This window comes from Rhodococcus sp. NPDC127593 (assembly GCF_042671975.1).
Taxonomy (GTDB): domain Bacteria; phylum Actinomycetota; class Actinomycetes; order Mycobacteriales; family Mycobacteriaceae; genus Rhodococcus_F.
The window spans coordinates 1-111,007 of sequence record NZ_JBHXWI010000038.1 but is presented as its reverse complement, the minus strand read 5'-3'; the positions used below and the strand labels follow the sequence as shown (position 1 = coordinate 111,007).

The following is a 111,007-nucleotide window of genomic DNA, read 5'->3' as shown; positions in this document are numbered from 1 at the left end:
CCCCACACGGTCAGGTAGCCAGAACAACCACAACCGAAAACCACGAACCCCCAGCTCAACCGGGGGTTCGCTCGTTCTCATAGCAGTAACTTCGGACTAGAAGATCAGCCCGTGCGTTTCGACGAGCGCCATGGTCGCCTCCATGTCCGCCGAGCAACCGTAGGGTGCGATCAGTTGCTCCCATTCCGTGGGGCTCAGGTCCTCGGTCGGTCGGTCGAGGCGTCGGAACAATTCTTCCAAACCTCCGGGAGAGATGATTTCGAGTAACCGTGCCGGTGTCTCTCCGGCATTCCAGAACGTGTGCCACTCCCCGCGGGGTTTGAAGATGAGATTCCCCGGACCAGCGCTGACCTCCTGGTCTCCGAATTTGGCGCCGACCGTGCCTTCCAGGATGAAGCTGAACTCATCCTCGCGGGTGTGCTTGTGAAGTGGAGCCGCAAGGACTTTGGCGGGCAGGCGATGCTCAACCATGGAAAACCCACTACCCCACTCTCGACTGTTCACCAGGAAGCGGTCGCCACAGGCACCGGCGGGCTGGTAGAGCTCGCCTTCCTCTGGGCCTAGAATCCGACGATTCGGCATTTGCCCGCACACTTCCGACCGAGTAAGGGTCTTCAAGCGACGATACGCCGACGGACTGGCCATCGCGTTTTCCTGCGGTATCCGACGCACCTGGAGCGTTCAGGCTTGCGCAGGCGGTGGGCCGCCGAAGCCGCGGAGGTCGCGGGCGGTGGCACCGGGTTCGAAGGTGCTGCCGCCGGGGCCGAATCGTCCGATCACGGTGTGCCGGCTGTCCCAGAGCACCCCGCGGGTGGGGAGTGCGCACCGGGTCGAGAAGGCGGACGCGTCGTCCGCGTCGTCCGCGGATGGGTCGTGCGCCGATGCGATGTGCGCGGCGTAGGCGCGCAGCGCGACTGCGAAGGCGTTGGGTTCGCGGCCGGTGTCGAGGAAGTGCGCTCGGTCGCCGCATTGCGGGCAGTGCCACGACGCGCGGTCGCATCCGCCTGCAAGGCCCACGGCCGGTGATTCGTCTCCGGGCGGACCGGAGGTGCGGTACGTGTCGAACGGGTCCGGTTGCTCGAGCGGTTCGGGAGCCTGCCGTGCCGCCGCCACCATGTCCCGCCAGGCGGCATGTACATCGAATCCCCCGAGCATCAGCACTTCTTCGGGCATCGGCCCGATGAACGGCGAACCCGCGCACAGCACCCTGGTGTGATCGCGGGCGTAGTTGTATTTCGGGCCGAGAGCCCGAGCGTGCCGCATCTGCTGCATGCGCTCGGTGATCGCGAGTCCGTGCCATTCGCGTCCGCAGTGCGGGCACGAGTCCTGGTTCACGTTCGAGTCGTGCTCGGATCGGTTGTCGTGGTTCGCGAGTTGGTCCTGCACGAGCCGGTCGATCCGGTCGACGAGGTCACGGTCGGTCATGGTGGATACCCACGGTAGCGGCGACGGCCGTTCGGCGCAGTCAGTATCCCGCGTCGAAGTCGAACTCGTTGAGCAGCGCGGCGTCACCCGACAGGTAGCGTCCGAGGTTCTCGACGAACAGATCCACGATCTTCCCGTTTTCGGACGGCACGTTGGCGGCGCTGTGCGGGCTGAGGATGACGTTGTCGGCCGTCCACAACGGTGAATCCTCCCGCAGCGGTTCGGTGGAGGTGACGTCCAGGACCGCCCCGCCCAGCCGGCCCGTCGACAGTGCTTCTGCGAGAGCGTCTTCGTCGATGATCGGTCCCCGTCCGAGATTGACGACCAGCGCGCCGTCGGGGAGGGCGGCGAGTTCCGGGCGTCCGATCAGCCCGCGAGTGTCGTCGGTGAGGGCGCAGGAGATCACGAGAATGTCTGCGGTGGGCAGGTGCTCGGCGATCCGGTCGGTGGTGGTCATGCTGTCGAAGGGGGCGCCGGCAGGTCGTGGGTTGCGGACAACCCCGTCGGCGGTGACGGAGAAGCACCGGAGAAGTTCCGCTGTGCGCCTGCCGATCTTGCCGGCGCCCACGACCAGCGCGTGGCGTCCTGCGAGCTCGGTCGTTTCCTGTTTGCGCCAGGTCCGGGTCTGCCGGTCGGCGATCAGCCGGGGGAGTCCACGCGCGAAATGCAGAATGCCGGCGAGCGCGAACTCCGCCAGCGGATCGGCGTGGACTCCCGCGGCGGTCGTCACCGTCAGCGGCGCCTGCGACAGCCCGAATTTCTCGATCAGTTGCCCGGCGCCGGCGGACGTCGCCTGGATCCATTTCAGATTCGGCGACTGGTCGAGTGTGCGTTCGGGGTGGCGCCAGTCGAAATCGAACATCACATCGGCGGTCCGCAGCATCGACGTCCACCGGTCGTGCTCGCCGGCCGTCAGCTCGCGCGGCACCCCGACGTGATCGCTCTGCCATCGAGGTCGGGGGAGCAGTTCGGGTGCATACGACACCCGGATCCGAGGGTCGCAGCCTGCGATCCTGTCGACCAGGTCCTGCTCGAGATACGACGCGACGAGTACGTCGACGCAGGCGTCGGGCACGGTCACTCCTTCACAGCCGGGTCGGACGTCGGTGCGCTCGGCTCGACCTCCGGCGCGGAGGCGGACTTCGGCATCGCCGCCGCGGCGACGACGAGTACGACGGCCGCGCCGAGGGCGGCCACGAACACCAGATGCAGGGCGCCGGCCAGATCGCCCGGGGCAGGGTTGTCGGCGCCGCCCAGTCGCGCGTTGACGAGGGCACCGAACAGGGCGACCCCGACGGCGCTGCCGATGGACCGGGCGAACATGTTGGTCGACGTGACGACGCCGCGCTCCGACCAGTCGACGCTCGACTGCGCCGCGATGAGGGTGGGACTCGCGACGAGTCCCATGCCGCCGCCGATGACGAAGCAGCAGATCGCCACCTGCCACACCGCGGACTCGATGGACAGGCTCAACGTGAGAGCGGTGCCCGCCACGACCAGCAGGCTGCCCGCGGTGGCCGTGACCCGGAAGCCGAAACGCAGGTACACGCGCCCGGACTGCGACGCGGCGATCGGCCAGCCGATGGTCAGGGTGGCCAGCGCGAACCCGGCCACCAGTGCGCCCGTCCCGAGGACGCCCTGGGTGAAGGTCGGCACGTAGGTGGTCAGCCCCAGGACGATCGCGCCGACCAGCAGTGACACGACACTGCTCGCGGCGAGAACCCGCCGGGTGAACACCCACAGCGGCAGCACCGGTTCGGCGGCGCGCCGTTCGACGAGGACGAAGACGATCAGGAACACGAAGCCCGCCGCGAAGATGCCGAGGCTGATCGGTGAACTCCACGCCCAGGCCTGCCCGCCTTCGAGGAGTCCGAGGATGAGCAGTGTCGCCCCGACTGCCAGGATTCCGGCGCCGGCGTAGTCGATGGACCGCTGGGTGCGCACCTGCTTCTCGTCGAAGTTGCGGATCAGCATCACGGCCGCGAGCAGGCAAAGGGGGATGTTGACGAAGAAGATCCACCGCCACGACAGGTACTCGGAGAACACCCCGCCGAGGGTCGGGCCGACCACCGCCGACATGCCCCACACACTGGCCAGATAGCCCTGGGCCTTGGCGCGTTCGGCGAGCGTGTAGATGTCTCCGGCGATGGTCATGCTCATCGGCTGGACGGCTCCGGCGCCGAGACCCTGCACCGCACGGAACGCGATGAGCGCGGGCATGCTCCACGCGATCCCGCACAGCACCGAGCCGACGCCGAACAGCGCGATGCCCAGGAGCATCACCGGCCTTCGGCCGAAGATGTCGGCCAGTTTGCCGTAGATCGGCACCGACACGGCCTGGGTGAGCAGGTAGATCGAGAACAGCCACGGGAACTGCGAGAAGCCGCCGAGGTCGCCGACGATGGTGAATACGGCGGTGGAGATGATGGTTGCATCGAGCGCGACCAGTGATGTCGTGAGCATCAGCGACACCAGAATCGGTCCGCGTTCCGAACGGAACCCGACGTCGACCGGGGCCGTGTCCGTCGCCATTGCCCACCCTTTCCGGTTACCGCGCTCACAAGAGTTCCTGACCAACGGTAACGACAACGGGAGACGAAGTGTTCCGCGGCTGTGCCCGCGAAGGCGCTACGCGGTCGCCGAGGATCCGCGGAACGCCGCGCGGTAGGAGTGGGGGCTGGTCCCCACGACGCGCTTGAACCGGTCGCGGAACGCGGTCGGCGACCCGAACCCCACCTGCACGGCGATGCGGTCGACGGAGTGAGCGGTGGTCTCCAGGAGGTACTGCGCCTGATGAATCCGGACGCGGTGGAGCCACTGCAACGGTGTGGTGCCGGTCTGCTCGCGGAATCTCCGATTGAGGGTGCGGGTGCTCATCCCGGCTCGCCGGGCGAGGTCGTCGAGCGTCAGGTCTTCGCGGCTGTTCTCCTGCATCCACAGGAGCAGCGGTTCGAGGCTCGTCAGCTCCGCGGACGGTGGACGTTCGTGAACGATGAACTGCGCCTGTCCGCCTTCGCGTTCCAACGGCATGACCGACAACCGGGCAGCGTCGGCGGCCACCGCCGACCCATGATCCGAGCGGACCATGTGCAGACACAGGTCGAGGCCTGCCGCGGCACCGGCCGAGGTCAGGAACTGGCCGTTGTCGACGTAGAGCACGGCCGGGTCCACGTCGACCAGAGGGTGACGCGAGGCGAGGAGTTCGGCGGCCGCCCAATGCGTCGTCGCCCGTCTGCCGTCGAGTAGTCCCGTGGCGGCCAAGGTGAACGCTCCCACGCAGATCGACGCGATTCGGGTTCCACTTTCGGCCGCCCGGCGCAGCGCCTCGAGTACGTCGGGTGCAAGCGGCGCGGTGGGGTCGGCCAGCCCCGGCAGGATGATCGTGTCGGCGGCGTCGAGAGTGCTCAGATCCCAGGGCGCGCGGAGTGTGAATGCGCCGGCGTCCACGTCACCGTCCGGGGCGCACACCTTCACCCGGTAGGCCGCGCGTCCGTCCGGCAACCTGGTGCGGCCGAAGACCTCGACCGGGGTGGCGAGATCGAACGCGATGACACCGTCGAGTGCCAGGACTGCCACCGTGTGCATGGCTACAACTTACGGAGTCGATTGATTTCCGCCAAGAGTGCATGACAGCGGTGAATGCCGTTGCGCATCGGGAAAATCTGCAGAAATGGAGTGGCGAGAATCCGTTGGAATATGGCGAAAATGCCAGTTCTCCGGTCTCGGCCGGCTGGCTAGCGTCACTGACGGCCCCGTGTACTCGGCACGAGGCAGACAGTGAAAGGCACCACGGATGCATGTCCAGATCGCGCTGTTCGACGGCTTCGACCCGCTCGACGTCATCGCCCCGTTCGAGGTACTGCACGCGGGTGGCCTGTACGCCGACGGCGCGCTGACCGTCGAACTGGCCTCCGCGGAGGGCGTGCGTGAGGTTCCCAGCGGAACAGCGCCGCTGAGTCTGCGGGCCGCCGCGACGCTCGACGCGGGCCGGGCCGATGTGATCGTCGTGCCGGGTGCCTCGGGGCGTGTGGAGGAGCGCACCGAGGGCGACGACACCATCCCGAAAATTCTCGGGCGGACCCTCGAGACGCGGCTCCCCGACATACTGCGGGAGGCCTGTGCGGACCCGGACCTGATCGTCGCGACCGTCTGCGGCGGCTCGCTCGTACTCGCGATGGCAGGACTCGTCGAAGGGCGCCACGCCGTCACCCATCACCTGGGGATGGATCTGCTCGACGCCACCGGGGTGGTCGCCGTGGACGCCCGCGTCGTCGACGACGGTGACCTCGTCACCGCGGCCGGCGTCACCTCGGGTCTGGACCTCGGACTGTATCTGCTCGAACGGGAGCTGGGACCGCGCATCGCCCACGCGGTCGAGACGTTGTTCGCTTACGAGCGCCGCGGCACCGTCTGGTGTGCCCGTGGGCTCGAACCCACCACCATCTGAGGAGCACAACCATGTCTGTCGACGGCACCTGGAACGTCGTGATCGCCACACCCATCGGGAAGCAACGAGTCGAATTGACCTTCGTCACGCAGGACGGCGAACTCCGCGGCATCGCTCGCGGAGCCTCCGAGGAAGTGCCGCTCACCGACCCGACGCTCGACGGGAACCGGCTCACCTGGGCTCAGTCCATCACCAAGCCGCTGCGTCTCCACTTGCAGTTCGATGTCCTCGTCGAGGGCGACGAGATGACGGGGAAGTCGACGGCGGGACGTCTGCCCAGCTCGAAGGTCAGCGGCCGCCGGTCGGTGCCCGACCGATAGGCTGGGTCACCGTGCGCCCCTCACTCGATTCATACGCCCATCTGGCCGGTGGCAAGGTCCGCGACCTCTACACGATCGACGACGAGCACCTCCTGTTGGTCGCGAGCGACCGGATCTCCGCCTACGACCACGTCCTCAGCACCCCGATCCCGGACAAGGGTCGGGTGCTCACCGCGATGAGCGTCTTCTTCTTCGGCGTCCTCGGTGGCAACAACCATCTGGCGGGGGAACCCGACGACAGCCGGATCCCCGAAGAGGTCCTCGGCCGCGCGCTGGTGGTCCGGAAGCTGGACATGGTCCCCGTCGAGTGCGTGGCCCGCGGCTACCTCACGGGGTCGGGACTGATCGACTACAACGAGACCGGCGCGGTGTGCGGAGTCGCACTGCCCGAGGGTCTGGTGGAGGCGAGCCAGCTTCCCGACCCGATCTTCACGCCCGCCAGCAAGGCCGAGCTGGGCGAGCACGACGAGAACATCAGTTTCGAGGCCGTGGTCGAGAAGGTGGGCCAGGATCTGGCCGTGAAGCTGCGCGACGACACCCTCGACGTCTACGGCCGGGCGTCCAACTTCGCCGCGGACCGCGGCATCATCCTCGCCGACACCAAGCTCGAGTTCGGACTGGACCCGAAGGGCAACCTGGTTCTCGCCGACGAGGTCCTCACCCCCGACTCGTCCCGGTACTGGCCCGCCGACGGGTACGAGGCAGGGAAGGTGCAACCGAGCTTCGACAAGCAGTTCGTCCGCAACTGGCTCACCGGCCCCGAATCCGGCTGGGACCGCGCGTCCGACACTCCGCCGCCGCCGCTGCCCGCGGAGATCGTGGAGGCGACCCGCGAGCGGTACATCGAAGCGTACGAGCGGATCTCGGGTCTGTCGTTCGCGGACTGGGTGGGCTGAGACATGACCTCCGAAGGCGCGAAACTCACCCCGCCGGTCGCGAAGAAGGTCCCCACCGAACGCGTCCACCACGGTCACACGTTCGTCGACGAGTACGAGTGGCTGCGCGAGAAGGACGACGCCGAAGTCGTCGCGTACCTCGAGGCCGAGAACGCGTACACCGAGCAGCAGACCGCGCATCTCGCGCCGCTGCGCGACCAGATCTTCCAGGAGATCAAGTCCCGCACGCAGGAAACCGACATGTCGGTTCCCACCCGCATGGGCGACTGGTGGTACTACGCCCGCACCATCGAGGGTAAGCAGTACGGCGTCCAGTGCCGGGCGCCGATCGCCGGCCCCGACGACTGGACCCCGCCGGAGCTGGCTCCAGGTGTCGAACTCACCGATGAGCAGGTCCTGCTCGACGGCAACGCCGAGGCCGAGGGCCACGACTTCTTCTCCATCGGCGCCTTCTCTCTCAGCCACGACGGCACGCTCCTCGCGTACTCGGTCGACGTGGTCGGCGACGAGCGCTACACGCTGCGCTTCAAGAACCTCGTGACCGGCGAACTGCTGCCCGACGAGATCCCCGACACCGCGCCCGGCGCTACCTGGGCCATCGACCACAGTCACGTCTTCTACCTCACCGTCGACGAGTCCTGGCGCCCCGACACCGTGTGGCGGCACAAGCTCGGCACCGACCGCGCGCAGGACGTCACCGTGTTCCACGAGCCGGACGAGCGGTTCTGGGTGTCGGTCGGGTCCACTCGGAGCGAGAAGTACCTCATGATCTGGGTGGGGTCGAAGATCACCAGCGAAGGCTGGGTGCTCGAATCGGAGAATCCCGAGGGCGAGTTCCGGGTGGTGCTGCCGCGACGCGAGGGCGTCGAGTACGGCGTCGAGCACGCGGTCGTCGCGGGGGAAGACCGCTTCCTGATCATGCACAACGACGTCGTCGACGGGGAGAAGGCCGAGAACTTCGTGCTCGCCGACGCCCCGGTGTCCGACCCCACGTCGCAGACCATCCTCATTCCGCACCGCTCCGACGTGCGGTTGGAGGAGGTCGACGCATTCGCCGATCACCTCGTGCTCGGCTACCGCCGGGAAGCGTTGACCCGGCTGGCCATCTGGCCCCTCGGCGAGGGCGGCTACGGCGAGTTCACGGAGATCGCATTCGACGAGGAACTCTTCAGCGTCGGGCTCGGGGCCAACCCGGAGTGGCGGCAGCCGACACTGCGGATGGCGTTCACGTCGTTCATTACGCCCGGCCAGGTCTACGACTACGTGCTGTCGACGGGTGAACTCGCCCTGCGCAAGTCGCAACCCGTGCTCGGCGAATTCGACGCCGGCAACTACGAGCAGCAACGCGATTGGGCCGTCGCCGAGGACGGGACGCGCATCCCGCTCTCGATCGTCCGGCGCAAGACGAACGGCGTCGACGACCCCGCCGCCACCCTCCTCTACGGGTACGGATCGTACGAAGCCAGCATGGATCCCGCGTTCTCCGTCGCGCGGCTGTCCCTGCTCGACCGCGGAGTGGTGTTCGTGGTCGCGCACGTGCGCGGCGGCGGCGAGATGGGCCGGCACTGGTACGAGACCGGCAAGACGCTCACGAAGAAGAACACTTTCACCGACTTCGTCTCGAGCGCAAGGCATTTGATCGACACCGGACGCACCACGCCGCAGCAGATGATCGCCGATGGCGGCAGTGCAGGCGGCCTGCTGATGGGTGCGGTGGCGAACCTGGCACCCGAGCTGTTCGCCGGCATCCTCGCCAACGTTCCCTTCGTGGACCCGCTGACGTCGATCCTCGACCCGTCACTGCCGCTGACCGTCATCGAATGGGACGAGTGGGGCAACCCGCTCGAGAACCCCGAGGTCTACGAATACATGCGCTCGTACAGCCCGTACGAGAACGTCGAGGCCAAGGACTACCCGGCGATCCTCGCGATCACCAGCATCAACGACACCAGGGTGCTCTACGTCGAACCGGCGAAGTGGGTCGCCAAACTGCGCGCCACCAAGACCGGCGACTCGCCGCTCCTCCTCAAGACGGAGATGAGCGCCGGGCACGGCGGTGTCAGCGGACGCTACGAGAAGTGGAAGGAAGTAGCGTTCGAATTCGCCTGGGTGCTCGACACGATCGGCGAATAGGTACTGCGGCACCCCCGCCGAGGATCCGATCTCGGCGTGTGAAGGGCATCGGTGGGCGGGGCGGAAATCGGAGTGTCAGGGGACTTCCGCCTCGCACGGCTCAGATGCAGAAACTGATGCTGGCCGACCCCAGTGGCAGGTTGAGGCAGACGGCGATCGAACCGACTGCCGGGGTCGGTGAGGGTGCAGCCGGTGCGGCGACAGCTGCGGGAGCAGCCAGAGTACCGAGTGACAGGGTCAATGCGATTGCGGCGAGTGTGGTGGCAATTCTGCTAGACATTGTGAAGGTCCTTGACTGAGTTACTGCGAGCCGGAGGTGACTCCTCTACAATCGTCCACCGATGTGATGCAGGTCACAACCCCGGTTCGGGACTTTCTCGTCGCGGTTCGGGTACCGGGTCAATACGGCTGTGCCGCAGTGGCAGTCGGATGTCAGTTCTGGAGCCCGACGGTTCGGCTGTCGCGGTGCCGAGATATGCATTTTCGCGGACGAACCGCATGGGCTCGCTCTCTGCAGGTCAGCGCAGCGCGTACCGGATCTGCGGACGCCCCGCCCTGCCGTACTCGGTGTGCCGGGTGAGCACCCCGTCGTCGGCGAGACGTTCGAGATACCGCCAGGCCGTGACCCGGGAGACCCCGATGCTGGCTGCCACCTCGGCCGCAGTCAGTGGACCGGCAGCGTCGCGGATGCATGCCGAGACGTGGTCGAGTGTCTGCGGTGCAACGCCTTTCGGGGACGCCGCGCGCTCGTCGGAAGTGCGCAGTGCGGACATCGCCCGATCGATGTCGTGCTGACTCAGCGCGTTGCTTCCGGCGGGCAGGGCGTCGCGGAATTCCCGGTACCGCTCGAGTTTGTCGCGGAACGCCGCGAACGTGAACGGCTTCAGCAGATACAAGGCGATTCCGCGCGCCACAGCGGTGCGGACCATCTCGAGGTCGCGGGCCGAGGTCACGGCGATCACGTCGGGACTCGGTCGCACGCCGCTCAGTGCCGCCGCCACGTCGAGGCCGCTGGCATCCGGCAGGCCGATGTCGAGGAGGACGAGGTCGATGGGGTCGTCGCTGCCGTTCGCGGCGGCGACCGCGCGCATGGCGCCGTTGCCGTCGTGAACGACGGTGTGGACCGAAAAACCCGGAATGCGTTCCACATACGCCCGATGCGCCTCGGCGATGAGTGGTTCGTCCTCGACGATCATCACGCGGATCACGAGGCGTCCCCCTCGATCGGGATCTCGACGACGATCATCGATCCGAGCGACGGCTCCGTGTGGATCGTCCCGCCGTGCCGCGCCACCACCTGGGCCACCAACGCCAGTCCGAGCCCGCGCTGACCCGACTTGGTGGAATAGCCGCGCGTGACCGCCTTGTCGAGTTCGTCGGCGGGAATACCGGGGCCGCTGTCGGCCACCCGCACCACCATCATCGAATCCTCCTGACGGACGGTCACTTCCACCCACGCATCCTCTCCGGGGGATTCCGTCGCACCGCGGGCGGCGTCGATCGCGTTGTCCACGAGATTACCCACCAGCGTGACGAGTTCACGCGCACTGAGCGGCGCCACGGGGCCGAGGGCGGTGTCTTCGGTGACGGTCAGGTCGACTCCCCGTTCGGCGGCCACACCCACCTTGCCGAGTAGCAGTGCGGCCAGGGCGGGTTCGTGCACCGCCGTCATCAGGCGGTCGATCAGTTCCTGCGACAACCGCAGATCCTCGGTGGCGAACGCGATCGCGTCGTCGTAGCGGCCCAGTTCGACCATCGTGATGATCGTGTGCAGACGGTTCGCCGATTCGTGGGCCTGCGACCGCAGCGATTCCGCGAATCCGCGCACGGAATCGAGTTCGCCCATGACGCTTTGTAATTCGGTGCGATCGCGCAGGGTCAGCACCGTCCCGAGACGCTGTCCCTCCCACGTCACGGGCTCCCGGCTGACGAGCAGCACGCGATCCGGGGTCACGTGCACCTCGTCCCGGGAATCGTCGTCCTGCGACTGCCGCAGCGACTCCGGCAGCGCGGCCACCGGGACGGGGCCCTCCGGGAGATCGAGGAGGCGGCGCGCTTCGTCGTTCACCACTTCGGCCTTCGCGGTGTCACCGCTGTCGCGGCCGAGCACCACCAGGCCCTCGCCGATCGAGTGCAGGACGGCGTCGTGATGCTCGTACATCTGCCGCAGCTCGTCCGGCGCCATTCCCAGCGTCTGACGGCGCAGGCGCCGGCTCAGCAGGAACGATCCGGCCGCCGACACCGCCAGACCGATCGCGGCGACCGCGAAGATGGTCGGCAGACTTGCGGCGAACTGGTCGCCGATCTTCTCGCGCGTGACGCCGACGGACACGAGACCCGCGATCCGGTCGCCGTCGTACACCGGGGCCACGGCCCGGATCGACGGTCCCAAGGAACCGGCATACGTCTCGGTGAACGTCTCCCCGCGGAGAGCGCGCTCGATGTTCCCGGAGAACACACCACCGATCAGCTCCGGGTTGGTGTGGGTGAAGCGGATGCCTGCGGGCGTCATCACGACGATGAAATCGGTGCCGGTCGCGGCACGGATCCGCTCGGTCTGGGGTTGGAGCACCGCCGTCGGGTCGGGGGACCGCAAGGCCTCGACGGTGCCGTCCGACAGCGCGAGCGTGGTCGCGACGGCCGTGACGGCACGTCGGGTGGTCTCGTCGCTGTCGCGGCGCTGGTCGACGATGGCCAGCGCGGTCCCGGCGCCGATGACCAGCACCAACACGACGAGCTGCAGGAGGAAGAGCTGCCTCGCGACGCTCATGGGCCCTCTCGGCGGATGGTGCGGCAATGCATTTCTCCTGAACGTAATGAACACAAACTTCTCCAGCCAAGCGATCGCTTAGAAGATTCTTCCAAGACGTGATCGCGGTCACTAACCGGCCTCACCGATCAGCTTGCCACTCGAATTGGAGGACAATCCCATGAGTACTGCGACAGGGAAGACCAAGAAGCGCGACCGGACACACTGGTTGTACATGGGGGTCATCGTCGCCGTCGTCGCGGGCATCCTCGTCGGATGGCTGGCTCCGGGAGTCGGCAAGTCGCTCGGCGTGCTCGGCACGATGTTCGTCGACCTCATCAAGATGATGATCAGCCCGGTCATCTTCTGCACGATCGTGCTCGGCATCGGATCGGTGAAGGCCGCCGCCAAGGTCGGCAAGGTCGGCGGACTCGCCCTCACCTACTTCATCGGCATGTCCACGGTCGCGCTCGGCATCGGTCTGGTGGTCGGGAACCTGCTCAACCCGGGCTCCGGCCTGAACATCAGCGCCGACACCGCGGGCACCGGAGCGGCGCTCGCCGAGAAGGCCCACGGCGCCGGCGGCACCATGGACTTCCTCCAGTCGATCATCCCCACCTCGCTGATGTCGGCGCTGACCGAGGGAAGCGTGCTGCAGACCCTGTTCGTCGCGCTGCTCGTCGGCTTCGGACTGCAGGCCCTCGGCAAGCAGGGTGAGCCGATCCTGCGCGGTGTCGCCTCCGTGCAGAAGCTCGTCTTCAAGATCCTGTCGATGATCCTGTGGCTCGCACCGATCGGGGCCTTCGGTGCCATCGCGAACGTTGTCGGTCAGACCGGTCTCAGCGCCGTCGTCCAGCTCGCCACGCTCATGCTCGGCTTCTACCTCACCTGCCTGATCTTCGTGTTCGGTGTCCTCGGATCCGTGCTCCGCGTCGTCGCAGGCGTCTCGATCTTCAAGCTGGTCAAGTACCTGGCCCGTGAGTACCTGCTGATCTTCGCCACGTCCTCGTCCGAGTCGGCCCTGCCCCGTCTGATCGCGAAGATGGAACACGTCGGCGTCGAGCGCACCACCGTCGGTGTCGTCGTCCCCACCGGCTACTCGTTCAACCTCGACGGCACGGCGATCTACCTGACCATGGCGTCGATCTTCATCGCCGACGCAATGGGCCAGCCGCTGTCCTTCCCCGAGCAGCTGTCGCTGCTGGTGTTCATGATCATCGCGTCCAAGGGTGCTGCCGGAGTCAGCGGCGCCGGGCTCGCCACCCTCGCAGGCGGCCTGCAGAGCCACCGTCCCGAACTGCTCGACGGCGTCGGCCTCATCGTCGGTATCGACCGGTTCATGTCCGAGGCCCGCGCGGTCACGAACTTCTCCGGCAACGCCGTCGCCACCCTGCTCGTCGGTTCCTGGACCAACACGATCGACAACGAGCGCGTCCGCACCGTCCTCGACGGCAAGCTCCCGTTCGACGAGTCGACGATGGTCGACGACGGCCACGGCGAGGTCGTCGAAGAGCAGGTCACCGAGACCCCTGCCGCCGACGAGCCGCGGGTGCTCGTGAAGAGCTGACACCCACTCCGAAGTAAACCTCTGTGCGCCCGGGCGATTCGAAGCCTGGGCGCACAGAGGTTTGTTGGCTACGTTGGTTCGCATGACGACACCAGTTCAGAACATCGGAATCAACACACTCGGCGGCACGCCGACCTCACTCGGCGAATACGACGGTCGCGCCGTCCTCGTCGTGAACGTCGCCTCGAAGTGTGGACTGACCCCGCAGTACAAGGGCCTCGAAAAGCTCGCCACCGACTACGCCGACCGCGGGCTGACCGTGATCGGCGTCCCGTGCAACCAGTTCATGGGTCAAGAGCCCGGCACCGCCGAAGAGATCGAGACCTTCTGCTCCACCACCTACGGCGTCACGTTCCCGTTGCTAGAGAAGATCGAGGTGAACGGTGAGAACCGGCACCCGCTCTACGACGAACTGACCAAGGCCGCCGATGCCGAGGGCGCCGCGGGCGACATCCAGTGGAACTTCGAGAAGTTCCTCGTCGCACCCGACGGCACCGTCGTGAACCGGTTCCGTCCCCGCACCGAGCCCGAGGCACCCGAGGTCGTCGGGGCCATCGAGGCGGTCCTGCCCAAGTAGGCGGCTCCGCCGCTCGTGCGCCTTTCTGGTAGCACCCACTACCGGAAAGGCGCACGAGCTTTGCTCGCCGTTCACGTTCACCTGTCACGCTGGGGCCATGACCGGACAGCTGATCGTGTCGGTGTCAGGAATCAAGGACGAGACACGCGACTTCGCGGCCGCGTTCGCCGAGGAGATGGATGCGCGCGGCGTGCCGCTGTCGCTGCTCGTCGCCCCGCGCCTGAAAGACAAGTATCGACTGGTCAACGACCCCGCGACGCAGGACTGGGTCCGCGCGCGCCGATCCCGAGGCGACGCCGTCGTCCTGCACGGATACGACCAGGCCGCGACCAAACGTCGCCGGGCCGAGTTCGCCTCGCTTCCCGAGCACGAGGCGCGGTTGCGACTGCTCGCGGCGGACCGGGTGATGGAGCAGACCGGACTGCGCACCAGACTGTTCGCTCCTCCCCGCTGGCTGGCGTCGCAGGGCGCCGTCGCGGCTCTGCCGTCCGCCGGGTTCCGGCTGCTGGCGACGATGACCGCCATCCACGACCTCGAACGCGAGACGTCGGTGCGGTCGCGGGTGCTGGGGATCGGTGAGGGATTCCGCGCCGAACCGTGGTGGTGCCGGGCGCTCGTACTCGGCTCCGGACGGACCGCCAGGCGCGGGGGCGTGGTGCGCCTCGCCGTCACCGCCAAGCAACTGGGCACGTCGGGACCGCGGCAGGCGATGCTCGACGCCGTCGACCTCGCGCTCTACCACGACGCGCAGCCGCACGTGTACCGCTGGGAGCCGCGGATCCCGCAGATCGGTGCCGCCTGACCCGTGAGTACTTATTAACCGCGGGCGGTTGATAAGTACTCACGGGGCCGTCAGGCCACTTCGATGCTCGACTCGCTCGGCATCGTGCGGAACTCGGTGCCCTCGGGTGCCATGTCCGAGTAGCGGCCGTAGAAGATGCCGGTTGCCTCGTTCGCGATGATCGCCTGGTGGATGGGCACTGCGACCCGCGGTGCGACAGCGCGCAGGTAGTCGATGGCCTCGGAGATCTTCAGCCACGGCGCCGCGGCCGGCAGGGCCAGCACGTCGACCTTCTGTTCCGGGACGAACAGCGAGTCGCCCGGGTGCATCAGCCGGGCGGGGTTGCCGGCGTCGCCGAGCAGGAACGCCGTGTTGTCGATCACGGGGATGTCGGGGTGGATCACCGCGTGCCTGCCGCCGGTGCCGGTGACGTGCACGTCGCCGATGTCGAATTCGTCGCCGGCGTGCACCCCCGTCCACGCGCCGCCGAGTTGGGCCGCGGTCTGCGGGTCGGAGTACAGCGCCGCGCCGGGGTTCGCCTCGACGAGGGCGGGCAGTCGTTGCTGGTCGACGTGGTCGGGGTGCTGGTGGGTGATCAGGATTGCGTCCAGTCCGGTGATGCCCTCGAATCCGTGGGAGAAGTTTCCCGGATCGAAGAGGATGGTGGAACCGTTGAACTCGACGAGGACGCAGCTGTGGCCGAAGTGAGTCAATCGCATGAATTCGAGTATGCGCCTGCGTGCATGGCTCGTCCCGTTCGTCCGATGCGAACCGCAGGCAGGTAGCCCGGTAAACTTCCGGGTGCCCGGTGTTCCACTCTGGGCTCGCGCACAACAACAAGGAGCAGCACGTGGCCCGTGTCGTCGTCGAAGTCATGCCCAAGGCCGAGATTCTCGACCCCCAGGGGCAGGCCATTGTCGGAGCGCTGCCGCGGCTCGGCTTCGCTGGAGTTTCCGATGTCCGTCAGGGCAAGCGGTTCGAGCTCGAGGTCGACGGCAGTGTCGACGACGCTCAGCTCGAGAAGATCGCCGAGGCCCTGCTGGCCAACACGGTGATCGAGAACTGGACCGTGAGGCGCGTCGAAGCATGAGCGCCCGCGTCGGAGTCATCACTTTCCCCGGCACCCTCGACGACGTCGACGCCGCCCGCGCGGTGACCCTCGCCGGCGGCGAGGCCGTGAGCCTGTGGCACGGCGACGCCGACCTCAAGGGTGTCGACGCCGTCATCGTCCCCGGTGGCTTCTCCTACGGCGACTACCTGCGGTGCGGCGCCATCGCCCGGTTCGCGCCCGTCATGGGCAAGGTCGTGCAGGCCGCGCAGGGTGGCATGCCCGTCCTCGGTATCTGCAACGGCTTCCAGGTTCTGTGTGAAGCGGGCCTCCTGCCCGGCGCGCTCACCCGTAACGAAGGCCTGCACTTCATCTGCCGCGACGAGTGGCTGAAGGTCGAGGCCTCGTCGACGGCGTGGACGTCCCGCTACGAGTCGGGTGCCGAGATCCTCATCCCGCTCAAGTCCGGCGAGGGCCGCTACCAGGCGTCGGAGAACGTCCTCGACGAACTCGAGGGTGAGGGCCGCGTCGTGTTCCGCTACGTCGGCGACAACCCGAACGGTTCGCAGCGCGGCATCGCAGGCATCTCCTCGGCCAACGGCCGGGTCGTGGGCCTCATGCCGCACCCCGAGCACGCCACCGAGGCCCTCACCGGCCCCAGCGACGACGGGCTCGGCATGTTCTACTCCGTCCTCGACAGCGTCATCTCCGCCTGAACCGACCGGCACCGTGTGTGGCCGAGGGCCTGCACGGTGCCGGGTCAGACGGCGACGGTTCCCTCGCCGTGCTGTGTGATGCCGCGGCGTTCGGACGCGGTGAGCCCGCCCCAGATTCCGAACGGTTCGGTCACGTTCAGGGCGTGGTCTCGGCATTCGACGAGAACTGGGCAGCGTCGGCAGATCGCTTTCGCGCGACGTTCGCGGTTGCTGCGGGCATTGCCCCGCTCGCCGTCGGGATGAAAGAACACGGACGATTCGACGCCGCGGCACCGGGCGTGTATCTGCCAGTCCCAGGCCTCGGTGTTGGGGTTGGGAAGGCGAGTGGATGACGGCATATCGGCTCCCTCGGAGTGTCGTCGGCGCTGAAAAGCGTTGTGGCACACATTCGATCCCTATTTGACGGCGCGGATCACCACGATCTCTTCGCGGGTCTGGCCGGCCTCGATGAGCCCTCGCCGCTCGAGCATGCCTCTGCGTTCGACGAGGACCGGTCCGAAGGGGATCTCGGCGGTCGCGGCGACGTCGACCCGCATGTTCTGTTCCTCGAGCATCGTCAGCGTCTTCTCGACTCCGCTCAGGCTGGACTGTGCCAGCAGCAGGACGCCACCGGCGACCAGAACGTCGGGGGCCTGGCAGCAGATCCGATCGAGCAGTGCGCGACCGTTCTTACCCGCGTCCCAGGCCCGCGCCGGACCGCGGTCGGGCACGGCGTCGACCAGCGCCGGAACGTACGGCGGGTTGGACACGACGACGTCGAACCGTTCCTCGCGAACCTGCTCGATGAGATCTCCGTGAATCACCCGGATCCGGTGTCCTCCGACAAGGGCATTGAGTCTGATGCTGATCGCCGCTCGCCTCGACACGTCCACCGCGGTCACCCGGCCCGCGCCGGCGGCGGCGGCGCGCACGCTCAGCGCGCCGGTCCCCGCGCAGAGGTCGAGTACCCGGGAATGGGGACCGAGGGGCTCCGCCGCCAGGACGTCGGCCAGCAACTGCGTATCGTGTTGCGGGCGATAGACTCCGGGAAGACGTAGCAGCATCGAAAACTCCTCGGTCGCCGGTCGCATCCTGATGCGTCCACGGCATGGCTTTGGGGCTCACCGTGGACGCCGTGCGTCTCATCACTCCACAGTTACCCCGCGGGGCGCAGGGCCAATCACGCCGATGCGCTCCGACCGCCGTGGCACTGGTCGGAAGTCGCGCAGATTCCGAGGTGAACTGGCACGATCGACGGGTGACGTACACCGAGCAGTTGCGTGACCTCGCGGCCCGGCACGGGGTGGCGACGTCGTACCGGGGTTGGGATCAGCAGCGCCACGACGTGCGTGACGACACGCTCCGCAGCGTCCTCTCGGCCTTGGGCGTTCCCGCAGGAACGGAAGACGAGGTGCGGCGCGCCCTGTCCGAATGCGACGTGGCACCGTGGCGGCGAATGCTGCCGCCCGTTGTCGTCGGTAGGGACGGATCCGAGACCCGTTTCGTGGTCCACGTTCCGCACGGCGAGTCAGTGGACGTCACGATCGACACGGAGTCGGGCGGGACGGTCCCGGCACGCCAACTTCAGGTGTGGGTCGATCCACGGGAAGTCGACGGCGCCCTGGTCGGCCGCGCGACGTTCGTCGTCCCATCCGACGTTCCGTGCGGGTGGCACACGGTGCGGGCGTCCACCTCGGTCACGTCCTCGTCGTGCACGCTCGTGGTGACACCGGCACGATTGTCGACGTCCGACGCACTGAGCGCCCGCCGACGCTGGGGTGTGCTCACACAGTTGTACTCGATCCGGTCGCGTCGTTCCTGGGGTGTCGGGGACCTCGGCGACCTCGCGGATCTCGCGTCGATCTTCGGTTCCGTTCACGGCGCCGACTACGTTCTGGTCAATCCGCTGCATGCCGCGCAGCCCCGGCCACCGATCGAGGCGTCGCCGTACCTGCCGACCACCCGCCGCTACGTCAACCCGATGTACATCCGTGTCGAGAACATCCCGGAGACGGCGTACCTCTCGACGCGACGCCATGCGCGGATGCGCGACGCCGCAGCGCGATTCGAGAGGGCGAACGACCGGTCCGACCGGATAGACCGCAACCCGTCGTATCGGGCCAAACTCCGGGTGCTCGAACGGGTCTTCCGGATCGAGCGCAGCCCGAGCAGGCAGCACGCGTTCGAGGAGTTCTGCCGCGTCGAGGGGGACGGACTGCAGGACTTCGCGACCTGGTGTGCGCTCACCGAGAAACTGCCGCCCGGCGACCCGCGATGGACGACGAAGGCCGGTGCGCCCGACAGCGACTGGGTGCAGGCGCAGCGGCGCAAGCTCGCGCCTCGAATCGAGTTCTACTCGTGGCTGCAATGGGTATGCGACGAACAGCTTTCCGACGCACAGGACGCGGCGCGCGCGGCGGGCATGGACATCGGGATCGTGCATGATCTGGCGGTGGGGGTCCAGCGCGGGGGTGCGGACGCGTGGTCGCTGGGAACGGCTCTGGCGGAGGGTATCACCGTCGGCGCTCCTCCCGACGATTTCAATCAGCAGGGTCAGCAATGGAATCAGCCGCCGTGGCGACCGGATCGGCTGGCCGAACTGGGGTACGCCCCGTACCGCGACATGCTGCGCACCGTGCTGAAGCACGCGGGTGGGCTGCGGGTCGATCACATTCTGGGGCTGTTCCGGCTGTGGTGGATCCCCGCCGACGCGGAGTCGCCGGCGGACGGAACGTACGTTTCCTACGACCACGAGGCTCTCGTCGGGATCCTCGCGCTCGAGGCCGAGCGCGCAGGCGCCGTGGTGATCGGCGAAGATCTCGGGGTTTTCGAACCCGCGGTCCAGGACTACCTCGCCGAGCGCGGGATCCTGGGGACCTCGATCCTGTGGTTCGAGCACGACGGCGAGCGGCCGACACCGCCGGAGCAGTACCGGACCCTGTGCCTGACATCCGTTACCACGCACGATCTTCCGCCGACCGCCGGATACCTGGCCGGCGAACACATCGAATTGCGCTCGCGGCTCGGGCTCCTCGAACGCGACCTCGAACTCGAGAAGGAACACGACGCCCAGCAGCGCGAGGCCGTACTGCAATTGGCGCGCGACCGCGGGTTGCTCGCCGACGACGCGTCGATACCCGACACCGTGAAAGCGTTGTACCGGCTCATCAACCGCAGTCCGTCGTTGCTGTCGGGTGTCGCTCTCGCCGACCTGGTGGGGGAGTACCGCGTCCAGAATCAGCCGGGCACCGACGAGACCCAGTACTCGAACTGGAAGATTCCCCTCGCCGACGCGTCGGGGCGTGCCGTCCACGTCGAGGACCTGGCGGACGGCGATTTCGGGTTCGTCGACGACGCCGGCTGATCCCGGCCGTCAGGGTGCGAGGGCGCGCATCGCCAGGTCGACGACGGCGTCCGCGTGGTCGTGGGTGAGGGGATGCGCTCCGCTCTGCCAGCGGTAGAACATCGGCGCCATGAACAACTCGAACGCGAGAGCGAGGTCGACGTCGGGCCGCACCTGCCCGGCGTCCTGCGCGGAGCGGAACCGCGCCGCGACGAACTCGAACTGCGGCCGGTAGATCCGCTCGACGATCTGTTCCTGCAGTGCGGGGTCCTGCAGCGATTCGATGGACAGCGCCCGGAACAGCGGTTCGAAATCGGGCGAGGTGAACTCGTCGACCGTGGCCCGCAGGACCAGGCGCATGTCGGCGGCGAGGTCGCCGGTGTCCGGCAGGGCCATGGTCGACCCGCGTTCGACGGTCGGCACCCCCTCCTGGGCGCCGGCCGCGTTCTGTTCGTGCAGGGCGTCCACGACGAGCGCGCCCTTGGACCGCCACCACCGGTAGATGGTCTGTTTCCCGACCTTGGCGCGCGCGGCGATGCCTTCGATGCTGATCGTCCCGTAGGGCTGTTCGCGGATCAGTTCCTGCGTGGCCTGCAGGATCGCGGCGCGGGACCGTTCGGAACGGCGGGGATTGTCGGCGGACGGCATGAACGGATCGTAGACCAGACGAGACGTATCGTCTTGACTTAGCTTTTGGCACGTGCCAGTCTTGAGCGAGACGGACCGTTCCGTATCGGAAAGGATGAAGATGACCCGCTCGCACATCGCCATGGTCAGCATTCCGGCGCCCGGGCATGTCAACCCGAGCCTGGAGATTCTCCGAGAACTCGTCACGCGCGGACACCGCGTGACGTATGCCAACGACGCCGCCGTGAAGGACGTCGTCGAGAGCACCGGGGCGGAGTTCAAGGAATACGCCTCGACGTTGCCGCGGGTGAACACCGCGGGTGCGACGGAGGAGTCCGGGAAGTCCTGGGACGGCGACACCATCGATCAGCTCACTCTGTTCCAGGCCGAGTACGAGTCGATGCTGCCCCAACTGCGGGCGCTGTACGAGGACGACCGCCCCGACCTGTTCCTCTACGACATCGCGGGAGGCCCCGCCCGCGTCCTCGCCGAGGAATGGGGCGTGCCGATCGTGCAATTGTCGCCGACGTACGTGGCGTGGGAGGGCTACGAAGACGACATGAAGTCGTTCGTGGACACGATGCGGGCGGACCCACGCGGGGCGGCACTGTACGCGCGGCAAGGGAAGCTGCTGCGGGACAACGGTGTCCAGACGGACCCGGACGAGTTCTACGGCCGCCCGGCCCGGGCGGTCGTGCTGATCGCGAAATCGATGCAGCCCAACGCCGACCGGGTGAACAAGGACGTCTACACGTTCGTCGGACCGGCTCTGCCCACCCGGCGACCCGCCGACGGCAGGTGGCAGCGCCCGGCAGACGCGGGCAAAGTGCTGCTCATCTCGCTCGGCACCGCGTTCACCGATCACGCCGACTTCTACCGTCGTTGCATCGAGGCGTTCGGCGACCTCGACGGCTGGCACGTCGTTCTGCAGATCGGGCAGCACGTCGACGTCGCCGAACTCGGGACCGTGCCCGCCAACGTCGAGGTCCACCGGTGGGTGCCCCAGTTCGACATCCTCGGGCAGGCCGACGCGTTCCTCACCCACGCCGGCATGGGCGGGTCCAGTGAGGGAATGTTCACGGGAACTCCGATGATCGCCGCGCCGCAGGCCACCGACCAGTTCGACAACGCCGACGCGCTCGTCGCTGCGGGAGTCGCGGTGCGAGTGGACAGTTCGGACGTGTCGGCAGCCGAGTTGCGGGACGCGCTCGCGCACGTCGACGCCGAGCCGGTCCGGCGCCGCAGCGCGGAGCTCGCCGCCGAGTTGCGTTCTGCGGGTGGAGTGGACGCCGCCGTGAGGGTGATCGAGAAGTTCCTCTGAAGCCGCGAAACGTGTCGGTGGTCACGTCTACTGTGCGGGCATGGCACTCACACTCGGCATGATCACGTTCGACACCACGGATCCGGGGCCGCTCGCGAAGTGGTGGGCGAAGCAGACGGCGGGCACGATCGAGCAGGAGAACGACGGCTGGTTCTACGTCGTCGCACTCCCGGAGTCCGCGCAGAAACTGGCGTTCCAGAAGGTCGGCGACCCCACTCCGGGGAAGAACCGCATCCACCTCGACCTGGCGTCCGACGACCTCGACGGCGAGGTGGGCAGGCTGAGTGCCGAGGGCGCGACGGAGGTCGCACAGCACGAAATGGGCGATTTCCGGTGGGTCACGCTCGCCGATCCCGACGGCAACCAGTTCTGCGTCTCGGGTCCCCACACGTGACAGCGGGTCCTGCATGATTGACCCCATGCCTTCCACTACGTGGGCCGACGCCCAGGGACTCTGCACGTTCGTCGATGCATCACCGTCGCCGTTCCATGTGTGCGAAACGGTGTCGATGTTGCTGACCGGCAACGGATTCACCGAGTTGCACGAGACCGACTCGTGGCCCGGCGAGCCCGGCCGGTACTTCCTGGTGCGCGGCGGATCCCTCATCGCGTGGAGTACCGAAGGACTGGGCCGGACGGCGCCGTTCCGCATCGTCGGCGGGCACACCGACAGCCCGAACCTGCGCGTCAAGCAGCACCCCGACCTGTCGTCGGCAGGGTGGCAGCTGGTGGGTCTCGAACCGTACGGCGGCGCGTGGCTCAACTCGTGGCTCGACCGCGACCTGGGCATCTCCGGGCGGCTGAGCGTGCGGGCCGGCAACACGGTCGAGGAGAAACTCGTCCGCGTCGACGAACCGATCCTGCGCGTCCCGCAGCTGGCGATCCACCTGTCCGAGGACCGCAAGGGCGTCCACCTCGATCCGCAGCGCCACCTCAACGGGGTGTGGGGCGTGGGGTCCGAACGCCGCTCGTTCATCGACTTCGTGGCCGACCGGGCGGAGGTGCCTGCCGGCGCGGTGCTCGGGTGGGAACTGATGACCCACGATCTCGCGCCCAGCGCGATCGTCGGAACCGAACAGGACCTCGTCAGTGCGCCGCGACTCGACAACCAGGGCACCTGCTACGCGGGCACCCAGGCGCTGCTCGCGGCGGCCGAGAACCCCGGGGATCGGGTGCCGGTGCTCGCGCTGTTCGACCACGAGGAGGTGGGGAGCATGTCCGATCGGGGCGCGTTCTCCGATCTCCTGAGCACCGTGCTCGAGCGCATCGTCCTCGGCCGCGGCGGCGGTCGCGAAGAATTCCTGCAGACAATGGCCGGATCGATCTGCGCGTCCGGAGACATGGCGCACGCGACGCACCCCAACTACCCGGACCGGCACGAGCCCGCGCACCACATCGCCGTCAACGGGGGACCGGTGCTCAAGGTCAACCAGAACCTCCGCTACGCCACCGACGCGGCCGGAGCCGGCGCGTTCGCCCTCGCCTGCGACCAGGCCGGCGTGCCGCTGCAGCGGTACGTGCACCGCGCCGATCTGCCGTGCGGTTCGACCATCGGCCCGATCACCGCATCCAGGACCGGGCTGAGCACCGTCGACGTGGGTGCCGCCCAGCTCGGAATGCACTCGTCGCGGGAGCTGATGGGCGCCCGTGACGTGCGGGCCTATTCCGACGCACTTGCGGCCTTCCTCACACCGACGGCGTGAGGAAGCGGGGCGAGCAGCGCCAGGTCGGTACCGGAACGAGCCGCCGGATAGACTGACGTACGGCTCGTCGCCACCCGGCTTGCGCCGACCGTGACTCCCGGCTTGCCTCTCTTGACTCCCGTAGGGAAGGGACCCCACCTCCAGTGTCAGCACACCCGGTCGATACCGTCACCGCCGCCACCGCGACCCCCGACGTCCCACAGCCCTTCAAGGAACTGGGTCTGAAGGACGACGAGTACGCCCGTATCAAGGAGATCCTGGGCCGCCGCCCCACCGAGGCCGAGCTCGCGATGTACTCGGTGATGTGGAGCGAGCACTGCTCCTACAAGTCGTCCAAGGTGCACCTGAAGTACTTCGGTGAGACCACGACCGACGAGATGCGTTCCTCGATGCTCGCGGGCATCGGCGAGAACGCCGGCGTCGTCGACATCGGCGACGGCTGGGCCGTCACGTTCAAAGTCGAGAGCCACAACCATCCCTCCTACGTGGAGCCCTACCAGGGCGCGGCCACCGGCGTCGGCGGCATCGTCCGCGACATCATGGCCATGGGCGCACGGCCCATCGCCGTCATGGACCAGCTGCGCTTCGGTGCGGCGGATGCCCCCGACACCCGACGCGTCGTCGACGGTGTGGTGCGCGGTGTCGGCGGGTACGGCAACTCGCTCGGCCTCCCCAACGTCGGCGGCGAGACCGTGTTCGACGAGTCGTACGCCGGTAACCCCCTGGTCAACGCCCTGTGCGCCGGCGCGATGCGCGTCGAGGACCTGCATCTCGCGTTCGCGTCCGGTGCCGGCAACAAGATCATCCTGTTCGGTGCGCGCACCGGCCTCGACGGCATCGGCGGCGTCTCCGTCCTCGCGTCGGAGACGTTCGACGGCGACGAGTCCGGAACCGGGCGGAAGAAGCTCCCGGCTGTGCAGGTGGGTGACCCGTTCACCGAGAAGGTGCTCATCGAGTGCTGTCTCGAGCTGTACGCCGCGAAGCTCGTGGTCGGAATCCAGGACCTCGGCGGCGCCGGCCTGTCCTGCGCCACGTCCGAGCTCGCCGCGGCCGGCGACGGTGGCATGCACATCAACCTCGAGCAGGTCCCGATGCGGGCCACCGGCATGACTGCGGCCGAGGTGCTGTCCAGCGAGTCCCAGGAACGCATGTGCGCGGTCGTCACCCCCGACAACGTCGACGCGTTCATGGAGGTCTGCAAGAAGTGGGACGTCCTCGCCACCGTCATCGGTGAGGTCACCGACGGCGAGCGGCTCACCATCTCCTGGCACGGCGAGACCGTCGTCGACGTGCCGCCGCGCACCGTCGCCCACGAGGGCCCGGTGTACGAGCGCCCCGTGCAGCGTCCCGCGAGCCAGGACGCCCTCGTCGCCAACACCACCGCCGGACTGAAGCGTCCCGAGTCGGCCGACGAACTGAAGTCCACCCTGCTGAAGATGCTCGCGTCCCCGGCGCTGTGCAGCCGCAAGTGGATCACCGAGCAGTACGACCGCTACGTGCGCGGCAACACCGTCCTGGCCGAGAACGCCGACTCGGGCGTGATCCGCGTCGACGAGAAGACGGGCCGCGGCATCGCGCTCGCCACCGACGCGTCCGGCCGCTACACCGCGCTCGACCCGTACGCCGGCGCGCAGCTCGCGCTCGCCGAGGCCTTCCGCAACGTCGCCGTCACCGGCGCCACCCCCAAGGCCGTCAGCAACTGCCTGAACTTCGGGTCCCCCGAGGATCCCGGCGTCATGTGGCAGTTCCAGCAGGCCGTCCGCGGCCTGGCGGACGGCTGCGCGAAGCTCGGCATCCCCGTGACCGGCGGCAACGTCAGCTTCTACAACCAGACCGGGTCGACCCCGATCCTGCCCACCCCGGTGGTGGCAGTGCTCGGCGTCATCGACGACGTGCACCGTCGCATCCCCACCGGTCTCGGACTGGAACCGGGCGAGACGCTCATCCTGCTCGGCGACACCCACGACGAGTTCGACGGGTCCATCTGGTCGCAGGTCGAGCACGGCCACCTCGGCGGCGTTCCGCCGAAGGTCGACCTCGAGCGGGAACAGTTGCTGGCCGACATCCTCCTCGCGGCGTCCCGCGACGGACTGGTGTCCGCGGCGCACGACCTGTCCGAAGGTGGTCTCGCGCAGACCGTCGTCGAGGCCGCGCTGGCCGGGGAGACAGGCTGCCGCATCCTGCTTCCCGACGACGCCGATCCGTTCGTCACCCTGTTCTCCGAGTCGTCGGGCCGCGTGCTCGTCGCGGTCCCGCGCACCGAGGAAACTCGCTTTACCGGCATGTGCACGGCCCGTAATCTCCCGTGGGTGCGCATCGGTGTCGTCGACGAGGGGTCCGATTCCGTGGAGGTCCAGGACCAGTTCTCGGTCTCGCTGGCCGAGCTGCGCACAACGTTCGAGGGAACTCTGCCGGCATTGTTCGGGTGATGAATGGTCGAATCGGGGGCATTGGAGAGGGTTGACAGGGGGCCGCGGGAACTCTCGCGGCTGGTTGATCCTGCACTCCTCCACGGTCCCCGACTCGACCGGACCTGGCGTTTCCTTCGGCTCGACTTCACCGGCATCGCGTTCGCGACGCTGTTCTTCTGCTGGTCGCTGACGCCGTCGCTGCTGCCCCGCGACTGGTTGTTCCAGGGGCTGATCGGCGGCATCAACGCCGCGATCGGCTACACGGTGGGAACGGCGATCGGCTGGCTGGTGCGCCGCTACTTCCTGCGGCACCGGTCGTGGTGGCCGTTGCCGGAACCGTGGTCCACCGGCCTGCGCGTCATCGTGACGGTGACCTGTGTGGTCGTGAGTCTCGTGATGCTCGCGTACTCCGCGGCATGGCAGCGCGAGCTCGCCGCGCTGATGGGGGCGGAGGGAACCACCACCACCGGCTACATCCGCACGGGCGGTTTGAGCCTGCTCGTGGGCGCCACGATCATCTCGGTGTGGCGGCTGCTGCGCGAACTGGTGCGGTGGATCGCGGCACGACTGATCCGGCGGTGGCACCTCGCGATCCCGACGGCCACCACCGTCGGCATCCTCATCGTGACGGTGTTGTTCTTCCTGCTCGTCGACGGCGTTCTGATGCGCGGCATCTACGCCGCCACGAATGCAGCGTTCAGCCTGCAGAATTCGACCACCCGCGACGGCACCGAGCAACCACTCGACCCGGAGAAGTCGGGCAGCCCCGAGTCGCTCGCCCCCTGGGACACCCTGGGGTACGAGGGCCGGAACTTCGTGTCCCGAGGGCTCGACGCCGACGAACTCACGGCAGCCAACGGCACACCGGCCAAGGACCCCATCCGCGTCTACGCAGGACTCGAGACCGCCGAGGACCCGGACGCGCGCATGGATACCGTCATCGACGAACTCGAGCGGACCGGCGCGTTCTCGCGCAAGGTCCTCGTCGTCATCCCCACCACCGGCACCGGCTGGATCAATCCGACTGCGGCGCAGGCGATCGAGCTGGTCCACAACGGCGACACGGCGTTGGTGGCCAGCCAGTACTCGTTCCTGCCGAGCTGGATCTCGTTCCTCGCCGACCGCGAGAAGGCCGCGGAGGCGGGGAAGGAACTGATCGACCGCGTGCACGAGCGGTGGCTGCAGGAACCCGAGGCGACGCGCCCCAAATTGCTGGTCTACGGCGAAAGTCTCGGCACGCAGGCGGGGGAGGGCGCCTTCGACACGCTCAGCGATATCCGGCAGACCGTCGACGGCGTGCTGTGGGTCGGACCGCCCAACTCGAACCGCCTGTGGGGACAGCTGATCCAGCGCCGAGACCCCGGCACTCCCGAGGTGGACCCCGAGTACGCGGCGGGTCTGGTGGTGCGGTTCGCCGACGACTCCGCCGACATGGTCGAGAACACCGGTGAGTGGCTGTCGCCGCGCATCCTGTACATCCAGCATCCGTCCGATCCCGTCGTGTGGTGGTCGCCCGACCTCGCGTTCACCCGGCCCGACTGGTTGAAGGAAACACCGGGCGAGGATCGTTCGCCGTCCATGAAATGGTTTCCGTTCGTGACCTTCTGGCAGGTCTCCGCCGACCTCACCAACGCCGCCGGGGTGCCGGACGGGCACGGCCACAATTACGGGACTCTCGTCCTCGACGGCTGGATCACGGTCGCCCAGCCCGAGGGGTGGACACCAGTCGACACCGAACGCGTCCGGTCCACTCTCGAATCCCTCGCCGGAACAGAGGGTCCGGAGAAGTGAGCAGGCGCGCCTCCGTTGCCGGTGCGACGGCGGCCGTGCTGTGGAACAACGTGGTGCTGCCCGGTTCGGGGCTCGGCCCGTACGGGCGGGCCGTCGCGGGAGGCGCGCTCGGACTGTCGGTCGTGGGAGCCGCGCGTGCCGCAGGGTACGGCGTCGACGAACTCGGCCTGTCCGCGTCGAAGGTGCCGTCCGGGCTGCGGTACGGCGCCCTGGCGTCACTGATTCCGCTCGCCGGATACGCCATCACACTGAGCGTGCCCGCACTGCGCAGACGCGTGCCGACGGGCGACGGCGTCACCGCTTTCGTCGGCTGGGTGGGGTTCCGGATCCCGGTGGGGACCGTGGCGCACGAAGAACTGCTGTTCCGCAGCGTCCTGTCCGCGATGCTGCGCCGGGCCTGGCCGCCCGCGCCTGCCCACGTCCTGCACGCCGCCGCGTTCGGGCTGTGGCACGTGCGCGCGGCCCGGATCGCCGGTGACGGTGTCGCCGCGAGCGTGCTGCTCACCGGTTCCTCCGCGTGGCTGTTCGAGTGGTTGCGTCGACGCAGCGGCAGCGTCGTAGCCCCTGCACTGCTGCACCTTTCGGTCAATGTCGGCGGGGTGGTGGCCGCCGAATTCGTGCGGGCCCGCACAGTAGATTGAGCGTATGCCGCCGCGCCGAGCCGTAGATCCCGCCGAACTGAGGGCCGCCGTACTCGAGGTCGGTCCGTGGCTGCGCGGCGATTCCGAGGAGAAACCGTCCCGCACCCAGCTGGCCGCGGCGGTCCGGCTCAGCGCGCGGACGCTCGAGCAGGTCGCGCCCGGTTCGAGCGTGGAGGTGCGGGTTCCCCCGTTCGTCGCGGTCCAGTGCATCGAGGGTCCCCGGCACACCCGCGGCACCCCGCCGAACGTCGTGGAGACCGACCCCCGGACGTGGCTGCTGCTGGTGACGGGACTGCTGGAGTTCGACAGCGCGACCGCCTACGGCGGAGTCTCGGTGTCGGGGAGTCGCGCCGGGGAGATCGCCCACTGGCTGCCGCTGCTGCGCGTATAGCTAGCCCAGCCACAACGCGCGGCAGGCCCGCTCGACCCGTCGTCGGACGGACGCACGGCGAGCACCTGACGGGTCGTCAGCCGGTCCTTCTCCTCGAACCCCAGGGCGCTGGCCGCGACGTCGGGGCACCTCCACCGACGTCGGACGGAGACCGAGGCCGCCGAGCCGGACGAATGTCGACAGTGACTTCAGGACGGTGCCGCGGTCGGATCCGCGGACTCTGAGAGTGCCCAGCCGGTCGACGAGATCCGGAAGCGTCAGCAGCCGGAAGACGTCGCCCTCGATTTCGAGGTCACCGGACGTGCACGGGAATGGTGATGCCCATCGCACCTTCGAAGGCGCTCAGCAGGCGTTCTGCGCCGGTCGGTGCCGTGCTGCGGACGTTCATCGGAAGAGCCCCCGCGCTGTGGTTCGAGGATGCTGATCGACACCGAAACCAATCCATTTTCGGCCGTCCGTCCGCCAGTCGGGCCGGTTCGATCGGCACCGTGGGCGAAGCGACGGCGAAGGGCACGTAGACTGACCTTGCCCCTCACACGCCCATCCCCAGGGAGCACCCCGGTGACCAGAGCCGATCTGTCGGTCCACAGTCCTAATCTTCTCTCTTCGAACCCGTCCGACGAGGACGAGAACGAGCCCCGCGAGGAATGCGGAGTCTTCGGCGTCTGGGCGCCGGGAGAGGATGTGGCGAAACTCACCTATTACGGGCTTTATGCTCTGCAGCACCGTGGGCAGGAAGCGGCGGGCATTGCCGTCGCCGACGGTTCGCAGGTGCTGGTCTTCAAGGACCTCGGGTTGGTCAGCCAGGTGTTCGACGAGCAGACCCTGGCAGCGATGCCGGGCCACGTCGCCGTCGGCCACTGTCGCTACTCCACCACGGGCTCGACCACGTGGGAGAACGCGCAGCCGATCTTCCGGACCACCGCCGCGGGTAGCGGCATCGCCCTCGGGCACAACGGCAACCTCGTCAACACGGCGGAGCTGGCGCAGCGCGCCCGTGAAGCCGGCCTGGTCAACGACAAGCGCCCCGGCGGCGCCACGTCCGACTCGGACGTCGTCGGCGCCCTCCTCGCGCACGCCGCCACGGACAGCACCATCGAGCAGGCGGCCATGAAGCTCCTGCCGACGCTGCGCGGCGCGTTCTGCCTCACCTTCATGGACGAGCACACGCTCTACGCGGCCCGTGACCCGCACGGCATCCGCCCGCTGTGCCTCGGACGCCTGGACCGCGGCTGGGTCGTCGCCAGCGAGACGGCCGCACTCGACATCGTCGGCGCGTCCTTCGTCCGCGACATCGAGCCCGGCGAACTGCTCGCCATCGACGCCGACGGTGTCCGCTCCTCCCGCTTCGCGAACCCCGAGCCCAAGGGCTGCGTGTTCGAGTACGTGTACCTGGCTCGCCCGGACAGTGTCATCGCCGGACGTTCGGTGCACTCCACCCGCGTCGAGATCGGCCGCCGCCTCGCCACCGAGCACCCCGCCGAGGGCGACCTCGTCATCCCGGTCCCCGAATCGGGCACTCCGGCCGCGGTCGGGTACGCGCAGGGGTCGGGCATTCCGTACGGCCAGGGTCTGATGAAGAACGCCTACGTCGGCCGCACCTTCATCCAGCCGTCGCAGACGATCCGCCAGCTCGGTATCCGCCTCAAGCTCAACCCGCTCAAGGAAGTCATCCGCGGCAAGCGCCTCGTGGTGGTGGACGATTCGATCGTCCGCGGTAACACCCAGCGCGCCCTCATCCGGATGCTCCGCGAGGCCGGCGCACTGGAGATCCATGTCCGGATCGCGTCGCCGCCGGTGAAGTGGCCCTGCTTCTACGGCATCGACTTCGCCTCACCGGCCGAGCTGATCGCCAACGGCGCGGGCGGCGGTGGCGAGCCCGGCAGCTTCGACGAGATGCTCGAAGGGGTGCGCCGTTCCATCGGCGCCGACACCCTCGGCTACATCTCCACCGAAGGCATGATCGCCGCCACCGAGCAGCCTGCGACGCGACTGTGCGCGGCCTGCTTCGACGGCACGTACCCCATCGCGCTCCCCACGGAGACGTCGATCGGAAAGAACGTTCTCGAGGGAATGCTCGAGAGCGCGGCAGGCGGTCCCGCGACGCGGGAGAACGACAACGCGAACGCCCTCAGTCGGCCGTAGGCCGGACCATCGGGATCCGGCCGGAGAACGTACTCCGGTACCGTAAGGACGCAATCACAGCACTCGATTGCCCGACCGACACGATTTTGACGAGCAACAGAAGGCTGGAGTAACAACCACATGACCGAGGATCCGACAAGTCGCCCTGGCGCGTCCTACGCCGCCGCAGGAGTGGACATCGCCGCAGGCGATCGGGCGGTGGAACTCTTCGCTCCCTTGGCCAAGCGTGCCAGCCGCCCCGAGGTTCTCGGTGGTCTCGGTGGATTCGCGGGTCTGTTCTCGCTCAAGGGTGACTACAAGGAGCCGCTGCTCGCGGCGTCCACGGACGGTGTGGGCACCAAGCTCGCCGTCGCTCAGGCACTCGACAAGCACGACACCGTGGGTCTCGACCTGGTCGCGATGGTCGTCGACGACCTCGTCGTCTGCGGCGCCGAGCCGCTGTTCCTGCAGGACTACATCGCCGTCGGGCGAGTCGTCCCGGAGCGTGTCGCCGAACTCGTCAGCGGCATCGCCGAAGGCTGCATCCAGGCCGGTTGCGCGCTGCTCGGTGGCGAGACGGCGGAGCACCCCGGTGTGATGGCGGACGGCGACTACGACCTGTCCGCGACCGGCGTCGGTGTGGTCGAAGCCGACCAGGTGCTGGGGCCCGACCGGGTCCGTCCCGGCGACGTCGTGATCGCCATGGGTTCGTCCGGACTGCATTCCAACGGTTACTCGCTGGCCCGCAAGGTTCTGCTCGAGATCGACCACATGAGCCTGACGGCGCATGTCGACGAGTTCGGCCGCACCCTGGGCGAGGAGATGCTCGAGCCCACGAAGATCTACGCCAAGGACTGCCTGGCCCTCGCCGCCGAGACCGATGTGCGCACGTTCTGCCACGTCACCGGCGGTGGACTGGCCAACAACCTCGCGCGAGTCATGCCGAAGGGTCTGGTCGCCGAACTCGACCGCGGCACCTGGAGCCCGGCTCCGATCTTCGCGATGATCGCGCAGCGCGGACGCGTGGAGCGGGCCGAGATGGAGCAGACGTTCAACATGGGTGTCGGCATGGTCGCGATCGTGGCGCCCGAGGACGTCGATCGTGCGCTGGCCGTCCTGACGGCGCGGCACATCGACTGCTGGACGCTGGGCAGCATCAAGAAGTCGCACGACGTGTCGGCCGAGCGCGCAATTCTCGCCGGCGATCACCCGAGGTTCTAGGCGGACGCCGTCTGTCGGAACGGGGCGAGCTAGCGGCCCCGACCGGCTGAAGATGTGGAAATGAGGGGGAGCCGGTACCGGCTCCCCCTCATTTCGTTGTCTTCAGATCTCAGCGCCGCCAGTCGTCGTCGTCCTCCCGGGAGTGACCCTCCCTGTCGGCACGCTGGTCAGCGAAGACCTCGTCCCGATGCGAGTTGGACGACCCACCTGAGAGCTCTCGTTGCAGGCTGTCGAAATCCGTGGTCGGTACGCTGTACTTCAGCTCGCGTGCAACCTTGGTCTGCTTTGCCTTAGCCCGGCCGCGGCCCATGGCTGACCCCCTCGCGCTTTCGCGGGGCGGCCTGGGGAATTTGGCGGCCCCGTTTGAGTGTGTAAGTTCCTGCCCCACACTCTAGCGTGGAAAAGTCCCTCGCGCTTCCATCCACACCCCGAAGCGGTGTCGGTTTAGTCTCACCGGGCTCGCGAGCTGCCCCGATGCCGGTATTTCGCCTTCAGAAGACTCCCGGAATTGCCCGGACCGTCCCCACTCGGACGCCGCCGCCGAGCACCGGCTGCGATGCGAGGGCCGCCAGATCCTCGGTCCACTCGGCGCCCATCCGGTGGAGAAGTGCTGCGGCGAGGGGTAACCGGGCCCGTTCGTGGCCGTCGTCGATCTTCAGCGCGAACGCCGAGCCGTCGGGAAGAGCGCCGGCGTAGACACCGTCGGCTCCGGCCTTCGTCATCAGCCCGGGCACGACCGGCATCAGCCGCGCGTCGTCCTTGCCGGTGCCCGAGACGAGGTACGGGTGCTCGCGGACGGCGTCGGCGACGGCGAGCTCGGGGGAGTCGGGCTCGGCGGTGACGAGCCGGGCGAACGCCCGCGCCAGATGCGTCAGCGACAGCGGGACGATCGGCAGCCCGCATCCGTCGATGCCGAGCTCGGCGTCGACGTCGCCGCTGATCGACCCGAGCGTCTCGACGACCGCGAGTTGCAGCGGATGCGTCGGCTCGAGGTAGCTGTCCAACGGCCAGTCGTTGGCCAGGCACGTGGCGAGCATCGCCGCATGCTTGCCGGAGCAGTTCATGTACACCGGGCGGGGGAGCTCACCGGCGGCCAGCAGTTCGGCCCGCGCGAGTTCGTTGGAGGGCAGATCGGCGGGACAGCGGAGCTGGTCCTCGTCGAGGCCGTACCGGGCGAGCAGCCGCTCGACGAGTTCGATGTGATCCGACTCGCCCTCGTGGGATGCGGTCGCGATCGCGAGCTCTTCGGAACTGGACGGCTCGAAGCCGTTCCGCAGCATCGTCACGGCCTGCCACGGCTTGTTCGACGACCGCGGGTAGATCGGCGTGTGCACCTCACCGAGGGTGAGCGCGATCTCGCCGTCCGCGCGGAGAATCACCGCGGAACCGCGGTGGACGCACTCACGGAATCCGGAACGGACGACCTCGACCAGTTCGATGCTCAATACCTGACCTGCACTTCCAGTCCGGCGATCCGTCGGCGGGCCTTGTCCGCGACGGTCGGAGAGAGGTTCTCCTGCTGTTCGAGCAGCGCCGCGAACCGTTCCGGGTCGCGGCCGGTGAACAGATCGCGCACGGTGACGCCGTGGCCGGGCACGTGGATGCGCTCGACGGTGTCCCAGGCGGTGACCGACCCCTCCGTCACCACCCGCAGGTACGCGCCCGTGTCCGCACGTTCGGAGAACCGCTTGACCCACCGGGGCTCGGCGGCCCAGACGCCGAACGTGCCACACGGTGTCCGCGGGCTGGTCACCTCCAGTTCGGTGGTGCCGATCCGCCAGCGCTCGCCGATCACGGCGTCGCTCGCGGCGATCCCGTCGAGGCGGAGGTTCTCGCCGAACCATCCCGGGGGCAGTTCGCGGCCGAGCTCCGACGCCCAGCGCTGCGCCTCGTCCTCCTGGTAGGCGTAGACGGCCTTGAACGGGCCGCCGTGGTATTCGGTGTCGCAGACGCGGTCGCCGACCAGTCCGGCGGCCGTGACGCGCACGGGGCCGTCGACGGGGCGCTTGTCGATCGCCGTGCGGGTCACCCTCCGGGTGCCGCTGTCCCGCTCGGTGTGCAGCACGCAGACGGCCAGCACCTCGCCGGCCGTCGCGGTAGCCTCGCTCATCGTCCCCGGAGCCGGTCGACGGCGGCGCGGCCCGCCTGGACCGTGTCGTCCGCGGGCACCGAGTCCGGGTCGATGGACGCGGCGCACGAACCGACCACCAGTTCGGTGTCGGTGGGGATGGACCGTTTGACGAGGGCCAGCGCGATGGGTCCGAGCTCGTGATGGTCGATCACCGTGCCGATCCGTCCGACCGCACGGCCTCCCGCCGTCACCGGGTCGCCCGGTTCGGGCCGGCCTTCGGCGCTGCCGTCGAGGTGCAGCAGGACGAGGTGGCGGGGCGGTTTACCGAGATTGTGGACGCGGGCCACCGTCTCCTGGCCGCGGTAGCAGCCCTTCTCGAGGTGGACGGCGCCGTGCTCGGCGGGACCGCCGATCCAGCGGACCTCGTGCGGGATGGTGCGGTCGTCGGTGTCGAGTCCGATCCGGGGCCGTGCGGCGGCTACCCGGAGTGCCTCGAACGCCCACGTTCCCGCGGGAGCGGCGCCGGCGGCGGTGAGCCGGCCCCACCACGTCGCGAGTCCTTCGCGCGGGATCAGCAGGTCGAAGGAGTCGGCGGTCGGCCACGGCATACGGCGGACGAACCCGCCCCCGGGCACCGCGGCGGCGGCGTACGGCTCGGCGGGTGCCCCGACACCGGCTGCGTCGAGGACCGTCACGGCGTCGGGGCCGATCACGCTGAGGACCGCGAGCTCGTTGCCCTCACGGGGCTCGGCCTTGGACCAGAACACCATCTTGGTGAGGAAGGACAGGAGGTCGGGTCCGCGGTCGGCCTCGGTGTCGATCCAGGTGACACCGTCCAGGTCGGTCTGGACGAAGTGGTGCTCGACGCGGCCGTTGACGTCGAGGCTGAGGTTCTCGGCGCTCGCGCCGTCGGGGAGCGCGGCGACGTGCTGGCTCGAGATGGTGTGCAGCCAGGTGAGTCGTTCGGGTCCGCTGATCGCGATGACGAACCGATGGGAACGGTCGACGACCACCGCGGAACGTTCCGCGGTGCGTTGTTCGCCGAGCGGATCGCCGTGATGCCAGGCGACGCCGGCGTCGGGAGAGCCTTCCGGCGCAGGGACCGCGCCCGGGGCCGTGACGAGTGGACTGGGTGAGACGGGCAGTTTGTCGACCACGAACCCAGTCTAGGGACCATGGACCACAGGTGGCGGTCAGCAGGGTCGATAGGCTGGGTGTCATGTCTGATCGAGTGCTGGTGACGCTGGACCACGAGGTGCGGGACGCGGATGCCCCCCTGCTGCACGCGGACGATCTGGCGGTGGTGCGCGGCGACGGTGTCTTCGAGACGCTGCTGGTGCGCGCCGGTCGCGCACTGAAGGTCGAGCCACACCTCACTCGTCTCGTCGCGTCGGCGCGCGCCCTCGGGTTGCCTACCCAGGACCTGGACGACTGGCGGCTGGCCCTCGAGCTGGCCGTCGAGGAGTGGGGGTCCGAGCGGGAGGGCGCCATGCGACTCGTGCTCAGCCGCGGCCGGGAGTCCGGTGGCGACGCGACCGCCTTCGTCACCGTCGGGCCGGTTTCCGAGCGGATCCTGGAGGCACGGCGCGACGGAGTGTCGGTACTCACACTGGCCCGTGGCTACTCGGTGGATCTGTCGGCGAGCGCGCCGTGGCAGCTCCTCGGGGCGAAGACCTTGTCGTATGCCACGAACATGGCGGCGCTGCGGTACGCGGCAACACTCGGCGCCGACGATGTGATCTTCGTCAGTAGTGAGGGGAATGTGTTGGAAGGGCCACGTTCCACGGTGGTCATCGCCCGCGAGAAGACGCTCCTCACGCCGCCGCCGGAGCACGGAATCCTGCCCGGCACCACGCAGCAGGCGCTGTACGAGGTGGCGTCCGGCAAGGGGTTCCGCTGCGAGTACGCGGCGCTGCGTCCGGCGGATCTCATTACAGCGGAAGGTGTTTGGCTCATCTCCAGTGTCACCATGGCCGCGCAGGTGCGCAAGATCGACGGGCTGGCCCTGCCTGTGGCGCCCCTCGCTGACGAGATCGTGGAGCTGGTCGACCTCGCGGTCGAGACGGCGGGTACCGAGTCCGCGGAGGCTTGACAGGTCTACTACATTTCGTAGTAGCAAAGTCCTGCGGGGGAAACGACCCCGCAGTACGTTGTTTTCAAGGGTCGGGCGGAAGCCCACGCTCCGGCCCTGAAGCCTGTCCTACGGGCCCAGTTTCGGAGTAGCCATGGATGCCTTGGATGTCTCCCGGTGGCAGTTCGGCATAACCACCGTCTATCACTTCATCCTCGTTCCGCTGACGATCGGGCTCGCCCCGCTGATCGCCGTCATGCAGACGATGTGGGTGGTCACCGGAAAGGACCACTGGTATCGGCTCACCAAGTTCTTCGGAAAACTCTTCCTGATCAACTTCGCGCTCGGCGTGGCCACCGGCATCGTGCAGGAATTCCAGTTCGGGATGAACTGGAGCGAGTACTCACGCTTCGTCGGTGACGTGTTCGGCGCACCCCTCGCCCTCGAGGGACTGGTGGCGTTCTTCCTCGAGTCGACGTTCCTGGGCCTCTGGATCTTCGGCTGGGGACGGCTGCCCAAGCTCGTCCACCTCGCCACCATCTGGCTCGTCGCGATCGGTGTGAACGCGTCCGCGTACTTCATCATCACCGCCAACTCGTTCATGCAGCACCCGGTCGGGGCCATTTACAACCCCGAGACCGGACGCGCGGAACTCACCAGCATCTGGGAACTGCTCACCAACAACACAGCTCTCGCGGCCTTCCCGCACGTCGTGGCCGGAGCGTTCCTCACGGCAGGCACGTTCGTGGCCGGCGTCGGCGGCTGGTGGATGGTGCGCAGCATGCGCAAATCGAAGGAAGCCACCGAACCCGAAGTGGCGAAGAAGCACGAGGAGACCGCCCGGACGATGTTCCGTCCGGTCACCATCCTCGCGCTGTGGGTGATGGTCGCCGCGGGCATCGGACTCGCGATCACCGGCGACATCCAGGGCAAGCTGATGTTCGAACAGCAACCCATGAAGATGGCATCGGCCGAATCGCTGTGCCACACCGAAACCGGTGCCGACTTCTCCATCCTCACCGTCGGCACCCAGAACAATTGCGAGAGCATCACCCAGCTCATCAGGATCCCCGGGCTCACCTCGTTCCTCGCGGACGGCACCTTCGACTCCACCGTCGAGGGCGTCACCGAGATCCAGGCCCGCTACGAGGAGATGTACGGGCCCGGCAACTACAAGCCCAACCTGTTCGTCACCTACTGGACGTTCCGCGCGATGATCGGCTGGGCCGCCGGGTCGGCGCTACTCGCCGTGGTCGGTCTGTGGATGACCCGCGGCGGCCGCGTCCCGGACAAGAAGTGGTTCGGCTGGCTGTCCATCCTCGTCATCCCGACGCCGTTCCTCGGGAACAGCGCGGGCTGGGTGTTCACCGAGATGGGCCGCCAACCGTGGGTCGTGGCACCCAACCCGACCGGTGTAGACATGATCAGACTGACTGTCGACCAAGGCGTCTCGAATCACTCCGCGTGGACCGTCTGGGTCTCGCTCATCACGTTCACGGTGGTCTACGGGGCGCTGGCCGTCGTGTGGTTCACGCTCATCCGCCGCTACACGATCGAGGGACCACTCGAACACGACGCGCATCCACCGGGCGACGACCACGACGAGCCCGAAGAACCGGGCAAGCCCGAGCAACTCTCGTTCGCGTACTAGGGAGACGGTCATGGGACTTCAAGAAGTGTGGTTCATCCTGATCGCGGTGCTCTTCATCGGGTACTTCGTCCTCGAGGGATTCGATTTCGGTGTCGGCATGCTGATGCCGGTGCTGGGCAGGCGCAAGGACCCGAACGGGGACACGCGACGGCGGGTGGTGCTCAACACCATCGGCCCCGTGTGGGACGGCAACGAGGTGTGGCTCATCACCGGTGGCGGCGCGTTGTTCGCGGCGTTCCCGGAGTGGTACGCCACCCTGTTCTCCGGCTTCTATCTGCCGCTGCTGATCATTCTCGTCGCGCTCATCGTCCGGATCTGCGCCATCGAGTACCGCGGCAAGATCGACGACGACACCTGGCGCAGGCGATGCGACTGGGGCATCGTCTTCGGGTCCTGGGTGCCTGCCGTGCTGTGGGGTGTCGCGTTCGCGAACATCGTGCGGGGTGTCGACATCGACGCCGACAAGCAGGTCACCTCGAACCTCTTCGATCTGCTCAATCCCTATGCGCTGCTGGGCGGTCTGACAACCGCACTCGTGTTCGCACTGCACGGCGCGGTGTTCCTCGCACTCAAGACGGCCGACGAAGTACGCACGGACGCCGTCGAACTGGCGTCCCGGCTCGCCATCCCGGCCGTTCCGGTGGCAGGCGCGTTCGTGCTGTGGACACAGCTGGCGCACGGCAAGGGCTGGACGTGGATCCTCGTCGCGATCGCCGCAGCCGCACTCCTCGGGGTGGTCGCGTTCACCCGCGCCGAACGGGAGGGCTGGGCGTTCCTGCTCACGTCGATCGCGGTCATCGCCACCGTGGCCCTGCTGTTCGGCTCGCTGTTCCCCAACGTCATGCCGTCCACGCTGGACGCCGCGTACAACCTGACCATCGACAACGCCTCGTCGAGTCCGTACACGCTGAAGGTGATGACGTGGGCCGCAGCCTTCCTCACCCCGGTGGTGCTGATCTACCAGGGCTGGACGTACTGGGTGTTCCGTCAACGGATCTCGACCAAGCACATCCCGCCGTCGATCGGTCTCCCGCTCGAGCGCAGATGAGCACAGCGGTAGGCGACGCACCCCGCCCGGTCGAGGAACGCCCGGGCGGGGAGCGAGGTTCCCGGCGCCCCGTCGATCCCCGCCTCTGGCGCTACTCCGCGGCCGCCCGCGGGTATCTCGTCCTCACGGTCGCGCTGTCGATCGTCAACGTCGCGATGGTCATCGTGTCGGCGCTCATGATCGGCCGCGTGCTCGGCGGAGTCATCGTCGACGACGCCACCGACCTCGGCCGGTGGTCCACCGAACTGGTGGTCCTCGCCGCCGCGGTGGGAGTGCGGGTGCTCGCCACCTGGCTGCAGTCCCGGTTCGCGCACCGCTCCGCCACGCGGGTCGTGGCGGAGCTGAAGGGGGAGGTCCTGGGCGTCGCCACGCGCCTGCGACCGCGCGAGCTCGATCCGCGGCGGGACGAGATCGCCACCGTGCTCACCCGCGGAATCGACGGTCTCGTGCCGTACCTCACCGGGTATCTTCCGGCCCTGGTCCTCGCGGCGACGCTCACTCCGGCGACGTTGGCGGTCATCACGTTTCAGGATCTGACGTCGGCGGCGATCATCTTCGTCACGCTACCGCTCATCCCGATCTTCATGATCCTCATCGGCCTGCTCACCAAGGGCAAGGCCGCCAAGACACTGACGGCGATGACCACGCTGTCCTCCCAGTTGCTCGACCTCCTCGCCGGACTGCCCACGCTCCGCGCGCTGGGCCGCGAACAGGGACCGGCGACTCGGGTGCGCGAACTCGGCGACGCCCACCGCCGCACCACGATGTCGGCGCTGCGGGTGGCGTTCCTCTCGTCGATGGTGCTGGAACTGCTGGCCACGCTCTGCGTCGCACTCGTCGCCGTGAGCATCGGACTGCGGCTGGTGTACGGGGAGATGGGACTCGAAGCGGGAATCGTCGCACTGATTCTCGCGCCCGAGGTGTACCTTCCGCTGCGGATGGTCGGAACCCAGTTCCACGCTGCCGAGGACGGAATGGCCGCGGCGAGCCGGGCCTTCGCCGTCATCGACACAGATCGTCCCGACGCCGCCGACGGTGCGGTCGTGGTGGTCGCGGCCGGGGCGCGTCTCGAATTCGACGGCGTCGACGTCCGGTCCCGGCACGGCCTGGCGCCGCACGGACTGACCGGGACCCTCGAACCCGGCGCGGTGACCGTGCTGACCGGGCCCAACGGGTCCGGGAAATCGACTGCGGTGCAGGCACTCCTCGGCCTCGTCGAACCCGAAGGTGGGGAGGTGCGGGTGGCAGGCGCCGCCGTCGCTTCGCTCGACCGGTCCGCGTGGTGGTCGCAGGTGGCGTGGCTCCCGCAGCACCCCGTCCTCGTTCCCGGCACCCTGGACGAGAACCTTCGGCTCATCGGCGAGGTCGTCGACCTCGAACAGGCCTGTGCGGCGACGGGTTTCGACGAGGTCCTCGCGGAACTCCCCGACGGCTGGAACACGCGCGTCGGATCCGGCGGGACGGGACTGTCGCTCGGACAGCGGCAGCGGCTCGCCCTGACCCGCGTGCTGGCCACCCGGCGTCCCGTCCTGGTGCTCGACGAACCCACCGCACACCTCGACGACGCCTCGGAGCGGACCGTGCTCGATTCGCTGCGGAGCCTGGCCGCCGCCGGCCGGACGGTCGTGGTGGTGGGGCACCGGCCGACCGTGCTCGCGGCCGCCGACCGGGTGATCGAGGTGAGCGCCGATGTCGCGTGACCCGCTGATCCAGGCATTGCCGCTCCTCGACCTGCAACCGGGACGGGTACTGCGGGCCGTCGCCGCCGGCGTGGCCACACTGGGCAGTGCGCTCGCGCTGGCGGCGCTGTCGGCGTGGTTGATCACGAGGGCGTGGCAGATGCCGCCCGTCCTGGACCTCAGCGTCGCCGTCGTGGCGGTGCGGGCACTGGGCATCTCCCGCGGCGTCTTCCGCTACCTCGAGCGGCTGGCCACCCACGACACCGCCCTGCGCGGGACCACATCCGCCCGCACCCAGCTGTACCAGCGGCTGGCCGATGGCGACCCCGCGGCCGCTGCCGGCCTGCGCCGCGGCGAACTCCTCGCCCGCACCGGGGCCGACGTCGACACCCTCGGTGACGTCGTGGTCCGCGCGGTCATTCCCATCGCCGTGTCCGTCGTCCTGGCCGTGGCCGCCGTCGGCATCCTCGCGGTGATCTCGCCCGCCTCGGCGCTCGTGCTCGCGGTGGCGCTCGCGGTGTCGGGGGTCGCGGCGCCCTGGTTGTCCGCGCGGGCCGCCCGCCTGGCCGAGACGTCCGGCGCCGATTCGCGTGCCCGGTTCAGCGAGGACGCCGTCACGGCGCTCGATCACGCCGCGGAACTTCGCGTCGCGGGTCGCCTCGACCGGACCGTGTCGCGGGCGGTCCGCTCCGAACATGCCGCGGTCGCGGCCACCGACCGCGCCGCCGCACCCAGCGCGTTCGCGGACGCCGCCACGCCGCTCGCGGTGGGCGTGAGTGTGATCGCGTCGCTACTCATCGGCATGGACCTGTACGCGTCGGGGACGATGAGCCCGATGGCGATGGGCATCCTCGTGCTCCTGCCGCTGTCCGCGTTCGAGGCCACGGCCGCGCTGCCCGCGGCAGCGGTCGCACTGACCCGCGCCCGGATCGCATCGCGCCGCATACTCGCGGTGCTCGACGCCGCCGTCGCGGATCCGCACCCCGGAGACCGGGAACTGGACGGACCCGCACAAGTCGTCGCGAAGGACCTGCGGTGCGGCTGGCCCGGAGGGCAGGTCACCGCCCCGCTCGACCTCGACCTGTGGCCGGGCGCCCGGGTCGCGATCGTCGGCGGCAGCGGGTCCGGGAAGACGACCACCCTGATGAGCCTGGCCGGTTTGCTCCCGCCGGTGTCGGGGACGGTCCGGGTCGACGGACTCGACCTGCACCACGTCAGGTCCGAGGTTCTCCGCCGCAACGTCGGATTCTTCGCGGAGGACGCGCACCTCTTCGACACGTCCGTGCTCGAGAATCTGCGGGTGGCGCGCGGCGACCTCGAGGAGGCGGAAGCAGTGACCGTCCTGGAGTCCGTCGGGCTCGGGGGATGGGTGTCGGGGCTGCCGGAGGGCGTGCACACGTCCCTCGCCGGCGGTGCCAGGGCGGTGTCCGGCGGACAGCGTCGCCGGCTGCTCCTCGCCAGGGCGCTGCTGTCGCCCGCCCGGGTGCTGTTGCTGGACGAACCGACCGAACACCTCGACGCCGACGCGGGCGCCGACCTGCTCCGGCGACTGCTCGCGCGCGACGGCGAACTGGTGTCGCCGCAGCGCACCGTCGTGGTGGTCACCCACCAGCTTCCGGAGGATACCAGCGCTGACCTGGTGATACGGGTCGAGAAAGCTGAGAGCGAAAATGCGTTGCCGACTCCGTGAGTGCGGCGTACGTTCTTCAGTACACGAGGAAGGAGGTGGTCTGAAATTGAATGACAGACGGACACGTGAGGTGGCTGCCAGCTAGCCGCTACCGCTGACGGAATTCACTGACCGCGCGAGCGGCGAGCGAATCCCAGGCAGCTACCCGGCCCCCGAGCCCCCGGTCTGGTCCAGATCGGGCCCGGTGCGCAAGCACCGGAAGGCTCGGGGGCCGTTGTGCGCTCCGCGCCCGTGAGTACTTGTCAACCGCCCGACGTTAATAAGTACTCACGGCACTGCGGGCACGGATTCGGCCCACTCCAGCCGCCCCGCTCGAGCACCGTCCGCACCTCGGCCGCGACGTCGCATGAGCGCCGCGTCACCTCCTCCCAGCCGTAGACCAGCGCCGCCTTGCCGGCGAGTTCCGCCGCGTTGCCGCGACGCCGGTCGCGCAGCGCCACCGACCGCGACGAGTGGTACCGCAGTCCGTCCAGCCGCACGAGGAGCGGAACGCCGCTGTCCGAGTAGTCCACGTCCTCGTAGAGGGTCTTTCCGTCGACGAGCACAGGCGACTGTCGTCGGGCGGCCGGTAGTCCGTGCGCGAGTTCGACGTCGACGGCGTACCGGTGTTCGAGAATCGACTGGACTCCGTCGGAGACGAACGTCAGAGCATCGGTCAGAGCCTTGCGGTATCTGCGCGGTGGACGCTCCTCGATCCGTCGAAGCAGCTCGTGGACCGCAATGTTGCTGCCGGTGACCGCCGACACGAGGACCCGTGCGGCCGCCACTGCCGAGGGCTCCGCGACAGCGAGATCGACGACGGTGTCGGCCTGGGACGTTCGGGGCGGAAGCGTCGGGACGAGGATGTGGGCGTGCGCCCGGGATCGGTGCACCACGACCCCGGGGTGAAGGAGATCGCCCTCGCGGGGGACGGGACGGTCGGATCGCCGGCCGACCTTCCGATACGTCGGTCCCTGCGGCTCGGCAGACAACCCGTAGGGCACGGTGACGTGAATCGGCCCTTCGGGGTCGACGGGCATCAGCCCCCACTCTTCGGCCGCCGTCCGATGACTGAGAATTGCTCGGGGACCGCCGAACAGCAGCGCCGCCCACAGCCTCATCGGCCGGTCGAGCGGACCGTTCGTGACGGCGTAGACGCCGTGCAGAACCGCCGACCACTGGCCGGACTCCACCATGTGCTGTATCTGCCGGGTAGAGATACCCAGTCCGCGCAGTTGCCGGGCCGTGACGAGGCCGTGCTGATAGTCGAGGACGCGTTGGAATTCGGGTCTGAAGTCGATCGTCGCAGTCGTCATGGACGCGACGGTGCGTACGCCGACCGACAGGATTTGCCCGAAACGGACCGATCTCAACTGGCCTGTGGATGAACCTCAGGTTGTGGATAACCCGAGCCGTGAGTACTTATCAACCGCCCGTGGTTAATAAGTACTCACGGGCGCGAAGCGCACTAGCCAACGTAGCGGGACAGCCGCGCGGAGAGGTGGGGGCGCAGCTCACCGTCGGCGATGATGCGTTCCTCGACGTAGGCGAGGTCGCCACCCTCGACGATGCCGTAGAGGCGCTTGGCGCCGCCGACGAGAACACCGGAGGTGCTGCGGATCACGACGTCGGTCGCGAGCTCCCACGACGACTGCGTGAGGGCCTGGCCGTAGAACAGTTCGACGATGCCGGAGCTGTGGGCGAGGAGGAATTCGACGACTTCCTCGTTGGTGCTGCCGGGGATGCCGTCTCCGCTGATCCGCCAGAAGCCGGTCTCGTGGAGGTCGGGGCGCACGTAGTTGCCGTCGGCGTCGAGAACCCAGGTCTGGGATTCCCACTTGAGGTAGTTGCCACCGTTGTGGGAGACGATGATCTGCTGCCCGAAGGGGTAGTCGCCTGTGTCGGGGTCGTGGCCTTCCCCTTCACCGCGCCACACACCCACGAGGGGCAGCACTGCGAGGAGTTCGTTGTTCAGATCCGGGCCGAGCCGCAGATTTGCGGTGTCCTCGGGCAGCGGAAGGTCCGGAAGCTGCGGGATGTTCCGCGACGCCGTCGTCTTGGAACGCTCGATGGCGTCCGCGACGGCTGCGTCACCGCTACCACGACGCACAGCAGGGGGGTCCCCAGCGGGCGCGCTCGTAGTCGGGTGCTCGGAAGGCGGATCTGCGCCTGCGTCCGGGTTCTGACTCACGACTCGTCGGTGACCAGGCGGTAGATCGTGTAGAGCGAGAACCACGTGATCAACACGGCGGCAAGGACAAGAAGTACCTCGAAGAAGATAACCACGGGGACATCCTAAACCGAACCCGTCGAACGGTCGAAACGGGAGGCGACTTACGGTGACTGCGGCTACGGTTTCTCGAAGGCGACCACCCGGTCGGGTTCCGAACATCCCCATGCGGTCGTCTTGTCTCCCGTCCCTCCCGGAGGTCCCATGCATCGATCGAGTACTGCCGTCACCGGTCTGGTGCGGGCCGCGATCACGGCGACGGTGCTGCTGCTCACCGTCTCCGCGTTCGGCGCTCCCGGACTCGCCGTCGCCGCGCCAGACACCGGCAGCGCCGGTTCGGGGAGTGCCGACACGGACCGTGTCGATCCGAACAACTACGCCGTCGACTGCCCGGACATCCTCATCGTCGCGGTCTCGGGCGCGACGGATTCGGAAGAAGACCGAAACCCCCTCGCGGAGAGTGGCGAGGTGTGGTCGAACTGGGTGGGCAACGTGACGGTGCCGACCGGTGAGGCCAACAAGGGCGAGCCGGGAACGGTGGGGTGGATGTACGTGCCCTATCCGTCCACGTACGGCCTGGGTCTGCTGCAACCCGTTCCGACATACCAGGATTCGATGGTCGCGGGTGTCGCGTCGACGAACAGGATCCTCGACGAGAACAAGGCGAAGTGCGGCGACGACACCAAGTTCGTGCTGCTCGGATACAGCGTCGGCGCCGAGGTGGTCGAAAGGGTGGCGCGCGAACTCGGCCATCGCGACAGCAATGCTCTGGTTACCGCCGACGACATCGCCGGCGTCGCGTTGATCGGCGACCCGTACCGTCCCGCGGGCACCCCCTCGATGGGCGAACCCGGCCCACCCGGGGGTGGCTTCATGTCATCCGAGCCGGCCGACTACGGCGCTCTCGACGGCAAGATCACCTATGCGTGCCGCCCCTACGACATCGCGTGCGACGCGCCGCAGGAGATCGCCGTCCTCGAGCTGGCGCTCGGGGTGCTGGGACAGATGCACTTCACCCTGCTGAACCCGGGCCAGACCGTCTCCGACTTCGCGAATGCGGTATCGAGTATGGCGGCGCGGTCGATTGTGCACATCGTCACACACGAAGACTGGTTCGCCTCGGACGAATCCTTCCTGGATGTTCTCCGCAAGGTCGCCGATCAGACCTACGACCCCGACGGCCCGGACCGGAACATCCAGCTGTCCCAGGAGCAGATCGTCGAGGCGCTCAACTGGGCGATGGGCCCCGGTTCGGAGGTCGTGAAGGCGAAGCTCGCCGACGAGGGCCCGGGGTTCGTAGAGGACAACAGGGACGTCTTCGAACTGGTGATCAAGCCGTACATCTTCCTGGGCTTCATCGAGCACCTGTTCTATTGGAACAACAATCCGAACGACCCCTGGTACTGGGAGAGCGAGAAGGTCGTCGACTGGATCACCGCGCTCGCGCATTCGGAGAAGGATCGGAAGGCCCCGGCTGCCTCGTCCGCACCGGGCAACTAGATCCCTGCACGACAGAAGGGCCCCGCTCCGGATCCGGAGCGGGGCCCTTCTGGTGCTCAGCTGGTGACTACTCGCCGACCGTGACGTCGACGTTGTGCACGCCTGCGCTCGTCGGGCTCACCGTGGAGGTGCCGTTGCCGGAGCTGGACAGTGCACGCACGGTCCAGTCGCCGGGGGCGGCGAAGAAGCGGAAGTCTCCGGTGCCGGAGGCGACGACCTCGGCGGTGAACTCTCCGCCGCCGTCGAGGAGGCGCACGAACGCTCCACCGATCGGCTGGCCGTCAGCGGCGAGAACGCGGCCGGTGATGACCGTTTCCTTCTCGACGTCGACGCCCGCGGGCAGGGTCTGGGTCTGTACAGGTGCTCCACACATGGCTCAGTGAACCTCCAACTCGATGGGTGCGCCGACGAGTGAGCCGTATTCGACCCAGCTGCCGTCGTAGTTCTTGACGTCGGACTTGCCGAGGATCTCCTTGAGCACGAACCAGGTGTGGCTGGAGCGCTCGCCGATACGGCAGTACGCGATGGTGGGCTTCGACTCGTCGTAGCCCTTCTCCGAGTACAGCTTCTCCAGGTCGTCGTCCGACTTGAACGTGCCGTCCTCGTTTGCGGTGGTGCTCCACGGGATGTTGATGGCCGTGGGGACGTGTCCACGCTGCTGCGCCTGCTCCTGCGGCAGGTGCGCGGGAGCGAGGATCTTGCCGGAGAACTCGTCGGGCGAACGCACGTCGACGAGGTTCTTGCTGCCGATGGCGTCGATGACCTCGTCGCGGAACGCGCGGATCGTCAGGTCGGGTGCGTCGGCCTTGTACTGGGTGGCCTCGCGGGTGACGGTCTCCTTGGAGAGGGGACGCCCGTCGAGCTCCCACTTCTTGCGGCCGCCGTCGATCAGCTTGACGTCCTGGTGGCCGTACAGCTTGAAGTACCAGTACGCGTAGGCCGCGAACCAGTTGTTGTTGCCGCCGTAGAGAACGATGGTGTCGTCGTTGGCGACGCCCTTGGCGGACAGGAGATCGGAGAACTGCTGCTGGTTCAGGAAGTCACGACGGACGCCGTCCTGCAGGTCCTTCCGCCAGTCGAGGCGAATGGCGCCTTCGATGTGGCCGCCGTCGTATGCGCTGGTGTCCTCATCCACCTCGACGAAAACGGTCTTGGGGGCGTTGAGGTTCTGCTCAGCCCAGTCGGCGGAGACTAGGACATCGGAGCGAGCCATGGTGTTCCTTTCGATGTGTTCTTACTTGTGTCGGGTGGATCGAGCAGTGGTTCTCGGTGTGAAACTTTCAGGCCGCGGTGCGGAAGCGTGCGACGAGCGGATAGATCTGGCAGCCGAGGCAGAAGCCGAACGCGGCGTTGAGGAACGCCGCGAACAGGGCGAATGCGGTGGCCACGGCGCCGACGACGCCGGAGCCGGCGAAGAAGCCGACGGTGCCGACGGCGGCGAAGACGAAGCCGACGAGCTGCGCGAAGCGGAGCGGTGCGACGGGTTCGCGCTCACTCACCGGAGCGAGACGCGGCGCGACGAGGGTGCCGAAGATCCGGCCGTATGGGCTGCGTCGCGGCCCGGTGGCTGCGCCTGCCGCGAAGACGACCGCTTGCAGCGCCAGGAGAATTCCAGCTGCGACCAGCGAGAACGTCGACCCGACGAGCACGGCGACGAGAGCAGCGGTGGTGACCCAGGCGGCGAACCGGGGGCCACGAACGTCGACCTGCTCGAGCTCGAGTGTTGTGGACATGAGAAGTGCTCCTGCGGTGAGTCCTGAATGCTTGCCTGGCGCCGAACGACGACGGAAGACGTCGAATCGGGTTTCGATCACGTGCGCGGAGTCCGCGGTGTCAGCAGAAAGCGACAGCCCTGGTGATCAGCAACAGGTACAGCAACAAGCCCCGAGGCGGCACAGGTCTACCGTGCGGCGACGGGTGAGCATGAGCTCGTGGCTGGATTGCACGACGACGAGTTTACCCGGTTCTTCAGGAATTTGAAGCCGGGGGCCGGGTGAGGGGTCCCAGCGCGGCCCGCAGGTCGGTCGCGGCGGGCACTCCGGACACCCGGAAGCGTTGCTGCAGGTCGGCGTCGAGAATGAACGTCGTCGGCAGTGACAGAACGCCGAGTTCCTTGGCGAGAGCGGGATACTCGTCGATGTCGACCTCCACTTCGACGGGAGGTTCCGGCTCGCCGGCGAGGTCTGCGACGACCTGTCCCACCACCCTGCGCACCGCCGCGCAGGGTCCGCACCAGTCGGCGGAGAAGTGGAGAACGGTGGCCCGTCGAGGGTGCTCGGGCGACCCCGGCCCGACGCCCGCCGCCTCGAGGAGCAGTCGGCGTTCGTCGCTCACGACCGCGGTCGTCTCACCGGTGCTCCGGACCGCGCCTTGGCGACGTTGCCAGACGAGCCCGAACGCGACGGCGGCGAACAGTGCGATCAGTAACAGTGTGATTCCGGTCATCGGCTCTGCAGTTCGTTCAGGTCGATCGTGACGTTGTTGCCGACGCCCTCGATGACGATCTGCGAGCCCTCCGCGTAGACCTCCGTCGGCTGGACGCCGAACGGGAGTTCCCGGGGGTCGATCGTCCGGGTGAAGAGGCCGAGGATCGCGGGGGCGAGGGGATCGGGGATGGTGAAGTCGGCGTGGCCCTCGGGCCCGAAGTAGAAGTCGCTCGCGACGATCTTCACCTGACCGCCGTCGAGTACCAGGTCGGCCTGCACGCTGACGGTGGTCTCGATGGGCCCGACGGGGACGGTGCCGGTGAGGACGACGCCGCCCGCGGTCGGCATCCCCGATCCGCCGGAACCGCCGGTGCCGTCCGACTTGCTGGCCGGCGGGGCCGAAACCTGCAGGTCGGGGATGTCGAGGAAGCGTCCCAGGTCGGTGGCGTCGATGAGCATGCGGCCGGAGAGGTGATCGACCGGAAGGGTCTTCACGGAGCCGTCGACGAGGTCGGACAGCGGCGCAGAGACGCCCAGGAGGGTGGACTCGATCGTCACCTCACCCACGACGTCACTCTGTACTCCCTGGGCGCGGATCTCGATGTTCTCGTACTTTCCGTTCCACGCCTGGGTGAGGAACGGAAAGCCGTGAACCGTCACCTCGGGATCCGCGGTGAGGGACGCGCCGGCCCGCAGTTCCCGCGATACCCGGTACTCCGCGTAGGCCGCCGAACCGAAGTCGACGACGAGACCGAGAGCCACGAGGAAGACGATTCCGATGATGAGTTTCCGCACGGCCCCATTGTGACGGACACCGTTCGGGGGAGTGTCGGTGCAACCTCCGCGCCGGTTGCCGGGGGTTCGGTGCAACGGACGCCGACGTCGGCGCGCTACTCTGTCACCGACAAAAGTGTCGATACCTTCAGTGTCGATCTACCTGGACCGGCGGATGAACGATCCGTCGGCCGGCCGGGTACGACGGCGACGAGATGGGAGGCTGTGTGGAGCTACTGCTTCTTACCTCCGACCCCAACCCCGAGGCAGTGCTGCCTGCCCTCGCCCTGCTGGCGCATTCGGTGCGGCCTGCCCCGACGGAGGTGTCCTCTCTCCTGGAAGCGAGCTCTGCCGACGTCGCCCTGGTGGATGCGCGCACCGACCTCGCGGCTGCTCGCGGCCTCTGCAGGCTGCTAGGCAGCACGGGTTCCGCGGTTCCCGTGGTGGCGGTGCTCACGGAGGGCGGCCTGGTGGCGGTCAATTCCGACTGGGGTCTCGACGACATCCTGCTCCCGGGCACCGGACCGGCCGAGGTGGACGCCCGCCTCCGACTGCTGGTCGGACGCGCAGGCGGCGTCGCCAGCCCGGAGGCCTCGGGCAAGATCACGCTGGGCGAACTGGTCATCGACGAGGGCACGTACACGGCCCGTCTGCGCGGCCGCCCCCTCGACCTCACCTACAAGGAGTTCGAACTCCTCAAGTACCTGGCGCAGCACGCGGGTCGCGTCTTCACCCGCGCGCAGTTGCTTCAGGAGGTGTGGGGATACGACTTCTTCGGTGGCACCCGCACGGTCGACGTCCACGTGCGTCGTCTGCGCGCCAAGCTGGGCAGCGAGTACGAATCCTTGATCGGTACAGTTCGCAACGTCGGCTACAAGGCGGTTCGTCCCACCCGCAGCAAGTCGGGTGCGCCGGTGCCACCCGTCGACGACCTCGACGCCGACGACGCGGACTTCGAATCCGCGGAAGGGCCTGCGTTCCAGTGAGTGGTTCGGTGCAGTCCTGGGCTGATCGACTCGACGGCAAGCAGGCCGCGGACGTGTCTGCCCTGCTGGAACGCGCGACGGCGGCGGACGGAACCGCGCCCGTGTCGGAGCAGGGCTTACACGCCGTGTCCGGCGGAGGCGACGGTGTGCGTCACCTCGTGGAGACCGACGCCGATCGGATCGTCGGGTATGCGCAGCTGCAGCCGGGTCACGGGGATCATCCCGCGATGGCCGAACTCGCGGTCGACCCCGAAGCGCGTGGCCGGGGAATCGGTGGCCGGCTGGTCACCGAGGTCCTGTCCGAGGGTGGTCCGGACGTCCGCGTGTGGGCGCACGGCAATCTGCCTGCGGCGCAGGCGGTGGCGCAGCGTCTGGGGCTGACCGGTGCGCGCGAGCTGCTGCAGCTCCGGCGTCCGCTCGCCGATACGGCCCTCCCGGAACTCGTTGTGCCGGAAGATATTTCACTCCGCGTGTACCGAGGCGTCGAAGACGATCCCGAGGTGTTGCGTGTCAACGCTGCCGCCTTCGCCTGGCATCCCGAGCAGGGGTCGTGGACCGAACGTGAAATGGCCGAACGTCGCGCGGAGGCCTGGTTCGACCCGGCCGGCCTGTTCATGGCGTTCGCCTCGTCGGACGAGAAGCGGCTGCTGGGATTCCACTGGACCAAGGTGCATCCGAAGCAAGGCGACGAGCCCGCCATCGGTGAGGTCTACGTGGTGGCGATCGGTCCCGACGCCCAGGGACGTGGACTCGGCCGGTTGCTGACGCTCGCCGGGCTGCACTACCTGCGTGACCGCAGGCTCGGTGCGGTGCTGCTCTACGTCGAGGGCGACAACGCGTCGGCGCTGCACACCTACGACCGGCTCGGGTTCGAGCGGTTCCACACGGACGTCGCGTACGCGCGAGCCTGAGGCACTCCTCTACTGCGGCACCCGCCGTTCGTCTGGGAAATATGGACAAATGCTCGGTCTGTTCACCTTCCGTTCACCGATCGTGGTCCAACTGGACATTAGCTACCCCTAGGTTTCTCCATGGGCAGCGCCGTGTTGCCTGGTGCAGATTTCAACGAAGCGCACCTCATGTCGCCGCCCGATCGCGGGCGAGACGGTATTTCCGGAGGACTAGGTGAATCTCAAGCGCAGTGGCGCCCTGCTCGGTGCAGTGGCCCTGGGTGCCATGACCTTGGCCGCGTGTGGCAGCGACAACAACGCAGCGTCGAGCGGCGTCGACGCAGCCGCGTCGACCTCGACGTGCGAGGGCAAGGCCAACCTCTCCTCGGCCGGTTCCTCGGCTCAGAAGAACGCCATGGACCAGTTCGTCTCCACCTACATCTCCGTCTGCCAGGAAAAGGGCAAGACCGTCAACCTGGCGTACAACCCCAGCGGTTCCGGCGACGGACGTACACAGTTCATCGCGAGCCAGATCGACTTCGCCGGCTCCGACTCGGCGATCAAGGCCGAGCAGGCCGAGCAGGCCAAGGCCCGCTGCGTCGGCGGCGAGGCCTGGAACCTTCCGCTCGTCTTCGGACCCGTCGCGGTCGCCTACAACCTCGACGGCGTCGAGGACCTGGTGCTGAACGGCGAAGTGACCGCCAAGATCTTCAACGGCACCATCAAGAAGTGGAACGACCCGGCCATCGCCGCCCTCAACCCGGGCGCCACCCTGCCGGACCAGGACATCACCGCGATCATCCGCTCGGATTCGTCGGGAACCACCGACAACTTCCAGCAGTACCTCACGGCCGCCTCCAACGGTGCCTGGACCACCGGTGCCGGCTCCGACTTCACCGGCGGAATCGGTGAGGGCGCCAAGGGGTCGGCCGGTGTCGCGCAGGCAGTGGCCTCCGCCCCCGGCTCGATCACCTACGTCGAGAAGTCCTACGCCGACCAGAACAAGCTGTCGGCCGCGCAGATCGACACCGGCTCGGGCCCCGTCGCGCTGTCCGACGAGTCGGCGGCGAAGGCCATCGAGGGTGCAAAGTTCAAGGGTGCGGGTGTGGGTGATCTGACCCTCGACCTCGGCTCGATCTTCGGTACCAAGGAAGCGGGCGCCTACCCGCTGGTGCTCGCCACCTACGAGATCGTGTGCTCGAAGGGCTACGACGCAGACACCTCCGCAGCGGTCAAGTCGTTCCTGACCAGCGCCGCCAACGAGGGCCAGTCCAACCTGGCCGAGCAGGGCTATGTGCCGCTGCCCGACTCCATGAAGGAGAAGCTGAACGCGTCGGTCGCCGCCATCGGCTGATCGCACCGTTAGTCGTTCGGACCCGCCCATGACTCGATATTCTGACCAGGAAAGATTGCGAGCGCAGATGAGTGACGCGCACATCGAATCAGCACCTCGCGCCTCCGGCTCCGCTTCTGGCGGAGTCGGGGTGGGCGGTCCGAACGGCACCCCGGAGGCCGAGTTGAGTACCACCAAGGCCGAAACCCCGACTCCGACAGGTGCACCCCGCGGCAAGTCCGTCGCCAGGCCGGGGGATCGGATCTTCAAGTCCCTCGCGACCACCTCGGCCGTCTTCATCTCCATCCTCATCGCCGCGATCGGCATCTTCCTGATCTGGCGCGCAGTTCCCGCACTGAGCAGGAACCAGGTCAACTTCCTCACCAGCCGCGAGTGGGTCACCCAGAACATCAACGCCATGGCGTTCGGTGTGCTCGACCTGTTCCAGGTGACGGTGCTCGTCTCGCTGTTCGCTCTGATCCTCGCGATGCCGGTCGCCCTGGGCATCGCGATCTTCCTCACCGAATACTCGCCGAACTGGCTCAAACGTCCGCTGGCGTACGTGATCGACCTGCTGGCGGCCGTGCCGTCGATCGTCTACGGCCTGTGGGGTCTGCTGGTGTTCGCTCCCGCGATCACACCACTTGCCGTGTGGCTCAACGAAAAGCTCGGCTGGTTCCCGCTGTTCGCGACAGGAAGCGGTTCCATCACCGGCGGTGGCACCATCTTCACCGCCGGCATCGTGCTCGCCGTCATGATCCTTCCCGTCATCACCGCGGTCACCCGCGAGGTGTTCGTGCAGACGCCGACGTCCCACATCGAGGCGGCGCTCGCACTGGGCGCCACCCGGTGGGAAGTGGTGCGAACCACGATCATTCCGTTCGGCAAGTCCGGCTACATCAGCGGATCGATGCTCGGCCTGGGCCGCGCGCTCGGTGAGACCATGGCGCTCTACCTGATCCTGCGCACCACGTCGCAGCCCTTCGGATGGTCGCTGTTCGACGGCGGCGCCACCATCGCCTCCAAGATCGCTCTCGGCTACGCGGAGTTCAACAACAACATTCAGGCCGGCGCCTACATCGCCGCAGGCCTGGTGCTCTTCGTGCTCACCTTCGTCGTGAACGCCGCGGCCCGCGCCGTGATCGCAGGAAAGAAGGACTGACCCATGACCGCGACCCTCGACAAGCCGGTCAAGGCCCCCACCTTCCAGGGGGTCGGTGTCCGCCGGCGCATCACCGACCTCGCCGCCACCGTCCTCGTGACGCTGGCAGTGCTCGTGGCGCTGGTCCCTCTGGTGTGGGTCCTGATCACCGCTGTCATCAAGGGCCTTCCTGCCCTGACGTCGGCCACGTGGTTCACCCACTCGCTCAGCGGATTGACGTCCTCGGCCGAGGGCGGCGGCATCTATCACGCGCTCATCGGCACGATCCTGCAAGGACTCGTCTGCGCGGTGCTGTCCATTCCGCTCGGACTGTTCGTCGCGATCTATCTCGTCGAGTACGCCGACCGGAAGTCGCGGCTGGCGAAGCTGACCACCTTCATGGTCGACATCCTCAGCGGTGTCCCGTCCATCGTGGCCGCCCTGTTCATCTACGCCCTGTGGATCGCGACGTTCGGTTTCCCCAAGTCCGGCTTCGCCGTGGCGCTCGCCCTGGTGCTGCTGATGGTCCCCGTCGTCGTCCGCAGCACGGAGGAGATGCTCCGGATCGTTCCGCAGGACCTGCGGGAGGCGTCGTACGCGCTGGGCGTTCCGAAGTGGAAGACGATCGCCAAGATCGTGCTGCCCACCGCACTGCCCGGCATCATCACGGGCGTCATGCTGGCGCTGGCCCGAGTGATGGGCGAGACCGCGCCGCTGCTGATCCTCGTGGGTTACGCACCCTTCATCAACTTCAACCTGTTCGGTGGCGAGATGGGCACGCTGCCCGGCGTCATGGTCGCCGAGATGAACAACCCGACCGACGCCGGCACCAACCGCATCTGGGGTGCGGCGCTGACGCTGATCCTCCTCATCGCCATCCTCAACATCGCGGCCAAGGTCGTCGGTCACTTCTCACAGGTCCGCAGCAAGTGACACATACACTCGAATTCGAACACCAATCAGTAGGGAGCCGGTAATGGCCAAGCGTCTGGATCTCAAGGACGTCAACATCTACTACGGCAAATTCCACGCCGTCGCCGATGTCGGGCTGTCCGTCCCCCCGCGGAACGTGACCGCTTTCATCGGCCCGTCCGGTTGCGGCAAGTCGACCGTGCTGCGCTCGCTGAACCGCATGCACGAGGTGACTCCCGGTGCGCGTGTGGAGGGTTCGATCCTGCTCGACGGTGAGGACATCTACGGTTCCGGCATCGACCCGGTCGGCGTCCGCAAGACGATCGGCATGGTGTTCCAGCGTCCCAACCCGTTCCCGACGATGTCGATCAAGGACAATGTGGTGGCCGGACTGAAGCTGCAGGGCGAGCGCAGCAAGAAGCGTCTCGACGAGGTGGCCGAGCGGTCGCTGCGCGGCGCCAACCTGTGGACCGAGGTCAAGGACCGTCTCGACAAGCCGGGTGGCGGACTGTCCGGCGGTCAGCAGCAGCGACTGTGCATCGCCCGGGCCATCGCCGTGTCGCCCGACGTCCTGCTGATGGACGAGCCCTGCTCGGCGCTCGACCCGATCTCGACCCTCGCGATCGAGGACCTGATCACGGAGCTGAAGAAGGACTTCACCATCGTGATCGTCACCCACAACATGCAGCAGGCGGCGCGGGTGAGTGACCAGACCGCATTCTTCAACCTCGAGGCCACCGGCAAGCCGGGACGCCTCGTCGAGATCGACGACACCGAGAAGATCTTCTCCAACCCGACGCAGAAGGCCACCGAGGACTACATCTCGGGCCGCTTCGGATAGAGCGACGAACACGGGACCGCCCCGGCCGGATCTCCGGTCGGGGCGTTCCCGTGTCCGCGGACGGTGACCTCGGGCGAACGAACGGGACGCTCGTACGGTCAGACCGTACGAGCGTCCCGTTCGCGCGAAAAGTGTTGGGGGAGTTCTACAGTTCGGGGTACGAGGTGAGGGTGTCGGCATCGACGGCGGGCGTCTGGGTCTCGTCGGGCAGCTTGCCGGTGACGAGGAAGATCACCCGACGGCCCACCTCGACGGCGTGGTCGGCGAAACGCTCGTAGAAGCGGCCGAGCAGGGTGACGTCGACCGCAGCGGCCACGCCGTGCTTCCACTCGCGGTCCATGAGCACGGTGAACAGGTGACGGTGGAGGTCGTCCATCGCCTCGTCCTCTTCACGCAGGCGCGCGGCCCGGTCGGGATCGCGCGTCTCGAGCACCTCGCGGGCAGCGGCGCCGATGGAGACGGCAATGCGTCCCATCTCGGCGAAGTAGCCGTTGACCTCTTCGGGAAGCACGTGGTTGGGATGTCGGCGGCGCGCGATCTTGGCGACGTGGAGAGCCAGCGCACCCATGCGGTCGATGTCGGCGACGATCTGGATTCCGCTGACGACCGAGCGGAGGTCGCCGGCGACCGGTGCCTGCAGGGCGAGGAGGGCGAACGCCCGCTCCTCGCAGATGGTGCTGAGCTCGGTGATCTTGTCGTGCTCGCCGATCACCTGCTCGGCGAGGGAGAGATCTGCCTGGAGCAGCGACTGGGTGGCTCGCTCCATGGCGACCCCCGCAAGCCCCGCCATCTCACCGAGCAAGTCGGCAAGCTCGGTCATCTGTTCGTTGTAAGCCACGCGCATGAGGTCACAGCCTACGGTGCACTGGAAACCAAGTCACGATCACACGGTAAACGCAGAGTGAACGACGCGGCTCGGCCGGCGCTCAATCGCAGGACGTGTCGCCCGCGTTCACAACCGCCAGGTCCGCGGGGATTTCCACGTCCTCCGGCTGGCCGACTCGCACGTCCGACATACTGAGCGGTGTGTCGATCGGGCTCGGCGTCCGGACGGTCCCGGAGAAGCTCGAACCGAGCGCGACCTCGACGAGCGTCCCGAGTCCGGTGGTCGATTCGAGTACCGCACCCGGGAACGACGACGCCAGGGTCGCCGCCTCGGCTTCGTGGCCCGGCGAGAACCGGATGACGGTCTCGCTGCTGGTGCCGGTGTAGTTGCCGACGTTGTAGATCTGGAACCCCTCGGCGGCCAGCGAGTCGGCCGCGGTCGCGGCCAATCCCGACTCACCCGATGCGTTCGACACCTGCACGGTCACGCTGGACGGGTCGACGGCCTGGACCGACAACGGTGCCGGCGCAGCCTGCGGTTCGCTGTCGGACGAGGGCAGCGGTTCGGCACGCTTCTCGCCGGGCAGCGCCTCGTCGTCGATGATGGCGCGGAAGATGGCCTTGATGTCGTCGGTGCGGGGAATCTCGTTGCCCCACTCGGTGGTGCCCGCGGTGGGCACCGTCAGGAACGTGACCGCGCCCGCGTCGACGTTCTGCAGTGAGCGCCCGAGCGTGACCAGCGATTTCGTGTCGATGTTCTCGACGAACGTGTCGCGGGTGAAGGCGTTGATGAAGCCGTTGAGTTTGCCCGGATTGAGCAGGACCTGACTGGACAGGGCGCCCCGCAGGAGGGCGGACAGGAATCTCTGCTGACGGTTGATGCGGCCGTAGTCGCCGTTGCCCTCCGCCTCGACATGTCTGGCGCGGACGAAGTTCAGTGCGGTCTTGCCGTCGAGCATCTGGGTGCCCGCCTCCGGCAGAACGGTGCCGAGGACGCCGTCCTCGAGCGGCTGGGTGGTACAGACCTTGACCCCGCCGATCTCGTTGACCATCGATTCGAAGCCGGCGAAGTCCATGCCGACGAAGTGGCCGATCTTCAGACCCGACATCTTCTGGATCACCTTCACCAGGCACTTCGGTCCGCCGAGTGCATAGGTGGCGTTGAGTTTGTCGCCGTCGGCGGCGGGAAAGGTCTCCTCGGTATAGGTGCCGCTGGCGTTGTCCCAGCCCTGGCAGACCGGCCGCTCGACGTCGAGGTCGCGAGGGAACGACACTGCGACCACCCGGCTCCGGTCGGCGGGGATGTTGACGAGCATCACCGTGTCGGCGCGGGATCCCTCGGCGTCGTCGATGGTTCCGGCACCCACCTCGCCGCTCGCGCCGGCGCGGGTGTCGCTGCCGACGATGAGATAGGTCTCGTCACCGGTCTGCCCGACAGCGTCGACGATGTCGGTCGACTCGGTGTCGAGTGCCGCGATCTGGTCGAACTTGCCCTCGGTGGAGCGGAGGTATCCCCAGACGATGCCGGTTCCGGCGAGTGCGACCACCGCCACGAGCGCGACGACGGCGCGTCCTACGGCACGGAGACGCTTGCGTTTACGGGTCTTGTTGAGGGCCAGGCGGGTGGTGCCCGGGTTGCCGACCACCTGCGGTACGGCGGTGGTCTCGGCGGAATCCGCGACCCACTCGGGCTCGGGCGTGCTCTGTGGCGGCTCCGGCGGAGGCGCCGCAGGGGTCTCGCGCGGCGGAACCCCGGGGGGCGGCGGCTGCCGCTCGTCGATCGGGGGGATGATCTCCGTCTTGTCCGGATCGTCGGGTCTGTTCGGTTCATCTCCGGAGACCTTCTTCACGAGGTCTGCGACGGAGAGCGCTTCGGTGGGTCCACCCGCGGCTCGGCGGCCGATCCGGCCGCTGTCGTGGCGGGACGGTTCGGTGCGTTCTACCTGCGCACGGTGCTCGGGGGGCGCGGTCCGTTCGGGAGGGCGCCGTTCGGGCGGTGGCTGCCGTGGTGGGAGTCGGCGCGGCCGTCCCGACTGGGCTTCCCGGTAGCTGGGATCCGCGAGAGGACGCTCCCAGGGGGCGCGGGATTCGGGGGTCGGTGAGTCCGAGCTGTGATCATCACCCACCGATGCAACCTGACCTCTCCGCCGACTCGGACATCCGTCGGCCTCGACGGATTCCAGCCATAGTACTTATCGAACGTCGAGGCTCCACACATGTAGCGAGGTGACGCGCGCTCGTGCTGCTAACCACCAGAGTGCATGAGGTCGGCGCCGGCGGGCACCAGGCAGTCGTCGGGGTCGTCGAGCCACCCCTCGGGGAGCGCGACCGTGCCGGGTGACCCCTGCCGTCCCCGCGGTCCCTCGGCGTCCTTGGGGAACGGAATGGTCGGATCGAGCTGGACGAGGAGGTCGTCGAGTTCGGTGAGGGTGCTCACGAGGGCCATCGCGACCCGCAGCTCGGGCCCTGCGGGGAAGCCCCGCAGGTACCAGGACACGTGCTTGCGCAGTTCACGCAGGCCCTTGTCCTCGCCGTGGTGATCGGCGAGGAGTTCCGCGTGACGGCGGATGATCGTGGTCACCTCGCCGAGATCGGGGGGAGTGGGCTGCGGTTTCCCGTTCAGTGCCGCGCTCAGCTCGGCGAACAGCCACGGCCGGCCGAGGCATCCGCGCCCGACGACGACGCCGTCGCAACCGGTCTGGTCCATCATGCGGGCCGCATCCTCGGCGGCGAAGATGTCGCCGTTCCCGAGGACGGGCACGTCCGTGACGTGTTCCTTGAGCCGGGCGATCTCGTTCCAGTCGGCCGTGCCGGAGTACCGCTGCGAGGCGGTACGCGCGTGCAGTGCTACGGCGGCGGCGCCTTCGCCGGCGGCGATCCGGCCGGCGTCGAGATGGGTGTGGTGCTCCGCGTCGATGCCGACGCGGAACTTGACGGTCACCGGGATGTCGGTGCCCTCGGTCGCCTTCACGGCCGCCGCGACGATCCGGCCGAACAGGGCGCGCTTGTACGGCAGCGCCGCGCCGCCACCCTTGCGGGTCACCTTGGGAACCGGGCAGCCGAAGTTCATGTCGATGTGGTCGGCCATGTTCTCGTCCACGATCATCTTGGCCGCGGCGTACGTGGTGTCGGGGTCGACGGTGTACAGCTGCAGCGACCGCGGTGTCTCGGTCGGGCCGAACGTCGTCATGTGCAGGGTCGCGGGCTGCCGTTCCACCAGCGCACGCGCGGTCACCATCTCGCAGACGTACAGGCCGGACGTGCTGCCCGCGCGCTCAGTCTCGAGCTCACGGCACAGCGTGCGGAACGCGACGTTGGTGATCCCGGCCATGGGGGCCAGAACCACCGGACTGCGCAGCTCGAGCGATCCGATACGAAGGGATGACATTGACGACCTCTGCGAAAGTGCTGGAAAAAAATGTGCCCGGTACCGAATCCGGTACCGGGCACAGGATAACTGTTTACGTCACGAAGCCTTCTGCTCGCGCTTCTTGGCCTCGCGGGCCAGCATGCGGTCGCGCTGCTCCTCGAACTTGGTGGCCTGGCCCTCGAGGTTCTCGAGGAACTTGCCGAGGCTCTCGCGGATCTCTTCGCCGCGGGCGGTGAAATCGGTGCGCTCGAAAATGTTCCACTTGCGCAGGACGGGCATCACGACCTCTTCGAGGTGCTGACGCAGGTCGTAGATGCCGTGCTTGGCCATGAGCACACCGTTGCGTCGGAAGTTCGGCATGCCGGCGCCGGGCATCTGGAAGTTCTGGACGATCATGTTGATGGCCTCGAGCGCCTGATCGGGCGCGAGGTCGAGGGCCGCGCCGCACATGTTGCGATAGAAGATCATGTGCAGGTTCTCGTCGGCGGCGATGCGCTGCAGCATCTTGTCGGCGATCGGGTCCTTGCACGCCTTACCGGTGTTGCGGTGGCTGACGCGGGTGGCGAGTTCCTGGAACGTCACGTATGCGACGGAGTGGAGAAAGCCGGCGTCGACGTCGGCGGGGGAGGCGAAGCCGTTGGTCATGTGCTCCATGCGGAAACGCTCGAGCTGGACGGGGTCGACGGCGCGGGTCACGACGAGGTAATCGCGCATCACGATGCCGTGACGGTTCTCCTCGGCGGTCCAGCGACCGACCCACGTTCCCCACGCGCCGTCCTGCGAGAAGTTCTCGGCGATCTCGCGGTGGTACGACGGCAGGTTGTCCTCGGTGAGGAGGTTCGTGATCATCGCGGCCTTGGCGACCTCGTCGAGCTGCGACTGCTCGGGATCCCAGTCGCTGCCGCCCATCGCGGCGAAGTTGCGTCCTTCGTCCCACGGAACATAGTCGTGGGGATGCCATTCCTTGGCCATGGAGAGGTGGCGGTTGACGTTCTCTTCTGCAACCGGCGACAACTCCTGCAGCAGTTCGAGTTGGGTCAGATCCCTCGCCATGTGTAATGCCTCCATGTAGCTCAATTTGACTTTGTTCAGCCTACGGCACCGTAAGTACGTTGGTAAACGCCGTCGGCGGCCCGGGAACCGTCCAAGTTACCGATCCGTAATGGATCTTCCGGGATGTGTCGCCGCGACGCGGCGAACCGTTACATGACAGTGTACTGATGAGGTTGCGTATGCGGTGACCAGCGTAATCATCGCAGGGAGAGATCATCACAGCGACGCGCGGGCAGTTGTGGACGATCACAGATTTGTCGGTCTCCACAGATTCCCCGCCGTAACTCGAGCCGTGTCGGCGGTTGCGCGGAGGCCCGTTCGTCCGGGCTGTCGGTCTCCTGGGAATTCGATCCACCCCAGGTGTGAATATCGCCACCCGTAGGGGAGCGGCGGCCCCGCCGCCCCCCGGGACCTACTTCTTTCCGCCGCCGAGCAGTCCGCCGAGTACGTCGCCCAGTCCGCCGCCCGCACCCTTTCCGAGCAGGCCGCCCAGGACCCCGCCGAGGCCGCCGGAACCGCCGCTTCCTCCGAGGAGCCCGCCGAGGACGTCCCCGAGTCCGCCGCCTGCCTGGCCCGCGCCCTGCGGCTGCGGAGCCGAACTTCCGCCGCCCGTCACCTGCTTCGCGATGTACGCCAGCACGATCGGCGCAAGGATCGGGAGCAACTGCTTCATGAGGTCGCTGCCCACTCCGCTGCCGCCGCCCACACCGCCGAGCGTGCTCGCCACCTGATCACGTTCGCCGCCGAAGATGTTGGACACGATCTTGTCGCCGTCGTCCGTGTCGACCTGGTCGATGTCTATTCCGCCGTCGAGCAGCGTCGTGCCGCTGTGGTCGTGCAGCGCGCTCTGCAGCGACGCGGCGCCGTTCGGATCTTCGGCGTTGGCGCCGAGCCCGCCGACGAGCGTCGGCAGCGCCGATTTCACCGCGGTCTCGGCAGTGGCCTCGTCGACGCCGAGTTGCCGGGCGATCTGGTTGATCGGTATCTGGGACAGAAGGTCGTCAATCGATGCCATTGATGCCTGCCTCGTCGTGGGGTTCGTCGTCGACACCCCCGGACTCCCGACACTAGTGAACCCCGCGTGTCCGTTATGCCGGTTGCGGTCGGTCGGGGCGCTGCCGACAATCGTCACATGGGCAACAACATGAGCCGCCTGGAACAGATCGTCGCCGAGTTGCCCGAAGCCGTGCGGGTGGACGTCGCCCAATGGGACGGACACCCGACCTTCCGGGTGCGGGGGAAGAACTTCGTGTTCAGTGACGTGGAGGCCACCCGGTTGACGGTGAAGCTCACCGTCGACGAGGCCGAAGCGGTCGTCGCAACGGAACCAGGGGCCGAGCCCGCGGGATACGGTCTCGGTAGACACGGCTGGATCGCACTGGACGTCGCGGACGCGGACGAGCCCCGGTGGGAACAGCTACGTGAGTGGATCAGGACGTCGTACACGCTCGTCGCCCCGAAGCGACTGGCCGAGCAGGTGCTCGACGAAGAACCGTTGCCGACGCAGGGAGACCAGTCATGACGACCGACAACAGCGCATCCACCTCCACACCGGCGAAATCCGGACTGCCGGCGTGGGCTAAGCGGGCCATCGGCATCGCCGTTCTTCTGGTGGTACTGGTCATCGCCTACTTCATCCTCGCGGCATACCTCCCGCGGGCGTGGGCTCAGAACGTGGGCGGACTGGCCGAGGGCGGCTTCGGCGGCGGCATCCTGTGGGGACTGTTGTTCGGCACCCTGTGCACCCTCCTGCCCCTGCTGCTGTTCCGCGGAGCGTGGCGGTTGTTCCGCCGGCGCCGGTTCAAGCCCGTGCAGATCGTGCTGCTGATCCTCGGGGTCCTCGTGGTGCTGCCCAACCTGCTGACGCTCAGTGTGGTGCTCGGCGGCAACAGCGCAGCGCACGCGGGCGAACGGATCATGGACGTCGACGCGCCCGGATTCCGCGGCGCGTCGCTCGCCGGCGCCATCATCGGCGTCGTGCTGTTCCTCGGCGTCGCCGGAGTCAGCTACACGTACCGCAAGCGCGGTGAGGATATCGCCGAGATGCGGAGAGACACGAAAGCGAAAGACGGAGACGTGGGCAGCGACGGGCCGCCGGCCGGACCGTCACCTGCCACGCCCTAGGGAATTCACCACACGAGCACGGGTTTGATCACCGTGCCCGCGGCCTGATCGGCGACGGCGCGGTTGATGTCGTCGAATCGATACTCGGTGACGAGACGGTCGAACGGGAACTTCCCGTCCGCGTGCAGCGCCAGCAACTGCGGGATGAACTGCTGCACCGACGAATCGCCCTCGACGCAGCCGCGGAGGGTCTTGCCGCTCAGCATGAGGTCCTGAATGTTCACCGTCACTTCGGGTGCGCCCAGTCCGACGACCACCGCGCTGCCCCGCGCGCGCAGGGACGACACAGCCTGGCCGATGACGGCGGGGATCCCCGTCGTGTCCAGGGTATGGGTGGCGCCGCCGCCCGTTGCCGCACGGATCGCGGCGACCACGTCCTGCGACCCGGGATCGATCGCGACCGCGCCGAACTCCTCCGCGAGCGCACGTCGTGCGGGTACCGGATCGACTGCGAGAAGCGTTGCGACGCACACTGATCGGGCCGCGAGCAGTGCGGCGAACCCGACGCTGCCCGCGCCGAAGACGACCACACTCGAATCACTGCCGGGCCGGAGCACGTTCAGTACCGCGCCGGCACCCGTCTGGAAACCGCAGCCGAGCGGTGCCGCGGCGGCCAGGTCGACGGACTTGTCGACGACGACGACGTTGTCGGCCGTCGCGAGTACGTGCTCGGCGAAGCTGGACTGGCCGAAGAAGGCGGCGCGCACGGGTTCGCCGTTCTGGGTGACGGTGGCCGAACCGTCCACGCGTCGGCCCGAACTGTTCAGCCGGTGCGCGTCGACGCAGTACGCCGGACCCGCGCTTCGGCATTGGTCGCAGTCGCCGCAGTGGCGATAGCTGAGAATGACGTGATCACCGGGCGTCACCCCACTCACGCGTGACCCGACGTCCATGACGATCCCGGCACCTTCGTGCCCGAGGACGGTGGGGCCGAGGGTATGAGGGAGGGCCGCCTTGGTGAAGAGGTCCGTGTGGCACAGGCCGGTGGCGACGATGCGGACCAGTACCTCGTCCGCGCGGGGCTCGTCGAGTTCGACCGTCTCCAGCGTGAACGGAGAATCGGGTCCGCGTGAGACGGCTGCGGTGACCTGCATTGGAACTCAGTCTCTTTCGAGCAGGAAGTAGTAGTGCCGACCGCCGTCGAGGACCAGTGCGGACTTGCCGTTCATGATGCCCATGAGAGTGGAGTCGTTCACCTTCTTGAAGTGATCGAAGATGGGTGCGCCGTCGTACACCATGGTCGCGGTGACCTCTCCCCGGAACTCGATGTTCCACAGGCTGGCTTCGCCGTTGCCGCCCTTGACGTCGGAATAGAGGTTGCCGTCCGCGTCGCGGCAGATCAACGGCTTCGCATCCTCGAGGGAGTGGAACGTCTTTCCGTGCCAGCGGCTCGCGAACAGTTTCTCGTGCAGGCGGTGTCCGGTGGCGAAGTCGTCGCCCTTCCAGCTGCCGAGGATGTCTTCGGCCCTGACGGTGTCGAGCGCCGCCCACACGGCGTCGAGTTCGTCGGGGGAGACGCCGCTCTCGCGCCCCCGGAGCTCGTGGAACGTGCTGCGGGCCTGATCGATGTCCATGGAAACGGTCCTTGGGGTGAGGGGTCGCGAGGTTTACGAACCAAACTGTTCGTCAACTGCGCACGCTACGCCGAACCAGATGGTTCGGCAACGGGCAATTTAGGATGTCGGAATGCGAACAGCGGGAGAAGCCACGCGAGAACGGATCCTCGCCGCGGCCAAGGAAGAGTTCGCCCGCCACGGAGTCGCCGGAGCCCGGATCAACCGCATCGCAGAGACGGCCCGAGCGAGCAAGGACCGTCTGTATGCGTACTTCGACAGCAAGGAAGCGCTGTTCGACGCCGTCATCGAGCAATGGATCGCCGAGACGACGGAACAGACGGCGCTGCGGGGTGACGATCTGCCGGGCTACGCGGGCCGGTTGTTCGACGACTACGTGGCGCACCCCGAGAACGCGACGCTTCAGAAGTGGGCCGACCTCGAGATGCGCGAGCAGATCGCCGGCAGCGACGCGCGGATCCTCGCCCTGCGGCCCAAGATCGACGAGATTCGGCGAGGGCAGCAGGCGGGGTTCGTCGATCCGTCGTGGAACGCGGGCGAGCTGCTGCTCGTGATCACCGACATCGCCTTGTCGCTGGCGACCGCCCGTGGCGAACGCAAGGCGGCGGGGGGAAAGTCGGGTGAGCGGACGGTGGCACAGCGCCGGCAGACCGCTGTCGAGGCGGTTCGTCGTCTGATCCGGGTGCCTGCCGCGGAGGAAGCGCCGGGCCGCGAGTGAGTGCTCGTTCCCCTTACCCGGCATGGTGCCGAGTAAGGGGAGAGTGCCCCCAGTAGGGCTCGAACCTACGACCTGCGGATTAAAAGTCCGTAGCTCTACCAACTGAGCTATAGGGGCGCGGGGCCAGAGTCTAGTGCGCGGACAGTGACCGAGAAAGCAGGACCCCCGGCACGGCGCGCCGCGTGGGGGTGAAAAGGGTCGGCTCGGGTGCGCACCCCCTGCAGCGCACCCGAGCCGACCCAAATTATACCACTTGGTGTGTTTTCGGCAGCGGTCCGGTTTCAACTCCATAAAGGTCTTCAAGTTGGTTTCTGAGAAGTTTCCATGATCTACGGACTGCTGTGTCGGTTTTTTCAAAACGGGGATACTGTTATGTATGACTCCACGCTCGTCCCGGCAGGGCGAAAAGTGGGGTTACTACATCTGGGAGAGGGATTCACCGTCATGGCACGTCAGCAGGAGCGTGCGCGACGTACTCGCGCTGCGCTGGTGGAGTCGGCCGCCATCGAGTTCGCGAAGCGCGGCTATGCGGCGGCGTCGGTCAACACGATCCTCGAGGGCTCGAACGCCACCAAAGGGGCGATGTACTTCCACTTCCAATCGAAGGAAGAGCTCGCCCGTGCCGTCCTTCAATCCGGAGTGGAGCAATTCACCGCCCTGACCGACAGGTGGACCGGTCGCACGGACATCGGGCCGTTCGAAGCCCTCCACGGTTTCGTCATCGACCTGGCGAAGCTCTTCCATTCGAGCGTCATCGTGCGGGCCGAATTCCGGCTGATCGTCGAACCCGAGTTCTATCCGGACGTGCAGTCCGGCGGCTCGCAGGTGTGGGGGCGCACCGCGCACGAGTTCGCGATCCGCGCTCAGCGCGACGGTCTGCTGCGCGCCGGCGCCGACCCCGAGAAGTTCACCCGGGTCCTGGCGGCGTCTCTCGCCGGCCAGCGGTACATGTCCGACATGACGGCACTGGAGGGTGACCTCGGCGAGCGATTCGCGGAATCGCTCGAAGTGATCCTCGCTGCGATGGCTTCACCCGAATGGTTGGAGAAGTTTGCGAGGGAAGGATGGCCGGATTCCGGTTCGGAACTGCCCGATTCGTAGTCTGACCTGGCGATTTGGGAAATTCTCGATCCGTGTCCTAAGCTATCCAAGCTCCCAACGGAACGCCGTTGAGGTACTGGTTCGGAGAAATCCGGCGGGCCCCCTTCGTCTAGCGGCCTAGGACGCCGCCCTTTCAAGGCGGTAGCGCGGGTTCGAATCCCGTAGGGGGTACGTTTGACCGGTGTCGAGCATGAGGTATGGTTCGACGGCAGTAAAAGTGACACGCAGTAACGCTTTACACTTGTAAAGCACAGCAGGACAAAGCAAGGCCCTGTGGCGCAGTTGGTTAGCGCGCCGCCCTGTCACGGCGGAGGTCGCGGGTTCGAGTCCCGTCAGGGTCGCAAGTGTGTTGCCGATACCGAGTATCGGCAACACAATGCGATAGGCATTCGGTTCGGGTGCCGTCCGGCCAGGTAGCTCAGTTGGTACGAGCGTCCGCCTGAAAAGCGGAAGGTCGCCGGTTCGATCCCGGCCCTGGCCACCACGATTCACCGAAGCTCCGTTGTCGAGAACGTCGACAGCGGAGTTTTTTCGTTCTCCTGTGCGGCTACGGGGCGATCCGCAGTGTGTCGACGAGGCCGTCGCTGAGAACGAACTCGTACTTCAATTCCACCGGGCTTCCCGGGAAATTTCCTTCCACCGTGGTGGTGATCACGTAGCTGTCCTCGGCGACCGTCTCCGTTCCGGTCACCTCGACCGTGTAGGTGTACTTCGATTCGAGGTCCCTGCGCCATTGCCGGATGCCGTCGCGCCCGCGGACGGTCCGGCCTTCGTCGGTCACGGCCCCGTGCTCGGTGAAGCACGCTGCGAGCGCGTCGAGGTCGCCTGCGTCGGCTGCCCGAAAGTAGCGCGTGACGACCTCGGGTGTCGTGGTGGTGTTCATTGTGTTCTCCCTGTCCCTGCCTGCAGCAGTTCCGCGTGTATAGCAACGCTATAGAAGTAGCATAGCGGTGTGACAGAGAAGAGTGTGGCTGGTAAGGCCCGCGACCGTCTGCTGGAGGCGGCGGCCCAACTGCTCGACGAGGCCAAGGGCAAACCCGTGTCCACCCGCGCCGTCTGCGATCTCGCCGGCGTGCAGGCCCCGACGCTGTACCACCACTTCGGCAGCAAGCAGGGCCTGTTCGACGCGGTCGTGGAGTACGGGTTCGGGCAGTACGTCCGGGCCACGAATCGGCGAGGGGACGACCCGGTCGACGACCTGCGGCACGGCTGGGACGATCACGTCCGCTACGGGCTCGACAATCCCTCGTTCTACGTCCTGCTGTACGGCCGGATCGCCCCGGGCGAGCCGTGCGCGGTGACCTCCGTCGCCGAGACGAAGCTCCTCGAGTTGCTGACCGAGATCGCGCGGCAGGGACGGCTGCGGGTGACGCCGGCCGTCGCCGCCGGACAATTCGTGGCGGCGAACGTCGGCATGACCCTGCACCTCATCGCTCAGCCGGAGGGCGGAGCCGACCTCTCCCTGTCACGGGAACTGCGCGACAACGTGATCGCCGGGCTGATCCGGCCGGCACCCGACGCTGTGCGGTCGGAAGCCTCGCGGGAGGTAGTCGAGAAGGCGAGCGCGCTCGCGCACGCCCTCGACGCCGACCCGGGGCGGTCCGGGTTGAGCGCCGGCGAGCTGCTCCTGATGCGGGAATGGCTCGACAAGCTGGCGGCGGCGAACTAGACCTCCGAGCGCCGCCGCAGGGTGTCGAAGATCTCGCGGTAGTGCAGGTGAGCCATGAAATGACCACCGGTGCGGATGTTCAGCGTGGCGCCGGGAATCCGGCGGGCGAGTTCGGGCGGCCAGTGCGTGGGCACGAGTTCGTCCTCGCTTCCACCCCAGACGTCGACCGGCACGGTCAGATCCTCGGGCGCGAACCCCCACGGCCGCATCCACGCCCGGTAGTCCTCCACCATCCCGGACGCCGTCCGGAGAGCCTCGCCGGACATCAGCGAGAAGTTCCGGACGGGCTCGGAGCGGAGAACGGCTGCGTCGGCGGCGCCGAGGTCGCGGGCGCCGAGTCGCCGGAACAGCACGGGGGCACGCAGCGCGACGGCGCCCATGACGCGAAAGCAGATCCGCGCCACCAGCGGAGCGCGCTGGGACAGCCGGGTGAAGGCGCGGTCCCCGGCGGGAAGCTGGGCGAACACCCCGGGTTCGGTGAGGGGCAGGGCCCCGGCGATCACCGCGACACACGTCACGCGCGACGCGACCCCGGCACCGACCGCGAGCGCGTACTGTCCGCCCATCGACCACCCCATGACACCGAAACGGCCGACGCCGAGGTGATTCACGAGGTCTTCGACGTCCCGGGCCCAGTCGAGGACCGTCCGGCCCGGCTGCGGATCCGACAGTCCGATCCCTGGTCGGTCGGGGGACAGGAGGCGGATGCCGGCGTCGCGAGCACTCCGGTCGGCGGCCGCGACGTCGAGGCGGCCGGCGAGTCCGCCGTGGGCGTTCACGACGGTGAAACCGCCGGGATCGCCGTACTCCGCGAAACCCATCAGGCGTCCGTCGCTCAGCCGGATCACACGATCCTCGGGTCCGACATGAACTCTGGGCACGGGAAACCTCCGGCGGTCGAGGTGGAGTCTATCCGGGGGAGGCCCAACCGATCCGGACATCGTGACGACCGGAACCGGTGCCGTCGCCGGACGACCCCGAGGTGACTGTCGCTAGGCTGACGTCCATGAGCAGTGCTGAAGAGCCGCTGACGGCGGGCCGCGACGGGCTACTGTCGTTGCTTCGCAACGGGCAGCTGCCCTCGCGTGGGGCCAAGGCCCCGCAGCGGGAGCGTTACCAGCGGATCGTCGCCGCGGCGATGGAACTCGCCTCCGAGGGCGGGTACGACGCCGTGCAGATGCGGGCCATCGCCGATCGGGCGGGCGTCGCGCTGGGCACCGTGTACCGCTACTTCCCGTCGAAGAACCACATGCTGGTGATGGGCCTGCTGATGGTGTTCGAGGGAATGCGGTCCCGGTTCGAGAACGTCGCGATCCCGGGGGACACGCCGTCGGAGCGGATCCTGTTCGTCCTCCGGAAGAACACGGAAGTCCTCGAGAAGGACCGGCCGCGCTACGAGGCCCTGGTGCGCGCGTTCATGTTCGCGGACGCGTCGGCTTCGGCCGAGCTGGATGCGTTCGGCGCCCTGATGACCGAGATGTTCGCCAAGACCATCGGCGTCGAGCAGATCTCCGACGACCAGTTGAACGCCATCCGCGTGATCGGCGACGTCTGGATGTCGAGCCTGGTGTCCTGGGTGGCCGGCCGCATCTCGGTGGACGAGGTGATGGCTCATCTCGGGCTCGCGGTCCGTCTCGTGTTCCGGCGCCTCGGCGGCTAGTTTTTCAGCCGACGCGTCCGAAGTAGGCGTCGCGAATCACCGCCCTGTCATCGATCTCGCTCGCGTCCGCGTCCATGACGACGCGTCCGAGGTCGAGGACGGTCACGTGGTCGGCCACGCTCATCGCAGCGTCGACAGCCTGCTCGACGAGGAGCACCGCCAGCCCCGCTTCCTTGAGGACGGTCACGCGTTCCAGTACTTCGTTGACGATCACGGGCGCCAGTCCGCCGGAAGGTTCGTCGAGCAGGAGCAGTGTGGGTTCGGCCATCAGCGCCTGCCCGATTGCCAGCATCTGCTGCTGCCCGCCGGACATCGCCCCCGCGAGCAGGCCACGTTTCCGGCCGAGGACGGGGAACAAGTCGTAGATACGCGCCACCTCCTCGCGTACGGCCGAGCGTCTCATCTTGCGGACGTACCCGCCGAGAATCAGGTTCTGTTCCACGGTCTGCCGGTGGAAGACCCTCTTTCCCTCCTGCACGTACGCCATTCCCTGGCGGACCCGCCGGTGCGGCGCCACCTTCGCGATGTCGCGGCCGTCGAACTCGATCGTCCCGCCGGAAACCTTGTTCAGTCCCGAGATGGCACGCAGGGTGCTGGTCTTCCCCGCGCCGTTCCGCCCGAGCAGTGCGGTGACCTTACCGGGCCACACGTCGAGCGAGACGTCCCACACCACCCGGAGGTCGCCGTAGCCGGACTGCACATTCCGCAGACTCAGGAGGGGCTTCGTCGTCTGCTCGGTCATGAGGTCGCCTCTCCGGCCAGTTCCGTGTCTTCGGCGACTACGCCGAGGTATTCGCTGAGTACGCGAGGGTTGTGTTCGATCTCGGACGGCGCACCCGCCGCGATCACGTGTCCCTGGGCGAGTACGACGATGGTGTCGGCGAGTTCCAGTACCAAGCGGAAGTTGTGCTCGACCAGCACGATCGTGCATCCGGCATCGCTGAGCTGCCGGATCAGGTCGGCGAGCCGTTCCACTTCGTCCTCGTCGAGGCCGGACGCCACCTCGTCGAGCAGAAGTAGCCGTGGCTCGGCGACGACCGACCGGGCGACCTCGAGAAGCCTCCGCATTCCGAGGGGGAGTGCGGTAGCGGTCTCGTCGCGGAGATGCGACAGTCCCACGATGTCGAGTGCGCGTTCCGCCGTGGCGATGTCGTCGACGCGGACCTTGTGGTGGCGGGGAAGCCGCAACACGGTCGAGAGCATCGATACTCGATCGGTGCTGTATCGACCCGAGGCCACGGCCTCGAGAACCGTGACGCCGTCGGGGATGTCGGGTGTCTGGAAGGTTCGTGCCACACCGCATCTGGCGACCTGTTCCGGCGCCCTGCCCTGGACCTCGTTGTCACCGATCAGGATTCGCCCGCTGTCGGGACGGTAGAACCCGCAGATCATGTTCAGCATCGTGGTCTTCCCCGAGCCGTTCGGTCCGATCAGTGCGGTGATGTTGCCCGGTTCGGCGCGCAGCGACGCGTTGTCGAGTGCCTGGTTGCCGCCGAATGCCTTCGAGATGCCCTCGACCACGAGCGTCTGACCCGACATCGGGGCCATCGCGGATCGGTTCGTGTCCCTGTGGTGGGTTCCTGTTCTACTGCCGGTCAGGCCTGCCGCCCGGTCCAACCGTGCCGCGGCCTGCTTGGCAACCTTCGCGAGGCCACCACTGAGGAGGACGCCGCCGAGAATCAGGAACCCACCGTAAAAGACCAGGGCGTACTGCTGGAACTCGGACGATTGGTTCGGTCCGAGTTGCATGATCGCTGCCCCGACCGCCGCGCCGTAGACACTCGTCGCGCCGCCGAGGATGCACGCCGCCAGAACTGCTGTCGCGAAGGTGAATCCGAACGCCTCGGGTGAGACGTACATGTCGATGTTCGCGAACAATGCGCCTGCGAGGCCGGCCGGGAATGCGCCGATCGCATAACCGAGAAGCTTCATCCGGAACACCGAGATGCCCACCGAGGAGGCCAGTACCGGGCTCTGTTTCAGTGTGCGGAACGCGATACCGTGCCGGGAGACGACCAGGTTGCGCATGACCGCGAACCAGAGGATCGCGACGATGACGACGACCATGTAGAACCGGTCGGCGTCCACTACTTCACCGAACAGGGTCGCCGGTTCGATCCCGCTGAGTCCGTTCCGGCCTCCGGTGGCGTCCCCGAAGACGGCGATGATGTCCGGTACGAGGAGGACGAGGAAGAACGAGGTCATCGCCAATGACCAACTGCCGAGCCACAATCCCGGGATTCCGGTGACGATACCGACTACGAGCGCGACCAGACCCGAGGTGATCAACTGCAGCACGATGTCGGTGTAACCGGCGATCGACATGAGCCCTGCGGTGTACGCCCCGGCCGCGTACATTGCGGCCTGGCCGAGTGCCAGTTCACCCGCATAGCCGAGACTGAGGTTGAGTCCGCTGACGACCAGCGCGAGGATGCAGGCGAGTTGCACCTGGCGGGACAGCGCGAAGTCGAGACCGAACTCCGGCAGGAACAGCACGAGGAGGCCGACGGCGAGCGGAAAGAGCCAACTCGGGACCGATCGAATCAGGCGCCACAGGGACATTGTTCACACCACCCGTTCCCGCACCCGGCCGAACAGTCCGGCCGGACGCACCATGAGGATCGCGATGAGGACCACGAAGACCGCGATGTTGCTGTACTGGCTACCCAGCTCGAGAGCGGCGAACGACTCGACGAGACCGACGGTCAGACCACCGACCAGTGCGCCGGGGAGCGAGCCGAACCCGCCGATCGCCAATGCGACGAAGCCCTTGATGGCCAGCGCCGAACCCAGGGTGGCCACCGCGAACGTCTTGGGACCCACGAAGAGCCCGAGGAATCCGGCGAGCGCGCCCGAAAAGGCGAACGCGCCGAGAGCGAGCGCCCGGACGTTGACACCACGCAGCTGGGCGGCTTCGCGGTCCTCGGAGATGCCTAGGAGGGCGAGACCTGTCACGGTCCGGGTCAGGGCCCGGCCGAGGACGACCACCAGCACGATCGCCAGAATCAGCAGCACGATCTCGACCGGATACGTGCGGCCACCGAGGACCGTGATCGGATCGTTCGAACCGAAGAACGGGACGGTGAGCGGTTCGCTTCCCCAGATCAGCTGCGTCGCACCGTTGATCAGTGTCGCGGCGCCGAGCGTGGTGACGAGCTGATTCTGGTGATCACGGACCGGCCGGACTGCGATGATCTCCTCGATGCCGGCCAGGATCGTCACCGCCACCGTCGCTGTCACCGCAACGACGAGGATCGGCAACTTCAGGGTGACCAGTCCGGTGTAGGCGACGAAGGTTCCGACCATCATCAGCTGGGCCTGAGCGAAGTTGAACGTGTGGGACGAGATGAAGACGATGTTGTAGCCGATCGCTACGAGCGTGTAGACCGCCCCCAGCGCGAGGCCCGACCAGACTATGGTCACCGGAATCTCCTGTGGTCGAGTGTCACGCGCTCGGGTTTCCGTACTGGCCGTTGAGGAGTGGGCTCGGCGGCACGAACTTGTACGCTTCGTCTCCCGGTTTCGACGCGTGCGAGTCTGCCGAAAAGTGATAGGACGGCGAAAACGCGGTCTCGGCGCTGTCGAGGACTTCCTGGTTCTCGAGCGCATCGGCGAGGGCTTCGGGGTCGGACGAGGATCCGGCCTTGTTCGCGGCGGCCACGACGAGGGGCAGTGCGTCGTAGTTGTCCGCGAGGATCAGCGTCGACGGGATGTCGCCCATGGCCTTCATGTTGTCGACCATGGTGTTGACAGCGGTGTCGTCAGCGTCGAAAACCGTGCTCGAGAGGGCGTGCATGACCAGATTCGCCGTTGCCGGAGTGCCGAGCACACCTTCCGGTGCAGCCTTCGAGACCAGTGACGTTCCCGCGACCGAGGTGTTTCCGACGAGCGGAATGTTCCAGTCGAGCCGCTGAAGGCTCGCGAGAAGATATCCGAGTGGTGCCCCGTAGGCGTCCACGACGAGCGCCTGCGTGCCGCGGTTCTTCAGCGATTGCAGCTGCGCCGTCATGTCGAGTGCTGCGGTGTCGTATTCCTCGGATCCGGTGCTGCTCACGCCTTCGCCGCTCAGCGCGTCTTCCATCGCCTGTCCGAACACTTCACCGTAAGCGCTGCTCCCGTGGACGACGCCGACGGACTGGTATCCCTTGCCCTTGATGTATCGCGCGATGGTCTCGGCGTTTTCGGCCGGTCCCGACGCGAGGTCGAAGTTGAGCGGGTATTTCTCCGGATTCGCCGAATCCTCGGTGGGCCCGATGTTGAACGAGAGGATCTTGTTCTGCGCGAGGATCGGCAGTGTCGCGGTGGTGATGGTCGACGGGCCGGAGTTGAGAAAGAGGTCGGGCTTCTTTCCCGACGCGATGGCCTCCCGCAGCTTGGATACGGCCGTGGTGGCGTCGCCCGCGTCGTCGACAACGGTGATCTCCACTTGGCGTCCGCCGACGCCGCCGACCCTGTTCACCGCCTCGGCGCTTGCTTTCGCTGCGAGCACGGACGTCTGAGCATTCGCGGCGAGCGCGCCCTGCCCGCTGATTCCGCCGGTCACGAGCACCCGATACGGGCCGCCGGCGGCGTCGGCGTCGTCGGCGCCCGCGCCGGAACAGCCGGCGAGCGCGAGTGCGGTCACGGCGAGCGCCGCAGTGAGAGCTGAGGATCGAATTCGCATGGGCGCCCCTTTGACGTAAGCAAGCAAGTGCTTGGTTCGGCAAAAGGTAGCAGAACTAACGGTCGATGTCCGTCGAATGTCCCACTCGGCGGGAGGATCTCGACGGGCCGCACTCAGCGAAACGACTGCCGGACCACCGGTTCTCGCCGCTCGAGGATGGTGGCGGTGTGCTGGCGCACCATGCTGTCGAGGTGCTCACCCTGCGGTGCGAGCCAGAAGTCGCCCCGGTCGATGCCGGCGAAGACCAACTCGGCGAACGTGTCTGCGTCGAGTCCATCGGTGTCGAGCAGTTCGCGCATCTGCGCGACCATCCGATCGACGGCCGGATGGGAGACCGCCCCGAACGGGTTGTCGAAGACGGACGTGACGACGGGCCCCGGCGCGAGCACGCTCGCGGACACCGGGGCGCCGACCATGCTCAACTCCATCTGCAGGCACTCGGTGATCGCGACGACCGCGAACTTCGATGCGCTGTACGGCGACATCATCGGACCGGGCGCGAATCCGCCGACCGACGCCGTGTTGACGACGCGGCCGCCGCCCTGGTCGATCATGCGCGGAACGAACGCCCGAATCCCGTTGACGACACCCTTCACGTTGACACCGAGGGCGGCGTCCCAATCGGATTCGCCGAGTTGCCACAGGAATCCGGCGCGCATGATTCCGGCGTTGTTGAAGAGCAGGTCGACCCGGCCGAACGAGTCGAACGCGAGATCGGCCAGGGCGTGGACGGATCCGGAGTCGGCGACGTCGGTTGCGCACGTGAGGGCGGCTTCGCCCAGGTCGGCGGCCAGCCGGTCCAGTGCGGCCGTGTCGATATCGGCGAGGACCACGGCCATACCGCGGGCGAGCGCGTGCCGGGCTATCCCGGCTCCGATTCCCGAGGCCGCGCCGGTGACGACGACAACCTGCTTTTCACGTGTTTCCGGTTCCGTCACGGCTCGACCGTAGGACCGTCGTCGGCCGCCTCGGCCCGGGTTTCTCTCTCAATGGGAGGTCTTCACGTGCCGCGACGCCACAGCGGTTCGAGGTCGGGGCCCTCCTCGCCCTGCTGCTGCGCGCCCCGGAAGCGTGCCGCGAAGACGATCCAGCCGATGGCGGCCATGAGCAGGAAGCTGACCAGCCGGTAGACGACGATCGCGGACACCGCTTCGGCGCCGGTCATTCCGCTGGCGGTCAGCGCAGGGACGAGCACGGCGTCCATGACACCGAGCCCTGCGGGCAGGAGCGGGATGGCCGAACCCGCGGCGTTCCCTGCCGCGTACGCGACGGCGAGTCCGGCGAACCCGGGATGGGCGCCGACCGCGAAGCACGCGAAGGCGAGGCACGACGCGTCGGCGATCCAGTTGAACAGCGACCACCCGAACGCGCGGGCCGTGTCGCGGCGATCCATCCGGACGGCGCTCATCTGGTTCACGATGTGCTTCCACTGACGGACACCGGTCAGCGGAGGCTTCTTTCGAATCGCGTTGAATCCGCGCAGCGCGGTGATGCCGACACCTTCGAGGGCATCGGGTCGCGAAGCGGCGTACTGGGCCACGACCAGGAAGGCGCACAGGCCGCCGAACGTGAAGATCAGCGAGAACGGGTTGGTCTTGGCCCCGACGAGCAGTGCGCCCGCCAGTCCGACGAGCGCCAGGCCGATCGCCTGGAGGACGCCGGCCATCACCAGTTGCCACGTCGCGACCACCGGTGACGCACCCCAGAGGCGCGTCTGCCGGTATGTGAACGTCGTCGCCAGGACCGGACCGCCCGGCAGTGTCACGCTCATCGAATTGGAGGCGAACGTCACCGCGAGGGACTGTCGCTGTTTGACGTGCACGTCCGCGACCCCCAGCAGGCAGCGCTGGACCCGGGCGAAACTCGACATCGACGCCAGCGACGCCACGACGGCCGCGGCCACCCACCCCCATTCGAGGTCGCCGAGGTTCTCAACGCTCTCCGCGAGGTCCGGCCAGATGAGGACGATCTCCACCGCGAGCACGACGACGAGCAGTCCGCCGATCACCCATTCGACACGACGCCTGCGGGGCGTCGGGCGAGTGTCTTCTACATCAGTCATACGCATCCATTACACATGGCCGGTGATCACACCGTGTATCCGCCGTCGACGTCGAGCTTCTGTCCGGTGACGAATCCGGCCCGGTCGCTCGCGAGGAAACAGACCGCCTCGGCGACGTCGGCGGCGGTGCCGAACCGGCGTAACGGTATCCGGCTCATGGCGGCGTCGAGTGCGCGTTGATCGAGTTCTTCGGAGTTGATCAGCCGCTCGGCCATGCCGTCGGTGAGCATTCCCGGGCCGACCGAGTTGAAGCGGACACCGTAGCGGCCCTCCTCGGCGGCGAATCCCTTGACCAGCTGTTCGATCGCGCCCTTGGTGCCCGGTGACAGTCCGTCGGGCACCGGGAATCGGCTGGTGGCCGCGGTCGTGACCGCGACGACGGAACCGGACGCCTCCCGCAGCGCGGGCAGGGCGGCCTTGACGACGGTGAAGAAGGCGACGGCCTCCTGTTCGAGGTGCTCGGCGTAGTCCCGGGGAGCGACCTCGGACAGGTGGATCATCGGAATGTGCGGTCCCGCGGCGTGAACGAGGACACCGAGGCCGCCGAAGTGCTCGACGGTCTGCTTCACGACACTCGCGACGCGGGGTTGGTCGGTGAGGTCGGCGGAGAAGGCCTGCGCTCCGACGCCCCGGCCTTCCAGTTCGCCGACGAGGTCTGCGGCGACGTCGGCATTGGATCGGTAGGTGATGGCCACGTCGTGGCCGAGGGTCGCGAGTTGCCGTGCGATGGCGGAGCCGATGCCGCCGGTGCCGCCCGTGACCAGTGCGGCGCAGCGACGTCGGGGTGTGCTGGTAGCGGGTGTCGCCATGAGGAACTCCAAGCGTGTGTGGAAAGAGCGCCCCTAACCTAGCAATTGCTTGGTTTCGGTGTGCGGGGAACGGCTCACCCCAGCCGAGCGCAGCCTAGCCTGGCTATCCGACCAGGCCTTTTCGTCTTAGCCTGAACGCATGTCAGCTGAGAACGCCGAGCGCGCCGAGCGCGCCGAGCGCGCCGAGCGCGCCGAGCGCGCCGAGCCCTCGCGGCATCCGGACGAGCCGCACGCACCTAGTCTGGCGAGCCGCCTCAACTGGTTGCGGGCCGGTGTTCTCGGTGCCAATGACGGCATCGTGTCGACCGCCGGTCTGGTGGTCGGGGTGGCCGCAGCCACCACCGAGCGGTCGGCGATCTTCACCGCCGGATTCGCGGGTCTCGCGGCCGGGGCGGTGTCGATGGCCCTGGGCGAGTACGTCTCGGTGAGCACCCAGCGCGACACCGAACGCGCGATGCTGTCGAAGGAACGTCGCGAACTCACCGAGACCCCCGACGCCGAGTTCGAGGAACTCGCCGCGATGTACGAGGCCAAGGGGCTGAGTTCCGAGACCGCCCGGACGGTGACACGCGAACTCACCGATCACGATGCCTTCGCCGCTCACGTGGACGTGGAACTGGGCATCGACCCGGACGATCTGACCGACCCCTGGCAGGCCGCGGGATCCTCGGCGCTGTCCTTCACGCTCGGCGCACTCGTCCCGCTGCTGGCGATCCTCCTACCGCCTGTGCACCTGCGCATTCCGGTGGCGTTCGTCGCCGTGCTGGTCGCGCTGGCGCTCACGGGCACCGTCAGCGCGGCTCTCGGCGGCGCAAAGCGGACCCGGGCAGTGCTCCGCGTCGTGCTGGGTGGAGCCCTCGCGATGATCGTCACCTACGGAATCGGCCAGCTGGTGGGGACGAGCATCGCCTAGCCGGACGGCCGTCACTCGCTCCGGCAGATCATGACCGGACACGTCGCGTGGTGGAGCAGATTCTGGCTCGTCGAGCCCATCAGCGCGCCGAGCAGCGGTCCCCGGCCGTGGCTGCCGACGACGATCAGCTGGGCGTCCCCCGCATGCCGCAGGATGACGTCGGCTGCGGCGCCCTGCTCGGCCACCCTCGTCACCGACACGTCCGGGTATTGTTCCGACTCGCCCGCGAGGCCCTCGGAGAGCAGTGCCTCCTCTTCCTGCTTCACGGCGTCCCAGTCGACGAGCATGCCGGTGCCGCCTGCGCCGAGCCTGGGGGAGCCCTGCCACGTGTGGACGGCGCTCAGCGGCGCCTCGAAGAACGACGCGAACTCGAATGCGTGGCCCACGGCTTCGCGGCTGAGGTCGCTTCCGTCGACCCCGACCACCACCGGACGCTGGTCCGGCGTGGTGACCTCACCCCGGAGAACGATCACCGGGCAGGGTGCGCGGTTGGCGACGTGCAGCGCCGTCGAGCCGAGCAGCACCGAACGGATCGCTCCCGTTCCTGTGGATCCGAGCACGATCAGCCGGGCCCAGTCGGCGGCCTCGAGCAGTGCAGTGCCCGCGGGACCGGGACTGATGGTCGTCTCGATTTCGAGACCGGGGAACTTCGGTCCCAGCACCCTCTTCGCCGTCCCGATGATGGCCTCGCCGTCCTCGCGCAGCTGACTGAGGAACTGTGATTCCAGCATGATCGCGGCGGGGCTGTACAGCGGGCCGTCCTGCGGCAGCGCGTGCACGAGCGACAGCGTGGCACCCCACTTCGACGCGACTGCGGCGCCCCACAGGGCGGCAGCGGTGGAGGCGTCGGATCCGTCCAGGCCGACGACGACGGAATGACTGGCGGGTGTGCTCACGTCTGGCTCCCTTCGCTCACGCTGGTGGGTACTCCCCGACTGTGCCCTACTTCCAGACTTTTCGGGCCGCCTTCCGCGCGGTCTTCGACTCGGGTTTCACTTGCGGAGCCAGGGTGTCGCCGCGATCCAATTCGCGCTGCAGCAGCATGCCGAGGCCGAGGCTTGACTCGGCGGAGTGCTGATCCTCCGCGACCATCGCGAGGATGTGGTCCCGCGCGATGACGGCGTCCTGGTACTCGCCGAGCACGTCCTGAAAGCCCTTGAACTTCGTCTGAGCGCGGTCGGAGGCCTTCGGTGCCAGCGACCGCGTCGACTCGATTGCATAGCGCATTCGCTTGGCGCGCTTACGCGCTCGGTGTGTCAGTTCATCGCGCTCGCCCCGGGTGGTCGCGGCCGCCGCCGTCCGCACGCGCTTACGGACGGACTTCGACAAGGTGCGCAAGGACTTCGCTACGGCCTTCTTCGACGGGCCGCCGCCCCCGGACGACTCGACGGCGGCGAGGAACGTGTCGAGCCCGGCGAGCAGGTCGAGGTAGCGCTGGGAGTTCAGGGCGGCCAGTGCTGCGGGCCGGGCCGTCGCGGCGAGTCCCGAGAAGTACTCGTCGAGGCGCGCCCGCACGACCTCGCGGTCGGGTATTTCCTCGGCGCCACCCAGCCGATCCACGAGCCGGCTCCACTGCACCTCGGTGTCCCGCGCCGCGCTGAGGGCCTGACCGACCCAGCGGAGTTCGACGATCAACTCGTCGACGGTTTCCTGGTCGCGCAGGCTGGACCCGTACACCTGCAGGACACTCCGGATGCGCCGGGCCGAGACCCGGAGGTCGTGGACGGACTCCTCGAGGTCGCGCCGCACGCCGAGGTCGGCCGTCACGAGAGAATCCTTCTGCGCCGCCAGGTACTCCAGCAGCAGCGTCCGCGGAGCGGAGCCCTTCTTCCTGCGCGCGGGGCGCGGGGTGCCGGTCACCGCATCGCCGAGCGCCCGCCGCAACTTCGACGGCGCGTCCGATCGGGTGATTCCGGCATCGGTCAGCCGGGAGTCGATGGCGTCGAACAGGTTTCGGTCGCCAGCCGCGAGCTCCACTTCGATCTCGCGCCACACCCGCTCGTCGGATCCGGTTCCCGTCTCGGGGACGGCAGCGATCACGACGTCCGAAACGACCTCGGCGAGCGTCGTCCCCGCCGCGTCCACGAGCCGCTGCCGCTCGCGGTCGGTGCTGATGAGCGCGACCGGGTTCAGGGCGGCGCCGCGGGTGACGGCCGTGAGCAATTCCGTGAATTCCCGGGGCACCTCCGTCTCGGGGTACTCGGCGTCGGGCGCCAGTTGCAGCTCGGTCCGCTCGTCCGCTCCTGCCGGGATCTTCAGGTGCCAGCCGGCGTCGTCGCCGCCTTCCCGGCGGCGGAGGGTGATTCCGGCGCGGAGCAGCAGCAGTTCGCCCGTGTCGTAATACAGGGCGGACAGCTGGACGGTGTCGCGTCGCGGTTCACCGTCGACGCCCGGAAGCCCCGAGAGGGCCGGGAGTTGCTGCTCGGATGTCGCTTCGTACTTGCGTTCCACTTCGGAGACGGACGTCGCACTACTCATGTCACCATCCTTCCGCCTGACCGCGGTGAGGGAAAGAACGCGAGGTCAGCCCGGCCAGTCGAGAGTGCGCCGGCTCGTGAAGCGGCGACGGTCGCCCGAGATCGGGTCGACGAAGTCGACGGACCGGGCCAGCAGCCGCAGCGGCGTCGAATAGTCGTCGGCGGCAACGTCGTAGAAGTCGGGATAGAAGTTGTCGCCGTGGATCGGGATGCCGAGCGAACTCATGTGCAACCGCAACTGGTGCGTCTTGCCGGTGTGCGGCAGCAACCGGTACCGGGCCGCGTCGCCGTGAACCTCGAGGAGTTCGATGCGGCTCTCGCTGTTGGCTGGACCCTCGACCTCGTACGCCTTCAAGACGCCCCGCTCCTTGACGATTCGACTGCGGACGGTGGCGGGCAGCGGGAGATCGGGGTCGTAACGGGCGACCGCCTCGTACTCCTTGACCACCCGGCGCTGATCGAACAGCGACTGGTAGTCGCGCCGGATCTCACGACGCACCGTGAAGATCAGCACCCCGGCGGTCAACCGGTCGAGCCGGTGCGCCGGTGTCAGTTCCGGCAGGTCGAGGTCCCTGCGCAACCGGACCAGCGCCGACTCCGCGATGTACGCGCCGCGCGGGGTGCTGGCCAGGAAGTGGGGTTTGTCCACGACGACGAGATCCTCGTCGCGGTGCAGGATCTCGATCTCGAACGGCACTCGCTTCTCGACCGGCGGATCCCGGTACAGGTACACGAATCTGCGGGGCGCGAACGGGGTGGACTCGGTGATCGGCAGTCCGCGCTCGTCGACCACTTCCGCCGTCGCGACCTTCTCGCGGAGGCGGGTCTCGTCGTGCGGGAAACGCGCGACCAGGTACTCGAGCACGGTGGGCCACGAGCCGTCGTCCGGCATCCTCAGCCGCGTCGGGTTGAGGCCGTCGCGGACGGGAAGGGGGGCGTCGGGCACCCCGTCACGGTAGTCGACAGGCTGCGGAAATCCGCCGTTGACCGCGGGGGGACTCGTGGTTACTATCCGGTAAGTTTGTGACGCGGGCCACCCTGATGGCCGCTGAGGCGCGTCATCGGAGGATTTTCACGGGGGTTCGTGGTGATCGTGCGTCAACGGGCGTTTGGTCCGGGTGCAGTGGTAGTTGCTCTTGCGATGGCGGTGGGTCTCGCTGTCGCCCCGGCGGTGACGGCGTCGGCGGATCCGACGGGCGGGGCGGCCGGGGCTGGGTGGAACGCCGCGGTCGACGCGCCGCCCGAGTACCCGCTGATCGCGATCGACTGGGACGTCCCCATCACCATGAGTGACGGAACAGTGCTGAAGGCCAACGTCTATCGCCCCGCTGACGCCTCCGGCAAGCCGATCGACGCCAAGATGCCGTCGGTTCTGGGCGTCACGCCATACACGAAGCTGGTCGGCAACGTCGTCGACTCCGTGTTCGCGGTACCGGGCCTCGAGGACACGGTCGTCGACCTGGTGAACTCCTTCGATCTCGCCGGAACACCGTTCGACGGAGTCGGTGAAGCGGCGAAGGTGCTCACCGGCGGCGGCATGCGCGTCTTCGGCATCAACCGCGACCTCGTCCGGAACGGGTACACCCAGGTGGTGGTCGATGCGCGGGGCACCGGCTTCTCCCAAGGGGAATGGCAGGCGCTCGGTCCGCTCGAGCAGCAGGACTCCGTCGAGATCATCGACTGGATGAGCAAGCAGGGGTGGTCCGACGGAAAGGTCGGAATGGCGGGGGTGTCGTACTCGGGAATCAACTCGCTGCAGGCCGCGGGCCATCAGCCGCCGGCGTTGAAGGCGATCTTCCCGACCGAACCGGGCAACGATCTGCTCCGCGACATCGTCGGAACGGGCGGTGGTCTCGGCGTGGGATTCATGCCGCTGTGGCTGTCACTGGTCAACGGTCTCAAGTTCGTTCCCGACGTTCAGGCCATCGCGCAGGGGCGCTTCGACCAGCAGTGGCTGCAGGATCGGTTGCGGGATCCGCTGACGCTGTTCCCCGCACTGATCGAGGCCATGACCGCGCCGGACATCAGCGGTCTCGACCCCGACACGTTGCGGGTGGCGCAGGACGGCCGGTTCTACGAGGAGCGGAAGGCGCAGGCCGCGAACATCGAGGTGCCGACGATGGTCTACGGCGCGTGGCACGACATCTTCGCGAACAGCGAGCCGCGGGTCTACAACGACATCCCGCTGCCTGCCGGCGAGAAGCAGCTGATCATGAGCGACGCCTACCACATCTCGTTCGGTGGCGGCTTCGGTGAGCAGGGTGCGCCGCCGCGACTCGACGTCCTCGAACGCGCCTGGTTCGACAAGTGGCTGAAGGGCATCGACAACGGCATCGAGGAGTACGGCCCGGTCACGCTGTATCAGCAGGGCAACGGCTGGACCACCACCGATCAGTTCCCGCGGGCCGGCGTCGACTACCAGCGGATGTACCTGTCGGGTGCCCCCAGCGGCACCGCCGGGCACGCCACCCACGACGGCAGCCTGGTGTCGGCGAAACCTGGCGACGCGGCACAGCTCACCGTCGCACCCGGCCTTCGCGGGCTCTGTTCCCGCGACGGCGCACAGGGCACCGCAGGCGCGGCCGTCGTCTTCGGATCGGTGTGCAGCAAGGACTCCCGGTTCGCCGAGGCCGAGGGCCTGACGTTCACCAGTGCCCCCGTCACGCAGCCGACCGAGCTGTCGGGTCCGGTCAATCTGCACCTCGAGACCGTGCTGGACGCCCCGGACGGATTCTGGGCCGTGACGCTCAACGACGTCGCACCGGACGGCACGTCGACTCCGCTCACCAATGGCGCTCTCACCGCTTCCATGCGGGCCGTGGACGATTCGAAGAGCACCACGTCGGCGAACGGCGACTACACCGAACCGCACCATTATCTGACGGTGGACGCCCGTCAGCCGCTGGTTCCGGGTGAAGTGACACCGGTGGACATCAACTTCGTGCCCACCGACGCGGTCCTCGAACCGGGGCACCGGCTGCGCGTCGACGTGTACGCGGGCAGCGTTCCCCGGTACCTGCCGCTCGGACCGATGCTGGCCGACAGTCAACTGAAGCCGCAGCACGTCGCGTTGTCCCCGGAGCGGCCGAGTTTCCTCAATCTGCCGCTGGTCGGAGCGCAGGCGTGGTGACGGGTTCACGCCACGACCCGAGATCCGTAGGGTTGACGTCATGACCAAGTGGACAGCTTCGGACATCGTCGATCAGCGCGGCCGCACGTTCGTCGTCACGGGCGCCAACAGTGGTCTGGGGGAGGTGGCCGCGCGGGCTCTGGGCAAGGCGGGGGCGCACGTCGTGCTGGCCTGTCGCAACACCCACAAGGGGGAGGTCGTCGCACGCTCGATCGGTGACAACGCCGAGGTGCGCCGCCTCGATCTGTCCGACCTCGCCTCGGTGCGCGAGTTCGCCGCCGGCGTCGATTCCGTCGACGTACTCGTGAACAACGCCGGCGTAATGGCGGTTCCGCAGCGCAAGACCGCCGACGGATTCGAAATGCAGATCGGCACAAATCATCTCGGACACTTCGCGTTGACCGGACTGCTGCTCGACAAGATCACCGATCGGGTCGCCACGATGTCGAGTGCCGCACACCAGGCGGGAGCGATTCACCTCGACGACCTCAACTGGGAACGCGGCAAGTACAACCGCTGGAGCGCGTACGGGCAGTCGAAACTCGCGAATCTGCTGTTCACGTACGAATTGCAGCGCAGGCTGTCCGCGGCGGGATCTTCCGTCAAAGCGGTGGCCGCGCACCCCGGTTATGCGTCGACCAATCTGCAGGCCCACACCGAGTCGGTGCAGGACAAGCTGATGGCCGTCGGCAACCGGATCTTCGCGCAGTCGGCGGAGATGGGGGCGCTGCCGATGCTGTACGCGGCCACCGCACCCGACGTGATCGGCGGCAGCTACATCGGGCCGGACGGCTTGTTCGAGCAGCGTGGCCACCCGAAGGTGGTGGGCTCCAACAAGAAGTCGCGGGACGAGCACACCGCGCGGGCGTTGTGGTCTCTGTCGGAGGACCTGACGGGCGTCGAGTTCAAGTTCGGGTGACCCGACGCCCGTCGGGGTTTCTCAGTCTTCGGTGACCTCGAGGGTGACGTCGATGTTGCCGCGGGTGGCGTTGGAGTAGGGGCACACCTGGTGCGCCTTCTCGGTCAGCTCGAGCGCCTCGGCGCGTGGCAGGTGGGGGAGGGAGACCTCGAGGGTGACGGCGAGACCGAATCCACCGCCGTCCGTCGAGCCGATGCCGACGCGGGCGCCGACGGCCGAGTCGGCGACGTTCGCCTTCGCCTGACGGGCGACCAGCTGGAGTGCGGAGTGGAAGCATGCCGCGTATCCGGCGGCGAACAGCTGCTCGGGGTTGGTGCCGTCGCCGGACCCGCCCATCTCGGTGGGGATGGCGAGGTTCAGGTCGAGCCGGCCGTCGGACGTGCGGGCGTGGCCGTTGCGGCCTTCTCCGGTCGCGAGGGCTTCGGCGGTGTAGACGATCTTCATGGTTACTTCTCTCCTGTAGGGGTGTTGAAACTGTGAAGTGATTCGGTGAGCCGCGACAGGGTGTCCCGCAGGGCGACGAGTTCGTCGACGTTCATTCCCGTCGATTGAGCGAGTTCCGTGGGGATGCCCTCCGCGGCGGCGCGGAGACCCGCGCCCTTGTCGGTGAGGTGAATCCCGACCCGGCGCTCGTCGGCCGAGGAGCGCCGGCGTTCGACCAGGCCCAGCGTTTCGAGCCGCTTGAGCAGTGGCGACAGCGTGCCGGTGTCGAGTTCGAGGGCGTCGCAGATCTCGCGCACTCCGCGGCCGTCCCGCTCCCAGAGCACCAGCAGCACGAGGTACTGCGGGTAGGTCACTCCCAACGAGTCGAGCATCGACCGGTATCTCGCCGTCATGGCCCGGGAAGCCGAGTACAGCGCGAAGCACACCTGGCGGTCGAGGGCGAGGTTGTCGGTCACCACTGAATAGTTGCACACAACTTGGTTGTGCACAACCAAGAAACACGCTCGGTGATTGCGCTTACACTGTTGGCCAGTGACACGGGGTGCTACCCGGCGACGAGCCGGCGGCTGAGAACAGACCCGTCGAACCTGAACTGGGTAATGCCGGCGAAGGGATGTCGCGGAGACGGCCGTATGCGCTCATCCGATGTCTCGTCGCCGACCGAACGGAAGGTGGCAGCATGCAGCTCGACAAGCAGATCGTCCTGGTGACCGGCGGTGGGCGGGGCCTCGGCGCCGCCATCGTGCGATCGTTCGCGGCGCAGAACGCGCGGGTGATCGTGAACTACCGGAACAGCCGGGACGCGGCGGAGGAACTCGCGGCCTCCCTGGGCGCGGACCGTGCGGTCGCGTTGGGGGCCGACGTCACCGACGCCGGACAGGTGGCGACGCTGTTCTCCGCGGCGGAGGGGCACTTCGGTTCACCGGTGACCACGGTGATCAACAACGCGCTCGCCGACTTCTCGTTCAACGGCGACGCACGCGACAAGGCGGACGTCATCACGTGGGAGTCCTTCGACTCGCAGCTGCGCGGCAGCGTGAAGGCGACACTGCACACGACGCAGGCCGCGCTGCCGGGCATGCGTTCGCTCGGGTTCGGCCGGATCGTGAACATCGGGACCAACCTGTTCCAGAACCCCGTCGTCCCGTACCACGACTACACGGCCGCCAAGGCCGCGGCGCTGTCGCTGACCCGCACCCTCGCCGCCGACCTCGGTCCCGACGGCATCACCGTCAACATGGTGTCGGGCGGGCTGCTCCGCACCACCGACGCGAGCGCCGCCACTCCCGACGAGGTGTTCGACCTCATCGCGGCGAGCACCCCGCTGCAGCGGGTCACCACCCCGGACGAATTCGCCGACGCGGTGCTGTTCTTCGCGTCCCCGTGGTCGCGTGCGGTGACCGGCCAGAACCTCGTCGTCGACGGCGGACTGGTCAAGGACTGACATGACCGACGCCCGGCAACTGCACTTCAACGCGTTCCTCTTCAGCTGCGGGCACCACGGCGCCGCGTGGCGGCACCCGTCGTCCCAGGTGGAGCGACTCTGCGACATCACCTACTACGAGGAGCTGGCGCAGACCGCGGAGCGGGGCTGCCTCGACGCGGTGTTCTTCGCCGACGGGCATTCGGTGCGCGACCCCGCATCCGGAGGCGTGTGGTTCCTCGAACCGCTCACCGCGCTGTCCGCGATGGCGCGGGCGACGGAACGGGTCGGGCTGGTGACTACGGTGTCCACCACGTTCTACACACCGTTCCACGCGGCCCGGATGCTGGCATCCCTCGACCACATCAGCGGCGGCCGCGCCGGCTGGAACGTGGTGACGTCGATGTTCGACGCCGAGGCGCGCAATCACGGACTCGAGGAGATGCCGCCGCACGACGAGCGCTATTCGCGCGCCGCGGAATTCGTCGACGTGGCACTCGCTCTGTGGGATTCGTGGGGGCCCGACGCGCTCGTGCTCGACCGGGAGGGCATCTTCGCGGACCCGGCCGAGGTGAAGCCGGTCGAGCATCGGGGCAAGCATTTCCTCGTGGACGGTCCGCTGAACGTGCCGCGCTCGCCGCAGGGTCGTCCCGTGCTGTTCCAGGCGGGCGCGTCCGATCAGGGCCGCGACCTGGCCGCCCGGTGCGCCGAGGGCATCTACGCCGTCGCCTACGACCTCACGGCCGCGCAGAGCTACTACGGCGACGTGAAGCGGCGCATCCGCGCGGCGGGCCGCGACGCCGAGACGGTGACCGTGATGCCCGGTCTCGTGACCTACGTCGGCTCGACCGCCGAGGAGGCCCGACGGAAAAAGGCGGAACTCGACGCGCTTCTGCCCGTCGAACAGTCGCTGGCGCAGTTGTCGATGTTCGTCCAGCAGGACTGCAGTGCCTGGGAACTGGACGCACCCGTTCCCGCGCTGCGGCCGCTGTCGGAGTTCACCGGGCCGCAGGGCCGGTACGACACGATCCTGCGGATCATCGAGAAGGACCGTCCCACCGTGCGGTCGCTGCTGGGCACGTTGGCGGCGGGCGGCGGGCACTGCACCATGATCGGAACCCCGGAATCGATCGCCGACGAGATCGAGGTGTGGTTCCGCAGCGGCGGGGCCGACGGCTTCAACCTGATGCCGCCGCTCTACCCGAACGGCCTCGCCGACTTCGTCGACGAGGTGATCCCCGTCCTGCAGAAGCGGGGGCTGTTCCGCGCGGAGTATGAGACGGAGACCCTGCGCGACCATCTCCGGGGGCGCCGGCAGTGCCACCACAAAGAACACAACCTTCTCTAAGTACGCAACAGTGACTGTGAGCGTCCCTCCCCCCGACACTGGCTGTTATCGCGATCACACCGCGACGCGAGTTCGGACGAGGAGTGGCAATGCTGGTAGCACTCGGCTTTTTGATGGTGGCCGTGTTCATGTTCTTGATCATGTCCAAACGGGCCACTCCCGTGGTCGGGTTGATCGCCGTCCCGGTCGCATTCGGTATCGCGGCCGGGGCGGGCCTCGGCATCGGCGACATGATCACCGACGGGATCAAGTCGCTGGCGCCGACGGCCGCGTTGCTGTTCTTCGCGATCATCTTCTTCGGGATCATGATCGACGTCGGCCTGTTCGACCCGCTGGTGAAACTCATCCTCCGGCTCGTCCGCAACGACCCCATGCGGCTCGTCGTCGGCACGGCGGTGCTCGCGATGGTGGTGTCGCTGGACGGTGACGGATCCACGACATTCATCATCGTGACGTCCGCATTGTTGCCGCTGTACATGAAGCTGAAGGTCAGCCCCGTGGTTCTCACGGTGGTCGCCGGCCTGTCGAACGGCGCGATGAACATCGTCCCCTGGGGTGGACCGACGGTCCGGGCCGCCGCGGCGCTGAATATCTCGCCGTCGGACGTGTTCGTCCCGATGATCCCGTCACTGGTGGTCGGGCTGCTCGTCGTGCTGCTGTTCGCCGTGCAGCTGGGCTACAGCGAACGCCGCCGCATCGGAACGCTCCAACTCACCGACGAGCGCCTCCTCGTCTCCGCGGGCTCCGGCCTCCGCCGGTCCGCGACCGGCTCCGGATCCGGGGGCAACGGTGACACACCCCGAACCGGTGGCGGCTCCGGCGACGCCGGATCGGACGACGGCCAGGGCTTCGTCGACGGTCTCGACCCCGAGCGGCCCACGCTGCGACCGAAGCTGCTGTGGTTCAACGCGCTCGTGACCGTCGCGCTCCTCGTCGTGCTCGTGATGGACGTCCTGCCGATTCCGGTCCTGTTCATGGTGGCCGCATCGATCGCGCTGACGGTGAACTTCCCGCGAGTCAAGGAACAGCAGGAGGCGATCACCCGCCACTCGTCGAGCATCGTCTCCGTGGTCGCGATGGTGTTCGCCGCGGCCGTGCTCACCGGCGTGTTCCAGGGCACCGGAATGGTCGAGGCCATGGCGCAGTGGCTGCTCGAGATCATCCCGGCCTCGCTCGGACCGCACCTGGCCGTCATCACGGGCATCCTGAGCCTGCCGTTCACGTTCTTCATGAGCAACGACGCCTTCTACTTCGGCATCATGCCCGTCCTCGCCGAGACGGCGGCCACGTACGGCATCGAGCCGGTCGAGATGGCCCGCGCATCCATCACCGGCCAGACGTTCCACATGCAGAGCCCCCTCGTCCCGGCCATCCTCCTGCTCGTGACCCTGGCGGGTGTCCCGCTGGCGGACCATCACAAGAAGGTGCTGTGGCGCGCGGCGCTGGTGTCGCTGTCGATGCTGGTGATCGGTGTGGTCCTCGGGCAGATCCCCTGGTGACCTAGTCCTCGGTGTCGGTGTCGGTGGCGGGCCCTTCAGGGGTCGCGCCACCTTCGCCGCTCCAGTCGGCGCCCGAACTCTTGTCGTCCTCGGCCGGATCGGACATCACGTCCTTGTCCGCGCCCGGGGCGCCACTGTCGGTGGTCGTGGTCTTCGGTCCGGATGTGTCCTTCGGTGTCATGTCCGACGGATACCCCGAAAACGGGGTGCTCCAATCAGACGGACCCGGGTCTGCAATTCGAAAACTCCGTCGGGGATTGGCAGGTAAACAATACTTCGACGTAGTGTTCCCCGGGTTATCGACGATGAAGGAGTGGAACTGTGGCGCGCAAAGTTGTTGTCGAACGCATCGACGACATCGACGGAACTCCGATCAAGAACGGTAAGGGGGAGACCATTCCGTTCTCTGTCGACGGCGTCGACTACGAGATCGATCTGAAGGTCAAGAACGCCAGGGAATTCCACAAGACTCTCGACTACTACATCGAGCATGCAACTCGGGTCGGTGGAAGAAAGCGTCGGTCGACTCCTGCAGTGGCACCGTCGCAGGGACGTAGCCAGGCGAAGGAGATTCGAGAATGGGCGACCGAGCAGGGCTATGAGTTGTCCGCGCGTGGACGTATTCCTGCCGAGATCGAGGAAGCGTACAACGCAGCTCACTGAGTCCACGGTGTCGCGGGTGGTCGACGCCTCCAGCCGCCCTGTTTGGGTCGGCTGGAGGCTGCGGTCGGTCGTCAGTATCGGCGCGCTGCGTGAAATGACATGGAGTTCATGGCTACTCGCGTGACCGGCCGTCCCGGAGCGGGTGCGTGGACGACCGTGTCGTTTCCTGCATAGATCCCCGCGTGGCCGCCCCCGTAGAAGAGAACGACGTCGCCGGGCTGCAGGTCGCTCTCGTCCACGGCGGTCCCGTGTCGGAGTTGCTCGTAGGTGGTGCGCGGAACGGACACGCCGGCCTGCTTGTACGCCCATTGAACGAGACCGGAACTGTCGAAGGCGCGGTGGTCACCGGCGCCGAGGGTGCACGGAATTCCGATCCTGGATGCGGCAGCGTGCAGCGCGTGGCGTCCCGGCCGCACCGGAGGACGGCGGAACGTGTGAACCAGGTGATGTCCGTGGTTGCCGGTGTGTGGGTTCATGCCGTCGTTGCTCCAGTGCACTCGGTGTGGTGTCGCGACGTGGGGGACGTCTGATTACAGGGTGGTCCCAGTGCGGTCTGGGCGCATCGGCTGAACTACCCGGGTACGTGCCTGTCTTCTCTCTGCTCGGGCGCCGGAAGCGACGGCCGCCCGGTAGACCATTCGATCTGGTCGGTTTGGTACTCGCTAGTAGTGCGTGCCCCTCGTAACGTCGAACGGGTAAAGGTTATGCCAAAAGGAGTGGTCCGCTACGTCCTGTGGACTGGTGAAGGAAGGCGGACGATGACGATCCGAGAATCGGCGAACTGTGCTTTCGGTGTCGCACGCTTGGCGTTCGACGCAGGAGCTGCCCTCCTGTCCGTTGCCGTGGCTGTACCGGTCGCGTTCGCCGCGGGCGAGGCGAGGTCGATGGCACACTCGGCACGTGGCGACATCGCGCCGGCCACCGGGCCGTCGGACAGTGAGCACGTGCACGACCTGGGAACCGTCGTCGAACTGATCTAGCACGAATCCCGCGGGTCCGCTCCTCACCCCGTGCTGGAGTGAGCTCCGGTCATCAGGGCGGCGAGGTCGTCGGGTTCGAGGAAAGACGGGGGCGGCGGTGGTCCCCAGGCGTAGAGGCCGTGGAGTCCGTGTAGCACTTCCGGGCTCCAGAGTTCGTCTTCGGGGACGGTGTCCATGTCGGAGTAGTACTCGGAGAAGTTTCCCGCCGGGTCCTCGAGGTACCAGAAGAAGTTCGCGCCCGCGTAGTGCCGTCCGAGGCCCCAGACGTGCCGTTCGGGGTTGTTTTCGAGCATGGCGTGGGCGCCGCGGCCGACTTCGTCGATGTCATCGACCTGCCAGCTGGTGTGGTGCATGAAGTTCACCGGTGCGGCCATGACGAGGACGTTGTGGTGCTCGACGGAGCACCGCAGGAATGCCGCCTTGTCGCCCATGTAGTCGCTGACCTTGAATCCGAGACCGTCGGTGAAGAACTTCATGGTGGTTTCGAGGTCGGTGGACCCGATTACCGCGTGTCCGAGTTTGCGGGGGCGAACCGGTTCGGGGCGGGTGAGGAACGGGGCCCGTCCCCACCGGTCGATCCGGCCCGGACCGTTGTACGGCGTCGGCAACACCGCGGGGGCGATGACGATCCGGGGCCGGACCGCCGCCCGCACCAGGGTGCCGGTGACCGGTTCGACGGCACTGACGGACGTGCCGTCCTGTTCGAGTGCCACGCCGAGCCCGGTCAGCCGCGCCGTGATGGCGGCGATGTCGTCGAGATCGTCAGCGGCGACCGTCAACTCGACCAGTCGCCGCGTGGGCGTGTGGACGATTTCGAGTTGCTCGCCGCCGTTGCGGGTGGCGAACACCCCGTTCCCGCGGTGTTCGAGTCCGAATTCGGTGTAGTAGGCGATGGTGTCGTCGACGTTGGGGACGCCGATGGTGACCTTGCCCAGTCCGTGCAGAGCCATGGTTCGTCCCTACTTCGCGTCGGGGTCGGCGATGAAATGCTGGTGCAGCTGACCGATGCCGTCGATCCAGCTGTCGAGTTTTTCGCCGGCCTGCAGGAATCGCTGCGGTTCGCGGCCGACGCCGACCCCGGCGGGGGTGCCGGTGAAGATGACGTCACCGGGGTAGAGGGTCACATTGCGCGAGAGGGTGGCGATCAGCGTGGAGACGGGAAAGATCAGGTCCCGGGTGCGGCCCTTCTGCATTTCCTCGCCGTCGATGGTGCAGCCGAGTTCGAGGTCGTCGGGATTGGTGAACTCGTCCGGGGTGACCAGCCAGGGGCCTTGCGGGGAGAACCCAGCGAACGACTTCCCGAGGCCGAATTGCGGTGCCGGGCCGCGGGTCTGGGTGATCCGTTCGGAGATGTCCTGGCCGGCGGTGAGACCGGCGACGTGCGCCCAGGCGTCGGCCTCGTCGATGTTGGTGGTTTCGCGTCCGATGACGGCGACGAGTTCGATTTCCCAGTCGACGTTGCCGCCGGCGGGGATGATCACGTCGGTGTCGGGGCCGGTGAAGCTGGAGGCGTACTTGGTGAACACCGGCGGAAGGTGGGTGGGGGATTCGAAACCGGATTCGGCGGCGTGGGCGTGATAGTTCAGGCCGACCGCGAACACCTGACGGGGAGCCGGCGACGGTGCTCGGAGGAGGGAGCGGTCGATCGAGAAGCTGTCGTCGGAGAAGGCGGACAGGTCCTGTTCGGCTGCCCATGCAGTGACGTCGTCCCAAGCCTGGTAGACGGCGGGCAGTTCGGGGCCGAACCGGCCGCGGGAGGCGTGGGCGAGGTCGATGCCCCGCTCGGAACCCTCGTCTGCGATGGCGAGAGCGGCACGGCCGTCGATGTTGGCGATACGCATGAAAGTGGTTCTCCTGGAGCGTTGTCTGTTGTGAGTGGCTAGAGATCTGCGTTGACGGAGGCAGGTGTCGGCCTCGTTTCGGAAGGTTCGGGGGTGACCCGCCGCGGGGACGGCAGGGCCACGAAGGCGACGGCGCACAGCACCGTCAGCGCGGCGACGACATAGAGGACTGCGGTGTAGCTTCCTGTTCGGTCCACCACGGCACCGACCCACAGGGGTGCGATCCCGCCGCCGAGGACGAATGCCATGTAGGGGCCGGCATAGGCCTTTCCGAAGGCGGCGAGACCGAAGTATCGGGACGTGAAATAGCCGACCATATCCAGCTCGGCGCCGAGCATGCATCCCAGAGTAAAGGCCAGGACAGGGGCGAATCCGACTCCGCCGACGGCGAACAGCACCACGCCGGTGGCGCACAGCAGGCAGAGCGAGGCTGCGACCGCGGTCGGCCGGAGGATGTCGATGAGCAGTCCGATCACCAGTCGGCTCAGGATCACCGCGAGTCCCATGATCGATGCGATCGACGCCGCACCGCCGACACTCATCCCGTACTGCCGAAGCATGGGGACCAGGTAGGGGACGAGGCCGGTGAAGGCGACCGACATCAGGCCGAATGTGAGAATCAACCGCCAGTAGAGGGGGTTCCTGCGGATGGTGGCGAAGTCGTCACCGTCGTGGGCCGGCCGTCCGGGCGTGTCCTGCGTACTTCCATTTCGGGGTGCAACCTTCAGGAGGAAGAGGGTCGGGAGGGTTCCGGCAAGCGCGATGCAGGCCAACGTGAGGTAGCCCAGTCGCCATCCTTCGAGTTCGATGACGCGGCCGATGGCGACCGGAATGATGGCGCCGGAGAGCCCCATTCCCATCATCGTGATACCGAGCGCGAGGCCTCTGGCGCGGTCGAACCAGCTGCTGACCGCCCGGGTGAAGGCAATCGGTCCGGAACTCGCACCGAAGAATCCGATCAACGCCATCGCTGTCATGTAGGCCGGCACGGAGTGCACGACCGTTCCCAGTGCGGCGAATCCGGCTGCCAGGCACAGTGCTCCGGCAATCGTCGGGGCCTTGACTCCGAACCTGTCGACGGCGTAACCGACGATGGGGGCGGCGAGCGCCATCCCGAAGGTCAGCAAGGTGATGGACAGCCCGTACATCGCAGCGCTGAGGCCGATCTCCCTACCGAGATCGCTGGTGAACAGACCCGCCGAGTAGATGGCGAGCCCGGATACCCCAGTGCCGACACCCACGGCGGCCGCTGACAGAGTCGGCCACCCGCGCCGGAATTCGTCCCCGCGTGACATGGTCAATGCCTTACTCCTTTGTTGCGGTGGTGATGACCATCACTGTTCCTGTTCTCGGGTTATCCGGGAAGCGGCAACTCGTGATGGAGGGAATTCGTGCGGCGAATAGACCCTGTTCGGACGGGTGTCACGCGCACACGAGTGCTAGCGGCCGGCGCGTCTCCCCAGGATCCGTCGTTGCGATGCCGTCGCCGCGCTCACGAGAGCGGACGGATCACGCCCGAGCACTACTCCGCCCCGCTTGACGAACCGCCCGCCGATGAGCACCGAATCGACATTGCCCCCGTGAGCGGCGAGAACCACGGACGCCACCGGATCGAGTACAGGTACCAGGTTCAGGTCCGTTGCGCGCACCAGGATGATGTCGGCCTGCTTGCCGGGAGTGAGCGAGCCGATGCGATCGCCCTGCCCGACCGCTCTCGCCCCCTCGATGGTGGCGAATGCGAGCACATCTTTCAGGAACACCTGCGCACGATCGGCCGCGACGGAGCTGTGGCCGCCGCCCATCCACGAACGGTGGTAGCCGAAGAGCATTCGCATCTGCGTGAACATGTCTCCGCTGCATTTGGTTTCGGTATCCCCGCTGAGGCTCGGTCGTACGCCGGCGGCGAGCATGCGGTCGAGGGGGACGTCGCCGATGCCCTGTGAGTTGAGCTCGCAGTGCACGCCGATCGACACGGTGGCACCGGCGTCGGCGATCATCGCGAGTTCGACGTCGGAGGAGCGGCAACAGTGCACGAACGTCAGGTCGTCGGCGAGAAGTCCGGCCTTGTCGTACTGCGCGACGGCGTGGACCGGTTCGTTGTGCGCGTACGCACCGGCATGCACCGATGTGCGGATGCCCAGGTCACGCGCGAGGGCGAGGTCGGCCTGCCACACCCCGGGCGCCGTCATCTCGGGGCCCCTGGCCGCCATGGCCAATGTCACGAGTCCGCCCGGGTCGGAGAAGTGCTGCTTCTGCAGCCGTTCGATGTCGGCCGGGTGGGTGAGCATGCTGTTCTCGGTCCACCGGCCGTCGCCCTGCAGTGGCCATCCGTGGCCGAAGACGGCACGGATACCCGCCTCGCGCAGACCGGTGACCGCAGCGTCGGAATGCTCGGGCGAGTTCTGGATGTGGGACCAGTCGAAGAGGGTGGTCGTCCCGGCACTCAGCGCCGATACAGCGCCGAGGAGGTTTCCGATCTCGACGTCCTCGGGTTCGTACGCGGCCCCGATTCCCCGGAGCATTTCGTCGAAGTATTGGAGGGGATCGAGTTCGGCGTATCCGTGCCGCATGACGCTCTGCCAGGTGTGGCGGTGAGTGTCGACGAATCCGGGGAGCGCGATCATTCCGTCGACGTCGAGGATCTCGACGTCTGGTTCGACGTCGATCCGCGAGTCGATTCCTGCGATCAGATCGTCGCTGATCAGGATGTCAGCTCGGTCGAAGTTTCCGATCGCCGGATCGACGCTGACGACCGTTGCTCCCCGGAGGAGAGTGCGGCGTGGTCGGGCATGACTCGGGTCCATGAGTGTCCTGTTCGGAGAGAGGCAGATTGACTGCCTTCAGTCTCATTTTCCCGCGGTTATTTGGGAACGCCGGGTCGCATATAGTTTGTATCCATGAGCTCGATACAGCGGATTTCAGGCCATCGCGCCAAGCTGGACCTCAACCTCATCGTGTCTCTGGACGCGCTCCTGCGCGAGCGAAGCGTGAGCCGCGCGGCGATCGAAGTCGGTCTGAGCCAGCCGGCGATGAGTGCGGCGCTCGCGCGGCTTCGGAGGTACTTCGGGGATCCGCTACTGGCTCGGGTCGGCAACTCGTATCAACTCACGCCGCTCGCCCGCAGCCTGGTCGAGCGCACGACGGTGGCGATCTCGGCGGTCGATCGAGTGCTCGACGCCGAGCCGGGCATCGAGATCGAACGGTCCAGCCGCGAGTTCACCCTGATCATGTCCGACTACATGCTCGCCGCCGTCGGAGACACCATCACCCGTGATCTGCTGGCGCAGGCTCCGCATCTGCGCATCAACTTCGTACAGTTGCGACCGGAGATCGTCGATCGTGCATCGGACAGTCTCCGTACCGCCGATGCCCTGGTCGTACCCCGTGGCTTCGTCAGCGACCTGCCCTCGGTCGACCTCTTCTCCGACCGATGGGTCTGTGTGGTGGCCGAGGACAACGAGCACATCGGGGACGCAATTCGGTTGGAGCAGCTCACCGAATACCCGTGGGCTGTGTTTCAGACGCATCCCCACGCCGCGACGACACCGCTGCATCAGGTCAGGGCGCAGGGGGTCGAACCATACGTGCAGGTTGTCGGCGAGAACTACCTGGCTCTGCCGTATTTCGTCGCCCACACCGATCGTGTCGCCCTTCTGCCGGAGCGATTGGCGGCCCGGATGAGCGGCGGAATGGGAATTCGGTCGGTGGACTTTCCCTTGAATCTCGCCCCACTGAACCATGCGCTGTGGTGGCACCCGATGTACAACGCGGATCCCGAACATCGCTGGCTCAGAGCGCAACTCGTCAAGTCACTCGCATAAGTGCCGAAAGAGGTGTGGGAGGGTCGGCTCGGGTACGCACGAGACGACCCTCCCGGACATCTCATTCGACGGCGAGGCACCGCTTGATCGCCAGCTGGGCATCCTCGCGCGCGGGGGCGTCGACGCTGGCCCAGGCGATGTACCCGTCGGGCCTGACCAGAAGGCTCTTGACGTCGTCGAGCCCGGTGGGTGCGAGAACGACGTGGCCGGTGTGTGCGCGCACCGGCGCGCCCTGCAGAGCCAGGTCCGCGTAGGTGCCCGCCCCGGTGGCGTCGATGAGGACGAGAGCATTTTCGCGCAGCATTTCACCCATCCTCATCGGACCGGTCCCGGTGACGAGATCCAGATCGGGACAGCGGTATCCGACCATCGGATGGTGGTGCGACTCAGCAGGGTAGGGGAAGGACAGCCCGTTCAGTTCGAGTCCGATTCGGCGATTGACCTCCGGAATGGGCAACAGGTCGCGTTCGAACATCCGCTTGAACTCCGCCCCCTCGGGTGTGAAGTCGAACTGGACCGAGCACTGTGCCGCGACACTTCTCAGTAGTGCCTCCGCCACCGGACGGCGTTCGGCCTCGTAGGTTTCCAGGAGTGCCGGTCCTGCGTGTTCGTTGATGACCGCGGCGAGTTTCCAACCGAGGTTGAACGCATCCTGGATGCAAAAGTTCATCCCGACGCCGCTGGCGGGATAGTGGATGCGCGCCGATTCGCCGACGAGGAACACTCGGCCCTGCTGGAATTTCGTTGCGATTCTGAGCGAATCGGTGAAACGAGACGCCCACACCAGATCGTCGAACGGCAGGTCCTTCTCCAGAACATCGGTGAGGCATCGGCGGACCTCGTCGGCCGTGACCGGCTCCGCCGCAGGGGCGTGCCTGCGCTCGGCGTGCACAATGTTGAACCGGGTGATGGACTCGTTCTCGCCGAACGGAAACGAGGTGACCCAGCCCTTGGCGTTGTCGATCATCCGCCGCGCTTCCGGCCACGGCCGATCCATCCTCAGATCTGCCACGATTCCGGTGAAAGTCGGCCCGTGTCCCTCGAAACCGAGACCGAGTTGCGACCGCACGATACTCCGCCCGCCGTCGGCGCCGACCAGATAATCGGCAGACAGCCTCACGGGTCCGTCCTCGGCCGCCGCGGTCACGGTCACCGCGGCGGAGTGCTGGACGACGGATTCGACAGTCACGCCGTGCTTGACGACGACTCCGAGACGGAGCGCTTCCTCCAGCAACAGTTCCTCGGTGTGGTTCTGGGGAAGAACCAGCCGAAACCCGAACCTCGATTCGAGGTGGCGCCATTCCACGGGTTGCATCCCCGCCCAGATGTGAACGGGGATCAGTGGGTTGGAGCGAATGGTCGCGGCCCTGTCGATGAACTTCTGCGCCAGGCCCCGCGAATCGAGTAGCTCGAGAACTCTCGGCAGAACGGTCCCGGCTCGCGACTGCACCGGCTGCGTTCGACGTTCGAGGACGACGACTTCGACTCCGGCCCGGGCCAGTTCGGTCGCGACCGTCAGACCCGACGGTCCGCCGCCGACGACTATTACTGGAGCGGTCATTTCGAATCAATCTCCTTGTTGTACGGCATCGTGGGAAGTGAGGGTGTGTGGCAGGGTCGGCACAGGTGTTCGTGTAGGAACGCGGCGACTTCGGCGATCGTGGCGTCCGTGTCGAACGCGGGGTCCTCGTGATTGGCACCCTCGAGAAGGCGCAGTCGCACCGTCTGCCCGCGGCGTCGAAGTTCCTGCGCCATCCGCCGGCTGTGCTGCACCGACGTGACCGAGTCACGTGTTCCGTGGAGCAGGAAGACCGGCACGTGGATGTCGCGCGCTTTCGCAAACGGGCTGATGTCGGCGAGTTCGCGATCGCTCACCGTCGACTCGTCGACGCCCAGCAATCGGGCCCTCAGGTAGAGAGACGACGGGAGTGCGGGGACCCCTGCCGGCCAGACCTGCTCGAGGATCTCGCGCGGTATCGGCGAGCCGGCGTCCGGACGGTCGAGGTCGCCCCGGGAGGTGAGGTCGTAGCATCCGAAGTAGCCGACAGCGGCCTGCACGTGTGGACCGGGCAACTCGTGCGGTGCACGCGGAATCGCCGGAGTGGCGGTGGCCAGAAGCGCGAGATGGGCGCCTGCCGATGCTCCCCAGAGGGCGACACGAGTCGCGTCGACACCGAAGGCGTGCCCGGGACCTTTCAGCCACTCGATCGCGGTCACGATGTCGATGATCTGGGCGGGGAAGGGGGCCGCGGTAGAGGGTCGGTAGTCGATGCTCGCGACGGCAAATCCGTGCCGCGCGAGTCGCTCCGCCCGCGCGGCATGACTCTTGCGAGAACCGATCATCCAACCACCGCCGTGCAGGTAGAGGACGACGGCGGGGGTGGCAACGCCGATCGGCAGAGACAGATCGAGTCGGAGGACCTGCCCGTCGGGACGCCCGAACTCGATGTCGGGACAGGATTGGATCTCGTATCGGGCGGACTGCCCGACCGGGGTTCTCACGTTGACGTCACCTCTTCGCCTGGTCGCGGGTCCACTCACCGATGTGGCCCGTGGCTCAAGGGTGGCGGATCAGGGAGTATTCGGGAATCGGCAGTTATGTATGGTGGCAATCCATCAGACGAATACCTTCAGTTCGCGGTGCTATTCGGTGTCGGTGGAAGACAACAGGGCCCGGCGCGGCATACTCTGTCTCGTCACCGCGCCTCCCGGGCCGAGACTTTGAAAGATGGTAATTGCATGGCAGATTCACGGATCGACTCCCTGGTACCCGCCGAGCTGGACGTCGAGCAGAAAGCGTTGTACGACAGCATCGCGACGGGTCCGCGCGCACAGGGGCCCCAGCTGTTCGCGCTTCAAGATGACGAGGGCAGGCTCAACGGGCCGTTCGGGCTGATGCTGCATGTGCCCGGACTCGGTTCTGCGCTGCAGGAACTGGGGAGTGCGGTGCGGTACCGGACGGCGATGACCGCCCGGATCAGAGAAATCGCGATCCTCACGGTCGCGGCCGCAACGGAAAGCGAATTCGAACGCTATGCCCACGAACGGGTCGGACACGCCGTCGGACTGAGCGACGAAGAGATGACGGCACTTCGGAGCGGCGAGTTCCGTTCCGAAGACGCCACCGAACAGGCTGCGTACGACGTGTGCCGTCACCTACTCGAGGGCGCCAACACCCTCGGAGACGAGGAATTCCGTCGATTCGAAGCCCGCCTGGGTCACCCGGCACTCCTCGAACTCGTGGTCCTGGTCGGCTATTACCGGACCTTGTCTCAGATGATGAATGTCTTCGACGTCGGCGCACCGGAGGGTCTCGGCGACGAGTAGAACACCGCAGCATCTGTTTCAGCGTCGGCGGGAACGGCGCAGCCGGAGCCGGCTGTAGGTGACGACCGCGAGCACGCAACTGATGAGCACCAGCATGGCGATGCTGAGCAGCCACCACGATGCGGCGTGCTGCCAGAGCGTGTCGGGCTCGGTGCCCGTGGCGTTCGTGCGCAGGTCTACCGTCGAGGCGGCGGCCGCGAACCCCCAGCGGGACGGGAAGAGCCACGACAGTTGTTCGAGCACTCTGCGTCCGGTGATCGTGATCAATCCGCCGCACATCACCAGCTGCACCATGATTGTGACCACCAGCATCGGCATCACCTGCTCGTTCGAGCGAGCGACCGACGACAACGCCAATCCCACCAGGACGCAGGAACAGGTGGTGACGGCGATGTCCACGATCAGTTCGACTGAGCCGGAGGGGATCACGCTGCCCCGGCCGGGAAAACCCTTGCCCACGAAAACGATCGTCACCATGATCACCGACTGCACGATCGCGGCGGCGCAGAATACGACGATCTTCGCCGTCAGGTAGGCGGACGGCAGCAGCCCGGCGGCACGTTCGCGGTGATAGATCATGCGCTCTCCGACCAAATCGCGGATGGTCAGCGAGCACCCCATGAAGGCAGCGCCGAGGATCAGCACCACCAGGATCTGGGTGAGTTCGCCGGATTCGTCGAAGCCCGACGGACCGAACCCGGTGTCGCCGGATACGAGCACGGCCAGGCCGCCGAGCACGAACGGCAGAAGGGACAGGAAGATCAGGTAGCCCCGGTCGGCGCGGATCAGCCGGGCCTGGCGACGGGCGACGGTGCTCAACTGCTTGCGCCGCGACGTGTGCGCGGGACTGCCGAGAGGTCCGGGCGGGCTCGGTGGTGGCACCTCTACGGCGGGGCGGGTGGCGCGGTACTCGGCGAACACCCCGTCGGGGTCGGCTGCGACACGGGCGAAGATGTCGGCCCAGTCGGTGCTGCCGAGTGCGGCCCCGACCCGGTCCGGCGGGCCCACGTAGGCGGTCTTGCCGCCCGGTGCGAGGAGCAGGACCTGATCGCACATCTCGAGGTACGACAGCGAATGCGTGACGATGACGACGACGCGGCCCGAATCGGCGAGGCGGCGCAACGTCGCCATGATCTGCCGGTCGAGCGCGGGATCGAGCCCCGAGGTCGGTTCGTCGAGGATGAGCAGGGATGGGCCGGTGAGCAACTCCATCGCGACGGACGCGCGTTTGCGTTGTCCGCCGGACAGCCGATCGACCCGTGTGTCGGCGTGTTCGGTCAGCTGCAGTTCGTCGAGCACCGTCGCTATCACCTCCTCACGGTCGGCCCGGCTGGTGTCCGGCGGCAGCCTCAGCTCGGCGGCGTAGCCGAGCGCCTGCCGGATGGTCAACTGCCGGTGCACGACGTCGTCCTGGGGGACCAGCCCGATGCGGGAACGCAGCACCTGGTATTCGGCGTGGACGCTGCGTCCCTCGAACTCGACCACACCTTCCGTGGGGCGTTCCGAACCGGAGATGATGGTGGCCACTGTGGTCTTTCCCGCGCCGGAGGGGCCGATCACCGCGGTGAGACTCCCCGGCTGGGCAGCGAATGTGACGTCCTCGAGCAGCCGTCGCCCGCCTTCGATGGTGAGCCCGACTCCGTCCACGCGCAGCCCGCCTGCGGTCGGGGTGACCGCCTGCCGTGGAAGGAGTCGGCCTTCCTTCACACTGAGATCGGTGTTGCCGATCGTGACGACGTCGCCGTCGGTCAGCTGCGCGCGCGACACCCGGGCGCCGCCGACGAACGTTCCGTTGACGCTCCCCAGGTCGTCGATCTCGAGACCGGACGGCACGTTGTGGACGATGGCGTGATGGCGTGAGGCCAGCACGTCCCGGACGACGATGTCGTTGTCCGGTGCCCGTCCCACGGTGAGCGATCCCGTCGGGACCGCCGCGTGCGGTGTCGGGGGCGGGGCGCTCGGAACCCCTACCTCGATTGTCGACTCGTCCCATCGGCCGCCCACGTCCTGTCGCGTCGCGTCGGGATCTTCGACCGAAATCCGCACGACCGGCCCCTCGACTGCGTCGCCCAGTCGGACGAGGACGGGGTTCGTGACGGGGACCTTTTCTCGGCGCTCGCCGTCGACGAAGATCCCGTTCTTGCTGTCGGAGTCGACGAGCTGCCATCCCTCGTCCCAGGTGAGCCGCGCATGCTCGCGCGACACCATGGGATCGATGATCGTGATCTCCAATTGCGGATCCCGGCCGATGCGGACGGCTTTGCCCGCGCGGTAGCTTGCCCGGCCGTGGTCGGTCTCGACCACGACCCGCGGGTGCGCTGTGTTCGCCCGGTCGTCCATCGCCTCGGCCTCCGGTCAGCGTCATCGGGCGTAGAGCGTCGACTCCTCCATGGTCGCACGCACACCCCGGGATTCGTCGGCATAACGCTCACTCTCGGTATCGCCGTGGCCCGGAAGTGAGGAACACTGAGCCGGGTGAGTACGTCCCTGGCGAATCCCGGTGTCGGACTGGCTGTGCTGTGCACCGTGATGATCGTGTGCGCGGCGGTGGTCTACCGCTTCACCCACCTCGGTAGCCCACTCGTCGTGCCAGGTGCGGCGATTCGAGGTGCTGCCCAGCTCGCCGCGGTGTCCCTGATCCTGGCCGCGGCTCTCGCGCATCTGTGGTCGTCGATCCTCGTGCTCGTCGTGATGTTCGCGGCGGCGGTGGGAACGTCCGCTCGCCGCGCGAAAGCCGGGCGGTCCGCCGGGTGGCTGGCGCTGTCCCTCGCCGCGGGTGTCGGCATCGTGTTGCCGTTGATGCTGGTCAGCCGGGTGGTGCCGCTCGAAGGTGTCGCTCTCGTTCCCGTCGGCGGGATCGTGCTCGGTGGTGCGATGACGGCCACCTCCCTCGCCGCGCGACGCGCGCTCGATGCGGTCGAACAACGGTGGGGTGAGGTGGAGGCGGGGCTCAGTCTCGGACTCGGCGTCCGGGATGCCCGTATGGAAGTGGTCCGGTCTGCCGCCTCGGACGCGTTGCTCCCGGGCCTCGATCAGACCCGGACCGTCGGGCTGGTCACCCTGCCGGGGGCGTTCGTCGGGGTGCTGCTGGCAAGCGGTTCCGCAGTGCAGGCCGGGGCGGTCCAGATTCTCGTCCTCGTAGGACTCCTGCTCGCGCAGACATGTGCGGTGGCCGTGACGATCGAACTGGTGGCCCGGGAAGCCGTCCACCGGCCGAGACTCCACACCGTGTGAACGTGAAGGATCCGGGTCTGGCCCGAACGCCGGTCAATTCCATCATCGGTCGCGCATACTGGTCGGTGGTCGGTCCCTCCTGACGAGGCGGTGTCCTGTGGTGCATCCCGAGGTATTGGTGGTCGGAGCTGGTCCCGTGGGGCTGACGGCGGCGATCGAACTGCGAAGGCGAGGTGTCGCCTGCCGCATCATCGATCCCCTGCTCGAGCCGCCGCAGTACGCGAAGGCGGTGGGGATCCAACCCCGCACCCTCGAGGTGTTCGAGAGCATGGGCGTGCTGCGGCACATCCTGGACGCGGCGATCCAGATGCGCGGGCAGATCGTGTACGTCAACGGCGACGAGGTCGCCCGTCTGGAGTTGTCGCTACCGGCCGACGTCCCGTTCGAATTCATCGGACTGCCCCAGTACGAGACCGAACGCATCCTCACCGAATACCTGGCCACGTTCGGCACCACGATCGAACGCGGAACGAGGCTGACGGCGTTCGAACAGGACGATGACGGCGTCGTCGCCACGGTCACCGGCGCGGACGGTGACGAAACCGTCCGAACCCAGTACCTTTTCGGGTGCGACGGCGCCCACAGCGTGGTCCGCAAGGGCCTCGGTCTCAGCTTCGAGGGCGGTGCGTTCCTCGAGCAGTACATGCTCGGCGACGTCGAGGTCGACTGGTCGATGCCGCGTGGCTACGGAATCCGGTCGATGCATCAGACGGACGGCGAGACCGACGATCTGCTCGTGTGCATTCCGCTGCCCGGACGCCGCCGCTACCGGATGTCGATGCTGGTGCCCAGCGACCTCGCCGGCACCGGCACCCCGGCGGCCGACAAGATCGCGCACGGTTTCGAAGCGGGACCGAAACCCGAGCTGAGCCACATCCAGGCCGTGCTCGACCGCCTGTCGCCCGAGCCGACGCGGGCGTCGAACCTCCGCTGGTCCTCCATCTTCCGGATCAGCCACCGCATCGTCGACTCGTACGGGCGCGGACGGGTGTTCGTCGCGGGCGACGCCGCACACATCCATCCGCCGACCGGCGCGCAGGGCATGAACACCGGCATCCAGGACGCCCACAACCTGGCGTGGAAGGTCGCGCTGGCCGTGTCCGGTGCCGCGGCCCCCGATCTGCTGGACAGTTACGACGCCGAACGGCGACCCATCGGGGAGGAGGTGGTGGGACGCACCGTGCGCAGCGCCCGGGAGGGGATCGGGGCGGGATCGTCGGATCCCGACTACGTGATCCGACGTGAAGCGCAACTGCTCATCAGCTACGCGGACAGTCCGATCGTCGCCCAGCCGGAGTCGAATGCGGCGCTCGCGCCCGGCAGCCGGGCCCCGGACGCCCGCGGGCTGACCCGTGCCGCGGTCGCGTTTCCCCTCCGGCTGTTCACCCTCCTCGCGGGACGGAACCACACGTTGCTGCTGTACGCCGACGAATCGGTCGACGCGCGCGGGCTGGAACTGCTCGAGGCCGCGGCGACGTCGGTGGAGGCGGCGACCCAGGGACGCGTCGACACGTACCTCGTCGCGTCGCCTGCCGCCGACGTCGGGGAAGCCGTGCTTCCCGTCGTCCGGGACCGCGACGGCGAGTTCGCGCACGCGTACGGCGCGGAGGGTTCCGCCGCGTTCGTCGTCCGTCCGGACGGCTATCTGGGGTTCCGGCAGAGTCCGGTCGCGGTCGACGGTCTCACGGAGTACCTGAAGTCGACTTTCCGCTGAGCTCGGGAGTGGTGGGCAGGCCGCGCCGGATGTCACCCGGCGCGGGCTTGACGAGCGGCGCCCCGACCCGGGTGGCCGAATCGAGCAGCCACGGCACGCTCGTGACCATCACCCCGGACGTGAACAGCAACCGGCCCTTGAGGCGCAGCGCATTCTGGTTGTGCAGCAGGTGTTCCCACCAGCGACCGACCACGTACTCGGGGATGAAGATGGTGACGATCCCGTCCGGGATCCGCTTCCGGACGGATTTCACATAACCCACGATGGGCCGGGTGACTTCACGGTAGGGCGATTCGAGGACTTTCAGCGGCACCGGAATTTCGTACTTCTCCCACTCCCGCTGCAGTTTTGCGGTGCTGTCGCCCAGTACGGTGACGGCTTCCAGGGTCGTCGGATGGGTGGCGCGGGCGTAGGCCAGGGCCCGGGCGGTGGGTTTGTTGAGCACGGACACCAGCACGATGGTGTGCACCTGGGAGGGGAGGGTGAAGCTGTCCTCGTCGACGACGAGGACAGCCGCGATCCGGTCGTAATGGCGGCGCACCCCCCGCATCAGGAAGAACAGGATCGGCATGGCGATGACCACCAGGTAGGCGCCCTGGGTGAACTTCGTGACCGTGACGATGATCAGGACGGTGCCGGTGAGGACGGCGCCGGTGCCGTTGAGGGCCCGTCGGCCGTGGATGCGACGGCGTTCTCGGGAGTCGGATTCGGTTGCCAGCACACGGTTCCAGTGACGGACCATGCCCGCCTGGCTGAGGGTGAAGGACGTGAACACGCCGAGGATGTACAGCTGGATGAGGTGGGTGACGGACGCGTCGAACAGGACGATCAATCCGCCGGCCGTCACGGCGAGGAGCACGATGCCGTTGCTGAACGCCAGCCGGTCGCCGCGCGTGTTGAGCTGGACGGGGAGGTAGCGGTCGCGGCCGAGCACCGAGGCGAGCAGCGGGAAGCCGTTGTAGGCGGTGTTCGCGGCGAGCACGAGGATCAGCACGGTCGCGGCCTGGACGTAGAAGAAGCCGATGTTGGTGGTGCCGCCGAACACGGCCGCCGCGATCTGAGCGATGACGGTGCGCTGCGGATCGGTTTCGCAGTTTCCGGCGAATCCGATCAGATCGCAGGGGTTCACCGCAACGTGCACCTTGGCGATGATGGCCAGCGCGGTGATTCCCGCGAACATCACGATGGCCGTTGCGGCCATCGCCATGAGTGTCTTCGCGGCGTTGGCGCTCTTGGGTTTACGGAACGCCGGCACCCCGTTGGAGATCGCCTCGACACCCGTCAGCGCGGTACATCCGGATGAGAACGCGCGCAGCGCGAAGAACACGAGGGCCAAACCGGTCAGCCCGGACAGTTCCGGTTCGATGGTGTACCCGGCACTTTCGGCGACGGGCGTCGAGCCGGCCGCGATGCGAACGAACCCCGTCACGATCAGGATCATCACACCGGCGATGAACCCGTACGTCGGGAAGGCGAACGTGGTCCCCGATTCGCGGATCCCGCGCAGGTTCATCACGGTCAGCAGCACGACGAACGCCACGGCCAGCGCCACCCGGTGCGTGTTGAGCGCGGGTACGGCGGAGATGAGATTGTCGACGCCGGCGGACACCGATACCGCCACCGTCATGACGTAGTCGATCAGCAATGCCGACGCCACCGTCAGACCCGCGGACGGACCGAGGTTCTTCGTCGCCACCTCGTACGAGCCGCCCCCGCTGGGGTAGGCGTACACCACCTGTCGGTACGACAGGGCGACCACGGCGAGAAGCACCACGACCCCGGCCGCCAGATACGGCGTCAGGTAGAAATACGCGAGACCGCCCAGGGACAGAATCAGCAGGATTTCCTGCGTCGCGTACGCCACGGACGACAACGGGTCGGAGGCGAAGATCGGCAGCGCCAGACGCTTGGTCAGCAACTGCTCCCCGAGGTCGTCGCTGCGCAGCGGGCGTCCCAGAGCCAGCCGCCGGAGCGCTCGAACGAGAGCCACAAGTTCAGCGTAGAACCGTGGCGGGGTGCGGCGCGGGTTTTCGCCCTCAGGCCGCGCCGCCGCCCCGCCGGGGGTCTACACGTACGCAGGCCGGCGTGTGGCGCCGGATGCTCGGGTGCGCTGCCGCCCCAGAACTTCGGCCCGCGCCTCGTCGTCGGTGGCGAGGTCGACGATCGCCGCGGCCAGGGCGTATGCCCCGTCGACGATGGCATTGTCGGCGCCCGGCGAGATCGCGTCGGCCGCGAACGCCGCGGTGTGCGGCGCGGCCGTCGAACCCATCACTCCGATCAACGGGTGGATCGACGGCACGGCCTGGGAGACGTTGCCCATGTCGGTCGATCCGCCGCCCAGTGCGCCGCCGTCCCGTGGTGTCATCACCCGGCCCCGATGCCCGAGGGCGGCGTCGAAACGGTCGGCGAGGAACGGGTGCTGGACGAGGGGCTCGTAGATCGGGTCGACAGGGGTGACGGTATAGCTGCATCCCGTGGCCGTCGCGGCGCCGTCGACGCAGGCGAGCACCTTCTTCTTCAGTTCGGCGGTCTCCGCGAGGTCGAACGATCGCACCTCGGCCTCCACGACCGCGGTCGCCGGAATGATGTTGGAGACGTCGCCACCGGACAGCGTGACGGCGCTGACGCGCACGGTGTCGCGCAGATGCTGCCGCAGCAGTCCCACCGCCACCTGCATCACCGTCGCCGCGTCCCCGGCGTTGATCCCCACGCTCGGTGCGGCCGCCGCGTGCGACGCCCGCCCGGCGAACTCGACCCGGAACCGGTCGCGGGACTGCGACGTGCTCCCCGCCGTGGGCACGACGACGCCGGGACCGGGGTGAACCATCAGCGACACCGTCGCGTCCTCCCAGGCGCCGGCCTCGAGCATGTGGGCCTTGCCCGCACCCTTCTCCTCGGCCGGCGTCCCGAGAAGCTTGACCCGGATGCCGAGCTCGTCCGCCACCCGGGACAACGCGATCGCCGCCCCCGCCCCGGCGGTCGCGATGATGTTGTGGCCGCACGCGTGCCCGATGCCGGGGAGGGCGTCGTACTCGGCGCACACCACGACCGTCAGCTCACCGCTGCCGTACGCAGCCTCGAGGGCGGTGTCCTGCCCCCACACACCCACTTCCACCGCGAAACCGGCATCGCGGAGCAGGTCTGCGACGAGCGCCGCCGAACGATGTTCCTCGAACGCGAGTTCCGGATGGGCGTGCAGGTCGTGGCTCGTGGCGACGAGGCGGTCGCGCCATTCGAGGACGGTGTCCTCCACACGTCGCTTCAACTCCTCGGCTACTGCCTTCGGGCCGCCGGAGGCTTCGATGTCGCCGGCAAATGCGGTGTCGGTCATGAACTTTCCTTTCTGGAGGGAAGGGTCGTCACGCCTCGGCGGGCGCGACGGCAGTGACGGTGGACGCACGGTGGTCGGCGGCGGGTCCACGTGTCACCACCGCGAGGCCGGCGACGGCGAGCGAGAGCAGCCCGCAGATCACCCACACGGCTTGGTACCCCGCCTCACTCGTGATCACGGAACCGCCGTCGAGCGTCGCCGTGAACCCGGACATCACCGCCGTGAAGCTGGCGCCGGCGATGGCACCGGCGACGGTGCGGGCACTGTTGTAGAGGCCCGACGCGATGCCGACCGAGTCCCGCGGCGCTCGCGCCACCACCACGTTGGGAAGCGCGGAGATGATGATGCCGTTGCCGAGACCGGACACCACGAGCCACGCGAGAACGCTGACAGTGTCCGAGTGCAGCACCGTGAGCAGGGCGTACCCCAGTGCGGCGGTGACGGCGCCGACGATGACGGCCGTGACGTCGCCGACCCGCGCGCCGAGCCGCGGTCCGACGAACGTGCCGACGAAAGCCGCGATCGACGCGAACACGAGGACCAGCCCGATCATCGACGACGACAGGCCGAGCCCGAATCCGGCCGCTGCCGGGTCGGTGCCGACGAAGAGCGCGATCGGGGTCTGGCTGCCGAACAACTGGGCCCCGAACAGGGCCGCGAGCAGGATCGGCAGCCCGACCCCGGCACGGCCGGAGAGCATCGCGAAATCGACCAGCGGCGAGGCCACCCGCCGCTCGAGCACCACCCACAGGGCGAGAAGTGCGCCGCCGAGCAGAAGCCCGCCCAGCACCGGCCCCGACGCCCACCCGAACCTGTTGCCCGTGCTGATCGCGAACAACGCGAACGCCAGTCCCGCTCCCAGGAGGATCGCCCCGGCCCAGTCGAGGCGGCCCGCCGTGCGCGCCGTCGTTTCGGGGACGAAGAACACCACGACGACGAGCGCGAGCGCCATGAGTGCCGCCGGAACGAGAAGCAGCACAGTGAGACTCAGGAACGATGCGAGGACCCCGGACAGGACGACGCCGACGCTGGCACCGAGCGTGAGCCCGCCGACCAGCAAACCGATCGCCTTCCCCGACTGCTCCCCGGCGCGCTCACGCACGATCGCGAACTCGAGCGGCAGGAACGCCGCGAGTGCGCCGGTGATCGCCCGGCCCAGGATGAAGATGCCGTACGTCGGGGCGAGCGCCGACACGACGCTGCCGACCGTCACCATCGCCGTCGCGACGACGAGCATCCGCTTGTGCCCGTACTGGTCGCCCATCTTGGCGAGCAACGGCACGAGGACCGCGGTCGCGAGCAGATAACTCGTCTGCACCCAGTTCAGGTCGGCGGGACCGACCGAGTACTTCTCACCGATCGCCGAGAGGACCGGACTGAACCATGCCTGGAGGAATCCGCTGGACAGTTCCATGGCGAAGAGGAACCCGACGACACCGGCCGCGGCGCCGAGACGCCGGTCGGAACCGGCGCCGGTGGGAATAGGGGATCGGAGTGCTCCCATGTGTGACCTCCAAGGTGGCGGGTCGCCTCGAGAGGCGACATGACAATATGAGCGAAACGACCGAATCGATGCGTCCGAGTGTTGGGTGAGTGAGTTTCTGCGGTGTAAATGCGCAGAATTTGACGCTGAGGAGGTGCCGATATGCAGGAGAAGACGCCCACCGAGGACGAACTTCGACTTATCCACGCGCTACAGGTGTGGCCGCGGGTGCCGTGGTCGCAACTCGGGCCGATCCTCGACGCCGACCCGGTGACTCTCGCGCGACGGTGGTCCGGGCTGAGCGAGCGGGGCATGGCCTGGGTGACGGCCCAGCCGCCGATGTCCGAGACCGCGCGCGGCGCGATCGTCGAGGTCGAGTGCGTCGCCGGGTCGATCGACGCGGTGATCACCGAGTTGTCCCAGGACAGCGAGTGCATGTCCATCGACGTCGCCTCGGGCGGTCGCGACCTGATCCTCACCGTCGGCTGCCGCAACCCGACAGCGTTCAACCGGTACGTCGTGTCCCGGGTCGCGGGCATCCCCGACGTCCGCACCGTCCGCACCCACCCGGTGATCACCACGATCTCCGGGGCATCGCAGTGGCGCCTGCGCGCCCTCGACGCCGACGAGTCCAGCGCGATCGACGCTGCCCGACGCCGGGACGCCGCCCGACTCTCGGCGACTTTCGCCCGTCCGCCGGTCGCCGAACGCGACATCATCTCCATCCTGTCCCGCGACGGTCGTGCAACCACCCGGACTGTCGCGGAGGCGCTCGGGACCTCCACACGGCGGGCGCGCGAACGGTTGAGCGCGACACTCGCGTCGGGCGCTTTCGAACTCCGCACGGACATGCCGCGCTGGGCCTCGGGGTATCCCGTCTGCGCGTGGTACTTCCTCCGGGTTCCCGCCGCCCAGATGGCCAGGGTCGGCGCCAACCTGAGCGGGCTGCCCGCGGTGCGGACGGTGTTGTCGGTGGCCGGGCCTGCCAATCTTCTGGTATCCGTGTGGTTGCGTGAACTCTCCGACGTCGAAGGGCTCGAAGCCGTCGTCGAGCAGAAACTGCCGGCGGTCAGCATCCTCGACCGGTGCCTCGTTCTCGGCGTCCGCAAACGCATGGGCCGGGTGTTCGACGAGGACGAGTTGCCCATGCAGATCGTGCCGTGGTCGGGAGCGTAGGCGCTCCGCGCCCGTGCGCCTTTTTGGTAGCTGGAACAACCGGAAAGGCGCACGGGTGCGAAGCGCCTCGCCGCCTTCGGGAATTGATCGCGGGGTTGGCACGTTAGTTGAGTGAATAACGCTCAACTTATTAGCCACCTATCCCTCCCGGGGACGCCTCGCAGGCGCGAAAATGGGGTCGGGTCGCCTGCCGACGCCGACTTTCCCTTGAGCCTGAGCTCGT

106 protein-coding genes, 4 tRNA genes and 1 riboswitch are annotated in these 111,007 nt (G+C 67.6%); of the genes, 53 read left to right on the top strand and 57 right to left on the bottom strand.

The window, feature by feature from the left end; all coding sequences use genetic code 11:
• Positions 1-96 precede the first annotated feature (96 nt).
• The 5 genes from ACFVJ3_RS31345 to ACFVJ3_RS31325 form a co-directional block, all read right to left on the bottom strand.
• Complete coding sequence (locus ACFVJ3_RS31345) at positions 97-645, bottom strand: cupin domain-containing protein (protein ID WP_378455774.1); 549 nt, start codon at positions 643-645, stop codon at positions 97-99.
• Positions 646-681: 36 nt separating this feature from the next.
• Positions 682-1,425, bottom strand: coding sequence for a hypothetical protein (locus tag ACFVJ3_RS31340; RefSeq protein WP_378455773.1), 744 nt, complete (start codon positions 1,423-1,425; stop codon positions 682-684).
• A gap of 40 nt (positions 1,426-1,465) precedes the next feature.
• The gene (locus ACFVJ3_RS31335; protein WP_378455772.1) at positions 1,466-2,506 is read right to left on the bottom strand and encodes a D-2-hydroxyacid dehydrogenase; all 1,041 of its coding nucleotides are present in this window, start codon (positions 2,504-2,506) and stop codon (positions 1,466-1,468) included.
• Positions 2,503-3,957 carry an MDR family MFS transporter gene (locus tag ACFVJ3_RS31330; protein ID WP_378455771.1) on the bottom strand — a complete coding sequence of 485 codons (1,455 nt, stop codon included), beginning with the start codon at positions 3,955-3,957 and terminating at the stop codon, positions 2,503-2,505. The genes ACFVJ3_RS31335 and ACFVJ3_RS31330 overlap by 4 nt, the downstream gene beginning before the upstream one ends.
• A 96-nt stretch (positions 3,958-4,053) precedes the next feature.
• Positions 4,054-5,010 carry a GlxA family transcriptional regulator gene (locus ACFVJ3_RS31325; RefSeq protein WP_378455770.1) on the bottom strand — a complete coding sequence of 319 codons (957 nt, stop codon included), beginning with the start codon at positions 5,008-5,010 and terminating at the stop codon, positions 4,054-4,056.
• Positions 5,011-5,218: 208 nt separating this feature from the next.
• On the opposite strand from ACFVJ3_RS31325, the gene ACFVJ3_RS31320 reads away from it, so the two are divergent.
• Genes ACFVJ3_RS31320 through ACFVJ3_RS31305 form a run of 4 tightly spaced genes read left to right on the top strand, consistent with a single transcriptional unit; the run spans position 5,219 to position 9,221 of the window.
• Positions 5,219-5,872 carry a DJ-1/PfpI family protein gene (locus ACFVJ3_RS31320; protein ID WP_378455769.1) on the top strand — a complete coding sequence of 218 codons (654 nt, stop codon included), beginning with the start codon at positions 5,219-5,221 and terminating at the stop codon, positions 5,870-5,872.
• A gap of 11 nt (positions 5,873-5,883) precedes the next feature.
• Positions 5,884-6,192 (top strand): hypothetical protein, encoded by a 309-nt coding sequence (locus tag ACFVJ3_RS31315; RefSeq protein WP_378455768.1) that lies wholly within the window; start codon positions 5,884-5,886, stop codon positions 6,190-6,192.
• An 11-nt stretch (positions 6,193-6,203) separates the two neighbouring features.
• On the top strand, positions 6,204-7,088 hold the full coding sequence (locus ACFVJ3_RS31310; protein ID WP_378455767.1) for a phosphoribosylaminoimidazolesuccinocarboxamide synthase: 885 nt from the start codon (positions 6,204-6,206) through the stop codon (positions 7,086-7,088).
• A 3-nt stretch (positions 7,089-7,091) separates the two neighbouring features.
• Positions 7,092-9,221 (top strand): S9 family peptidase, encoded by a 2,130-nt coding sequence (locus ACFVJ3_RS31305; protein ID WP_378455766.1) that lies wholly within the window; start codon positions 7,092-7,094, stop codon positions 9,219-9,221.
• A 100-nt stretch (positions 9,222-9,321) separates the two neighbouring features.
• Here the strand turns inward: ACFVJ3_RS31305 and ACFVJ3_RS31300 are convergent, their stop codons facing one another.
• The 3 genes from ACFVJ3_RS31300 to ACFVJ3_RS31290 all read right to left on the bottom strand — a co-directional run bounded on the left by ACFVJ3_RS31300 (position 9,322) and on the right by ACFVJ3_RS31290 (position 11,991).
• Positions 9,322-9,501 carry a hypothetical protein gene (locus ACFVJ3_RS31300; protein ID WP_015888663.1) on the bottom strand — a complete coding sequence of 60 codons (180 nt, stop codon included), beginning with the start codon at positions 9,499-9,501 and terminating at the stop codon, positions 9,322-9,324.
• Between the two features lie 238 nt (positions 9,502-9,739).
• Complete coding sequence (locus ACFVJ3_RS31295) at positions 9,740-10,429, bottom strand: response regulator (protein WP_378455765.1); 690 nt, start codon at positions 10,427-10,429, stop codon at positions 9,740-9,742.
• Positions 10,426-11,991: an ATP-binding protein gene (locus tag ACFVJ3_RS31290; RefSeq protein ID WP_378455764.1), complete on the bottom strand. Its 1,566-nt coding sequence runs from the start codon at positions 11,989-11,991 to the stop codon at positions 10,426-10,428. Before ACFVJ3_RS31290 ends, ACFVJ3_RS31295 begins: the two co-directional genes overlap by 4 nt.
• Before the next feature lie 160 nt (positions 11,992-12,151).
• Here ACFVJ3_RS31290 and ACFVJ3_RS31285 point away from each other — a divergent pair, with 160 nt between their 5' ends.
• The 3 genes from ACFVJ3_RS31285 (at position 12,152) to ACFVJ3_RS31275 (ending at position 14,916) form a co-directional block, all read left to right on the top strand.
• Positions 12,152-13,537 (top strand): cation:dicarboxylate symporter family transporter, encoded by a 1,386-nt coding sequence (locus ACFVJ3_RS31285; RefSeq protein ID WP_378455763.1) that lies wholly within the window; start codon positions 12,152-12,154, stop codon positions 13,535-13,537.
• Positions 13,538-13,619: 82 nt separating this feature from the next.
• Positions 13,620-14,114 carry a glutathione peroxidase gene (locus ACFVJ3_RS31280; RefSeq protein ID WP_378455762.1) on the top strand — a complete coding sequence of 165 codons (495 nt, stop codon included), beginning with the start codon at positions 13,620-13,622 and terminating at the stop codon, positions 14,112-14,114.
• A 97-nt stretch (positions 14,115-14,211) separates the two neighbouring features.
• Positions 14,212-14,916 carry a DUF2334 domain-containing protein gene (locus tag ACFVJ3_RS31275; RefSeq protein WP_378455761.1) on the top strand — a complete coding sequence of 235 codons (705 nt, stop codon included), beginning with the start codon at positions 14,212-14,214 and terminating at the stop codon, positions 14,914-14,916.
• A 50-nt stretch (positions 14,917-14,966) separates the two neighbouring features.
• On the opposite strand, the gene ACFVJ3_RS31270 is transcribed toward ACFVJ3_RS31275, so the two are convergent.
• Positions 14,967-15,614, bottom strand: a complete 648-nt coding sequence (locus ACFVJ3_RS31270) for an MBL fold metallo-hydrolase (protein WP_378455760.1) — start codon at positions 15,612-15,614, stop codon at positions 14,967-14,969.
• 131 nt (positions 15,615-15,745) lie between these two features.
• On the opposite strand from ACFVJ3_RS31270, the gene purS reads away from it, so the two are divergent.
• Positions 15,746-15,985: a phosphoribosylformylglycinamidine synthase subunit PurS gene (gene purS / locus ACFVJ3_RS31265; RefSeq protein ID WP_378455759.1), complete on the top strand. Its 240-nt coding sequence runs from the start codon at positions 15,746-15,748 to the stop codon at positions 15,983-15,985.
• A complete protein-coding gene (gene purQ / locus ACFVJ3_RS31260) occupies positions 15,982-16,659 on the top strand; it encodes a phosphoribosylformylglycinamidine synthase subunit PurQ (RefSeq protein ID WP_378455758.1) in 678 nt (225 codons plus the stop codon). The genes purS and purQ overlap by 4 nt, the downstream gene beginning before the upstream one ends.
• Positions 16,660-16,703: 44 nt before the next feature.
• On the opposite strand, the gene ACFVJ3_RS31255 is transcribed toward purQ, so the two are convergent.
• Positions 16,704-16,997, bottom strand: coding sequence for a WhiB family transcriptional regulator (locus tag ACFVJ3_RS31255; protein WP_378455757.1), 294 nt, complete (start codon positions 16,995-16,997; stop codon positions 16,704-16,706).
• 57 nt (positions 16,998-17,054) lie between these two features.
• The gene (locus tag ACFVJ3_RS31250; RefSeq protein WP_378455756.1) at positions 17,055-17,702 is read right to left on the bottom strand and encodes a HemK2/MTQ2 family protein methyltransferase; all 648 of its coding nucleotides are present in this window, start codon (positions 17,700-17,702) and stop codon (positions 17,055-17,057) included.
• 194 nt (positions 17,703-17,896) lie between these two features.
• On the opposite strand from ACFVJ3_RS31250, the gene malQ reads away from it, so the two are divergent.
• Positions 17,897-20,002: a 4-alpha-glucanotransferase gene (gene malQ, locus ACFVJ3_RS31245; RefSeq protein ID WP_378455755.1), complete on the top strand. Its 2,106-nt coding sequence runs from the start codon at positions 17,897-17,899 to the stop codon at positions 20,000-20,002.
• 9 nt (positions 20,003-20,011) lie between these two features.
• Here the strand turns inward: malQ and ACFVJ3_RS31240 are convergent, their stop codons facing one another.
• A complete protein-coding gene (locus ACFVJ3_RS31240) occupies positions 20,012-20,629 on the bottom strand; it encodes a TetR/AcrR family transcriptional regulator (RefSeq protein WP_378455754.1) in 618 nt (205 codons plus the stop codon).
• Between the two features lie 94 nt (positions 20,630-20,723).
• Between ACFVJ3_RS31240 and ACFVJ3_RS31235 the strand changes: the two genes are divergently transcribed.
• The 9 genes from ACFVJ3_RS31235 to purM all read left to right on the top strand — a co-directional run bounded on the left by ACFVJ3_RS31235 (position 20,724) and on the right by purM (position 32,211).
• A complete protein-coding gene (locus tag ACFVJ3_RS31235; protein ID WP_378455777.1) occupies positions 20,724-21,929 on the top strand; it encodes a macrolide family glycosyltransferase in 1,206 nt (401 codons plus the stop codon).
• A 40-nt stretch (positions 21,930-21,969) separates the two neighbouring features.
• Positions 21,970-22,323, top strand: a complete 354-nt coding sequence (locus tag ACFVJ3_RS31230) for a VOC family protein (protein WP_378455753.1) — start codon at positions 21,970-21,972, stop codon at positions 22,321-22,323.
• A 25-nt stretch (positions 22,324-22,348) separates the two neighbouring features.
• Positions 22,349-23,632, top strand: a complete 1,284-nt coding sequence (locus tag ACFVJ3_RS31225) for a M18 family aminopeptidase (protein WP_378455752.1) — start codon at positions 22,349-22,351, stop codon at positions 23,630-23,632.
• A 143-nt stretch (positions 23,633-23,775) separates the two neighbouring features.
• Positions 23,776-26,061: a phosphoribosylformylglycinamidine synthase subunit PurL gene (purL, locus tag ACFVJ3_RS31220; protein WP_378455751.1), complete on the top strand. Its 2,286-nt coding sequence runs from the start codon at positions 23,776-23,778 to the stop codon at positions 26,059-26,061.
• A 3-nt stretch (positions 26,062-26,064) separates the two neighbouring features.
• Positions 26,065-27,834 (top strand): alpha/beta hydrolase, encoded by a 1,770-nt coding sequence (locus ACFVJ3_RS31215; protein ID WP_378455750.1) that lies wholly within the window; start codon positions 26,065-26,067, stop codon positions 27,832-27,834.
• The gene (locus ACFVJ3_RS31210) at positions 27,831-28,475 is read left to right on the top strand and encodes a CPBP family intramembrane glutamic endopeptidase (RefSeq protein WP_378455749.1); all 645 of its coding nucleotides are present in this window, start codon (positions 27,831-27,833) and stop codon (positions 28,473-28,475) included. The genes ACFVJ3_RS31215 and ACFVJ3_RS31210 overlap by 4 nt, the downstream gene beginning before the upstream one ends.
• A 4-nt stretch (positions 28,476-28,479) precedes the next feature.
• Positions 28,480-28,866, top strand: a complete 387-nt coding sequence (locus ACFVJ3_RS31205) for a sterol carrier family protein (protein WP_378455748.1) — start codon at positions 28,480-28,482, stop codon at positions 28,864-28,866.
• 561 nt (positions 28,867-29,427) lie between these two features.
• On the top strand, positions 29,428-31,011 hold the full coding sequence (gene purF / locus ACFVJ3_RS31200) for an amidophosphoribosyltransferase (protein ID WP_378455747.1): 1,584 nt from the start codon (positions 29,428-29,430) through the stop codon (positions 31,009-31,011).
• Positions 31,012-31,131: 120 nt separating this feature from the next.
• Positions 31,132-32,211 (top strand): phosphoribosylformylglycinamidine cyclo-ligase, encoded by a 1,080-nt coding sequence (gene purM, locus ACFVJ3_RS31195; protein WP_005244377.1) that lies wholly within the window; start codon positions 31,132-31,134, stop codon positions 32,209-32,211.
• A 109-nt stretch (positions 32,212-32,320) separates the two neighbouring features.
• On the opposite strand, the gene ACFVJ3_RS31190 is transcribed toward purM, so the two are convergent.
• The 4 genes from ACFVJ3_RS31190 to ACFVJ3_RS31175 form a co-directional block, all read right to left on the bottom strand.
• A complete protein-coding gene (locus tag ACFVJ3_RS31190) occupies positions 32,321-32,521 on the bottom strand; it encodes a DUF3073 domain-containing protein (RefSeq protein WP_005244376.1) in 201 nt (66 codons plus the stop codon).
• Positions 32,522-32,702: 181 nt separating this feature from the next.
• Positions 32,703-33,656: an asparaginase gene (locus ACFVJ3_RS31185; protein ID WP_005561133.1), complete on the bottom strand. Its 954-nt coding sequence runs from the start codon at positions 33,654-33,656 to the stop codon at positions 32,703-32,705.
• Entirely contained in the window at positions 33,653-34,321 is a 669-nt protein-coding gene (locus ACFVJ3_RS31180) for an MOSC domain-containing protein (RefSeq protein WP_378455746.1), read from the bottom strand. The genes ACFVJ3_RS31185 and ACFVJ3_RS31180 overlap by 4 nt, the downstream gene beginning before the upstream one ends.
• The gene (locus ACFVJ3_RS31175; protein WP_378455745.1) at positions 34,318-35,439 is read right to left on the bottom strand and encodes a YgfZ/GcvT domain-containing protein; all 1,122 of its coding nucleotides are present in this window, start codon (positions 35,437-35,439) and stop codon (positions 34,318-34,320) included. The genes ACFVJ3_RS31180 and ACFVJ3_RS31175 overlap by 4 nt, the downstream gene beginning before the upstream one ends.
• A 62-nt stretch (positions 35,440-35,501) precedes the next feature.
• Between ACFVJ3_RS31175 and ACFVJ3_RS31170 the strand changes: the two genes are divergently transcribed.
• The 5 genes from ACFVJ3_RS31170 to cydC all read left to right on the top strand — a co-directional run bounded on the left by ACFVJ3_RS31170 (position 35,502) and on the right by cydC (position 42,421).
• Positions 35,502-36,374, top strand: coding sequence for an aminodeoxychorismate lyase (locus tag ACFVJ3_RS31170; protein WP_378455744.1), 873 nt, complete (start codon positions 35,502-35,504; stop codon positions 36,372-36,374).
• 133 nt (positions 36,375-36,507) lie between these two features.
• Positions 36,508-38,004 carry a cytochrome ubiquinol oxidase subunit I gene (locus tag ACFVJ3_RS31165; RefSeq protein ID WP_378455743.1) on the top strand — a complete coding sequence of 499 codons (1,497 nt, stop codon included), beginning with the start codon at positions 36,508-36,510 and terminating at the stop codon, positions 38,002-38,004.
• Positions 38,005-38,014: 10 nt separating this feature from the next.
• Positions 38,015-39,052, top strand: coding sequence for a cytochrome d ubiquinol oxidase subunit II (gene cydB / locus ACFVJ3_RS31160; protein WP_378455742.1), 1,038 nt, complete (start codon positions 38,015-38,017; stop codon positions 39,050-39,052).
• The gene (gene cydD, locus ACFVJ3_RS31155; protein WP_378455741.1) at positions 39,049-40,752 is read left to right on the top strand and encodes a thiol reductant ABC exporter subunit CydD; all 1,704 of its coding nucleotides are present in this window, start codon (positions 39,049-39,051) and stop codon (positions 40,750-40,752) included. Before cydB ends, cydD begins: the two co-directional genes overlap by 4 nt.
• Positions 40,742-42,421: a thiol reductant ABC exporter subunit CydC gene (gene cydC, locus ACFVJ3_RS31150; protein ID WP_378455740.1), complete on the top strand. Its 1,680-nt coding sequence runs from the start codon at positions 40,742-40,744 to the stop codon at positions 42,419-42,421. The genes cydD and cydC overlap by 11 nt, the downstream gene beginning before the upstream one ends.
• A gap of 242 nt (positions 42,422-42,663) precedes the next feature.
• Here the strand turns inward: cydC and ACFVJ3_RS31145 are convergent, their stop codons facing one another.
• Both ACFVJ3_RS31145 and ACFVJ3_RS31140 read right to left on the bottom strand, forming a co-directional pair.
• Entirely contained in the window at positions 42,664-43,773 is a 1,110-nt protein-coding gene (locus ACFVJ3_RS31145; protein ID WP_378455739.1) for a type IV toxin-antitoxin system AbiEi family antitoxin domain-containing protein, read from the bottom strand.
• A 95-nt stretch (positions 43,774-43,868) separates the two neighbouring features.
• A complete protein-coding gene (locus tag ACFVJ3_RS31140; protein WP_378455738.1) occupies positions 43,869-44,591 on the bottom strand; it encodes an FABP family protein in 723 nt (240 codons plus the stop codon).
• A 243-nt stretch (positions 44,592-44,834) separates the two neighbouring features.
• Here ACFVJ3_RS31140 and ACFVJ3_RS31135 point away from each other — a divergent pair, with 243 nt between their 5' ends.
• Positions 44,835-46,130, top strand: a complete 1,296-nt coding sequence (locus ACFVJ3_RS31135) for a cutinase family protein (protein WP_378455737.1) — start codon at positions 44,835-44,837, stop codon at positions 46,128-46,130.
• Between the two features lie 67 nt (positions 46,131-46,197).
• Here the strand turns inward: ACFVJ3_RS31135 and ACFVJ3_RS31130 are convergent, their stop codons facing one another.
• The 5 genes from ACFVJ3_RS31130 to ACFVJ3_RS31110 form a co-directional block, all read right to left on the bottom strand.
• Positions 46,198-46,503, bottom strand: a complete 306-nt coding sequence (locus ACFVJ3_RS31130; RefSeq protein WP_073363076.1) for a DUF1416 domain-containing protein — start codon at positions 46,501-46,503, stop codon at positions 46,198-46,200.
• A 3-nt stretch (positions 46,504-46,506) separates the two neighbouring features.
• Positions 46,507-47,343 (bottom strand): sulfurtransferase, encoded by an 837-nt coding sequence (locus ACFVJ3_RS31125; protein ID WP_378455736.1) that lies wholly within the window; start codon positions 47,341-47,343, stop codon positions 46,507-46,509.
• 67 nt (positions 47,344-47,410) lie between these two features.
• Entirely contained in the window at positions 47,411-47,863 is a 453-nt protein-coding gene (locus ACFVJ3_RS31120; RefSeq protein WP_378455735.1) for a DUF4395 domain-containing protein, read from the bottom strand.
• A gap of 235 nt (positions 47,864-48,098) precedes the next feature.
• Positions 48,099-48,575: a thioredoxin family protein gene (locus tag ACFVJ3_RS31115; RefSeq protein ID WP_378455734.1), complete on the bottom strand. Its 477-nt coding sequence runs from the start codon at positions 48,573-48,575 to the stop codon at positions 48,099-48,101.
• Positions 48,572-49,351: an LmeA family phospholipid-binding protein gene (locus tag ACFVJ3_RS31110; RefSeq protein WP_378455733.1), complete on the bottom strand. Its 780-nt coding sequence runs from the start codon at positions 49,349-49,351 to the stop codon at positions 48,572-48,574. Before ACFVJ3_RS31110 ends, ACFVJ3_RS31115 begins: the two co-directional genes overlap by 4 nt.
• 206 nt (positions 49,352-49,557) lie before the next feature.
• Between ACFVJ3_RS31110 and ACFVJ3_RS31105 the strand changes: the two genes are divergently transcribed.
• From ACFVJ3_RS31105 to pstB, 6 genes are all read left to right on the top strand, one after another.
• Positions 49,558-50,316: a winged-helix domain-containing protein gene (locus ACFVJ3_RS31105; protein WP_378455732.1), complete on the top strand. Its 759-nt coding sequence runs from the start codon at positions 49,558-49,560 to the stop codon at positions 50,314-50,316.
• Positions 50,313-51,227 carry a mycothiol synthase gene (gene mshD, locus ACFVJ3_RS31100; protein WP_378455731.1) on the top strand — a complete coding sequence of 305 codons (915 nt, stop codon included), beginning with the start codon at positions 50,313-50,315 and terminating at the stop codon, positions 51,225-51,227. Before ACFVJ3_RS31105 ends, mshD begins: the two co-directional genes overlap by 4 nt.
• A gap of 214 nt (positions 51,228-51,441) precedes the next feature.
• Positions 51,442-52,560 (top strand): phosphate ABC transporter substrate-binding protein PstS, encoded by a 1,119-nt coding sequence (gene pstS, locus ACFVJ3_RS31095; protein ID WP_378455730.1) that lies wholly within the window; start codon positions 51,442-51,444, stop codon positions 52,558-52,560.
• A 67-nt stretch (positions 52,561-52,627) separates the two neighbouring features.
• Entirely contained in the window at positions 52,628-53,701 is a 1,074-nt protein-coding gene (gene pstC / locus ACFVJ3_RS31090) for a phosphate ABC transporter permease subunit PstC (RefSeq protein WP_378455729.1), read from the top strand.
• A 3-nt stretch (positions 53,702-53,704) separates the two neighbouring features.
• Complete coding sequence (gene pstA / locus ACFVJ3_RS31085; RefSeq protein ID WP_378455728.1) at positions 53,705-54,613, top strand: phosphate ABC transporter permease PstA; 909 nt, start codon at positions 53,705-53,707, stop codon at positions 54,611-54,613.
• A 43-nt stretch (positions 54,614-54,656) separates the two neighbouring features.
• Complete coding sequence (gene pstB, locus ACFVJ3_RS31080; protein WP_007301060.1) at positions 54,657-55,433, top strand: phosphate ABC transporter ATP-binding protein PstB; 777 nt, start codon at positions 54,657-54,659, stop codon at positions 55,431-55,433.
• A gap of 145 nt (positions 55,434-55,578) precedes the next feature.
• Here pstB and phoU read toward each other — a convergent pair whose 3' ends face one another.
• The 5 genes from phoU to ACFVJ3_RS31055 form a co-directional block, all read right to left on the bottom strand.
• Positions 55,579-56,277 carry a phosphate signaling complex protein PhoU gene (gene phoU / locus ACFVJ3_RS31075; RefSeq protein WP_378455727.1) on the bottom strand — a complete coding sequence of 233 codons (699 nt, stop codon included), beginning with the start codon at positions 56,275-56,277 and terminating at the stop codon, positions 55,579-55,581.
• An 82-nt stretch (positions 56,278-56,359) separates the two neighbouring features.
• Entirely contained in the window at positions 56,360-58,384 is a 2,025-nt protein-coding gene (locus tag ACFVJ3_RS31070) for an LCP family protein (protein WP_378455726.1), read from the bottom strand.
• Positions 58,385-58,503: 119 nt separating this feature from the next.
• Positions 58,504-59,646 (bottom strand): tRNA dihydrouridine synthase DusB, encoded by a 1,143-nt coding sequence (gene dusB / locus ACFVJ3_RS31065; protein ID WP_378455725.1) that lies wholly within the window; start codon positions 59,644-59,646, stop codon positions 58,504-58,506.
• A gap of 78 nt (positions 59,647-59,724) precedes the next feature.
• Positions 59,725-60,681, bottom strand: coding sequence for an acyl-ACP desaturase (locus tag ACFVJ3_RS31060; protein WP_378455724.1), 957 nt, complete (start codon positions 60,679-60,681; stop codon positions 59,725-59,727).
• A 412-nt stretch (positions 60,682-61,093) separates the two neighbouring features.
• Positions 61,094-61,696, bottom strand: coding sequence for a DUF937 domain-containing protein (locus tag ACFVJ3_RS31055; RefSeq protein ID WP_378455723.1), 603 nt, complete (start codon positions 61,694-61,696; stop codon positions 61,094-61,096).
• 117 nt (positions 61,697-61,813) lie between these two features.
• Between ACFVJ3_RS31055 and ACFVJ3_RS31050 the strand changes: the two genes are divergently transcribed.
• Both ACFVJ3_RS31050 and ACFVJ3_RS31045 read left to right on the top strand, forming a co-directional pair.
• The gene (locus tag ACFVJ3_RS31050; RefSeq protein ID WP_037179910.1) at positions 61,814-62,203 is read left to right on the top strand and encodes an MmcQ/YjbR family DNA-binding protein; all 390 of its coding nucleotides are present in this window, start codon (positions 61,814-61,816) and stop codon (positions 62,201-62,203) included.
• On the top strand, positions 62,200-62,805 hold the full coding sequence (locus ACFVJ3_RS31045) for a hypothetical protein (protein WP_378455722.1): 606 nt from the start codon (positions 62,200-62,202) through the stop codon (positions 62,803-62,805). The genes ACFVJ3_RS31050 and ACFVJ3_RS31045 overlap by 4 nt, the downstream gene beginning before the upstream one ends.
• Positions 62,806-62,810: 5 nt before the next feature.
• On the opposite strand, the gene ACFVJ3_RS31040 is transcribed toward ACFVJ3_RS31045, so the two are convergent.
• Together ACFVJ3_RS31040 and ACFVJ3_RS31035 are read right to left on the bottom strand one after the other, a co-directional pair.
• Positions 62,811-63,899, bottom strand: a complete 1,089-nt coding sequence (locus tag ACFVJ3_RS31040; RefSeq protein WP_378455721.1) for an NAD(P)-dependent alcohol dehydrogenase — start codon at positions 63,897-63,899, stop codon at positions 62,811-62,813.
• 6 nt (positions 63,900-63,905) lie between these two features.
• Complete coding sequence (locus ACFVJ3_RS31035) at positions 63,906-64,379, bottom strand: DUF4334 domain-containing protein (RefSeq protein ID WP_378455720.1); 474 nt, start codon at positions 64,377-64,379, stop codon at positions 63,906-63,908.
• Between the two features lie 112 nt (positions 64,380-64,491).
• Between ACFVJ3_RS31035 and ACFVJ3_RS31030 the strand changes: the two genes are divergently transcribed.
• On the top strand, positions 64,492-65,097 hold the full coding sequence (locus ACFVJ3_RS31030; RefSeq protein WP_378455719.1) for a TetR family transcriptional regulator: 606 nt from the start codon (positions 64,492-64,494) through the stop codon (positions 65,095-65,097).
• Between the two features lie 44 nt (positions 65,098-65,141).
• Here the strand turns inward: ACFVJ3_RS31030 and ACFVJ3_RS31025 are convergent.
• Positions 65,142-65,214, bottom strand: a tRNA-Lys gene (locus tag ACFVJ3_RS31025).
• Positions 65,215-65,541: 327 nt separating this feature from the next.
• Between ACFVJ3_RS31025 and ACFVJ3_RS31020 the strand changes: the two genes are divergently transcribed.
• The 4 genes from ACFVJ3_RS31020 to ACFVJ3_RS31005 all read left to right on the top strand — a co-directional run bounded on the left by ACFVJ3_RS31020 (position 65,542) and on the right by ACFVJ3_RS31005 (position 66,682).
• On the top strand, positions 65,542-66,198 hold the full coding sequence (locus tag ACFVJ3_RS31020) for a TetR family transcriptional regulator (protein WP_378455718.1): 657 nt from the start codon (positions 65,542-65,544) through the stop codon (positions 66,196-66,198).
• A gap of 98 nt (positions 66,199-66,296) precedes the next feature.
• Positions 66,297-66,369, top strand: a tRNA-Glu gene (locus tag ACFVJ3_RS31015).
• Between the two features lie 96 nt (positions 66,370-66,465).
• Positions 66,466-66,539: transfer RNA gene (locus ACFVJ3_RS31010), tRNA-Asp, on the top strand.
• 66 nt (positions 66,540-66,605) lie between these two features.
• Positions 66,606-66,682 (top strand) — tRNA-Phe (locus tag ACFVJ3_RS31005).
• Positions 66,683-66,745: 63 nt separating this feature from the next.
• Here ACFVJ3_RS31005 and ACFVJ3_RS31000 read toward each other — a convergent pair.
• Positions 66,746-67,081 carry a nuclear transport factor 2 family protein gene (locus tag ACFVJ3_RS31000; RefSeq protein WP_378455717.1) on the bottom strand — a complete coding sequence of 112 codons (336 nt, stop codon included), beginning with the start codon at positions 67,079-67,081 and terminating at the stop codon, positions 66,746-66,748.
• Positions 67,082-67,150: 69 nt separating this feature from the next.
• Between ACFVJ3_RS31000 and ACFVJ3_RS30995 the strand changes: the two genes are divergently transcribed.
• Positions 67,151-67,867: a TetR/AcrR family transcriptional regulator gene (locus ACFVJ3_RS30995; protein WP_378455716.1), complete on the top strand. Its 717-nt coding sequence runs from the start codon at positions 67,151-67,153 to the stop codon at positions 67,865-67,867.
• Here ACFVJ3_RS30995 and ACFVJ3_RS30990 read toward each other — a convergent pair.
• Positions 67,864-68,715 carry an alpha/beta fold hydrolase gene (locus ACFVJ3_RS30990; protein ID WP_378455776.1) on the bottom strand — a complete coding sequence of 284 codons (852 nt, stop codon included), beginning with the start codon at positions 68,713-68,715 and terminating at the stop codon, positions 67,864-67,866. The genes ACFVJ3_RS30995 and ACFVJ3_RS30990 overlap by 4 nt on opposite strands.
• 158 nt (positions 68,716-68,873) lie before the next feature.
• Here ACFVJ3_RS30990 and ACFVJ3_RS30985 point away from each other — a divergent pair, with 158 nt between their 5' ends.
• Positions 68,874-69,527 carry a TetR family transcriptional regulator gene (locus tag ACFVJ3_RS30985; RefSeq protein ID WP_378455715.1) on the top strand — a complete coding sequence of 218 codons (654 nt, stop codon included), beginning with the start codon at positions 68,874-68,876 and terminating at the stop codon, positions 69,525-69,527.
• A 4-nt stretch (positions 69,528-69,531) separates the two neighbouring features.
• On the opposite strand, the gene ACFVJ3_RS30980 is transcribed toward ACFVJ3_RS30985, so the two are convergent.
• The 7 genes from ACFVJ3_RS30980 to ACFVJ3_RS30950 all read right to left on the bottom strand — a co-directional run bounded on the left by ACFVJ3_RS30980 (position 69,532) and on the right by ACFVJ3_RS30950 (position 77,061).
• Entirely contained in the window at positions 69,532-70,269 is a 738-nt protein-coding gene (locus ACFVJ3_RS30980; protein WP_378455714.1) for an ABC transporter ATP-binding protein, read from the bottom strand.
• The gene (locus tag ACFVJ3_RS30975) at positions 70,266-72,089 is read right to left on the bottom strand and encodes an ATP-binding cassette domain-containing protein (protein WP_378455713.1); all 1,824 of its coding nucleotides are present in this window, start codon (positions 72,087-72,089) and stop codon (positions 70,266-70,268) included. Before ACFVJ3_RS30975 ends, ACFVJ3_RS30980 begins: the two co-directional genes overlap by 4 nt.
• A 3-nt stretch (positions 72,090-72,092) precedes the next feature.
• Positions 72,093-72,950, bottom strand: a complete 858-nt coding sequence (locus tag ACFVJ3_RS30970; protein ID WP_378455712.1) for a branched-chain amino acid ABC transporter permease — start codon at positions 72,948-72,950, stop codon at positions 72,093-72,095.
• Between the two features lie 22 nt (positions 72,951-72,972).
• Positions 72,973-74,190 (bottom strand): ABC transporter substrate-binding protein, encoded by a 1,218-nt coding sequence (locus ACFVJ3_RS30965; protein ID WP_378455711.1) that lies wholly within the window; start codon positions 74,188-74,190, stop codon positions 72,973-72,975.
• Between the two features lie 113 nt (positions 74,191-74,303).
• On the bottom strand, positions 74,304-75,128 hold the full coding sequence (locus tag ACFVJ3_RS30960) for an SDR family oxidoreductase (RefSeq protein WP_378455710.1): 825 nt from the start codon (positions 75,126-75,128) through the stop codon (positions 74,304-74,306).
• Positions 75,129-75,190: 62 nt separating this feature from the next.
• Entirely contained in the window at positions 75,191-76,252 is a 1,062-nt protein-coding gene (locus ACFVJ3_RS30955) for a YbhN family protein (protein WP_378455709.1), read from the bottom strand.
• Positions 76,253-76,278: 26 nt separating this feature from the next.
• Positions 76,279-77,061 carry an SDR family NAD(P)-dependent oxidoreductase gene (locus tag ACFVJ3_RS30950; RefSeq protein ID WP_378455708.1) on the bottom strand — a complete coding sequence of 261 codons (783 nt, stop codon included), beginning with the start codon at positions 77,059-77,061 and terminating at the stop codon, positions 76,279-76,281.
• A gap of 139 nt (positions 77,062-77,200) precedes the next feature.
• Between ACFVJ3_RS30950 and ACFVJ3_RS30945 the strand changes: the two genes are divergently transcribed.
• Positions 77,201-77,974, top strand: a complete 774-nt coding sequence (locus ACFVJ3_RS30945) for a VIT family protein (RefSeq protein ID WP_378455707.1) — start codon at positions 77,201-77,203, stop codon at positions 77,972-77,974.
• A gap of 11 nt (positions 77,975-77,985) precedes the next feature.
• On the opposite strand, the gene ACFVJ3_RS30940 is transcribed toward ACFVJ3_RS30945, so the two are convergent.
• From ACFVJ3_RS30940 to ACFVJ3_RS30930, 3 genes are read right to left on the bottom strand one after another with little or no spacing between them, the layout of a single operon-like run.
• A complete protein-coding gene (locus ACFVJ3_RS30940) occupies positions 77,986-78,870 on the bottom strand; it encodes a universal stress protein (RefSeq protein WP_378455706.1) in 885 nt (294 codons plus the stop codon).
• Positions 78,871-78,916: 46 nt separating this feature from the next.
• Positions 78,917-80,452, bottom strand: coding sequence for a CHAD domain-containing protein (locus tag ACFVJ3_RS30935; RefSeq protein WP_378455705.1), 1,536 nt, complete (start codon positions 80,450-80,452; stop codon positions 78,917-78,919).
• A 45-nt stretch (positions 80,453-80,497) separates the two neighbouring features.
• Entirely contained in the window at positions 80,498-81,397 is a 900-nt protein-coding gene (locus tag ACFVJ3_RS30930; RefSeq protein WP_378455704.1) for a pseudouridine synthase, read from the bottom strand.
• 195 nt (positions 81,398-81,592) lie between these two features.
• Here ACFVJ3_RS30930 and ACFVJ3_RS30925 point away from each other — a divergent pair, with 195 nt between their 5' ends.
• Complete coding sequence (locus ACFVJ3_RS30925) at positions 81,593-83,581, top strand: CocE/NonD family hydrolase (protein WP_378455703.1); 1,989 nt, start codon at positions 81,593-81,595, stop codon at positions 83,579-83,581.
• A gap of 40 nt (positions 83,582-83,621) precedes the next feature.
• Positions 83,622-84,500 (top strand): oxidoreductase, encoded by an 879-nt coding sequence (locus tag ACFVJ3_RS30920; protein ID WP_378455702.1) that lies wholly within the window; start codon positions 83,622-83,624, stop codon positions 84,498-84,500.
• Between the two features lie 21 nt (positions 84,501-84,521).
• Here the strand turns inward: ACFVJ3_RS30920 and ACFVJ3_RS30915 are convergent, their stop codons facing one another.
• Together ACFVJ3_RS30915 and ACFVJ3_RS30910 are read right to left on the bottom strand one after the other, a co-directional pair.
• Entirely contained in the window at positions 84,522-84,944 is a 423-nt protein-coding gene (locus tag ACFVJ3_RS30915; protein ID WP_378455701.1) for an organic hydroperoxide resistance protein, read from the bottom strand.
• Between the two features lie 2 nt (positions 84,945-84,946).
• On the bottom strand, positions 84,947-85,399 hold the full coding sequence (locus tag ACFVJ3_RS30910) for a MarR family winged helix-turn-helix transcriptional regulator (protein ID WP_378455700.1): 453 nt from the start codon (positions 85,397-85,399) through the stop codon (positions 84,947-84,949).
• 72 nt (positions 85,400-85,471) lie between these two features.
• Positions 85,472-85,575, top strand: a riboswitch (TPP riboswitch).
• A gap of 48 nt (positions 85,576-85,623) precedes the next feature.
• On the opposite strand from ACFVJ3_RS30910, the gene ACFVJ3_RS30905 reads away from it, so the two are divergent.
• From ACFVJ3_RS30905 to ACFVJ3_RS30895, 3 genes are all read left to right on the top strand, one after another.
• Positions 85,624-86,388, top strand: a complete 765-nt coding sequence (locus ACFVJ3_RS30905; RefSeq protein ID WP_378455699.1) for a 3-oxoacyl-ACP reductase — start codon at positions 85,624-85,626, stop codon at positions 86,386-86,388.
• A 1-nt stretch (position 86,389) separates the two neighbouring features.
• On the top strand, positions 86,390-87,715 hold the full coding sequence (locus tag ACFVJ3_RS30900; RefSeq protein WP_378455698.1) for an LLM class flavin-dependent oxidoreductase: 1,326 nt from the start codon (positions 86,390-86,392) through the stop codon (positions 87,713-87,715).
• An 89-nt stretch (positions 87,716-87,804) separates the two neighbouring features.
• The gene (locus ACFVJ3_RS30895) at positions 87,805-89,214 is read left to right on the top strand and encodes a CitMHS family transporter (RefSeq protein WP_378455697.1); all 1,410 of its coding nucleotides are present in this window, start codon (positions 87,805-87,807) and stop codon (positions 89,212-89,214) included.
• A 1-nt stretch (position 89,215) separates the two neighbouring features.
• On the opposite strand, the gene ACFVJ3_RS30890 is transcribed toward ACFVJ3_RS30895, so the two are convergent.
• Positions 89,216-89,395: a hypothetical protein gene (locus ACFVJ3_RS30890; protein WP_378455696.1), complete on the bottom strand. Its 180-nt coding sequence runs from the start codon at positions 89,393-89,395 to the stop codon at positions 89,216-89,218.
• 140 nt (positions 89,396-89,535) lie between these two features.
• Here ACFVJ3_RS30890 and ACFVJ3_RS30885 point away from each other — a divergent pair, with 140 nt between their 5' ends.
• Complete coding sequence (locus ACFVJ3_RS30885) at positions 89,536-89,877, top strand: Lsr2 family protein (protein WP_378455695.1); 342 nt, start codon at positions 89,536-89,538, stop codon at positions 89,875-89,877.
• Positions 89,878-89,948: 71 nt separating this feature from the next.
• Here ACFVJ3_RS30885 and ACFVJ3_RS30880 read toward each other — a convergent pair whose 3' ends face one another.
• A complete protein-coding gene (locus ACFVJ3_RS30880; protein WP_378455694.1) occupies positions 89,949-90,353 on the bottom strand; it encodes a C40 family peptidase in 405 nt (134 codons plus the stop codon).
• A gap of 282 nt (positions 90,354-90,635) precedes the next feature.
• Between ACFVJ3_RS30880 and ACFVJ3_RS30875 the strand changes: the two genes are divergently transcribed.
• Positions 90,636-90,857 (top strand): hypothetical protein, encoded by a 222-nt coding sequence (locus ACFVJ3_RS30875; protein WP_378455693.1) that lies wholly within the window; start codon positions 90,636-90,638, stop codon positions 90,855-90,857.
• Positions 90,858-90,880: 23 nt separating this feature from the next.
• Here the strand turns inward: ACFVJ3_RS30875 and ACFVJ3_RS30870 are convergent, their stop codons facing one another.
• The 4 genes from ACFVJ3_RS30870 to ACFVJ3_RS30855 all read right to left on the bottom strand — a co-directional run bounded on the left by ACFVJ3_RS30870 (position 90,881) and on the right by ACFVJ3_RS30855 (position 95,502).
• Positions 90,881-91,807 (bottom strand): VOC family protein, encoded by a 927-nt coding sequence (locus ACFVJ3_RS30870; RefSeq protein WP_378455692.1) that lies wholly within the window; start codon positions 91,805-91,807, stop codon positions 90,881-90,883.
• Positions 91,808-91,816: 9 nt separating this feature from the next.
• Positions 91,817-92,698 carry a fumarylacetoacetate hydrolase family protein gene (locus ACFVJ3_RS30865; RefSeq protein ID WP_378455691.1) on the bottom strand — a complete coding sequence of 294 codons (882 nt, stop codon included), beginning with the start codon at positions 92,696-92,698 and terminating at the stop codon, positions 91,817-91,819.
• Positions 92,699-92,736: 38 nt separating this feature from the next.
• Positions 92,737-93,993, bottom strand: coding sequence for a CynX/NimT family MFS transporter (locus ACFVJ3_RS30860; RefSeq protein WP_378455775.1), 1,257 nt, complete (start codon positions 93,991-93,993; stop codon positions 92,737-92,739).
• Between the two features lie 144 nt (positions 93,994-94,137).
• A complete protein-coding gene (locus ACFVJ3_RS30855; protein ID WP_378455690.1) occupies positions 94,138-95,502 on the bottom strand; it encodes an amidohydrolase family protein in 1,365 nt (454 codons plus the stop codon).
• Between the two features lie 93 nt (positions 95,503-95,595).
• Between ACFVJ3_RS30855 and ACFVJ3_RS30850 the strand changes: the two genes are divergently transcribed.
• Positions 95,596-96,519, top strand: a complete 924-nt coding sequence (locus tag ACFVJ3_RS30850; RefSeq protein WP_378455689.1) for a LysR family transcriptional regulator — start codon at positions 95,596-95,598, stop codon at positions 96,517-96,519.
• A 61-nt stretch (positions 96,520-96,580) separates the two neighbouring features.
• Here the strand turns inward: ACFVJ3_RS30850 and ACFVJ3_RS30845 are convergent, their stop codons facing one another.
• Both ACFVJ3_RS30845 and ACFVJ3_RS30840 read right to left on the bottom strand, forming a co-directional pair.
• Positions 96,581-98,080, bottom strand: a complete 1,500-nt coding sequence (locus ACFVJ3_RS30845; RefSeq protein ID WP_378455688.1) for an FAD-dependent oxidoreductase — start codon at positions 98,078-98,080, stop codon at positions 96,581-96,583.
• Positions 98,077-99,021, bottom strand: coding sequence for an alpha/beta hydrolase fold domain-containing protein (locus ACFVJ3_RS30840; protein WP_378455687.1), 945 nt, complete (start codon positions 99,019-99,021; stop codon positions 98,077-98,079). The genes ACFVJ3_RS30845 and ACFVJ3_RS30840 overlap by 4 nt, the downstream gene beginning before the upstream one ends.
• A 237-nt stretch (positions 99,022-99,258) precedes the next feature.
• Here ACFVJ3_RS30840 and ACFVJ3_RS30835 point away from each other — a divergent pair, with 237 nt between their 5' ends.
• Positions 99,259-99,846 carry a carboxymuconolactone decarboxylase family protein gene (locus tag ACFVJ3_RS30835; protein ID WP_378455686.1) on the top strand — a complete coding sequence of 196 codons (588 nt, stop codon included), beginning with the start codon at positions 99,259-99,261 and terminating at the stop codon, positions 99,844-99,846.
• A gap of 18 nt (positions 99,847-99,864) precedes the next feature.
• Here the strand turns inward: ACFVJ3_RS30835 and ACFVJ3_RS30830 are convergent, their stop codons facing one another.
• Entirely contained in the window at positions 99,865-102,186 is a 2,322-nt protein-coding gene (locus tag ACFVJ3_RS30830) for an FHA domain-containing protein (RefSeq protein ID WP_378455685.1), read from the bottom strand.
• Positions 102,187-102,321: 135 nt separating this feature from the next.
• Here ACFVJ3_RS30830 and ACFVJ3_RS30825 point away from each other — a divergent pair, with 135 nt between their 5' ends.
• Entirely contained in the window at positions 102,322-103,080 is a 759-nt protein-coding gene (locus ACFVJ3_RS30825) for an ABC transporter permease (RefSeq protein ID WP_378455684.1), read from the top strand.
• A gap of 97 nt (positions 103,081-103,177) precedes the next feature.
• Positions 103,178-104,794, top strand: a complete 1,617-nt coding sequence (locus ACFVJ3_RS30820) for an FAD-dependent monooxygenase (RefSeq protein ID WP_378455683.1) — start codon at positions 103,178-103,180, stop codon at positions 104,792-104,794.
• Here the strand turns inward: ACFVJ3_RS30820 and ACFVJ3_RS30815 are convergent.
• From ACFVJ3_RS30815 to ACFVJ3_RS30805, 3 genes are all read right to left on the bottom strand, one after another.
• Positions 104,763-106,784 (bottom strand): APC family permease, encoded by a 2,022-nt coding sequence (locus tag ACFVJ3_RS30815; RefSeq protein ID WP_378455682.1) that lies wholly within the window; start codon positions 106,782-106,784, stop codon positions 104,763-104,765. The two genes, ACFVJ3_RS30820 and ACFVJ3_RS30815, sit on opposite strands and share 32 nt — an antisense overlap.
• A 75-nt stretch (positions 106,785-106,859) precedes the next feature.
• Positions 106,860-108,125 (bottom strand): amidohydrolase, encoded by a 1,266-nt coding sequence (locus tag ACFVJ3_RS30810; RefSeq protein WP_378455681.1) that lies wholly within the window; start codon positions 108,123-108,125, stop codon positions 106,860-106,862.
• Between the two features lie 28 nt (positions 108,126-108,153).
• On the bottom strand, positions 108,154-109,629 hold the full coding sequence (locus tag ACFVJ3_RS30805; RefSeq protein ID WP_378455680.1) for an MFS transporter: 1,476 nt from the start codon (positions 109,627-109,629) through the stop codon (positions 108,154-108,156).
• Positions 109,630-109,770: 141 nt separating this feature from the next.
• Between ACFVJ3_RS30805 and ACFVJ3_RS30800 the strand changes: the two genes are divergently transcribed.
• The gene (locus ACFVJ3_RS30800; protein ID WP_378455679.1) at positions 109,771-110,784 is read left to right on the top strand and encodes an Lrp/AsnC family transcriptional regulator; all 1,014 of its coding nucleotides are present in this window, start codon (positions 109,771-109,773) and stop codon (positions 110,782-110,784) included.
• Positions 110,785-111,007 lie beyond the last annotated feature (223 nt).

Bases quoted from the DNA above. Each gene is read 5' to 3' on its own strand.
- ACFVJ3_RS31345 (WP_378455774.1), bottom strand. From the start codon at position 645: ATGGCCAGTCCGTCGGCGTATCGTCGCTTGAAGACCCTTACTCGGTCG.
- ACFVJ3_RS31340 (WP_378455773.1), bottom strand. From the start codon at position 1,425: ATGACCGACCGTGACCTCGTCGACCGGATCGACCGGCTCGTGCAGGAC.
- ACFVJ3_RS31330 (WP_378455771.1), bottom strand. From the start codon at position 3,957: ATGGCGACGGACACGGCCCCGGTCGACGTCGGGTTCCGTTCGGAACGC.
- ACFVJ3_RS31325 (WP_378455770.1), bottom strand. From the start codon at position 5,010: ATGCACACGGTGGCAGTCCTGGCACTCGACGGTGTCATCGCGTTCGAT.
- ACFVJ3_RS31320 (WP_378455769.1), top strand. From the start codon at position 5,219: ATGCATGTCCAGATCGCGCTGTTCGACGGCTTCGACCCGCTCGACGTC.
- ACFVJ3_RS31315 (WP_378455768.1), top strand. From the start codon at position 5,884: ATGTCTGTCGACGGCACCTGGAACGTCGTGATCGCCACACCCATCGGG.
- ACFVJ3_RS31305 (WP_378455766.1), top strand. From the start codon at position 7,092: ATGACCTCCGAAGGCGCGAAACTCACCCCGCCGGTCGCGAAGAAGGTC.
- ACFVJ3_RS31300 (WP_015888663.1), bottom strand. From the start codon at position 9,501: ATGTCTAGCAGAATTGCCACCACACTCGCCGCAATCGCATTGACCCTG.
- ACFVJ3_RS31290 (WP_378455764.1), bottom strand. From the start codon at position 11,991: ATGAGCGTCGCGAGGCAGCTCTTCCTCCTGCAGCTCGTCGTGTTGGTG.
- ACFVJ3_RS31285 (WP_378455763.1), top strand. From the start codon at position 12,152: ATGAGTACTGCGACAGGGAAGACCAAGAAGCGCGACCGGACACACTGG.
- ACFVJ3_RS31280 (WP_378455762.1), top strand. From the start codon at position 13,620: ATGACGACACCAGTTCAGAACATCGGAATCAACACACTCGGCGGCACG.
- ACFVJ3_RS31275 (WP_378455761.1), top strand. From the start codon at position 14,212: ATGACCGGACAGCTGATCGTGTCGGTGTCAGGAATCAAGGACGAGACA.
- ACFVJ3_RS31270 (WP_378455760.1), bottom strand. From the start codon at position 15,614: ATGCGATTGACTCACTTCGGCCACAGCTGCGTCCTCGTCGAGTTCAAC.
- purQ (WP_378455758.1), top strand. From the start codon at position 15,982: ATGAGCGCCCGCGTCGGAGTCATCACTTTCCCCGGCACCCTCGACGAC.
- ACFVJ3_RS31255 (WP_378455757.1), bottom strand. From the start codon at position 16,997: ATGCCGTCATCCACTCGCCTTCCCAACCCCAACACCGAGGCCTGGGAC.
- ACFVJ3_RS31250 (WP_378455756.1), bottom strand. From the start codon at position 17,702: ATGCTGCTACGTCTTCCCGGAGTCTATCGCCCGCAACACGATACGCAG.
- ACFVJ3_RS31240 (WP_378455754.1), bottom strand. From the start codon at position 20,629: ATGCCGTCCGCCGACAATCCCCGCCGTTCCGAACGGTCCCGCGCCGCG.
- ACFVJ3_RS31235 (WP_378455777.1), top strand. From the start codon at position 20,724: ATGAAGATGACCCGCTCGCACATCGCCATGGTCAGCATTCCGGCGCCC.
- ACFVJ3_RS31230 (WP_378455753.1), top strand. From the start codon at position 21,970: ATGGCACTCACACTCGGCATGATCACGTTCGACACCACGGATCCGGGG.
- ACFVJ3_RS31225 (WP_378455752.1), top strand. From the start codon at position 22,349: ATGCCTTCCACTACGTGGGCCGACGCCCAGGGACTCTGCACGTTCGTC.
- ACFVJ3_RS31215 (WP_378455750.1), top strand. From the start codon at position 26,065: ATGGTCGAATCGGGGGCATTGGAGAGGGTTGACAGGGGGCCGCGGGAA.
- ACFVJ3_RS31205 (WP_378455748.1), top strand. From the start codon at position 28,480: ATGCCGCCGCGCCGAGCCGTAGATCCCGCCGAACTGAGGGCCGCCGTA.
- purM (WP_005244377.1), top strand. From the start codon at position 31,132: ATGACCGAGGATCCGACAAGTCGCCCTGGCGCGTCCTACGCCGCCGCA.
- ACFVJ3_RS31190 (WP_005244376.1), bottom strand. From the start codon at position 32,521: ATGGGCCGCGGCCGGGCTAAGGCAAAGCAGACCAAGGTTGCACGCGAG.
- ACFVJ3_RS31180 (WP_378455746.1), bottom strand. From the start codon at position 34,321: ATGAGCGAGGCTACCGCGACGGCCGGCGAGGTGCTGGCCGTCTGCGTG.
- ACFVJ3_RS31170 (WP_378455744.1), top strand. From the start codon at position 35,502: ATGTCTGATCGAGTGCTGGTGACGCTGGACCACGAGGTGCGGGACGCG.
- ACFVJ3_RS31165 (WP_378455743.1), top strand. From the start codon at position 36,508: ATGGATGCCTTGGATGTCTCCCGGTGGCAGTTCGGCATAACCACCGTC.
- cydB (WP_378455742.1), top strand. From the start codon at position 38,015: ATGGGACTTCAAGAAGTGTGGTTCATCCTGATCGCGGTGCTCTTCATC.
- cydD (WP_378455741.1), top strand. From the start codon at position 39,049: ATGAGCACAGCGGTAGGCGACGCACCCCGCCCGGTCGAGGAACGCCCG.
- cydC (WP_378455740.1), top strand. From the start codon at position 40,742: ATGTCGCGTGACCCGCTGATCCAGGCATTGCCGCTCCTCGACCTGCAA.
- ACFVJ3_RS31135 (WP_378455737.1), top strand. From the start codon at position 44,835: ATGCATCGATCGAGTACTGCCGTCACCGGTCTGGTGCGGGCCGCGATC.
- ACFVJ3_RS31130 (WP_073363076.1), bottom strand. From the start codon at position 46,503: ATGTGTGGAGCACCTGTACAGACCCAGACCCTGCCCGCGGGCGTCGAC.
- ACFVJ3_RS31125 (WP_378455736.1), bottom strand. From the start codon at position 47,343: ATGGCTCGCTCCGATGTCCTAGTCTCCGCCGACTGGGCTGAGCAGAAC.
- ACFVJ3_RS31120 (WP_378455735.1), bottom strand. From the start codon at position 47,863: ATGTCCACAACACTCGAGCTCGAGCAGGTCGACGTTCGTGGCCCCCGG.
- ACFVJ3_RS31115 (WP_378455734.1), bottom strand. From the start codon at position 48,575: ATGACCGGAATCACACTGTTACTGATCGCACTGTTCGCCGCCGTCGCG.
- pstC (WP_378455729.1), top strand. From the start codon at position 52,628: ATGAGTGACGCGCACATCGAATCAGCACCTCGCGCCTCCGGCTCCGCT.
- pstA (WP_378455728.1), top strand. From the start codon at position 53,705: ATGACCGCGACCCTCGACAAGCCGGTCAAGGCCCCCACCTTCCAGGGG.
- pstB (WP_007301060.1), top strand. From the start codon at position 54,657: ATGGCCAAGCGTCTGGATCTCAAGGACGTCAACATCTACTACGGCAAA.
- phoU (WP_378455727.1), bottom strand. From the start codon at position 56,277: ATGCGCGTGGCTTACAACGAACAGATGACCGAGCTTGCCGACTTGCTC.
- dusB (WP_378455725.1), bottom strand. From the start codon at position 59,646: ATGTCATCCCTTCGTATCGGATCGCTCGAGCTGCGCAGTCCGGTGGTT.
- ACFVJ3_RS31060 (WP_378455724.1), bottom strand. From the start codon at position 60,681: ATGGCGAGGGATCTGACCCAACTCGAACTGCTGCAGGAGTTGTCGCCG.
- ACFVJ3_RS31055 (WP_378455723.1), bottom strand. From the start codon at position 61,696: ATGGCATCGATTGACGACCTTCTGTCCCAGATACCGATCAACCAGATC.
- ACFVJ3_RS31050 (WP_037179910.1), top strand. From the start codon at position 61,814: ATGGGCAACAACATGAGCCGCCTGGAACAGATCGTCGCCGAGTTGCCC.
- ACFVJ3_RS31045 (WP_378455722.1), top strand. From the start codon at position 62,200: ATGACGACCGACAACAGCGCATCCACCTCCACACCGGCGAAATCCGGA.
- ACFVJ3_RS31040 (WP_378455721.1), bottom strand. From the start codon at position 63,899: ATGCAGGTCACCGCAGCCGTCTCACGCGGACCCGATTCTCCGTTCACG.
- ACFVJ3_RS31035 (WP_378455720.1), bottom strand. From the start codon at position 64,379: ATGGACATCGATCAGGCCCGCAGCACGTTCCACGAGCTCCGGGGGCGC.
- ACFVJ3_RS31030 (WP_378455719.1), top strand. From the start codon at position 64,492: ATGCGAACAGCGGGAGAAGCCACGCGAGAACGGATCCTCGCCGCGGCC.
- ACFVJ3_RS31020 (WP_378455718.1), top strand. From the start codon at position 65,542: ATGGCACGTCAGCAGGAGCGTGCGCGACGTACTCGCGCTGCGCTGGTG.
- ACFVJ3_RS31000 (WP_378455717.1), bottom strand. From the start codon at position 67,081: ATGAACACCACCACGACACCCGAGGTCGTCACGCGCTACTTTCGGGCA.
- ACFVJ3_RS30985 (WP_378455715.1), top strand. From the start codon at position 68,874: ATGAGCAGTGCTGAAGAGCCGCTGACGGCGGGCCGCGACGGGCTACTG.
- ACFVJ3_RS30980 (WP_378455714.1), bottom strand. From the start codon at position 70,269: ATGACCGAGCAGACGACGAAGCCCCTCCTGAGTCTGCGGAATGTGCAG.
- ACFVJ3_RS30975 (WP_378455713.1), bottom strand. From the start codon at position 72,089: ATGTCCCTGTGGCGCCTGATTCGATCGGTCCCGAGTTGGCTCTTTCCG.
- ACFVJ3_RS30965 (WP_378455711.1), bottom strand. From the start codon at position 74,190: ATGCGAATTCGATCCTCAGCTCTCACTGCGGCGCTCGCCGTGACCGCA.
- ACFVJ3_RS30955 (WP_378455709.1), bottom strand. From the start codon at position 76,252: ATGACTGATGTAGAAGACACTCGCCCGACGCCCCGCAGGCGTCGTGTC.
- ACFVJ3_RS30950 (WP_378455708.1), bottom strand. From the start codon at position 77,061: ATGGCGACACCCGCTACCAGCACACCCCGACGTCGCTGCGCCGCACTG.
- ACFVJ3_RS30945 (WP_378455707.1), top strand. From the start codon at position 77,201: ATGTCAGCTGAGAACGCCGAGCGCGCCGAGCGCGCCGAGCGCGCCGAG.
- ACFVJ3_RS30935 (WP_378455705.1), bottom strand. From the start codon at position 80,452: ATGAGTAGTGCGACGTCCGTCTCCGAAGTGGAACGCAAGTACGAAGCG.
- ACFVJ3_RS30925 (WP_378455703.1), top strand. From the start codon at position 81,593: ATGGCGGTGGGTCTCGCTGTCGCCCCGGCGGTGACGGCGTCGGCGGAT.
- ACFVJ3_RS30920 (WP_378455702.1), top strand. From the start codon at position 83,622: ATGACCAAGTGGACAGCTTCGGACATCGTCGATCAGCGCGGCCGCACG.
- ACFVJ3_RS30915 (WP_378455701.1), bottom strand. From the start codon at position 84,944: ATGAAGATCGTCTACACCGCCGAAGCCCTCGCGACCGGAGAAGGCCGC.
- ACFVJ3_RS30905 (WP_378455699.1), top strand. From the start codon at position 85,624: ATGCAGCTCGACAAGCAGATCGTCCTGGTGACCGGCGGTGGGCGGGGC.
- ACFVJ3_RS30900 (WP_378455698.1), top strand. From the start codon at position 86,390: ATGACCGACGCCCGGCAACTGCACTTCAACGCGTTCCTCTTCAGCTGC.
- ACFVJ3_RS30895 (WP_378455697.1), top strand. From the start codon at position 87,805: ATGCTGGTAGCACTCGGCTTTTTGATGGTGGCCGTGTTCATGTTCTTG.
- ACFVJ3_RS30890 (WP_378455696.1), bottom strand. From the start codon at position 89,395: ATGACACCGAAGGACACATCCGGACCGAAGACCACGACCACCGACAGT.
- ACFVJ3_RS30880 (WP_378455694.1), bottom strand. From the start codon at position 90,353: ATGAACCCACACACCGGCAACCACGGACATCACCTGGTTCACACGTTC.
- ACFVJ3_RS30875 (WP_378455693.1), top strand. From the start codon at position 90,636: ATGACGATCCGAGAATCGGCGAACTGTGCTTTCGGTGTCGCACGCTTG.
- ACFVJ3_RS30870 (WP_378455692.1), bottom strand. From the start codon at position 91,807: ATGGCTCTGCACGGACTGGGCAAGGTCACCATCGGCGTCCCCAACGTC.
- ACFVJ3_RS30865 (WP_378455691.1), bottom strand. From the start codon at position 92,698: ATGCGTATCGCCAACATCGACGGCCGTGCCGCTCTCGCCATCGCAGAC.
- ACFVJ3_RS30860 (WP_378455775.1), bottom strand. From the start codon at position 93,993: ATGTCACGCGGGGACGAATTCCGGCGCGGGTGGCCGACTCTGTCAGCG.
- ACFVJ3_RS30855 (WP_378455690.1), bottom strand. From the start codon at position 95,502: ATGGACCCGAGTCATGCCCGACCACGCCGCACTCTCCTCCGGGGAGCA.
- ACFVJ3_RS30850 (WP_378455689.1), top strand. From the start codon at position 95,596: ATGAGCTCGATACAGCGGATTTCAGGCCATCGCGCCAAGCTGGACCTC.
- ACFVJ3_RS30845 (WP_378455688.1), bottom strand. From the start codon at position 98,080: ATGACCGCTCCAGTAATAGTCGTCGGCGGCGGACCGTCGGGTCTGACG.
- ACFVJ3_RS30835 (WP_378455686.1), top strand. From the start codon at position 99,259: ATGGCAGATTCACGGATCGACTCCCTGGTACCCGCCGAGCTGGACGTC.
- ACFVJ3_RS30830 (WP_378455685.1), bottom strand. From the start codon at position 102,186: ATGGACGACCGGGCGAACACAGCGCACCCGCGGGTCGTGGTCGAGACC.
- ACFVJ3_RS30810 (WP_378455681.1), bottom strand. From the start codon at position 108,125: ATGACCGACACCGCATTTGCCGGCGACATCGAAGCCTCCGGCGGCCCG.
- ACFVJ3_RS30805 (WP_378455680.1), bottom strand. From the start codon at position 109,629: ATGGGAGCACTCCGATCCCCTATTCCCACCGGCGCCGGTTCCGACCGG.
- ACFVJ3_RS30800 (WP_378455679.1), top strand. From the start codon at position 109,771: ATGCAGGAGAAGACGCCCACCGAGGACGAACTTCGACTTATCCACGCG.